71 protein-coding genes and 1 tRNA gene (1 of these 72 only partly in view) are annotated in these 87659 nt (G+C 54.3%); 42 read left to right on the plus strand and 30 right to left on the minus strand.

The window, feature by feature from the left end:
• The 3 genes from N1689_RS02440 to trxB all read right to left on the minus strand — a co-directional run.
• On the minus strand, positions 1 to 14 hold the beginning of the coding sequence (locus N1689_RS02440; RefSeq protein WP_260057763.1) for a heme ABC transporter ATP-binding protein/permease CydC. Its footprint begins 1717 nt before the window's first position; 14 of the gene's 1731 nt are visible here — the first part of the coding sequence; its start codon is at positions 12 to 14; its stop codon lies beyond the left edge, outside the window.
• Positions 14 to 1783, minus strand: coding sequence for a heme ABC transporter permease/ATP-binding protein CydD (locus tag N1689_RS02445; protein ID WP_222924272.1), 1770 nt, complete (start codon positions 1781 to 1783; stop codon positions 14 to 16). The genes N1689_RS02440 and N1689_RS02445 overlap by 1 nt, the downstream gene beginning before the upstream one ends.
• Positions 1784 to 1926: 143 nt before the next feature.
• Complete coding sequence (trxB, locus tag N1689_RS02450; RefSeq protein ID WP_013357303.1) at positions 1927 to 2895, minus strand: thioredoxin-disulfide reductase; 969 nt, start codon at positions 2893 to 2895, stop codon at positions 1927 to 1929.
• A gap of 520 nt (positions 2896 to 3415) precedes the next feature.
• Between trxB and lrp the strand changes: the two genes are divergently transcribed.
• The 6 genes from lrp (at position 3416) to N1689_RS02480 (ending at position 12694) form a co-directional block, all read left to right on the plus strand.
• Positions 3416 to 3910 carry a leucine-responsive transcriptional regulator Lrp gene (gene lrp / locus N1689_RS02455; protein WP_006118610.1) on the plus strand — a complete coding sequence of 165 codons (495 nt, stop codon included), beginning with the start codon at positions 3416 to 3418 and terminating at the stop codon, positions 3908 to 3910.
• Positions 3911 to 4028: 118 nt separating this feature from the next.
• Positions 4029 to 7697, plus strand: coding sequence for a DNA translocase FtsK 4TM domain-containing protein (locus tag N1689_RS02460; protein WP_260057767.1), 3669 nt, complete (start codon positions 4029 to 4031; stop codon positions 7695 to 7697).
• Positions 7698 to 7874: 177 nt separating this feature from the next.
• The gene (gene lolA / locus N1689_RS02465; protein ID WP_003849334.1) at positions 7875 to 8486 is read left to right on the plus strand and encodes an outer membrane lipoprotein chaperone LolA; all 612 of its coding nucleotides are present in this window, start codon (positions 7875 to 7877) and stop codon (positions 8484 to 8486) included.
• Positions 8487 to 8493: 7 nt separating this feature from the next.
• On the plus strand, positions 8494 to 9837 hold the full coding sequence (locus N1689_RS02470) for a replication-associated recombination protein A (RefSeq protein WP_161734230.1): 1344 nt from the start codon (positions 8494 to 8496) through the stop codon (positions 9835 to 9837).
• 92 nt (positions 9838 to 9929) lie between these two features.
• A complete protein-coding gene (serS, locus tag N1689_RS02475; protein ID WP_033732108.1) occupies positions 9930 to 11222 on the plus strand; it encodes a serine--tRNA ligase in 1293 nt (430 codons plus the stop codon).
• Positions 11223 to 11542: 320 nt separating this feature from the next.
• Entirely contained in the window at positions 11543 to 12694 is a 1152-nt protein-coding gene (locus N1689_RS02480; protein ID WP_260057770.1) for an MFS transporter, read from the plus strand.
• Between the two features lie 52 nt (positions 12695 to 12746).
• Here the strand turns inward: N1689_RS02480 and pflA are convergent, their stop codons facing one another.
• The 4 genes from pflA to ycaO form a co-directional block, all read right to left on the minus strand.
• A complete protein-coding gene (pflA, locus tag N1689_RS02485; protein WP_161734226.1) occupies positions 12747 to 13487 on the minus strand; it encodes a pyruvate formate lyase 1-activating protein in 741 nt (246 codons plus the stop codon).
• Positions 13488 to 13649: 162 nt separating this feature from the next.
• Complete coding sequence (pflB, locus tag N1689_RS02490; protein WP_260057772.1) at positions 13650 to 15932, minus strand: formate C-acetyltransferase; 2283 nt, start codon at positions 15930 to 15932, stop codon at positions 13650 to 13652.
• Between the two features lie 71 nt (positions 15933 to 16003).
• A complete protein-coding gene (gene focA, locus N1689_RS02495; protein WP_161734222.1) occupies positions 16004 to 16864 on the minus strand; it encodes a formate transporter FocA in 861 nt (286 codons plus the stop codon).
• A gap of 373 nt (positions 16865 to 17237) precedes the next feature.
• Complete coding sequence (ycaO, locus tag N1689_RS02500; protein ID WP_260057773.1) at positions 17238 to 19001, minus strand: 30S ribosomal protein S12 methylthiotransferase accessory factor YcaO; 1764 nt, start codon at positions 18999 to 19001, stop codon at positions 17238 to 17240.
• 326 nt (positions 19002 to 19327) lie between these two features.
• Between ycaO and serC the strand changes: the two genes are divergently transcribed.
• The 12 genes from serC (at position 19328) to N1689_RS02560 (ending at position 33336) form a co-directional block, all read left to right on the plus strand.
• Positions 19328 to 20413, plus strand: coding sequence for a 3-phosphoserine/phosphohydroxythreonine transaminase (gene serC / locus N1689_RS02505; RefSeq protein WP_161736096.1), 1086 nt, complete (start codon positions 19328 to 19330; stop codon positions 20411 to 20413).
• A gap of 82 nt (positions 20414 to 20495) precedes the next feature.
• Positions 20496 to 21782: a 3-phosphoshikimate 1-carboxyvinyltransferase gene (gene aroA / locus N1689_RS02510; RefSeq protein ID WP_260057774.1), complete on the plus strand. Its 1287-nt coding sequence runs from the start codon at positions 20496 to 20498 to the stop codon at positions 21780 to 21782.
• A 199-nt stretch (positions 21783 to 21981) separates the two neighbouring features.
• The gene (cmk, locus tag N1689_RS02515) at positions 21982 to 22668 is read left to right on the plus strand and encodes a (d)CMP kinase (RefSeq protein WP_013357315.1); all 687 of its coding nucleotides are present in this window, start codon (positions 21982 to 21984) and stop codon (positions 22666 to 22668) included.
• A 108-nt stretch (positions 22669 to 22776) separates the two neighbouring features.
• Entirely contained in the window at positions 22777 to 24450 is a 1674-nt protein-coding gene (gene rpsA / locus N1689_RS02520; protein ID WP_003849352.1) for a 30S ribosomal protein S1, read from the plus strand.
• 82 nt (positions 24451 to 24532) lie between these two features.
• On the plus strand, positions 24533 to 24817 hold the full coding sequence (ihfB, locus tag N1689_RS02525) for an integration host factor subunit beta (RefSeq protein ID WP_003849360.1): 285 nt from the start codon (positions 24533 to 24535) through the stop codon (positions 24815 to 24817).
• A 204-nt stretch (positions 24818 to 25021) separates the two neighbouring features.
• A complete protein-coding gene (locus tag N1689_RS02530) occupies positions 25022 to 27277 on the plus strand; it encodes a DNA internalization-related competence protein ComEC/Rec2 (protein ID WP_260057775.1) in 2256 nt (751 codons plus the stop codon).
• Between the two features lie 34 nt (positions 27278 to 27311).
• On the plus strand, positions 27312 to 29060 hold the full coding sequence (msbA, locus tag N1689_RS02535) for a lipid A ABC transporter ATP-binding protein/permease MsbA (protein WP_010669759.1): 1749 nt from the start codon (positions 27312 to 27314) through the stop codon (positions 29058 to 29060).
• The gene (lpxK, locus tag N1689_RS02540; RefSeq protein WP_161736093.1) at positions 29057 to 30043 is read left to right on the plus strand and encodes a tetraacyldisaccharide 4'-kinase; all 987 of its coding nucleotides are present in this window, start codon (positions 29057 to 29059) and stop codon (positions 30041 to 30043) included. Before msbA ends, lpxK begins: the two co-directional genes overlap by 4 nt.
• Before the next feature lie 39 nt (positions 30044 to 30082).
• Positions 30083 to 31297, plus strand: coding sequence for a winged helix-turn-helix domain-containing protein (locus tag N1689_RS02545; RefSeq protein WP_260057779.1), 1215 nt, complete (start codon positions 30083 to 30085; stop codon positions 31295 to 31297).
• A 105-nt stretch (positions 31298 to 31402) separates the two neighbouring features.
• Positions 31403 to 31585, plus strand: a complete 183-nt coding sequence (locus tag N1689_RS02550) for a Trm112 family protein (RefSeq protein ID WP_003849374.1) — start codon at positions 31403 to 31405, stop codon at positions 31583 to 31585.
• Positions 31582 to 32331 (plus strand): 3-deoxy-manno-octulosonate cytidylyltransferase, encoded by a 750-nt coding sequence (gene kdsB / locus N1689_RS02555; RefSeq protein WP_161736091.1) that lies wholly within the window; start codon positions 31582 to 31584, stop codon positions 32329 to 32331. Before N1689_RS02550 ends, kdsB begins: the two co-directional genes overlap by 4 nt.
• Positions 32332 to 32442: 111 nt before the next feature.
• Positions 32443 to 33336, plus strand: a complete 894-nt coding sequence (locus N1689_RS02560) for a phosphotransferase (protein WP_260057783.1) — start codon at positions 32443 to 32445, stop codon at positions 33334 to 33336.
• Here N1689_RS02560 and elyC read toward each other — a convergent pair.
• Positions 33316 to 34101, minus strand: coding sequence for an envelope biogenesis factor ElyC (gene elyC / locus N1689_RS02565; protein ID WP_161736089.1), 786 nt, complete (start codon positions 34099 to 34101; stop codon positions 33316 to 33318). The two genes, N1689_RS02560 and elyC, sit on opposite strands and share 21 nt — an antisense overlap.
• Before the next feature lie 125 nt (positions 34102 to 34226).
• Here elyC and cmoM point away from each other — a divergent pair, with 125 nt between their 5' ends.
• The 7 genes from cmoM to N1689_RS02600 all read left to right on the plus strand — a co-directional run bounded on the left by cmoM (position 34227) and on the right by N1689_RS02600 (position 44880).
• Positions 34227 to 35012: a tRNA uridine 5-oxyacetic acid(34) methyltransferase CmoM gene (gene cmoM, locus N1689_RS02570; protein WP_013357324.1), complete on the plus strand. Its 786-nt coding sequence runs from the start codon at positions 34227 to 34229 to the stop codon at positions 35010 to 35012.
• Complete coding sequence (mukF, locus tag N1689_RS02575) at positions 35009 to 36331, plus strand: chromosome partition protein MukF (protein WP_013357325.1); 1323 nt, start codon at positions 35009 to 35011, stop codon at positions 36329 to 36331. Before cmoM ends, mukF begins: the two co-directional genes overlap by 4 nt.
• Positions 36312 to 37034 (plus strand): chromosome partition protein MukE, encoded by a 723-nt coding sequence (gene mukE / locus N1689_RS02580; RefSeq protein ID WP_147788446.1) that lies wholly within the window; start codon positions 36312 to 36314, stop codon positions 37032 to 37034. The genes mukF and mukE overlap by 20 nt, the downstream gene beginning before the upstream one ends.
• Entirely contained in the window at positions 37031 to 41518 is a 4488-nt protein-coding gene (mukB, locus tag N1689_RS02585) for a chromosome partition protein MukB (protein WP_253421479.1), read from the plus strand. Before mukE ends, mukB begins: the two co-directional genes overlap by 4 nt.
• A 147-nt stretch (positions 41519 to 41665) precedes the next feature.
• Entirely contained in the window at positions 41666 to 43477 is a 1812-nt protein-coding gene (ldtD, locus tag N1689_RS02590) for a L,D-transpeptidase (RefSeq protein ID WP_260057790.1), read from the plus strand.
• Positions 43478 to 43662: 185 nt separating this feature from the next.
• Positions 43663 to 44211 carry a YcbK family protein gene (locus N1689_RS02595; protein ID WP_010254972.1) on the plus strand — a complete coding sequence of 183 codons (549 nt, stop codon included), beginning with the start codon at positions 43663 to 43665 and terminating at the stop codon, positions 44209 to 44211.
• Between the two features lie 39 nt (positions 44212 to 44250).
• Positions 44251 to 44880, plus strand: coding sequence for an MBL fold metallo-hydrolase (locus tag N1689_RS02600; protein ID WP_161736085.1), 630 nt, complete (start codon positions 44251 to 44253; stop codon positions 44878 to 44880).
• A 40-nt stretch (positions 44881 to 44920) separates the two neighbouring features.
• Here the strand turns inward: N1689_RS02600 and N1689_RS02605 are convergent, their stop codons facing one another.
• The 4 genes from N1689_RS02605 to pncB all read right to left on the minus strand — a co-directional run bounded on the left by N1689_RS02605 (position 44921) and on the right by pncB (position 50576).
• Entirely contained in the window at positions 44921 to 46111 is a 1191-nt protein-coding gene (locus N1689_RS02605) for an amino acid aminotransferase (protein ID WP_161736084.1), read from the minus strand.
• A 232-nt stretch (positions 46112 to 46343) separates the two neighbouring features.
• The gene (gene ompF / locus N1689_RS02610) at positions 46344 to 47513 is read right to left on the minus strand and encodes a porin OmpF (RefSeq protein WP_272926965.1); all 1170 of its coding nucleotides are present in this window, start codon (positions 47511 to 47513) and stop codon (positions 46344 to 46346) included.
• 300 nt (positions 47514 to 47813) lie between these two features.
• Positions 47814 to 49214 carry an asparagine--tRNA ligase gene (asnS, locus tag N1689_RS02615; RefSeq protein WP_222924261.1) on the minus strand — a complete coding sequence of 467 codons (1401 nt, stop codon included), beginning with the start codon at positions 49212 to 49214 and terminating at the stop codon, positions 47814 to 47816.
• 156 nt (positions 49215 to 49370) lie between these two features.
• Complete coding sequence (gene pncB / locus N1689_RS02620; RefSeq protein WP_222924260.1) at positions 49371 to 50576, minus strand: nicotinate phosphoribosyltransferase; 1206 nt, start codon at positions 50574 to 50576, stop codon at positions 49371 to 49373.
• Positions 50577 to 50819: 243 nt separating this feature from the next.
• Here pncB and pepN point away from each other — a divergent pair, with 243 nt between their 5' ends.
• Complete coding sequence (gene pepN, locus N1689_RS02625) at positions 50820 to 53435, plus strand: aminopeptidase N (protein ID WP_161735683.1); 2616 nt, start codon at positions 50820 to 50822, stop codon at positions 53433 to 53435.
• 35 nt (positions 53436 to 53470) lie between these two features.
• On the opposite strand, the gene ssuB is transcribed toward pepN, so the two are convergent.
• Genes ssuB through ssuE form a run of 5 tightly spaced genes read right to left on the minus strand, consistent with a single transcriptional unit; the run spans position 53471 to position 57732 of the window.
• The gene (gene ssuB, locus N1689_RS02630) at positions 53471 to 54259 is read right to left on the minus strand and encodes an aliphatic sulfonates ABC transporter ATP-binding protein (RefSeq protein WP_260057796.1); all 789 of its coding nucleotides are present in this window, start codon (positions 54257 to 54259) and stop codon (positions 53471 to 53473) included.
• Positions 54256 to 55047 carry an aliphatic sulfonate ABC transporter permease SsuC gene (gene ssuC, locus N1689_RS02635; RefSeq protein WP_161735691.1) on the minus strand — a complete coding sequence of 264 codons (792 nt, stop codon included), beginning with the start codon at positions 55045 to 55047 and terminating at the stop codon, positions 54256 to 54258. The genes ssuB and ssuC overlap by 4 nt, the downstream gene beginning before the upstream one ends.
• Positions 55048 to 55057: 10 nt before the next feature.
• Entirely contained in the window at positions 55058 to 56206 is a 1149-nt protein-coding gene (gene ssuD, locus N1689_RS02640) for an FMNH2-dependent alkanesulfonate monooxygenase (protein WP_260057797.1), read from the minus strand.
• 9 nt (positions 56207 to 56215) lie between these two features.
• Positions 56216 to 57169: a sulfonate ABC transporter substrate-binding protein gene (locus tag N1689_RS02645; protein ID WP_161735677.1), complete on the minus strand. Its 954-nt coding sequence runs from the start codon at positions 57167 to 57169 to the stop codon at positions 56216 to 56218.
• Positions 57170 to 57180: 11 nt separating this feature from the next.
• Positions 57181 to 57732 carry an NADPH-dependent FMN reductase gene (gene ssuE, locus N1689_RS02650; protein ID WP_013357340.1) on the minus strand — a complete coding sequence of 184 codons (552 nt, stop codon included), beginning with the start codon at positions 57730 to 57732 and terminating at the stop codon, positions 57181 to 57183.
• Positions 57733 to 58480: 748 nt separating this feature from the next.
• Here ssuE and N1689_RS02655 point away from each other — a divergent pair.
• From N1689_RS02655 to N1689_RS02670, 4 genes are all read left to right on the plus strand, one after another.
• Positions 58481 to 59461, plus strand: a complete 981-nt coding sequence (locus tag N1689_RS02655; RefSeq protein ID WP_161735675.1) for a glycosyltransferase family 2 protein — start codon at positions 58481 to 58483, stop codon at positions 59459 to 59461.
• 101 nt (positions 59462 to 59562) lie between these two features.
• Positions 59563 to 60864 (plus strand): flippase, encoded by a 1302-nt coding sequence (locus tag N1689_RS02660; protein ID WP_013357342.1) that lies wholly within the window; start codon positions 59563 to 59565, stop codon positions 60862 to 60864.
• A 134-nt stretch (positions 60865 to 60998) separates the two neighbouring features.
• The gene (pyrD, locus tag N1689_RS02665; protein ID WP_161735674.1) at positions 60999 to 62009 is read left to right on the plus strand and encodes a quinone-dependent dihydroorotate dehydrogenase; all 1011 of its coding nucleotides are present in this window, start codon (positions 60999 to 61001) and stop codon (positions 62007 to 62009) included.
• 153 nt (positions 62010 to 62162) lie between these two features.
• Positions 62163 to 62702 carry a cell division protein ZapC gene (locus tag N1689_RS02670; protein ID WP_260057799.1) on the plus strand — a complete coding sequence of 180 codons (540 nt, stop codon included), beginning with the start codon at positions 62163 to 62165 and terminating at the stop codon, positions 62700 to 62702.
• Here the strand turns inward: N1689_RS02670 and N1689_RS02675 are convergent, their stop codons facing one another.
• A complete protein-coding gene (locus N1689_RS02675) occupies positions 62703 to 63812 on the minus strand; it encodes a YcbX family protein (RefSeq protein WP_260057801.1) in 1110 nt (369 codons plus the stop codon).
• 110 nt (positions 63813 to 63922) lie between these two features.
• Here N1689_RS02675 and rlmKL point away from each other — a divergent pair, with 110 nt between their 5' ends.
• The 6 genes from rlmKL to rmf all read left to right on the plus strand — a co-directional run bounded on the left by rlmKL (position 63923) and on the right by rmf (position 71887).
• Positions 63923 to 66037 carry a bifunctional 23S rRNA (guanine(2069)-N(7))-methyltransferase RlmK/23S rRNA (guanine(2445)-N(2))-methyltransferase RlmL gene (gene rlmKL, locus N1689_RS02680; RefSeq protein ID WP_161735670.1) on the plus strand — a complete coding sequence of 705 codons (2115 nt, stop codon included), beginning with the start codon at positions 63923 to 63925 and terminating at the stop codon, positions 66035 to 66037.
• Positions 66038 to 66043: 6 nt separating this feature from the next.
• The gene (locus N1689_RS02685; RefSeq protein WP_260057804.1) at positions 66044 to 67960 is read left to right on the plus strand and encodes an ABC transporter ATP-binding protein; all 1917 of its coding nucleotides are present in this window, start codon (positions 66044 to 66046) and stop codon (positions 67958 to 67960) included.
• Positions 67961 to 67974: 14 nt separating this feature from the next.
• Entirely contained in the window at positions 67975 to 69243 is a 1269-nt protein-coding gene (pqiA, locus tag N1689_RS02690; RefSeq protein ID WP_161735666.1) for a membrane integrity-associated transporter subunit PqiA, read from the plus strand.
• The gene (gene pqiB, locus N1689_RS02695) at positions 69230 to 70873 is read left to right on the plus strand and encodes an intermembrane transport protein PqiB (protein ID WP_161735664.1); all 1644 of its coding nucleotides are present in this window, start codon (positions 69230 to 69232) and stop codon (positions 70871 to 70873) included. The genes pqiA and pqiB overlap by 14 nt, the downstream gene beginning before the upstream one ends.
• Entirely contained in the window at positions 70870 to 71439 is a 570-nt protein-coding gene (gene pqiC, locus N1689_RS02700) for a membrane integrity-associated transporter subunit PqiC (protein ID WP_222924253.1), read from the plus strand. The genes pqiB and pqiC overlap by 4 nt, the downstream gene beginning before the upstream one ends.
• 280 nt (positions 71440 to 71719) lie before the next feature.
• Positions 71720 to 71887: a ribosome modulation factor gene (gene rmf, locus N1689_RS02705; protein ID WP_008925875.1), complete on the plus strand. Its 168-nt coding sequence runs from the start codon at positions 71720 to 71722 to the stop codon at positions 71885 to 71887.
• A gap of 68 nt (positions 71888 to 71955) precedes the next feature.
• Here the strand turns inward: rmf and fabA are convergent, their stop codons facing one another.
• Together fabA and N1689_RS02715 are read right to left on the minus strand one after the other, a co-directional pair.
• Entirely contained in the window at positions 71956 to 72474 is a 519-nt protein-coding gene (gene fabA, locus N1689_RS02710; protein ID WP_008925876.1) for a bifunctional 3-hydroxydecanoyl-ACP dehydratase/trans-2-decenoyl-ACP isomerase, read from the minus strand.
• A gap of 68 nt (positions 72475 to 72542) precedes the next feature.
• Positions 72543 to 74411: a Lon protease family protein gene (locus tag N1689_RS02715; protein WP_161735660.1), complete on the minus strand. Its 1869-nt coding sequence runs from the start codon at positions 74409 to 74411 to the stop codon at positions 72543 to 72545.
• A gap of 53 nt (positions 74412 to 74464) precedes the next feature.
• Here N1689_RS02715 and matP point away from each other — a divergent pair, with 53 nt between their 5' ends.
• Positions 74465 to 74932, plus strand: a complete 468-nt coding sequence (matP, locus tag N1689_RS02720) for a macrodomain Ter protein MatP (protein ID WP_143813132.1) — start codon at positions 74465 to 74467, stop codon at positions 74930 to 74932.
• A 94-nt stretch (positions 74933 to 75026) separates the two neighbouring features.
• Here matP and ompA read toward each other — a convergent pair whose 3' ends face one another.
• Positions 75027 to 76097 (minus strand): porin OmpA, encoded by a 1071-nt coding sequence (ompA, locus tag N1689_RS02725; protein ID WP_010255028.1) that lies wholly within the window; start codon positions 76095 to 76097, stop codon positions 75027 to 75029.
• A gap of 350 nt (positions 76098 to 76447) precedes the next feature.
• A complete protein-coding gene (sulA, locus tag N1689_RS02730; RefSeq protein WP_161735658.1) occupies positions 76448 to 76939 on the minus strand; it encodes an SOS-induced cell division inhibitor SulA in 492 nt (163 codons plus the stop codon).
• Between the two features lie 210 nt (positions 76940 to 77149).
• On the opposite strand from sulA, the gene N1689_RS02735 reads away from it, so the two are divergent.
• Positions 77150 to 77779, plus strand: a complete 630-nt coding sequence (locus N1689_RS02735) for a TfoX/Sxy family DNA transformation protein (RefSeq protein ID WP_161735656.1) — start codon at positions 77150 to 77152, stop codon at positions 77777 to 77779.
• Here N1689_RS02735 and yccS read toward each other — a convergent pair.
• Together yccS and N1689_RS02745 are read right to left on the minus strand one after the other, a co-directional pair.
• The gene (gene yccS / locus N1689_RS02740; protein ID WP_253422138.1) at positions 77776 to 79935 is read right to left on the minus strand and encodes a YccS family putative transporter; all 2160 of its coding nucleotides are present in this window, start codon (positions 79933 to 79935) and stop codon (positions 77776 to 77778) included. The genes N1689_RS02735 and yccS overlap by 4 nt on opposite strands.
• Positions 79919 to 80359, minus strand: a complete 441-nt coding sequence (locus N1689_RS02745) for a YccF domain-containing protein (RefSeq protein WP_161735652.1) — start codon at positions 80357 to 80359, stop codon at positions 79919 to 79921. Before N1689_RS02745 ends, yccS begins: the two co-directional genes overlap by 17 nt.
• Positions 80360 to 80482: 123 nt before the next feature.
• Here N1689_RS02745 and helD point away from each other — a divergent pair, with 123 nt between their 5' ends.
• Positions 80483 to 82537: a DNA helicase IV gene (gene helD / locus N1689_RS02750; protein ID WP_260057811.1), complete on the plus strand. Its 2055-nt coding sequence runs from the start codon at positions 80483 to 80485 to the stop codon at positions 82535 to 82537.
• 1 nt (position 82538) lies between these two features.
• On the opposite strand, the gene mgsA is transcribed toward helD, so the two are convergent.
• Both mgsA and N1689_RS02760 read right to left on the minus strand, forming a co-directional pair.
• Positions 82539 to 82997, minus strand: a complete 459-nt coding sequence (mgsA, locus tag N1689_RS02755) for a methylglyoxal synthase (RefSeq protein WP_161736446.1) — start codon at positions 82995 to 82997, stop codon at positions 82539 to 82541.
• 69 nt (positions 82998 to 83066) lie between these two features.
• Positions 83067 to 83708, minus strand: a complete 642-nt coding sequence (locus tag N1689_RS02760) for a DUF2057 family protein (protein WP_161736445.1) — start codon at positions 83706 to 83708, stop codon at positions 83067 to 83069.
• A 176-nt stretch (positions 83709 to 83884) separates the two neighbouring features.
• Between N1689_RS02760 and N1689_RS02765 the strand changes: the two genes are divergently transcribed.
• On the plus strand, positions 83885 to 84298 hold the full coding sequence (locus N1689_RS02765; protein WP_150009839.1) for a CoA-binding protein: 414 nt from the start codon (positions 83885 to 83887) through the stop codon (positions 84296 to 84298).
• Between the two features lie 35 nt (positions 84299 to 84333).
• On the opposite strand, the gene hspQ is transcribed toward N1689_RS02765, so the two are convergent.
• Entirely contained in the window at positions 84334 to 84651 is a 318-nt protein-coding gene (gene hspQ, locus N1689_RS02770) for a heat shock protein HspQ (protein ID WP_161736444.1), read from the minus strand.
• A gap of 58 nt (positions 84652 to 84709) precedes the next feature.
• On the minus strand, positions 84710 to 85900 hold the full coding sequence (rlmI, locus tag N1689_RS02775) for a 23S rRNA (cytosine(1962)-C(5))-methyltransferase RlmI (RefSeq protein ID WP_260057816.1): 1191 nt from the start codon (positions 85898 to 85900) through the stop codon (positions 84710 to 84712).
• Positions 85901 to 85985: 85 nt separating this feature from the next.
• On the opposite strand from rlmI, the gene yccX reads away from it, so the two are divergent.
• Positions 85986 to 86264, plus strand: coding sequence for an acylphosphatase (gene yccX, locus N1689_RS02780; RefSeq protein ID WP_260057817.1), 279 nt, complete (start codon positions 85986 to 85988; stop codon positions 86262 to 86264).
• Here yccX and tusE read toward each other — a convergent pair whose 3' ends face one another.
• Both tusE and yccA read right to left on the minus strand, forming a co-directional pair.
• Positions 86265 to 86591: a sulfurtransferase TusE gene (gene tusE, locus N1689_RS02785; RefSeq protein ID WP_161736441.1), complete on the minus strand. Its 327-nt coding sequence runs from the start codon at positions 86589 to 86591 to the stop codon at positions 86265 to 86267.
• Positions 86592 to 86696: 105 nt separating this feature from the next.
• A complete protein-coding gene (yccA, locus tag N1689_RS02790; RefSeq protein WP_090962424.1) occupies positions 86697 to 87350 on the minus strand; it encodes an FtsH protease modulator YccA in 654 nt (217 codons plus the stop codon).
• Positions 87351 to 87570: 220 nt separating this feature from the next.
• Here yccA and N1689_RS02795 point away from each other — a divergent pair.
• Positions 87571 to 87658, plus strand: a tRNA-Ser gene (locus tag N1689_RS02795).
• The last annotated feature ends 1 nt before the right edge of the window (position 87659 follow it).

The raw sequence follows: 87659 nt of genomic DNA on the forward strand, positions 1-87659 counted from the left end.
CGCAAGGCTGACATCAGCGAATCTCCTGTTGACGATGCTTCAGCATCTCACTGAAGGGACCAGGCTGTTGCGACAGCTGCTGCCAGTTACCCTGTTGCACCAGCTTACCCGCCTCCATCACCCAGAGGGTCTGCCAGCGACTCAGCGTATCAATCTGATGAGTAATCATCAGCGTGGTCTGGCGGGCAGCCGCCTGGTTCAGGGCCACCATGACATGACGTTCGCTGAGTGCATCCAGGCTGGCTGCCGGTTCATCAAGCAGCAATAAATGTGAGGATTTATAGAGCGCGCGTGCGACCGCCACTCGCTGTGCCTGACCCACCGACAGCTGATGACCACCATCGCCGGGCTGGGTTTCAATGCCCCTGGGCAGACGAGGCAGAAACTCATTAATGCCGCACGATTCCAGCAGCGTTGCAAAGCGCTCGCCGTCCCAGGCAGCATTCATTACGATATTGTCGCGCAAGGTGCTTGCCGGTAACTGCGGGTTCTGTCCTACCCAGCTAAGCTGCTGATGCCAGTCACTCCGTCGTATATCACGCAGTTCAACGCCATTCGCCTTCAGCGAGCCCTGATAAGGCAGGAAACCGAGCAGGGCGTTCATCAGGGCCGTTTTACCGGCCCCGCTTTGACCGACCAGCGCAATCTGCTCACCCGCAGCGATGGTAAAGGTGAGCGGGCCGCACAGCACCTGGCCATCGGGCGCGCAGACTCGCAGATCATCGGCGACAAGTGAGATTGCGCGCTCGGCAGTGAAAGGCTGCGGGCCATCCTGCCGGATAACGTCGGGCGTCGCCTGCATAAAGGCTTCAAGTGCATCGGCACCGCCGACCGCCTGGGCTTTGGCATGATAGAACGCGCCGAGATCGCGCAGTGGCTGGAAAAATTCCGGGGCGAGGATCAAAACCAGGAACCCGGCAAACAGCGTCACGCCGTGGCCATAATCACCGAAATGCAATTCGCCCAGATAGGAGAAGCCAAAATAGACGGCTACCACAGCAATGGCTAACGAGGCAAAAAACTCCAGCACGGCGGAGGAGAGAAACGCTAAACGCAGCACGTCCATGGTGCGCTGGCGAAAATCGGTGGTGGCGTCGGCAACCGCCTGCTGCTCTGCTTCACCACGATGAAACAGCCGCAGCGTTTCTCTGCCGCGCAGACGGTCGAGAAAGTTACCGCTCAGGCGGGCCAGCACCAGGAAGTTGCGGCGATTGGCCTCGGCCGCACCCATGCCGACCAGCGCCATAAACAGCGGAATCAACGGCGCAGTGGCAAACAGGATTAGACCCGCGGTCCAGTTCAGCGGAAAAACAGTCAGCAGAATGCAGCAGGGGATGAGCACCGCCAGCGTCATCTGCGGCAGATAGCGGGCGTAATACTCCTGCATCTCTTCGATCTGCTCTAGCAGAAGAGTCGCCCAGCTCCCGGCTGGTTTCCCCTGTATCCACGCCGGGCCCAGCGCAGACAACCGGTCTAAGACCTGCTGACGTAACGCCTGACGGATAGCCTGCCCGGCACGATAGCCGGTCAGTTCACGGGCATAGTTAATCAGGGCGCGCAGTACGAAGCAAAGCAGTAACAGCAGGATACTGACCGTCAGTGCTTCACGCGGTTGCTGGTCAACGATCAGCGCCTGCAGCAGCGAGGCCAGTAAACCAGACTGGGCAATGATCAGCAGGGCACTTACCATGCCCAGCAGCGTGTTGAGCCGCAACCAGCGACCGGCGAAACGACGTTGCTGACGAAGCCAGCGGGTAAGATGCTGCTGCCGCGATTTGTCCATGCGAGACCATACTAAATGTCGGTGACAGGGGAAAATGGAAAGACATTTCCATCTCTTCAGGCGCCAGAATCTAGCATGAGAGCTATAAAAAAGGCGACGGAAAAACCGTCGCCTGGAATATTTGAGATCAGAGGGTTAACAACTTACCGATCGTTTTTAACCAGCCCGTCAAGAAAACGCTCAGCATCTAACGCGGCCATGCAGCCGGTGCCCGCAGAGGTAATCGCCTGACGATAGATATGGTCCATCACATCCCCTGCCGCAAAGACGCCAGGAATGCTGGTCTGAGTGGCGTTACCGTGCAGACCCGACTGAACTTTGATGTAACCGTTCTCCAGCGCCAGCTGACCTTCGAAGATAGCCGTATTCGGACTGTGTCCGATAGCAACAAACAGACCCGCGACTTCCAGCGCTTCTGTTTCATCACTGTTCTGGGTAGAACGCAGTGTCAGACCGGTCACACCCATCTGATCGCCTGTGACTTCTTCCAGCGTACGATGGGTGTGCAGCACGATATTGCCATTGCGCACTTTTTCCATTAGCCGGTCGATCAGGATCTTCTCTGCGCGGAAGCTGTCACGACGGTGAATCAGATGCACTTCAGCCGCGATGTTCGCCAGATAGAGCGCCTCTTCAACGGCCGTGTTACCCCCGCCAATCACTGCGACTTTCTGGTTGCGATAGAAGAAACCGTCACAGGTTGCGCAGGCGGAAACGCCTTTGCCTTTGAACGCCTCTTCAGAGGGCAGACCCAGGTAGCGCGCTGACGCACCGGTGGCGATGATCAGCGCATCTGCCGTATATACGCCGCTATCGCCAGTGAGGGTGAACGGACGGTTCTGCAGATCAACGGTGTGGATGTGATCGAAAATGATCTCAGTATTAAATTTTTCAGCATGCTCGTGCATGCGCTCCATCAGCGATGGACCTGTCAGATCGTGCGGGTCGCCCGGCCAGTTCTCCACTTCAGTGGTGGTGGTCAGCTGTCCGCCCTTTTCCAGACCGGTGATCAGCACCGGATTCAGGTTGGCGCGTGCAGCATAAACGGCTGCGGTATAACCCGCTGGGCCGGAGCCCAGAATGAGTAACTTACTGTGTTTGGCCGTACTCATGCGTTCCTCAGTTTCATTCGGCTGACATAGCCTGCGATTGTAGGGAATATCCGGCGACAATAACAAGACTTAGCCAATTTTGTTAACGATAGCTGCAAGTGGCGTAGACGATGAGCGGCGGTTTTGCCTGGTCAATGCGCCAGAATGGGGCAAAAATCGGCTTTGAGAGGTGCAAAAGTGGAAAAATACTCATTTAAAAACAGATACCCAGCGGTCTGTCTGGCATCTTGTCCTGAATTTGGTGATTTTACTTTGACAATCGCCTGCGCTTTTGCGAAAACATTATCAGAAGCGAATAACATTTATCGGAACAAAACAGGTTTTCGTCGCCTGTTTTGCGTGTAACGCCGAATAAAAGCAGCCTGATATGGATAATGACGCATGATGTGGACAGACAACATGCGTCATATCGATAGGTGTCAGATCACAGGCTCTGTTAGCTCACTTCAGAAATGCCCCGAACATTGAGCGTTTTCAGGGCGTGGCAGGTAAAGGGAAGGAATTAAGAGAGACAATAATAATGGTAGACAATAAGAAACGCCCCGGGAAAGACCTCGACAGAATTGACAGGAACATTCTGAATGAACTTCAGAAAGATGGTCGCATTTCAAACGTAGAGCTTTCCAAACGTGTAGGCTTATCGCCTACGCCATGTCTTGAGCGTGTACGCCGTCTCGAACGCCAGGGATTTATTCTTGGTTACACCGCGCAGTTAAACCCGCACTATCTGGATGCCTCTCTGCTGGTATTCGTTGAGATTACTCTGAATCGTGGTGCGCCGGATGTGTTTGAGCAATTTAACGCCGCTGTGCAAAAACTTGAGGAAACTCAAGAGTGTCACCTCGTTTCTGGCGATTTCGACTACCTGCTGAAAACGCGCGTACCTGATATGTCTGCCTATCGTAAGCTGCTGGGTGAAACCCTGTTGCGCCTGCCGGGCGTAAACGACACGCGAACTTATGTGGTGATGGAAGAGGTCAAACAGAGCAATCGACTGGTGATCAAAACTCGCTGATGCGGGGCAGGTGCAAAACCTGTGAGATTTCGGTACACTCCTGTGCATTCATACAGGATCAGCGTCGGGCTTGCCCGACGCTGTTGCTTCTTACTTTACAGGCACCTGGAGAGTCCTCTTGAGCCAGGAATATACAGAAGATAAAGACGTTTCGTTACAATCGCTGAGCAGTGGACGTCGTCTGCTGGAAGCGTTGCTGATTCTGGTGGCGCTGTTTGCTATCTACCTGATGGTTTCACTGGTCAGTTTTAACCCTTCCGATCCGAGCTGGTCGCAAACGGCCTGGCATGAACCTATCCATAATATCGGCGGCAGCGTCGGTGCCTGGCTGGCTGACACTTTACTCTTCATCTTTGGTGTGATGGCGTACGCCATTCCGCCCGTCATCCTGGGTCTGTGCTGGATTGCTTTCCGTCAGCGCGACAGCCAGGACTACTTTGACTACTTTGCCGTCGGGTTACGCTTAATTGGCGTCCTCGCGCTGGTGGTGACGACCTGTGGTATGGCGGCGCTGAACGCCGATGATATCTGGTACTTTGCCTCGGGCGGCGTGATTGGCAGCCTGGTCAGTAATGCTATTGCCCCCTGGTTCAGTCCGGCTGGCGGCACGCTGATGCTGCTCTGCGTCTGGGCAGCGGGGATAACCCTGTATACCGGCTGGTCATGGCTCACCATTGCAGAAAGAATTGGCGGCGTCGTCATGGGCGTGCTGACGTTTGCCAGCAACCGCTCACGTCACGATGAGCCCTGGCAGGATGACGAGCGGGACGCGCAAGATTATGCGGATGTCCCTGCATTGCATGTCGCCGACCAGGATGATGACGTGCTGCTGTCTGCGCCGCGTGCTGCCGATCAGAAAGATGATGTGCTGCTTTCCGCGCCACGCGCTGCCCCTCAGCCTGTGCCGACACAGCCGGATCCGCTACTGGCGAAAGCGGCAGCCGCAACCAGTGCGGCAGTAGCCGCCACTGCGGAAGCTGCAGAAGTGACCATCGCTCCCGCAGCGCCGGTTAACGCGGCACCTGCTGCAGCGGCCTTTACTGCATCGGTGCCTGCCGCATCAGCAGCAATGCCCGCATCGCCAACGGCACAACCTGCTCCAGCATCTGCACAGAGCACCCCTGCATCCTATGGTACAACGATGGCCCCGTCTCCGGCGCAGAATGCTCCTGCACCCGCGGCCTCACCACCGCTTTACCACTTTGAAATGCCAGACGAAGCCCCGGCTGCGCCGTCGTTCAATGCTTACGACGATGACGAACCTAAAATGGGTAACTGGCGTGACACATCAGCGATCCCTGCGGCCGCTACAGCCGCCACTGCCACTGCCACTGCCACTGCCACTGCCGCTGCCGCAACGGCGGCCACACGTACTGCACCTGTTTTTGACCTGGCACCTGAAACCAATCTGAATCCGCAGGTTAAGCAGGGTATCGGACCGGCGCTGCCGCGTCCTAATCCGGTAAAACTGCCTACACGTCGTGAACTGGCCTCTTATGGCATTAAGTTACCTTCTCAGCGCATGGCTGAAGAGAAAGCCAAAGCGGAAGAGAGCGAAACGGCCCCGGTTACGTCGGTTTCCACTGCATCTGATGCAGAAGAGGCACTGCAGCAGGCTGAACTGCGTCAGGCCTTCCAGTCTGAGCAGCAGCAACGTTACGGCACCAGCTGGCAGCAGGACGAACAAGATGAGCAGGATGCGCAGCAGCAGGATGCACTGGCACGTCAGTTCGCCGAGCAGCAACAGCAGCGCTATGAACCTGAAGTGAGAAAAGAGCCGGTATTAAATATTGATACTGCCTCAGCGTTCGATTTTTCACCGATGAAAGATCTGGTGGATGACGGCCCGTCTGAACCGCTGTTTACGATTGCCGCGACGCCGGAGCCGGAAGCACCTGCGGCTTCACACGAACCGTGGCAGCAGGTGAGTGAGGTCTCAAGCCCTCAGGCACCGGCTCAGGTGCCTGCACCTGCCCGTTTTGCACCGGCAGAACCTGCCTATAGTGCGCCAGCGACGCCTGTGGTACCCGCAGAGCCTGTTTATCATGCACCAGAGGCAGCTCAGGTCCCGGCTTATTCTGCACCTGCTTATGGTACGCCAGCAGAGCCTGAAGCGGATTATGCCGCTCCGTCTGCGCCTGTGTATGCTGCACCAACTGCGCCTCAGGCCCCGGCTTATGGCGCGCCGTCTTATAGCGCGCCAGCCGCTGAGCCGGTTCAGCCAGTTGAAGAAGCGAGACCTTCACTGCATGACAGCCTGATCCATCCGTTCCTGATGCGCCATGAGCAGCCGCTGGAGAAACCGTCCACGCCACTACCTTCGCTGGATCTCCTGACGGCGCCACCTGAAGAGGAAGAGCCGGTTGATATGTTCTCGCTGGAGCAGACTGCCCGTCTGGTGGAGTCACGCTTAGGCGATTACCGCGTCAAAGCCGAAGTAGTTGGCATCTCGCCTGGCCCGGTTATCACCCGTTTCGAGCTTGACCTGGCACCGGGTGTGAAGGCCGCACGTATTTCTAACCTGTCGCGCGACCTGGCACGATCACTCTCGACTGTCGCAGTTCGCGTGGTGGAAGTGATCCCTGGCAAACCTTATGTGGGCCTGGAACTGCCAAACAAACATCGTCAGACCGTCTATCTGCGTGAAGTACTGGATTGCCCTAAATTCCGCGACAATCCGTCGCCACTGGCCGTCGTGTTGGGTAAGGACATTGCCGGTCAGCCGGTCGTGGCTGACCTGGCGAAAATGCCACACTTGCTGGTTGCCGGTACTACCGGTTCCGGTAAGTCTGTGGGCGTGAACGCCATGATCATCAGCATGCTCTACAAGGCGACACCGGAAGAAGTTCGCTTCATTATGATCGACCCGAAAATGCTGGAGTTGTCGGTCTACGAAGGCATTCCGCATCTGCTGACCGAAGTTGTCACCGACATGAAGGATGCCGCGAATGCGCTGCGCTGGAGCGTCGGTGAAATGGAGCGACGTTACAAGCTGATGTCGGCGCTGGGCGTTCGTAACCTGGCGGGTTACAACGAAAAAGTGGAGCAAGCCGAAGCGATGGGCCGTCCGATTCCTGATCCGTTCTGGAAACCGGGCGACAGCATGGATATGACCCCGCCGGTTCTGGAGAAACTGCCTTATATCGTAGTGATGGTCGATGAGTTTGCTGACCTGATCATGGCGGTGGGGAAAAAGGTTGAAGAGCTGATTGCGCGCCTGGCACAAAAAGCCCGTGCTGCGGGTATCCATCTGGTGCTGGCAACACAGCGTCCATCCGTAGATGTCATTACTGGCCTGATCAAAGCGAATATCCCGACACGTATCGCCTTTACCGTTTCAAGCAAGATAGACTCACGTACCATTCTCGATCAGGGCGGCGCGGAGTCACTGCTGGGTATGGGTGACATGCTTTACATGCCGCCAAACTCCTCACTGCCAGTTCGTGTTCACGGTGCCTTTGTGCGTGATCAGGAAGTGCATGCGGTGGTTCAGGACTGGAAAGCACGTGGTCGTCCGCAATATATCGACAGTATTACGGCAGGCGAAGAGAGCGAAAGTGCTGGTGGCATCGATAGCGATGAAGAACTCGATCCACTCTTCGATCAGGCTGTCGGCTTTGTGGTCGATAAGCGCCGAGCCTCGATTTCAGGCGTTCAGCGTCAGTTCCGCATCGGCTATAACCGTGCTGCACGTATTATTGAGCAGATGGAAGCGCAGGGTATCGTCTCTGCACCAGGCCACAATGGTAACCGTGAAGTGCTGTCGCCACCGCCTCACGATATGTAGCGGTTAAATGTTTTGAAACACTACTTAATGAGCCAGTTTCGACTGGCTCATTGTTTTTATACGGTTAACCCCCATATCTGGATCAGCTTTCGGCTTTTTCCTCTGTTCTGATGGCGGAACGGCGACCAGGCTTAATGCAGTTATCGATGGGAACGTTTAAATAAGGAATCGAAGCAGATGAAATTACGCGTAATCGCTCTTGGCCTGTTGGCCACTTTTTCTTCAGCCAGCGTTCTGGCTGATGCTTCCAGTGATCTGCAACAGCGCCTGAACAAGGTCAGCAGCTTCCACGCCAGCTTCACGCAAAAAGTGACCGACAGCAGCGGTGCCAATGTGCAGGATGGCGAAGGCGAATTGTGGGTTAAACGTCCCAGCCTGTTTAACTGGCACATGACCGCGCCGGACGAAAGCATCATTATCTCTGACGGTAAATCGCTGTGGTTCTACAATCCATTTGTTGAGCAGGCGACTGTAAGTCTGCTGCAGAATGCGACCAGCAATACGCCGTTTATGCTGATTGCCCGCAACCAGTCGAACGACTGGAAGCAGTACAACATCAAACAGCAGGGTGACAATTTCGAGCTGACACCGAAAAACAGTGATGGCAACCTGAAACAGTTCACCATTCAGGTGACCTCCAGCGGCACCATTAACCGCTTCAGCGCTATCGAACAGGATGGCCAGCGCAGTGATTACCAGCTGAAAAGCCAGCAGAATGGCGCTATCAGCCCGGATAAATTCACGTTCACACCGCCTAAAGGCGTGACGGTGGACGACCAACGTCAGTGAGGTCACGGTGAGTAACCTGTCTCTGGATTTTTCCACCGAAAATTTCAAACCTCTGGCCGCGCGTATGCGGCCAGAAACATTGAAACAGTACATTGGTCAGCAACATCTGCTGGGTGCGGGCAAACCACTGCCGCGCGCGATTGAAGCAGGGCACCTGCACTCGATGATCCTGTGGGGACCACCCGGGACCGGCAAGACGACACTCGCTGAAATCATTGCGCATTATGGTAACGCCGATGTGGAGCGTATCTCAGCTGTCACTTCGGGTGTGAAAGAGATTCGTGAGGCAATTGAGCGTGCCCGCCAGAATAAACATGCCGGGCGGCGCACCATCCTGTTTGTGGATGAGGTCCATCGGTTTAACAAGAGCCAGCAGGATGCTTTTCTGCCGCATATCGAAGATGGCACGATTACCTTTATTGGCGCGACCACCGAAAACCCCTCTTTTGAACTTAACTCCGCGTTGCTCTCCCGCGCCCGCGTCTATCTGCTGAAATCGCTGACTCTGAAAGATATTGAGCAGGTGCTGGATCAGGCGATGCAGGACAAAACACGCGGGTATGGCGACAGTGATATTGTGCTGCCGGACAACACGCGCAGGATGATTGCTGAGCTGGTTAATGGCGATGCACGCCGGGCGCTGAACACGCTGGAGATGATGGCGGATATGGCCGAAATCACCGCCTCGGGTCAGCGTGAACTGACGCCGCAGTTGCTCAACGAAGTCTCGGGTGAGCGATCCGCGCGTTTTGATAACAAAGGCGACCGCTTTTACGATCTGATTTCGGCTCTGCACAAATCTGTGCGCGGTTCGGCACCCGATGCGGCGCTTTACTGGTATGCACGCATTATTACCGCAGGTGGCGATCCGCTCTATGTGGCACGCCGGTTGCTGGCTATCGCCTCAGAAGATGTCGGCAATGCCGACCCACGCGGTATGCAGGTGGCAATTGCGGCCTGGGATTGCTTTACGCGTGTCGGGCCGGCAGAAGGGGAGCGTGCTATTGCGCAGGCGATTGTCTATCTGGCCTGCGCGCCTAAAAGTAATGCGGTCTATAACGCGTTTAAAGCTGCAATGCGCGATGCGCGCGACCATCCCGATTACGATGTACCTGAGCATCTGCGCAATGCGCCGACTAAGCTGATGAAAGAGATGGGCCTGGGCAAAGAGTATCGTTATGCCCATGACGAAACCAACGCTTATGCCGCCGGTGAAGTCTATTTTCCGCAGGAACTGGCCAGCGCACGCTATTACACTCCAACCCAGCGCGGGCTTGAGGGTAAGATTGGTGAAAAGCTAAGCTGGCTCGCTGAGCAGGATCAAAATAGCCCGACAAAACGCTACCGCTGAAACAGACGTTACGGTAATGTGGGCAATGTTTTCAACGCATTCCGCAGGAATGCGTCCCTTCTTTCAACCAACTTTTTATACACAGGATAAGCATGCTCGATCCCAATCTGCTGCGTAACGAGCCAGACGCAGTCGCAGAAAAACTGGCACGCCGGGGATACAAACTGGATGTGGAAACGCTGCGTTCGCTTGAAGAGCGTCGCAAAGTACTGCAGGTGGAAACTGAAAATCTGCAGGCAGAGCGTAATTCCCGATCCAAATCCATCGGTCAGGCCAAAGCACGTGGGGAAGACATCGAGCCGCTGCGTCAGGAAGTGAACGCGCTGGGCGAACGCCTGGATGCCGCAAAAGCAGAACTGGATGAACTGCAGAATCAAATCCGTGACTTTGCGCTGGCGCTGCCGAACATTCCGGCAGATGAAGTGCCGCTGGGCAAAGATGACAGCGAAAACCAGGAAGTGAGCCGATGGGGTACACCGCGCGAATTCAGCTTCCAGGTTAAAGATCACGTTGAGCTGGGTGAAGCGGCGAAAGGTCTGGATTTTGCGGCTGCCGTTAAACTGACCGGTTCGCGCTTTGTGGTCATGCAGGGGCAGATTGCCCGCCTGCACCGTGCACTGAGTCAGTTTATGATTGACCTGCACACTGAGCAGCATGGCTACCTTGAAACCTACGTGCCTTACCTCGTTAACCACGAAACGCTTTATGGTACCGGACAGCTGCCTAAGTTTGGCGAAGACCTGTTCCATACCCGTCCGCTGGAAGAGCAGTCAGACAGCAGCAACTATGCGTTGATTCCTACCGCGGAAGTGCCGCTGACCAACCTGATGCGCGACGAGATCGTGGAAGAGGATAGCCTGCCGGTTAAACTGACCGCGCATACGCCATGCTTCCGTTCTGAAGCGGGTTCTTACGGTCGTGACACGCGCGGCCTGATCCGTATGCACCAGTTCGACAAAGTTGAAATGGTGCAGATTGTCACTCCGGAACAGTCAATGGATGCGCTGGAAGAGCTGACTGGTCATGCAGAGAAAGTGCTGCAGCTGCTGAATCTGCCGTATCGTAAGGTTTTACTCTGTACTGGCGATATGGGCTTTGGATCGACCAAAACCTACGATCTGGAAGTCTGGCTGCCAGCGCAGAATACCTATCGTGAGATTTCATCCTGTTCCAACATGGGTGATTTCCAGGCGCGTCGTATGCAGGCCCGTTACCGCAACAAACAGGAAAAGAAACCGCGTCTGGTTCATACCCTGAATGGCTCAGGTCTGGCCGTAGGTCGTACTTTGGTCGCGGTGCTGGAAAACTATCAGCAGGAAGATGGCCGCATCACCGTACCTGAAGTTTTACGCCCCTACATGAATGGCGTTGATATCATCGGCTAAGCGATTCACAATCTCTTAAACCCGGCTATAGCCGGGTTTTTTTATGCCTGATTTTTGAAAAAAAGGATTTATTGAGACGGAATTTATTCACAAATAAACGTTATCGATACCAGGTGCGCCGGAACGCTTAAAAAGCTAATTTTTCATAGAGATAGCGTTCAGCAGCGTGCCGCATAATACAATTGTAACCCACTGAAGATTAGTAAATTAAATTGTCCCGCAGCAAAATGTGCTGCTGTCAAATTCGGCCCATTGACTTTAAAAAAGCCAGTGGCAAACTGCGCGCAATTTCCTTCATTTTGCTCTGGTTTTTATCCCCTATGTCAACCTGGTCACGCCCCGTGATATTGCTGCTTTGCGGCCTGATGTTAATGACTGTCGCCATTGCCGTGCTGAATACGCTTGTTCCGCTGTGGCTGACGCATGACTTACTGACAACCTGGCAGGTGGGTATCGTAAGTTCCTCTTATTACACCGGCAATCTGGCAGGTACATTGCTGGCAGGCTGGTTAATCAGGCATTACGGGTTTAATCGCAGTTATTATCTGGCAACAGGACTCTTTGCCGTGGCAACGATTTGCCTGGTAACGATGGAAGGTTTCTGGGCATGGAGTTCGCTTCGTTTTGTCGCGGGCGTAGGCTGTGCACTGATGTGGGTCGTGGTTGAAAGCGCACTTCTCTGTAGCGGAACCGTCCGCAATCGTGGACAGCTACTGGCTGCCTATATGATCGTTTATTATCTCGGCACTGTAACCGGTCAGTTACTGGTCAGCACACTCTCAACAGAATTACTGAGCGTAGTACCCTGGGTCACTTCGCTGGTGTTCTGCGCGGTACTGCCGCTGGTCTTCACACGGGTATCAGCCACCGGTGAAGCGGCTGAAGCGGCACCGGCTCGCATCTGGCCGATGCTTCGTCGCCGCAGTTCACGTCTCGGCATCAATGGGTGCATTATCTCCGGTATCGTTTTAGGCTCGCTTTATGGCCTGATGCCGCTTTACCTGTCGCATCAGGGAATGAGTGATGCCAATGTCGGCTACTGGATGGCGTTACTGGTTAGCGCAGGGATTGTCGGGCAGTGGCCAGTTGGTCGTCTTGCCGATCGTTTCGGCCGCTTGCTGGTGCTGCGGGTGCAGGTCTTTGTCGTTATCCTGGGGGCGATGGCCATGTTAACCAATGCCGCAATGGCGCCAGCGCTGTTTGTTCTGGGACTGGCAGGCTTCACACTCTATCCGGTGGCGATGTCCTGGGCTTGCGAGACAGTCGCACATCATGAACTGGTTGCGATGAATCAGGCGCTGCTGATGAGTTATACCGTTGGCAGTCTGGCTGGACCCGCAATGACCTCTGTTCTGATGCAGAATTATTCTGACCGGCTGCTGTTTGTGATGATCGCCGCAGTGGCGCTGATCTATCTGCTGATGCTGCTGCGTAAAGTGGATCAGCAGGCGACGCCAGTGGCACATGCCTGATCGCTGAACAGTAAAAAGGGAGCGTTAAGCTCCCTTTTTTATGACCGATTATTCAGTACATCACTTCGTGACCGTAGCTGGCGAGAATGTTTTTAACGCGTTCCATCGTCTCTTTCCCCGGTGGTTTCACCCCATCCAGCTTGTACTCTTCACCCATCGCAATCCATTTATGCTTACCCAGCTCGTGATAGGGCAGTAATTCAATCTTCTCGACGTTCTTCATGTCACGTGTGAATTCACCCAGCCGATGCGCGGTGTCATCATCGTCAGAATAGCCAGGTACCACGACAAATCGGATCCAGGTCCGCTTGCCTTTTTTCTGCAGATAGCGGGCAAAATCCAGCGTACGATGATTGGATACACCCACCAGAATCTGATGCACGTCATCATTCATCTGTTTGAGATCGAGCATCACTAAGTCAGTCACGTCGAGCAGTTCGTCGATCACTGGATCGTAGCGGCGTACGAAACCGTTGGTGTCGAGACAGGTATGGATGCCTTCGGCCTTGCAGGCGCGGAACCAGTCACGCACAAATTCAGCCTGAAGAATCGCTTCACCCCCTGACGCAGTAACACCGCCACCAGACGCATTCATAAAGTGGCGATAGGAGAGCACATCCGCCATCAGCGCCTCGACGCTGATCTCTTTTCCGCCGTGAGTATCCCAGGTGTCACGGTTGTGACAGTAGAGACAGCGCATCAGGCAGCCCTGGAAGAAGGTGATGAAACGGATGCCGGGACCGTCGACGGTCCCGCAGGATTCAAATGAGTGGATACGACCGTTAACTGACATTGCGATGTTTCTCCAGTGAGTCTGCCGGGACAGACGGCGCAATCTCTGTTGCGCTCAGGGCAGGAAATCGATTCTGAGAGGAACCTTGATGAAGATGACCATCAGAACAGACTTTTAAGGAAAAGGCTCCGCGAGGAGCCTTTTTATCGGGTTTAGCCGTGATTACAGTGACTGTGTGAAGGTACGGGTAATCACATCCTGCTGCTGCTCTTTAGTCAATGAGTTAAAGCGTACAGCGTAACCAGAAACGCGAATTGTCAGCTGCGGATACTTCTCCGGATGCTCCATCGCGTCCAGCAGCATTTCACGGTTCATGACGTTGACGTTAAGGTGCTGGCCGCCTTCGATGCTGGCTTCGTGATGGAAGTAACCATCCATCAGACCGGCAAGGTTGGTTTTGCGCACATTATCATCTTTACCCAACGCGTTTGGCACGATTGAGAAGGTATAGGAGATACCATCTTTCGCATAGGCAAACGGCAGTTTAGCGACAGAAGTCAGTGAAGCCACAGCACCTTTCTGGTCACGACCATGCATCGGGTTAGCACCGGGTCCAAACGGTGCGCCAGCGCGACGTCCATCCGGCGTGTTACCGGTTTTCTTACCATACACCACGTTCGAAGTGATAGTCAGGACAGACTGCGTCGGCACGGCATTACGATAGGTAGTCAGCTGTTGAATTTTCTTCATGAAGCGTTCAACCAGATCGCAGGCCAGGTCATCAACGCGGGCATCGTTGTTACCGAACTGTGGATATTCACCTTCGATATCGAAGTCGATCGCCAGACCATCTTCGTCACGAATTGGTTTCACTTTGGCGTATTTAATTGCTGAAAGTGAATCCGCAGCAACAGAAAGACCGGCGATACCACAGGCCATGGTGCGATAGACATCCCGGTCATGCAGGGCCATCAGTGCCGCTTCATAGCTGTACTTATCATGCATGTAATGGATGATGTTCAGCGAAGTCACATACTGCTTCGCCAGCCAGTCCATGAAGTGATCCATACGCTCCATGACGGTGTCGAAATCCAGCACGTCGTCGCTGATTTTGTCGCCTTTCGGTCCAACCTGCATTTTCAGTTTTTCATCCACGCCGCCGTTGATTGCGTAAAGCAGCGTTTTCGCCAGGTTGGCACGTGCGCCAAAGAACTGCATTTGTTTGCCGACAATCATCGGGCTCACGCAGCAGGCGATGGCGTAGTCGTCATTGTTGAAATCAGGACGCATGAGGTCATCATTCTCATACTGCAAAGATGAGGTATCGATAGAGACTTTAGCGGCGTATTTCTTGAAATTAATGGGCAGTTTTTCTGACCACAGAATGGTCATGTTTGGCTCAGGTGAAGGACCCATGGTGTAAAGGGTATTCAGGAAGCGGAAAGTGCTTTTGGATACCAGTGTACGACCATCAACGCCCATACCTGCCAGTGATTCGGTTGCCCAGATTGGGTCACCAGAGAACAGCTCATCATATTCTGGGGTACGCAGGAAGCGAACCATGCGCAGTTTCATGACCAGATGGTCAATCAGTTCCTGAGCCTGTTCTTCCGTCAGCTTACCGGCTTTAAGATCACGCTCAATGTAAATATCCAGGAAGGTTGAGACGCGGCCAAAGGACATGGCAGCACCGTTTTGTGATTTAACGGCAGCCAGGTAACCATAGTAAGTCCACTGCACAGCTTCCATCGCGTTGGTGGCCGGACCGGAAATGTCATGACCATATTTTGCGGCCATCTCTTTGATCTGGGCCAGCGCATGATGCTGATCGGAGATCTCTTCACGCAGACGAATGGTCGCCTCGAGATTCACACCGTTCTCTAAATCTTCCTGCAGTGATGCGAACTGAGAGAATTTATCCGCCATCAGGAAATCGATGCCGTACAACGCCACACGACGATAGTCACCGATAATACGACCACGACCATAAGCATCAGGAAGACCGGTCAGAATACCTGATTTGCGGCAGCGCAGAATGTCCGGGGTATAAACATCGAAGACACCCTGGTTGTGTGTTTTGCGGTATTCGGTGAAGATTTTTTTCAGAGAAGGGTCGAGTTCACGGCCATACACTTTGCATGAACCTTCGACCATTTTGATGCCGCCATAAGGAATGATGGCGCGTTTTAATGGTGCTTCAGTCTGCAGACCAACAATTTTTTCCAGAGACTTATTAATGTAGCCCGCGTCGTGCGAGGTAATTGTGGAGGCGAGATCGGTGTCGAAGTCGACTGGCGCGTGGGTGCGGTTCTCAATTTTGATGCCTTCCAGCACGCTTTCCCACAGCCTGGTGGTTGCTTCAGTGGCGCCCGCCAGGAATGACTCATCACCTTCATAGGGGGTGTAGTTTTTCTGAATGAAGTCGCGCACATTGACGCTGTTCTGCCATTCGCCTTCAGCAAATCCTTCCCATGCTGAAGCCAGTTTTGCATTAAGTTCGGTCATAATATACCTGCCTTATATGAAGAGACTTTACGGTCGGGCACAGTCAACGTCCTGTGCCGTCAAAAATGCGTTTAATGTACCTGGTCACCTTTGCGGAGATAGATAACCCAGTAAGTCAGCCCAACCAGAACGCCACCGCCGATGATGTTACCGATCGTTACGGGAATCAGATTATGGAGAATAAAGTTACTGACGGTCAGCGAATGAAACTGTGCAGCCGTGGTGCCAGCAGCCTGCCAGAACTCAGGTGTTGCGAAGTCGCGGATAGTAATGGCATAGGGAATGAGAAACATGTTAGCGATGCTGTGTTCGAAACCGCTGGCGACAAACATCCCAACAGGCAGAATCATCACGACCAGCTTATCGGTCAGGCTGCGACCGGAATAGCTCATCCAGACGGCGAGGCAGACCAGCAGATTAGCTAATGTACCCAGACAGACTGCTTCTATAAAGGTGTGATGCATCTTGTGATCGGCGGTTTCCAGGACATTCAACCCCCATGCACCATTCGCAACCATATGCTGTCCGGCAAACCACATCAGGGCGACAAAGAAGAGTGCACCGGCCAGGTTACCGGCGTAGACGTTAATCCAGTTGCGGGCCAGCTGACCCCAGCTGATGCGACCACTGGCTTTAGCCACGACGATTAGTACCGTCGAGGTAAAAAGGTCGGCACCACACACCACGACCAGCATCAAACCGAGAGAGAAGCAGATACCGCCAATCAGTTTGGCTATACCATAAGGCATCGCGCCACTGCCGGTAGTCGCTGTAATATAAAAAACGAATGCGATTGAGATGAATACGCCAGCGTTTATGGCCAGAAAGAAGGTAGTAAAGGGATGTTTGGTTGCTTTATAGATACCGGCGTCTTCGGCCACTTTCGCCATTGCGGCGGGTAATAAAAGATTAAAAGGGTTGTCAGTTTTCACACTAACTTACTCCTGAAGTTGTCTGAAAAAATACTAACAAAGGAGTATAGGTCAGTAATTGATGTGGATCATGTTTGACGAAATGGTAGCCAGGCTATCGTGTTTAAATGGAAAAATAATTGCGTAACTTACTGAAAATAAAGTATTAAATAAATTTTAAAAATACAAATATATTTTAATGACAGGCGATTGCGCGCGTTTTTAATTCAAGCGGTGTTATAAATTAATATCTTATATGTTAAGTAAAATAATGGAATGTGGCGGAAGGTATTTTTATTACAGCTAATGTTTCATTGAGATAGAGGAAAATTATGGCACCAGATAAATCCAGTGCCATGTTGAGCTATCTGTTTCCAGCGTCAGGCGTTATGCCTTACGCTTTTTTCCAGTAATGACGTTTGGCAGCTTGCAGTTTTTCGTATGCAGCAAGCAGGGATTGATGAGCCGGAAATGCCTGCAACTCTTCATCCACAGCCTGAAGCCCATTAAACGGATTCTCACCACTGATAGCGGCGGAAGCCGCTTCCATTGCGTTCTCACCATACATACGCAGGAAGGCGTGATGATATTGCAGCGGATCGCGCTCATCTTCCATTGCCAGTAACAGCAGGGTCTGCAGGCAACGATAGTAATTAGCCCGCTCTGGCGTAAAGATTGAGCTGTTAAACTCCATTGTCCATTCTGTCCAGATCAATGCCTGATCCAGATCGCCGCCCGCCAGCGCCAGCATCGCTTTTAGTTCGCCAATACGCAGCGTGTACCAGCCGTTGTCTTTACCGGTTGCCAGACCCAGCAGCTCGCGAACACGGGTGAAGTCGTCAAAACCTTCATCATCCAGCTGTCCAATCAGATCCAGATACTCTTCCGGATTCCAGTTGCTGTCAGGCAGGGCAAGCAGGGTTGCACGGATGCCAGCACCCATGCTGTTATTCGCCAGGAACAAATCTTCCGCCGGGTAGATATCAGACATGCCAGGTACGATAATGCGGCAGGCATAAACACCCAGGTGCTCGTAGTCAGCGATATAGACTTCCTGATTTTCTGAAGCGAAGATCGCCATCAGCGTAGCAAATTCCTGCTCGGTGCTGCCTGCGAAAGACCAGTCGACAAAGGGATAATCCGCCGTCTCTTTAAACAGATCCCAGGAGATAAGACCGCTTGAATCGATGAAGTGTGTTTCGAGGTTGGCATGTTCAGCCACTTCTTCGTCATCAAAGGTCGGTGGTGTAAACACATCCAGATCTTTGAGGCTGCGACCCTGCAGCAACTCGGTGACGGTACGCTCCAGCGCCACACCGAAATCAGGATGCGCACCAAATGAGGCAAAGCAGGTGCCGTTGGTCGGGTTAAACAGTACCACACAAATAACCGGATATTTGCCACCCAGCGAGGCGTCATAAGCGAAAATCGGGAAGCCTTCTGCTTCAAGGCGCGCAATCGCTTCAATGACGTCAGGATAGCGCTGCATCACCTCATCAGGAATCGCTGGCAGGCTGATTGCTTCCGCAATAATGCGGTTTTTAATGTAGCGCTCAAACACTTCTGAAAGCCCCTGAACACGGGCTTCATTTGCGGTGTTACCTGCAGACATGCCATTTGAAACATAGAGGTTGCCGATAATGTTCATCGGAATATAGACAGTGTGCTGATCGGACTGGCGGGTAAAGGGCAGAGCGCATATACCACGCTCAGCATTGCCGGATTGCAAATCAATGAGGCCGGAAGCCGTCAGAGCATTGTCGGCATCGTAAAACGCGTGCAGGCGCGCATCCAGAATGCCTTCAGGTAAAGAATCATCCTCTGGTAACGCAAACCATTTTTCATTGGGATAGTGAACAAAATCACCGTCAGCGATCTTTTTCCCCAGCCAGAAGTCAGCAAAAAAATAGTTAGTAGAGAGACGCTCGAAATACTCACCCAGTGCAGAGGCCAGTGCCGCTTTTTTACTGGCGCCTTTACCATTGGTAAAACAGAGCGGGCAATCGCGGTCGCGGATATGCACTGACCAGACATGGGGGACAGGATTCAGCCAGGAGGCTTCTTCAATGTTAAAGCCAAGATCCTGCAGCTTGTTCTGGAAACGCGCGATGGAGTCTTCCAGTGCGGCATCTTTGCCCGGGATAAATGTTTGCGTCATAGTGCCGCTCTCTCTGTTGTCATAGGGTGCGTAAAGCGCGCCATGATACGGATTTTGCTAACTGACCGCTATCAGGGCGGGACATTTTTACCGGCTTAGTTTACCGACGTAGTTTTCATCACAGCGGCACTCTGGCCAAACGCAGATTGATGGCGCTAGATAAAGCCTCACAAAATTCCGTTGAGATTTACATTGGTAACATAACCTCCGGCGAGCCGGATTCAGAAAATGTGACCGCACCCTGATTTATGATTGCAGCTATCAGAATGCAGTGATAAAACCGGATGGTTATTCATAACCGTTCGATATGACAGTGGTGAGGGGAAATGACGCAAGTTTATAATTTTAGCTCTGGCCCGGCGATGCTACCGGTTGAAGTCCTTCGTCGTGCAGAACAGGAGCTGACGAACTGGCGCGGTCTGGGTACCTCTGTAATGGAGATCAGTCACCGCAGTAAAGAGTTTATTCAGGTGGCTGAGGAAGCGGAGCAGGACTTCCGTGATCTGCTAAAAATACCGGCTAATTACAAAGTTTTATTCTGTCATGGCGGCGCGCGTGCGCAGTTCGCTGCAGTACCGGGTAATCTGCTCGGGCAAGCGACCAGCGCCGACTATGTCGATGGCGGCTACTGGGCACACAGTGCAATTAAAGAAGCGGAAAAGTATTGTTCTCCGCGTACGCTGGATGTGAAAACCACTCGCGATGGTAAACGTGCCATTCTGCCGATGAGCGAATGGCAGGTGAGTGAATCGTCTGCTTATCTGCATTTCTGCCCGAATGAAACTATCGATGGCATCGCCATTGATGAACAGCCCGATTTCGGCAATAAAACTGTTGTCGCTGACTTCTCATCTACCATTTTGTCACGTCCGATCGATGTGAGCCGCTATGGCGTGATTTATGCGGGTGCGCAAAAAAATGTCGGTCCGGCCGGGTTAACGCTGGTTATCGTTCGCGACGATCTGCTGGGTCAGGCGCACGCCTCTGTACCTTCAATTCTTGATTACAAAGTGCTGGCCGATAATGATTCGATGTTTAATACCCCGCCAACATTTGCATGGTATCTCTCAGGCCTGGTGTTTAAATGGCTGAAAGAGAAGGGCGGTGTGGCCGAAATTGATCGTATCAATCAGGCAAAATCTGACCTGCTTTATGGCGTTATCGATCACAGTGGCTTCTACCGTAACGATGTGGCTAAAGAAAATCGCTCGCGCATGAATATTCCTTTCCAGCTGGCTGATGCGTCGCTCGATGCACTGTTCCTGGAAGAGTCATTTAAGGCAGGATTGCATGCGCTTAAAGGCCATCGTGTAGTAGGCGGTATGCGCGCCTCTATTTATAATGCGATGCCGCTGGAAGGTGTGAAGGCGCTGACCGATTTCATGGTCGACTTTGAACGCCGTCACGGCTGATTATTAAGATATCAGCGTTGATGCTGATGCCAGACCTCGTCATAGGGCGAGGTCTCTGTATTTTTTGAGGATTTCGTTTCACATGCAGGACTCCCTGACTCTCCAACCGATCGCGCGCGTCGATGGCACCGTAAATCTGCCCGGCTCAAAAAGCGTTTCCAATCGCGCATTGCTGCTGGCTGCGCTGGCTGAAGGTACCACCCGTCTCACCAACCTGCTCGACAGCGATGATGTTAAGCATATGCTGAATGCGCTGACCGCGCTGGGCGTAAGCTATACGCTCTCCAGCGATCGCACCGTGTGTGAAGTGACGGGAAATGCCGGGCCACTGCACTCCTCTCAACCGTTGTCGCTGTTTCTGGGCAATGCCGGAACCGCAATGCGTCCTCTGGCCGCTGCACTCTGTTTGGGCGAGCACGATATCGAGCTGACCGGCGAACCCCGCATGAAAGAGCGTCCAATCGGGCATCTGGTTGATGCACTTCGTCAGGGGGGAGCAAGTATTGAGTACCTGGAAAACGAAAGTTATCCGCCGCTGCGTTTACGCGGTGGTTTCACCGGGGGGGAAGTCAGTGTAGATGGCAGCGTCTCCAGTCAGTTCCTGACAGCACTGCTGATGACCGCGCCGCTGGCACAGCAGGATACCTGCATCACTATCAAAGGCGATTTGGTTTCCAAACCTTATATTGATATCACACTCAATCTGATGCAGTGCTTTGGCGTCGGGGTTGAGAATCAGAACTATCAACGCTTCCTGATTAAGGGACAGCAACAGTATCAGTCACCGGGCGATTACCTGGTTGAAGGCGATGCCTCTTCCGCCTCCTATTTCCTGGCTGCCGGCGCAATAAAAGGTGGCACGGTTCGCGTCACCGGTATCGGACGCCAGAGTGTGCAGGGCGATATCCGTTTCGCTGATGTGCTGGAAAGGATGGGTGCGGTAATTGAGTGGGGCGATGATTTCATTGCCTGCACGGCCGGAAAACTGCAGGCCATTGATATGGACATGAACCATATCCCGGATGCTGCCATGACCATCGCGACCACCGCGCTGTTTGCCGACGGCACGACCCAGTTACGTAATATTTATAACTGGCGAGTAAAAGAGACTGATCGACTGAGCGCAATGGCTACAGAGCTGCGTAAAGTGGGGGCGGAAGTTGAAGAGGGCCATGACTATATCCGTATTACACCGCCAGCATCGCTGATTCATGCTGATATTGGTACCTACAACGATCACCGCATGGCAATGTGTTTTTCGCTGGTTGCCCTTTCCGATACACCAGTAACTATTCTCGATCCTGGCTGTACAGCGAAAACCTTCCCGGACTATTTTGTTCAGCTGGCTAAAATCAGCCAGCACGCCTGATATCGCCTTTCCGGTGCGGTTCCGCACCGGGTCTCCCCCTGATTCAATCTGGCTGTAACCTGACCGATATCCTCTGAATTGACTAACATTTCGAACCCGGTCAGTGCGAAAGGGTAACCAAGCCTTGCTATGCAGCGTATAATGCTAAGCATTAAGGGTGACCTGAAGGTCATAATGCACGCAGCAACAGGAGGGAATAATGACAGTAACTGCCCCGGTCATAACTATTGATGGGCCAAGTGGAGCGGGAAAGGGAACCCTGTGCAAAGCGATGGCAGAATCGCTGCAGTGGCATCTGCTGGACTCTGGTGCTATTTATCGCGTGCTGGCGTTAGCGGCATTGCATCATCAAGTGGACATTGAATCTGAAGAAGCGCTGGTGCCGATTGCTGCACATCTTGATGTGCGCTTTTTGTCACAAAATGGTGAAATGCAGGTCATACTTGAAGGTGAAGATGTTACCGGTGAAATCCGCACTCAGGAGGTCAGCAACACCGCCTCACGTGTCGCTGCCTTTCCGCGGGTGCGCGAAGCGTTATTGCGCCGTCAGCGCGGTTTCCGTGAGATGCCGGGCCTGATCGCTGATGGCCGCGATATGGGCACCGTGGTTTTCCCGGATGCGCCAGTAAAGATTTTCCTTGATGCCAGCCCGGAAGAGCGTGCTCAGCGACGTATGCTACAGTTGCAGGGAAATGGCTTTAATGTTAACTTTGACCGCCTTTTAGCCGAGATAAAAGAACGCGACGACCGCGATCGTAACCGCGCAATTGCGCCTTTAGTCGCTGCTGCCGATGCACTGGTTCTGGACTCTACAGAGATGTCTATCGACCAGGTCATTGAAAAAGCGCTACACTATGCCCGCGAGAAGCTGGGCATTCCGGCTTAACTGAATTTATCACCCTGTACCACGGATCCGGTGCCGGGCATGTGAAACAACCCCATCCGACATGAAGTCAGATGGACGTTAAATTGAAGAATCCTGAAGATTATCAATATGACTGAATCTTTTGCTCAACTATTTGAAGAATCCTTAAAAACAATCGAAACCCGCCCGGGTTCTATCGTTCGTGGCATCGTCGTTTCTATCGACAAAGATGTCGTTCTGGTTGATGCGGGTCTGAAATCTGAATCTGCAATTCCTGCAGAGCAGTTCAAGAACGCAGCCGGCGAACTGGAAATCCAGGTAGGCGACGAAGTTGATGTTGCTCTGGATGCAGTGGAAGACGGCTTCGGTGAAACCCTGCTGTCCCGTGAGAAAGCTAAGCGCCATGAAGCATGGATCACGCTGGAAAAAGCTTACGAAGACGCTGAAACTGTTACCGGTGTTATCAACGGCAAAGTTAAAGGCGGCTTCACAGTTGAGCTCAACGGTATCCGTGCGTTCCTGCCAGGTTCACTGGTAGATGTGCGTCCGGTGCGCGATACGCTGCACCTGGAAGGCAAAGAGCTTGAGTTCAAAGTCATCAAGCTGGATCAGAAACGCAATAACGTCGTGGTTTCACGTCGTGCGGTTATCGAATCCGAAAACAGCGCAGAGCGCGATCAGCTGCTGGAAAACCTGCAGGAAGGCATGGAAGTTAAAGGTATCGTTAAGAACCTCACTGACTACGGTGCATTCGTTGATCTGGGCGGCGTTGATGGCCTGCTGCACATCACTGATATGGCATGGAAACGCGTTAAGCATCCAAGCGAAATCGTTAACGTTGGCGACGAAATCACCGTTAAGGTGCTGAAGTTCGACCGCGAGCGTACCCGTGTTTCTCTGGGTCTGAAGCAGCTGGGCGAAGATCCATGGGTTGCTATCGCTAAACGCTATCCGGAAGGCACTCGCCTGACCGGTCGTGTTACCAACCTGACTGATTATGGCTGCTTCGTGGAAATCGAAGAAGGCGTTGAAGGTCTGGTACACGTGTCTGAAATGGACTGGACCAACAAAAACATCCATCCGTCTAAAGTTGTTAACGTAGGCGATGTTGTTGAAGTTATGGTTCTGGACATTGACGAAGAGCGTCGTCGTATCTCCCTGGGTCTGAAACAGTGTAAATCTAACCCATGGCAGCTGTTCGCTGAGACGCACAACAAAGGCGATCGTGTTGAAGGTAAAATCAAGTCAATCACTGACTTCGGTATCTTCATCGGCCTGGACGGCGGCATCGACGGTCTGGTTCACCTGTCTGACATCTCCTGGAACGCGACCGGCGAAGAAGCCGTTCGTGAGTACAAAAAAGGCGATGAAATCGCTGCCGTTGTACTGCAGGTTGATGCAGAGCGCGAGCGTATCTCTCTGGGCGTTAAACAGCTGGCAGAAGATCCGTTCAACAACTACATCACTCTGAACAAGAAAGGTGCCATCGTCACCGGTAAAGTGACTGCAGTTGATGCTAAAGGTGCTACAGTTGAATTAGCAGACGGCGTTGAGGGTTACCTGCGCGCTTCTGAAGCTTCACTGGACCGCATTGAAGATGCAACTCTGGTTCTGAACGTTGGCGACGACGTTGAAGCTAAGTTCACCGGCGTTGATCGTAAAAACCGTGTCGTAAGCCTGTCTGTCCGTGCGAAAGACCAGGCTGATGAGAAAGAAGCTATCAATACTGTTAACACCAAACAGGAAGAAGGCAATTTCTCTAGCGCTATGGCTGAAGCGTTCAAAGCGGCTAAAGGCGAGTAATCGACCTGAAGCACCGGGTGGGCAACCACCCGGTTTCGGTAAAAGCTGTCATACATTCCTACAGGGATAAACCGGAGGTTACATGACCAAGTCAGAACTGATCGAAAGACTGGCGGGACAGCATACTCATATACCGGCGAAAGTCGTTGAGGATGCAGTAAAAGAGATGCTTGAGCATATGGCCACTACGCTGGCACAAGGCGAACGCATCGAAATCCGGGGATTCGGCAGCTTTTCTTTGCACTATCGCGCTCCGCGTACTGGACGTAACCCGAAAACGGGTGACAAAGTGGATCTGGAAGGTAAATACGTTCCCCACTTTAAGCCAGGCAAAGAACTGCGCGATCGCGCAAATATCTACGGCTAAGCCGATACCGAACCAGATAAACGACATCTCCGGATGTCGTTTTTTTTTGCCTGCTATCCAGGTTGAGACCTGACATCCAGATTACGGTCATCCACACTGCAATGCCGCGCTCTCCTTGCGAAACGGCTCCAGCCTCACTCATTGTCCACTGTTAATTTCTCCCCAATTGCCCAGAATAATCGAACTGAATCAATGGATATGATTATGCTGACATGGACCATTCTGGCGCGACTGGCGATCGTTGCAACGTTACCGCTACTGCTGATGGCGCGGCTGCCTTCCGGTGAGACGATTCTGCTGCTTGTCCTCGTGGGTCTGGCTCTGCTGCATTGCGCTTACCCGCCGCTTCGTCTGACCGGTATCACTCTGCTGTTTCTGGCATGGGCCTGTAACGACGCCCGTCTGATGGTGCGGGATATCGAAAAGTTCTCGGCGCGTCCTGCCACCTACACCCTTCAGATCAGTGAACTGCGAAAAGAGCGGAAGCAAATCCGGGTTCGTCTGCTTGAAGAACAGGGCAGGATGATATTCCCGCCTCGCTTTGCCTGGCTCTTTTTCGATACTGATCCAGAGATTTACTGTCCGGGCCAGCGCTGGACCATGCACCTCCGTCTGCGACCGGTCCATGCCCGCCTTAATGAAGGCGACTTTGATGCACAGCGTTTTGCACTCGCGAATAATACGCCGCTTCAGGGGCGGATCCTTAAACAGGATGCTATCAGCGATCGCTGTGATGGCCGCTGGCGATTTATTGTAGGGCACCGTGACAGGACCCGTGAAATGCCTTCGCGTGGCACGCTGGAGGCGCTGGCATTTGGTATCCGGGAGGAAATGAGCCCACAGACGCGCCAGCTACTGCGTGATACCGGCACGGCGCACCTGATGGCGATATCGGGCATGCATATTGCCCTGGCAGCCAGCACTGGCTGGGTGCTTGCGCGAGGCGTGCAGTTTATATTGCCAGCCCGCTTTATCGGCTATCTTTTTCCCCTCATCGTGAGCTGGCTGTTTGCAGCAATCTATACCTGGCTTTCAGGGGCGCAGCCTCCTGCAGCCCGTTCTCTGCTCGCCCTGACGCTATGGACGATAACACGGCTTGCGGGTGTTCAGCTGAACAGCTGGCAGATCTGGACGTTCTGTATTGCGTTGCTGCTGGTGATGGATCCACTGACCGTGCTGTCTGACAGCTTCTGGCTTTCGGTACTGGCTGTCGGCATGTTGCTGGTCTGGTATCACTGGTTCCCGCTGCCTGCACAGTTCCGCCATCAATGGCGCTGGATTCCGGTACAGCTACTGCATTTGCAGGCGGGCATGATGATTTTAATGGTGCCGTTGCAGGTGGCGATTTTCAACGGCATCAGCCTGACTGCGCTGGTGGCGAATGTTGTCGCGATTCCGGTCGTCTCGTTTATTACCATGCCTCTGGTGACGCTCGCCCTGCTGCTACCGGTGGCGCATTTATCTGGCTTCTTCTGGGGAGCGGCCGATCTCTCTTTACGCGCACTGTTTCATTGCCTGACGTTGCTGCCACCAGGCTGGTGGCCGCTGAGTGGCACAACCTGGTTTACGGTCATGGTATGGGGTGGCCTGATTCTCTGGCGTGCGCAGCTCTTCTTCTCTCTGCCACTAAGCAGCTGCGCGTTAGCGCTGGCGATGATACTGAGTCGCCAGCCAAATCAGGAGCAGGGCTGGCGCATCGATATGCTGGATATCGGGCACGGTCTGAGTCTGGTGATCAGCCAGGGCGACGAGGCCGTAATGTATGACACCGGCCCGCGCTGGCAGAACGATAATGCGGGGAGTCGGGTGATCATTCCGTGGCTGGAGCGCAGGCAGTTACGGTTAAAACAGGTCATCCTGAGTCATAAGCATCTGGATCATACTGGCGGGCTGGAGGCGATTACGCAACGCTGGCCAGCGGTTGACGTCAGAAGTGCGCTGGCTGATGAGGCACACTTACCCTGCGTACGGGGCACGCAGTGGCGCTGGCGGCAGCTCCACTTTCGGGTGGTCTGGCCGCTGACGGCCCCCCTGCCGGGCGGAAATAATGACTCCTGTGTGGTGATCGTCGATGATGGTCAGGTTCGTCTGATGTTAACCGGTGACATTGAAGCGAAAGCGGAACGCCAACTGGTGGCGCTGGAGAAGCAGGGGCTGAAGGTCGATATTCTGCAGGTCCCGCACCACGGCAGCCGTACTTCGTCGACCTCATTGCTGCTGCGTAAAGCCGCAGGCCACACCGCTATCGCCTCGCTGGCACGCTACAATGCATGGCGTATGCCCGCGAAAAATGTGCTGGAAAACTATCGAACGGCCGGTTTTCAGTGGCTGGATACGGGCCAGTCAGGACAAATCAGTATCAGGATAGCGCAGGGCAGAGCGCAGGTTTCGACCTTGCGGGATCAATTAATGCCCCGTTGGTATCATCAGTGGTTTGGCGTCAAACGCGAATCCAGGTAGAATGGCCGGCTATTTCCAACAGCGTGAATAAATAATGCATCAAGATAAAGATCTCTCTACGTGGCAGACGTTTCGCCGACTCTGGCCGATGATCGCGCCTAATAAAGCGGGATTAATTGCGGCCTCAGTCGCCCTGATTATTAATGCTGCGGGCGACGCCTTAATGCTCTCACTGTTGAAACCGTTACTGGATGATGGTTTTGGTAAAGCTGACAGATCGGTGATGCTGTGGCTGCCGTTAGTGGTTATTGGCCTGATGCTGGTACGCGGAGTCACCAGTTATATCTCCAGCTACTGCATCTCCTGGGTCTCTGGCAACGTCGTGATGAACATCCGCCGTCGTCTGTTCAGCCATATGATGGGCATGCCGGTTTCGTTTTTCGACCAGCAGTCAACCGGCACCCTGTTGTCACGCATTACTTACGATTCTGAGCAGGTCGCCTCCTCTTCTTCGGGCGCGCTGGTCACCGTAGTGCGTGAAGGGGCTTCCATTATTGGCCTGTTTATCATGATGTTCTACTACAGCTGGCAACTGTCGCTGATCCTGATTGTACTGGCACCTATCGTCTCCTTTGCTATCCGCACCGTCTCTAAGCGCTTCCGCACCATCAGCAAAAGTATGCAGAACACTATGGGGCAGGTGACAACCAGCGCCGAGCAGATGCTGAAAGGGCACAAAGAAGTGCTGATTTTTGGCGGACAGGACATTGAATCGGAGCGCTTTTCCCGCGTCAGTAACCGGATGCGTCAGCAGGGAATGAAACTCGTTTCAGCCTCCTCCATTTCCGATCCGATTATTCAGCTGATCGCGTCGCTGGCACTGGCTTTTGTGCTCTATGCTGCCAGCTTCCCCAGCGTCATGGATACCCTGACAGCCGGTACCATCACCGTGGTTTTCTCCTCGATGATTGCCCTGATGCGCCCGCTTAAGTCTCTGACCAACGTCAACGCCCAGTTCCAGCGTGGGATGGCGGCCTGTCAGACACTGTTCTCTATTCTGGATAGTGAGCAGGAAGTGGATAACGGTACGCGCGAAATCACCCGTGCTAAAGGGGATATTGAATTCCGTGATGTGACCTTTACCTACCCTGGTCGTGAAATTCCGGCCCTGCGCAATATCAATCTGTCGCTGCCGGCAGGAAAAACGGTGGCGCTGGTGGGCCGTTCCGGTTCCGGTAAGTCTACGATGGCGAGTCTGCTGACCCGCTTTTATGACATCCAGCAGGGCGAAATCCTGCTGGACGGTCATGATCTGCGTGAGTACAGCCTGCGCTCATTGCGTAATCAGGTGGCGCTGGTGTCACAGAATGTGCACCTCTTCAACGACACGATTGCCAATAACATCGCGTATGCCCGCAGTGAGCAATACAGTCGTGAAGAGATCGAGCAGGCGGCCACCATGGCGCATGCCATGGACTTTATCAATAAAATGGATAAGGGTCTGGATACGATGATTGGCGAGAATGGCGTGCTGTTATCTGGCGGTCAGCGTCAGCGTATCGCCATTGCCCGTGCGTTGCTGCGTGATTGTCCGATTCTGATCCTGGATGAAGCGACCTCGGCGCTGGATACCGAGTCAGAACGCGCGATTCAGTCTGCACTGGATGAGTTGCAGAAGAACCGTACCTCGCTGGTAATTGCGCACCGCCTTTCTACCATTGAGAAAGCGGATGAAATCGTGGTAATTGAAGATGGCCAGATTGTTGAACGCGGAACGCATCAGGTGCTGTTAGCAGAACGCGGCGCCTATGCACAGCTGCATAAAATGCAGTTCGGCCAATGATTGAACGTATCTGGAGTGGTCGTTCACCGCTATGGCTACTGCTATGGCCATTCAGCCTGCTGTATGGCGCGATCACGGCCCTGATACGCTTCAGTTACAGGCGCGGCTGGCGTAAAAGCTGGCGTGCGCCTCTGCCGGTCGTGGTGGTGGGTAACCTGACTGCCGGCGGAAATGGTAAGACACCAGTCGTGATCTGGCTGGTTGAGGCGTTGCAGCAACGTGGCCTGCGCGCTGGCGTCGTCTCCAGAGGGTATGGCGGCAAGGCGGACCACTATCCTTTGCTGGTCACGGCGCAGACCCCCACGCAACAGGCCGGTGATGAACCGGTACTGATCGCCCAGCGCACCGGAGCGCCGGTTGCGGTTGCTCCCAAAAGGCGACAGGCGATTGAAGCGTTACTGAAGCAGGGGCCGCTGGATGTGATCATCACGGATGATGGCCTGCAACATTACGCCCTGCAGCGCGATCGCGAAATCGTGGTGGTTGATGGGGTCCGTCGCTTTGGTAATGGCTGGTGGTTGCCTGCCGGTCCGATGCGTGAACGTGCCGATCGTCTGCGGCAGGTGGATGCCGTCATCATTAATGGCGGTAAGGCCCTGGGTGACGAGATTGCGATGCAACTTCAGCCCGGACTCGCCACCAATCTGCTGACCGGGGAAACCCGCGCACCTGAGCAACTGGGCGCAGTGGTTGCCATGGCCGGTATTGGTCATCCTCCGCGCTTTTTCACCACGCTGAAACAGCAGGGTATTACGCCGGTTGCAGAGATCGCCTTTGCCGATCATCACGCCTACAGTGAAGATGAGCTGACACGATTATTACAGCCGGGTCAGCAGCTATTAATGACTGAAAAGGACGCAGTGAAATGCCGTCACTTTGCGCAGCCTGACTGGTGGTATCTGCCGGTGGACGCCCATTTAACCGGTAAAGCCGTAACGCCGTTACTGGACGATATTGAACAACGCTGCCGTCGCCGGCTCTGATAGCCGCACCCATTCAGGTGAAGCCTGATAAGGAAGAGGATGAACACCCCGCATTCACTTTCGTTACAGCAAGCACGTCATCTTCATCTCGCCGCGCAGGGCCTGCTGCGCCCTCCGGCAAAACGCGCGGTTTATCAGGATCTGATTAGCTGCATCTCCCGCATGTCACTGCTGCAAATTGATACCATTCATGTGGTGGCACGCAGTCCTTATCTGGTGCTGTTCAGTCGCCTGGGGAACTATCCTCAGGCATGGCTGGAACAGGCGCTGGCCCAGGGCGAACTCTTCGAGTACTGGGCGCACGAAGCCTGCTTTATTCCCCGCGCCGATTACAGACTGCTTCGTCATCGCATGCTCTCTCCTGAACGTCTGGGCTGGAAATACAATGCGCAATGGGTTGCTGACCACCAGCAGGCGATTACCGAATTACTGCAGCTGATTCAGCAAAACGGCCCGGTGCGCGCCGCCGATTTCACCCATGCCGATAACCCGAAGTCGGGCTGGTGGGCATGGAAACCACACAAACGCCATCTGGAAAATCTGTTTAGCGCCGGTGAGCTGATGGTCGCGGAACGCCGTAACTTTCAGCGTGTCTATGATCTGCGCAGCCGCATCATGCCCGACTGGCAGGATGCGGTGCATGGCATCAGCGAAGCCGAGGCCACCCGACAGATGCTGATGAACAGCGCCCGTAGCTTAGGGATTTTCCGCGCGGCCTGGCTGCCGGACTACTATCGCCTTAAACGAGCACCCCTGAACGACTTTATCGCTGATGCCCAGGCCGCGGGCGATCTGGTCGCCGTCGATACAGAGGGGCTGGGTGAGATGTGGCTGCATCGTGACTACCTGCCATTACTGGAGACACCGCTGCAGGCGACGCACAGCGCGCTGCTGTCCCCGTTTGATCCGGTAGTCTGGGATCGCAAGCGTGCGCGGGAGCTGTTCAGTTTTGACTATCGTATCGAGTGTTACACCCCCGAGGAGAAGCGTAAATTTGGCTATTTCGTTTTGCCCATCCTTCATCGTGGTCAGATAAAAGGACGGCTCGATGCCCGTATGCTGCGTCAGGCAAAACAGCTGGAGATTAAAAAACTCTGGCTGGAAGAGACGACCCGCATCACGGCGCGCTTTGTGGTGGATATCCGGCGTGCAATTGAGCGCTTCGCGGTCTGGCAGGGAGCAGAAAGCGTCGCTATTCTGCAGGCACCCGATGCACTCAACGATCACTGGCCAGCCCAGTGGCGGCTGGATTAATCAATTTTGCGGCAGCCGCTGCGGGAAGGCGTTTTACCCCATCCCGCCTGCGCTGCGCTATGGTATGCTTGATGCCTTAAGCATTCGGTTCCTGATGGAGGACATATGGATCATCGTTTACTCGAAATCGTTGCCTGCCCGGTGTGCAATGGCAAACTTTACTTCAACAATGCTCAGCAGGAGCTGATCTGCAAGCCTGATGGCCTGGCCTTCCCGGTTCGGGATGGTATTCCGGTGCTGCTGGAAACCGAAGCCCGTACTCTGTCAGTTGAAGAGATTCATCCATGAGTTTCACTGCCATCATTCCTGCGCGCTATGCGTCAACCCGGTTACCCGGCAAGCCGCTGCTCGATATTCACGGTAAACCGATGGTGGTGCATGTGATGGAGCGCGCCCGTGAATCGGGTGCCAGTCGGGTCATTGTTGCTACCGATCATCCTGACGTCGCCAGAGCAGTGGAGGCGGCAGGCGGTGAAGTCTGCATGACCCGCGTCGATCACCAGTCCGGCACGGAGCGGCTGGCGGAAGTGATCGAAAAATATCAGTTTGCAGATGACGAAATCATCGTCAATGTGCAGGGTGATGAGCCGATGATCCCGGCAGAGATTGTGCGCCAGGTGGCGACCAATCTGGCGGGCTCAGCGGCCGGGATGGCAACGCTGGCGGTGCCAATAACCGATGTGGAAGAAGCCTTTAATCCGAACGCGGTGAAGGTGGTCATGGATGCGAATGGCTATGCGCTCTATTTCTCACGGGCCACCATTCCCTGGGATCGGGAACGCTATGCTGCCTCACGCGAGCAGATTGGCGATACGCTACTTCGTCACATTGGTATCTATGCCTACCGTGCCGGTTTTATTCGCCGCTATGTTGCCTGGGCACCTTGTCCTCTTGAACAGATTGAGCTGCTCGAGCAACTGCGTGTTTTATGGTACGGCGAAAAAATTCATGTCGCCGTAGCAAAAACCATTCCCAGCGTGGGTGTGGATACGCCAGACGATTTGCAACGCGTCCGCAATGCCATGCAGGCCTGATATACGGGGAGTCAGTCTCCCCGTTTCAGCGCAACGTTATTGATCCGCCGCTAAACTTATCGCCAGTACTTCCTTCAGGATATTATGATATTCATCTGAGGAGGATGCCGCATGGAACAGCTTAAATCAGAACTCACGCTGGCGCTGGGTGAAAGCATCAGCCGCCTCGAATTAATCAGTGAACATCCGCCCACCCGACTCTATGCCCTGTACGATAGGCAGGGGCACCCCATGCCGATGGTGGCAAAATATTTTCTTCATCAGGGGCGGGCAGCGCTAGAAGCCAGAAAGCTGGCATTACTGGGGCAGGCCGGATTGATCCCTGTGCCAGCGGTCTATGGTCTGGTGCTGAGCCAGCAGCCGCCGGTGCATGAAACGCTTCTGATGACGAGACTGAATGGCGTGACGGCGGAGGCGCCTGCGCGGGATGCTCAGCGATGGCAACAGTTTTGCGAGCAGGCAGTCGAGGGTCTGCTGGCCTGGCACCGGCTCGACAGCCACGGTCTGGTCGGAACGGTAGACAGCACGCAGCAGAATTGCTGGCCGGCCTGGTATGCACAACGGGTTGAGGTATTGTGGTCGACACTCAGCTATCTGCGCCCACCCGGCTTCACGCTGGAAGATCGCCAGATTCTGTTCCGCTGCCGGTCACGTCTGGCGCATCTTTTCCACGACTTTGATGATCCCTGCGTGATGGTTCACGGCAACGTGCGGCTGCAGAGCATGCTGAAAAACAGCCGCAGTGACCAGTTAGTCGCGATGACACAGCCGGGCACGATTCTCTGGGCGCCCCGTGAATATGACCTGATCCATCTGGATACCTCACCTGCTGAGACAGCGCTGCTGCACGACTACCTGCAACGGGCACCCGTCTCTGAAGGCTTTGTCTGGCGCCGGTGGGTTTATCAGCTGTGGGACTGCATCGAACATCTCGTGCAGACCGGCACGTTCAACCGCCCGCGTTTTGACCATGCCCGTGCGCAACTACTTCCCTGGCTCGGCTGAGTCGGGTTTCTCACCTTTAAGCCGCTGCAGTAACGTGCCCAGCGTTTCATACACTGCCCGTTCGCTGTGGCTCAGCCAGATCGATGAAGGTATCGCGCGTTCCCAGCCATTCAGCGGCGAGGTAATCGCCAGCTGATTGGCAGGGGCAGCAATCGGCTTCAGACCGACCGCGTGGAAAAAGCGTATCGCCCGCGGCATATGATTCGCTGAGGTGACCAGCAGCAACGTGCGATCGCCTACTACCGTTTTGACCGCCTGCGCTTCATCCGCGGTATCACGAGGCTGGTCAAGAATCTGAATGTGTTCGCGCGGTACGCCCAGACTTTCTGCCACCTGAGCGGCTACCCAGGCGCTGCTCTTCGGATTGGTGCCACCGGCAGCGCCGGTAAAAATCAGGGTCGACTGTGGATTGCGTTGCCATTGACGAATACCTTCCGCCACGCGTGGCAGACTGTTATTCAGCAGGTTTGAGCTGGGTGCCCATGCCGGGTTGAAGGTATAGCCTCCGCCCAGCACCACAATGTAGTCCACCTTCTCTGCACCGTTCCAGGTCGGATAGCGGTTATCCAGCGGCAAAAGCAGCCGATCGGCCAGCGGTTGCAGGCTCAGCAGCAGCAATAACAGCCAGCTGACAGAGATCACGGTTTTGCCGCTTTTTTGCCAGTCAGTAAACCAAAGCAGTAAAATGCCCAGCGCCATCAGCAAAAGCAGAAACGGCAAGGGTAAAAGCAGCCCGCCAATCACTTTTTTCAGGGTAAATAACATCGAAAACGCGTCCTGTTGTCCGAAAATAGAGCACCCGGAAGGGAAGATGGGGATGAAAGGTTCATTCTTCTGATGCCTGTGACAAAATAGCACAAGTCTCACCGCAGCATACCGGAGCGCATGCCATGCAGGATCGTAACTTTGACGATCTCGCGGATAAATTTTCGCAAAATATTTACGGCACCACCAAAGGGAAGATACGCCAGGCCATCCTCCGGGATGAGCTGGAGAAGATAGTGCCCGGCCTGTCACCGCACCCGCTATCGGTGCTGGATGCTGGCGGCGGTGTCGGCCAGGTCTCCAGCGGGCTGGCTGCACAGGGCCATCAGGTTCTGCTGTGCGACCTCTCTGCTGAGATGCTGCGCCGGGCCGCCGAAAATGCGGCGGCACAGGGTGTGAGCCACAACATGCAATTCAGACAAATTAGCGCGCAGCAGGTGGGCGAACATTTGGATAAGCCGGTGGATCTGGTATTGTTCCACGCTGTGCTTGAGTGGGTCGCTGAACCGGAGAAGGTGCTCAAAGCGCTGTTCGATCTGCTGCGTCCGGGGGGCGTCATGTCGCTGATGTTTTACAATCTGCACGGCCTGACATTGCGCACCTTAACGCTGGGTAACTTCGGCTATCTGCGCACCAACCTGACTAAACGCAAAAAGCGAACCCTGTCGCCTGACTATCCGCGCGACCCAGAGCAGGTCTATCGCTGGCTGGAGGCGTGTGGCTTTGTGATTGAGCAGCGTGCCGGGATCCGGGTATTCAGTGACTACATGAAACCGCCGAAAGGCGAGCCAAAAAGCGACGACGAAATTATTGAGATGGAGCGGCGTTACTGCCGTCAGGAACCCTTTTTAAGCTTAGGGCGCTACATCCATGTGACCGCGCGTAAACCGGGGCAGAAGGACGAATTATGAGTGAATTTTCCCAGACGGTACCTGAACTGGTCTCCTGGGCGCGCAAAAATGACTTTTCCCTTGCGCTGCCAGTGGAACGTCTGGCCTTTTTGCTGGCTATCGCCACCCTCAACGGTGAGCGGATGGATGGCGAAATGAGCGAAGGCGATCTGATTGACGCTTTCCGTCATGTCAGTAAAGCTTTTGAACAAACCCATGAAACCGTGTTGGTTCGTGCCAACAACGCCATCAACGACATGGTGCGTCAGCGTCTGCTCAACCGCTTTACCAGTGAACTCACCGAAGGCAACGCTATCTATCGCCTGACGCCGCTGGCGATCGGCATCACCGACTACTACATCCGTCAGCGTGAGTTTTCAACGCTGCGCCTGTCGATGCAGCTGTCAATTGTGGCCAGCGAGCTCAAGCGGGCAGCCGATGCCGCGCAGGAAAACGGTGATGAGTTTCACTGGCATCGCAATGTTTTCGCGCCGCTGAAATATTCGGTGGCGGAGATCTTCGACAGCATCGATATGACCCAGCGTCTGATGGATGAACAGCAGCAGGCGGTGAAAAACGATATCGCTGAACTGCTGAATAAAGACTGGCGCGCGGCGATCTCCAGCTGTGAAATGCTGCTCTCTGAAACCTCCGGGACACTGCGTGAACTGCAGGATACGCTGGAAGCGGCGGGCGACAAACTTCAGGAAAACCTGCTGCGTATTCAGGATGCCACGCTGGACAGCCCAGACCTGGGCTTCGTCGATAAACTGGTGTTTGACCTGCAAAGCAAGCTCGACCGTATTACCAGCTGGGGTCAGCAGGCGATTGACCTGTGGATCGGCTATGACCGGCACGTTCATAAATTTATTCGTACCGCCATCGACATGGATAAAAATCGCGTCTTTGCCCAGCGCCTGCGGGTATCGGTACAGAACTACTTCGACGCGCCCTGGGCGCTGACCTACGCCAATGCCGACCGCCTGTATGACATGCGCGATGAGGCGCTGACGCTGCGGAATGACGAAGTGATGGGCGAACTGCCGCCAGAGATGGAATACGAAGAGATTAATGAAATTCGCGAACAGCTGGCAGCGATGATTGAAGAAGCGCTGCAGGTCTACAAATCGCAACAAAAACCGCTCAACCTCGCGTCAGTGATGCGTGACTACCTGGCCCAGTATCCACGTGCCCGCCATTTCGACCTGGCGCGCATTGTGGTGGACCAGGCGGTACGCCTTGGCGTAGCGGAAGCTGATTTAGCCGGTTTGCCTGTGGAATGGCAAGCCATCAATGATTACGGAGCCAAGGTGCAGGCACATGTCATCGACAAATATTGAACAAGTGATGCCGGTTAAGCTGGCACAGGCACTGGCCAACCCGATTTTTCCCGCGCTGGACAGCCAGTTACGCGCCGGACGCCATATCGGAATTGAAGAGCTGGATAACCACGCTTTTCTGATGGACTACCAGTCATTTCTCGAAGAGTTTTACACCCGCTATAACGTTGAGTTAATTCGTGCGCCGGAAGGCTTTTTCTATCTGCGTCCGCGTTCAACCACGCTGATTCCGCGTTCTGTGCTCTCTGAGCTGGACATGATGGTTGGGAAAATTCTCTGCTACCTCTATCTCAGCCCGGAACGCCTGGCTAATGAGGGAATCTTCACCCAGCAGGAGCTGTATGACGAACTGCTCTCGCTGGCCGACGAGAACCGTCTGCTGAAGCTGGTTAATCAGCGTTCAACCGGTTCGGATCTGGATCGCACCAAGCTGCAGGAGAAAGTGCGCGCCTCTCTGAGCCGCCTGCGCCGTCTTGGGATGGTGTGGTTCTTCGGCAATGACAGCAGCAAATTCCGTATTACGGAATCGGTGTTCCGCTTTGGTGCCGACGTGCGTGGCGGTGATGATGCCCGTGAAGCGCAGCTTCGCCTGATTCGTGATGGCGAAGCCATGCTACTGGAAAATGCGACTGCACCGATCGACACAGATGAAAGTGAAGGGCAGGAAGGCGACAGTGAGAACGCAGAGGAAGAACAGGCATGATTGAGCGCGGAAAGTTTCGTTCGCTTACGCTGATCAACTGGAACGGTTTTTTTGCCCGTACCTTTGATCTTGATGAACTAGTGACCACACTGTCAGGCGGTAACGGTGCGGGTAAGTCCACCACCATGGCGGCATTTGTCACCGCACTGATCCCCGATTTAACACTGCTGCACTTCCGTAACACCACAGAAGCGGGCGCGACGTCGGGATCCCGTGATAAGGGTCTGCACGGTAAATTGCGGGCCGGCGTCTGCTACTCAATGCTGGACGTAGTGAACTCACGCCATCAGCGTGTGGTGGTCGGTGTCCGTCTGCAACAGGTGGCCGGACGCGACAAAAAAGTCGATATCAAGCCGTTCAGTATCCACGGTCTGCCAACCGACACAAATCCGACCGATATGCTGACGGAAGTGCTTAACAGCCGTCAGGCACGCGTCTTACCGCTGAATGAGGTAAAAGAACGGGTTGAGGCACAGGAAGGCGTGCAGTTCCGCGCTTATAACTCGGTGACGGATTATCACGCTATGCTGTTTGATCTGGGCGTGGTGCCGCGTCGTCTGCGCTCTGCCAGCGATCGCAGCAAGTTCTATCGCCTGATTGAAGCCTCGCTCTATGGCGGTATCTCCAGCGCCATCACCCGATCGCTGCGTGATTACCTGCTGCCTGAAAACAGCGGCGTGCGTAAAGCGTTCCAGGATATGGAAGCTGCGCTGCGCGAGAACCGCATGACGCTGGAGGCAATCCGCGTTACCCAGTCCGACCGCGACCTCTTTAAGCATCTCATCTCCGAGGCGACCAGCTACGTGTCGGCTGACTATATGCGTCACGCCAACGAGCGCCGTGGACATCTCGACAGCGCATTACAGCTGCGCAATGAGCTGTTCAGCAGTCGTAAGCAACTCGCCACCGAGCAGTATCGTCACGTGGAGATGGCGCGCGAGCTGTCAGAGCACAGTGGTGCAGAAAACGATCTTGAAGTCGATTATCAGGCCGCCAGCGATCACCTGAACCTGGTGCAGACGGCGATGCGGCAGCAGGAGAAGATTGAGCGCTACGATGCGGATATCGAAGATCTGACGCTGCGGCTGGAAGAGCAGACCGAAGTGGTTGCCGAAGCGCGCGAAATTCAGGAAGAGAATGAAGCGCGTGCTGAAGCGGCTGAGCTGGAAGTGGATGAACTGAAAAGTCAGCTGGCCGATTTCCAGCAGGCACTCGACGTTCAGCAAACGCGCGCCATCCAGTATCAGCAGGCCTTGCAGGCGCTGGAACGCGCCCGCACGCTGTGCCAGCTGCCCGATCTGACTATCGATAACGCGGCAGAATGGCAGGAGAGCTTCCAGGCTAAAGAGGAAGAAGCGACAGAACGCCTGCTGCGCCTGGAGCAGAAGCTGAGCGTGGCCGAAGCCGCGCACAGCCAGTTTGAACAGGCGCTGGCGCTGGTGACCAGCATTGCCGGTGATGTGACCCGTCAGGATGCCTGGCAGACCGGCCGCGAACTGTTGCGTGATGCCAGCAATCAGCGTCATCACGCCGAACAGCTCTCGTCGCTGCGTCTGCGGCTCAATGAGCTGGAACAGCGTCTGCGTGAGCAGCATGAGGCGGAGCGACTGCTGGCCGAATTCTGCAAGCGTCAGGGACAGCATTACGAAGCCGATGCGCTGGCTGGCCTGCAGCAGGAGCTTGAAGCGCAGATCGAACAGCTGAACAGCAGCGTCTCGGACGCCGGTGAGCAGCGCATGATGATGCGTCAGGAGCTGGAACAGCTGCGCGAACGCATCACCAGCCTGACAGCCCGTGCGCCACACTGGCTGGCGGCACAGGAGATCCTGACGCAGCTCAGTGAACAGACCGGTCAGGCGCTGAACAGCAGCCAGGACGTTACCGAATTTATGCAGCAACTGCTGGAGCGCGAGCGTGAAACCACCGTCGAGCGCGACGAAGTGGCGGCACGCAAACGTGATATCGAGCAGCAGATTGAGCGGCTCAGTCAGCCGGGCGGGGCGGAAGATGCGCGCCTGACCCAGCTGGCGGAACGCTTTGGCGGCGTATTACTCTCTGAGATTTATGATGATGTGACCCTGGATGATGCGCCGTACTTCTCGGCGCTCTATGGTCCGTCACGTCATGCAATCGTGGTGCCGGATCTCTCCCGCGTGCGTGAGATGCTGGATGGTCTGGAGGAGTGCCCGGAAGATCTCTACCTGATCGAGGGTGACCCGCAGTCATTCGATGACAGTGTCTTCAGCGTTGATGAGCTGCAGAATGCCGTTGTGGTGAAAGTGGCAGAGCGTCAGTGGCGCTACTCCCGCTTCCCGAAAATCCCGCTGTTTGGCCGCGCAGCGCGCGAAAATCAGCTGGAGCTGCTGCACCTTGAGCGCGACAAACTGGCTGAGCGTTACGCCACGTTGTCGTTCGATGTGCAGAAAACGCAGCGTCTGCATCAGTCATTCAGCCGCTTTATCGGCACGCATCTGGCCGTTGCCTTTGACGCCGACCCGGAAGCGCAGATCCGTCAGCTGGGCGCGCGTCGGGGTGAACTGGAGCGGGCGCTGAATCAGCATGAGAGCAATAATCAGCAGCAGCGTCAGCAGTATGAGCTGGCGAAAGAGGGCGTATCGCAGTTAAACCGACTGCTGCCACGCGTCAACCTGCTGCTGGATGACACGCTGGGCGATCGCTGCGAAGAGATCCGTGAGCAGGTCGATGCGGCTCAGGACGCGGCGCGCTTCCTGCATCAGCATGGCGCGAAGCTGGCGAAACTGGAACCGATCCTCGCCGTATTGCAGAGCGATCCGGAACAGCACGAGCAGTTACAGGCAGATTATCAGCAGGCGCAGCAGCAGCAGCGCAACGCGCGTCAGCAGGCCTTTGCGCTGACAGAGGTGGTGCAGCGTCGCGCCCACTTCAGTTATGACGACTCCGCCAGCATGCTCAACGGCAACAATGACCTTAGCGATAAGCTGCGTCAGCGTCTTGAGCAGGCTGAGGGTGAACGCAGCCGCAGCCGCGATCGCCTGCGTGAACATCAGGCGCAACTGACGCAATATGCGCAGGTGCTGGCTTCGCTGAAAAGCGCTTATGACGCCAAGCGCGACATGCTGAAAGAGTTGCAGCAGGAGATGCAGGACATTGGCGTCCAGGCTGACAGCAGCGCAGAAGAACGCGCGCGCGTTCGCCGCGATGAGCTCTACACGGCACTGAGCCACAATCGCGCCCGCCGCAATCAGCTGGAGAAACAGCTTACCTTCTGTGAAGCGGAGATGGATAATCTGCAGAAGCGCCTGCGTCAGCTGGAGCGTCAGTATCATCAGGTGCGTGAGCAGGTGGTCAGTGCAAAAGCGGGCTGGTGTACCGTCCTGCGTCTGGTGAAAGAGAATGGCGTTGAGCGTCGCCTGCATCGTCGTGAACTGGCTTACCTGAGCGGCGATGAGCTGCGCTCGATGTCGGATAAAGCGCTGGGTGCATTGCGTCTGGCGGTGTCGGACAACGAACATCTGCGCGACGTACTGCGGCTGTCGGAAGATCCAAAACGTCCTGAGCGTAAGATTCAGTTCTTTATTGCGGTCTATCAACATCTGCGCGAGCGTATCCGTCAGGATATTATTCGTACCGACGATCCGGTCGAAGCGATTGAGCAGATGGAAATCGAACTGAACCGTCTGACCGAAGAGCTGACCGCGCGTGAGCAGATGCTGGCGATCAGTTCACGCAGTGCGGCGAACATCATCCGCAAGACGATCCAGCGTGAACAGAACCGCATCCGCCAGCTCAACCAGGGTTTGCAGACTGTCAGCTTTGGTCAGGTCCGCAGCGTGCGGCTTAACGTGAACGTCCGTGAAACCCACGCAATGCTGCTGGATACGCTGTCAGAAGAGCATGAGCAGCATCAGGATCTGTTCAACAGCAACCGCCTGACCTTCTCTGAGGCACTGGCGAAGCTCTATCAGCGACTTAACCCGCATATCGACATGGGTCAGCGGACGCCGCAGACCATCGGTGAGGAGCTGCTCGACTACCGCAACTATCTGGAGATGGAAGTGGAAGTGAACCGGGGTTCCGATGGCTGGCTGCGTGCAGAAAGCGGTGCGCTCTCAACGGGTGAGGCGATCGGTACCGGTATGTCCATTCTGGTGATGGTGGTGCAGAGCTGGGAAGAGGAGTCCCGTCGTCTGCGCGGCAAAGATATTTCGCCATGCCGACTGCTGTTCCTTGATGAAGCAGCCCGTCTGGATGCCCGCTCCATCGCCACACTGTTTGAACTCTGTGAGCGACTGGAGATGCAGTTAGTGATTGCCGCGCCGGAGAATATCAGCCCGGAGAAAGGCACGACCTACAAACTGGTACGTAAGGTGTTTAATAACACCGAGCATGTGCATGTGGTCGGTCTGCGGGGTTTTGCTGCCGATCCTTCGCCGGTGCGTGCGGGAAGTGACGCAGATGCGCTGCCCGATTTAACCGCTGAAAATTCGCAGGCGGAAACGTAGTCAAAAACTGAACCATTCGTTAATCTGGTTACGGCATTTGTCGCATGAGGCAAATGCCGTTTTTGTTTGTATACTCACATGATGAGTCACGGCGCGGTCGCAGTGGATACAGGGAACACTGCGAAGTTGAAAAACAAGGGGGCAGGGATGTTGCTGGTAAAAAAATTAAATCATCATCGCGTTCTATCATTGTTAGCGCTGGCGCTAACCGTTGTTCCATTTACGCTACCGCAGGCCGCTGTCATCGCCGCTTTGCCCGGGACAACGCAGGCGGCTATCTCCGTTTCCGAAAGTCAGCAACGCATCCGGCAGGCGTTTTCCAGCGCCGATCAGCCGTTTTATCTTGCACCGCTGGCGACGCTCTATGCATCCCGCCATATGCAGCCGCTCTGGCAGGATGCTCAGGCGGTGCAAAAATTTCAGCAGCAGCTGGCTGAGGTGGCGCTTTCAGGTGTTCAGCCACAGTTCACGCGCTGGATTGAGCGTCTGACGAATCCGGCTATTACCGGCTTTGCCCGCGATGTCGCGCTCTCCGATGCAATGCTGGGTTATCTGCAGTTTGTTTCAAATGTGCCGACACAGGGTGAAACGTGGCTCTACAGCAACGTTCCTTACAGGCTGACACAGCCGTCGATCGCGGTCGTGAATCAGTGGCAGAACGCGGTCAATGCGGGTTCTGATAACACGTTTATTGCCTCATTACAGCCGCAGCACCCACAGTATCAGCCTATGCACGCCGCGCTGAAAACGTTGCTCAGCGATAAGCAGCCCTGGCCACAACTGAAAAGCAGTGAAACCCTGCGTCCCGGCCAGGTCAGTGATGACGTTCCAGCCCTGCGTGAAATTTTGCAGCGCAGCGGCATGTTAACGGCACAGGTTAACGCGCCCGCACCGGATGACGATGCGGTGCCTGTCGCGCCGTCGCCGGTGACGCACAGCGACCAGCCTGTCGCGGTGAGTCCTTCCGCTACGCCAGTCACTAATCTGCTTACGCCATCACCGCAGTCACCGGGTAATGTCCAGGGTCAGACGCTGGACGGGAATACCGCCAATGTCTATGACGAGACGCTGGTGGCCGGTGTGAAGCGTTTCCAGCATTGGCAGGGACTGGATGGCGATGGCGCTATCGGTGCCAGAACACGGCAGTGGCTTAACGTCTCTCCGCAGATGCGTGCTTCTCTGCTGGCGCTGAATATTCAGCGCCTGCGTCTGCTGCCGGACGATATGCACAACGGCATCATGGTGAACATCGCCAACTATTCGCTGATCTATTACAACAACGGCAACAAAATTCTTTCATCGCGCGTTATCGTCGGTCGTCCCGATCGTAAAACGCCACTTATGCGCAGTGCGCTGAATAATGTCGTGCTTAACCCGCCGTGGAATGTGCCGACAACCCTGGTGCGTAAAGACATCATTCCAAAAGTGAAGCAGGATCCAACCTATCTTTATAAGCATGGGTATACCCTGCTGTCAGGCTGGAGCGCAGACGCTGAAGTAATTGATCCCAGCATGATCGACTGGCGCATGGTCACCGCCTCATCGTTCCCTTACCGATTGATTCAGGCTCCGGGCGTGGCGAATGCGCTGGGACGGTATAAATTTAATATGCCGAGTTCAGATGCGATCTACCTGCATGACACGCCAAACCATAACCTGTTCCAGCGTGATATCCGTGCGCTCAGTTCAGGTTGTGTGCGGGTGAACAAAGCGTCTGAGCTGGCAGGCTTATTGCTGCAGGATGCGGGCTGGAACGACTCCCGAATTTCCAGTACGTTGAAAGAGGGTGACACCCGCTATGTGCCGATTCGCCACCGCATTCCGGTCAATCTCTATTATCTGACGGCGTGGGTCGCTGATGATGGCAAACCGCAGTTCCGCACAGATATTTACAATTATGATGACACCGCCCGTTCGGGCAGTCAGGCTCTGAGTCGGGCCGAGCAATTACTGCTCTAGTAATTGATTTTAAATCGTTCCCCGCAAATCCTTATTAAAGAAAAATCTTATCAAATGGCGATCCCTCAGGGGATCGCCTCGCAAACTCATGGCAGATGGGTTGACGCTTCTCTGAGAGAAAGTTATGGTTCGGCCTGTGCGCTTTTTGCACATTTCTATGGCTCCACTCTCAGGTAAACCGTTACATGTCTACTATTGATTCTTTTCGTCGCAAACTACTGCTGTGCGGTAGTGCCGCCGCCGGACTGGCATTATTGCCAGCTTCTGCAAGGGCCTCGCTTTCAACGTCTCGCCCGCGTGTATTGATGCTTAATAATCTTCACACCGGTGAAACCCTCAAAACTGAGTTTTTTAATGGTAAGAGTTACGACAAGGATGAGCTGTCACGATTAAATCATTTTTTCCGTGACTATCGCGCCAACAAAGTGAAAAGCATCGATCCACATCTGTTTGACCAGATTTTTCGCCTGCAGGCGCTGCTGGGTATGCGTAAACCGATACAGCTGGTTTCTGGCTATCGTTCACTGGCAACCAACAACATGTTACGTGAGAGCGGTCCGGGAGTCGCGAAACACAGCTATCACACCAAAGGCCAGGCGATGGATTTTCATATTGAAGGCGTTTCGCTGGCGAATGTACGCAAAGCGGCGTTATCTCTGCGTGCGGGTGGTGTAGGATATTATCCCCGCAGTAACTTTGTACATATTGATACCGGTCCGATCAGGCACTGGTAGTGACACCGGCAACGCTGCGTGAGCCGGTCATGGAGCGTTATGAATTACCACATTATTCCTGTTACCGCTTTTGCCCAGAACTGCTCAGTTATCTGGTGCGACACGACTCGCGAAGCCGCACTGGTCGACCCAGGCGGCGATGCCGGACTGATCAAACAAACGCTGGAACAGCTTAAACTTAAACCCGCTCAGATTCTGCTGACACATGGACACCTTGATCATGTCGGGGCCGCTGTTGAACTGGCAGCATTTTATCAGATTCCGATTGTTGGACCGCAAAAGCGCGATGCCTTCTGGCTTGAAGCGCTGCCAACTCAGAGCCGGATGTTCGGACTTGACGAGTGCGCGCCGTTTACCCCCGATCGCTGGCTGGAAGAGGGAGAGAGCGTGCAGGTCGGGCTGATCACGCTGGACGTTCTGCACTGCCCGGGACATTCACCTGGCCATGTCGTGTTCTTTGACCGGCCAGGACAATTACTGATTTCAGGCGACGTGATTTTTAATGGTGGTGTTGGGCGTACTGACTTCCCACAGGGCGATCATCAGCAGCTCATCGAGGCTATCCGCACAAAATTACTGCCGCTGGGCGATGATGTGACTTTTCTTCCCGGTCACGGCCCGATTTCTACGCTGGGGCATGAACGCATCAGCAATCCTTTCCTGCAATAAAAAATGGGCCAGCAGGCCCATTTTTGTTTCGTCGACAGCGTTACAGCACCGCGACAATCGCTTCGCACAGCGCCGACATATTGTCTGGCGTCATGCCCGCCACATTCACCCGCCCTGAGTTCACCGCGTAGACGCCAAACTCTTCACGCAGGCGAATCACCTGGTCTTTGGTCAGGCCACTGAAGGAGAACATACCGTTCTGCTTAATAATAAAGCTGAAGTCGCGCTGTGCGCCTTTTTCCGCCAGAGTATTTACGAAGAGCTGACGCATGCGCTGAATGCGCTGACGCATGTCCGACAGCTCCTGCTCCCAGATGGTACGCAGGGTATCATTGCCCAGAATGGTGGCGACGATGGCGGCACCATGTGCAGGCGGATTGGAGTAGTTCGCGCGAATGGTGTACTTCACCTGACTGAACGCGGTATCTGCCACGCTCGCATCGGCGGCAACCAGCGTGATGGCACCAACACGTTCGTTATACAGACCGAAGTTCTTGGAGTAAGAGCTGGCGACGATCAGTTCCTGATGCGAGGCGGCAAATATGCGCAGGCCTTCTGCATCTTCATCCAGACCACGGGCAAAGCCCTGGTAAGCGAAGTCGAACAACGGCAGCCAGCCATTGGCCTGTGACAGCTGCGCCAGCTGTTGCCACTGCCCGGCGGTCGGGTCGATACCGGTCGGGTTATGGCAGCAGCCGTGGAACAGCACCACGTCGCCTGGCTGAACCTGTTTCAGTGACGCCAGCATGCCATCGAAATCCAGCGTATGGTTTGCCGGGTCGTAATAGTGGTATTCACAGACCTCAAGACCGGCAGCCTTAAACACGTTGTTGTGATTTGGCCAGCTTGGATTGCTTATCCAGACCCGCTTCACCGATGTTTGCGTGGCGAGGAAATCGGCTGCAACGCGTAGCGCACCTGTACCACCCGGTGTCTGAGCCGTGCGGGCGCGGCCAGCGGTGATTAGCGGACTCTGGTTGCCGAACAGCAGGGCCTGCGTGCAGCGGGCAAAATCCGCCAGCCCATCAATGCTGAGATAGTTTTTGGTGGTTTCATTTTCCAGCAGGTATTGCTCAGCTTTTTTAACACTGGTCAGTACCGGGGTCTTGCCGGTTTCGTCTTTATAAACGCCGATACCCAGATTGATTTTTTCAGGGCGGTCATCAGCACGAAACAGATCGGCCAGTCCAAGAATAGGATCGGCGGGTGCAGCAGAGATCGATTCAAACATGTGTCAGGTCCATTAGCGTGAACTTTAGCAAGAGGGCTCTCAGGTTAGCGTCCGGCCAGGCAAATGCCAACCGTTTGCGAGACAAATTCATACATTTTGCAGTGTGGATTGCGCGACGGAGAAAGGTAGTGATTAAAGCGGGGTAACGGCTCGGGGCAAAACGCACCTGTTGGGAATAGCAGCCATAAAAAACGGGGCCGTAGCCCCGTTTTTCAACATGTTTAAAGCGGAATTAGAACTGGTAAACCAGGCCAACACCAACCACGTCGTCTGTGTTCAGACCCAGACGGTTGTTGTCATCCAGCTGGTTGATCTGATAGTCCACATAGGTAGACATGTTTTTGTTGAAGTAGTAAGTCGCGCCAACGTCGATGTATTTAACCAGGTCAGCATCGCCCACGCCTTCAATGTCTTTGCCTTTAGACTGTACATAGGCAATGGATGGACGCAGACCGAAGTCGAACTGATACTGTGCAACCAATTCAATGTTCTGTGCTTTGTTTGCAAAGCCAGTGGTAGAGAACGCGTTGCCGTTAGCCAGAGTACCGGTAGCAGTAACTGGTGTTGAATTGCGTGTCTCGCCATACATTGCAGCCAGGTAAACATTGTTTGCATCGTACTTGATTGCCGTTGCCCAGTTTTCAGCACGTTTACCAGCACCCTGGCCGGTGACAGTGGTAGTTGCATCACCGCCGCCATTAGCCGCGCTAGGTGTAACAGTTGTCTGTGCGCCTGCTGCCTGAGCATTAGTACGGTCGCTGCTGCTATAAGCACCTACGATACCCAGACCGATTGGTGAGGTATAAGAGGTTGACACACCGTAGCCGTCGCCGTTGGAGCGACGCAGGCCGTCGGTACCGGTGCGCTCGTTTTTACCCTGATACTGAACTGCGAAGTCCCAGCCATCAACCAGGCCGAAGAAGTTGGTGTTGCGGTAGGTCAGCAGGCCGGTGCTACGGCCGTTCATGAAGTTATCGGAATATCCTGAATCACCACCGAACTCTGGCAGCATATCGGTCCAGCCGATAGCATCATAAACCACACCGTAGTTACGGCCGTAGTCGATTGAGCCAGCGTCACCGAATTTCAGACCGGCAAAGCCCAGACGGGTTTTGTTGCCATTCTGTGCATCAGAACCTTCAGAGTTGTTCGCCTGAATGTTGTATTCCCACTGGCCGTAACCGGTCAGCTGGTCATTAATCTGGGTTTCGCCTTTAAAGCCGAAACGAACATAAGATTTGTCACCGTCGTTGTCTGAGGCATCAGAGAAGTAGTGCAGGCCGACTGCTTTACCGTACAGGTCCAGTTTGTTGCCGTCTTTGTTATAGATTTCTGCAGCGTTTGCTGCGCCGGCGGCTAACAGAGCAGGGATAACCACTGCAAGAATATTGCGCTTCATCATTATTCATTACCCTCATTGGAGTTATTTGTACACCTGCCACTGCCGTCAGGAAATCTTTACAGAACCCTGAGCGAAGTTTGGTGTCTTCCTGTGTCTGCACGCATCTTTCCATCCCACCCGCCGTAATTCTAGCGCTTAAATGCTACTAAACTCGTAATCTTGTTTCAGTAAGAAAATATGTATTACAAAATGTAAAAAATACGGAACTTTGTGAGAGAACTCAAAATTTACAAAAATAAAAAAAGGCCGGCAGTGCCGACCTCTTTATATATATGAATTTCTTATATTTAATGCTGAATTTTAGAAACTTGCATTGCGTGGCGTGCGCGGGAAGGGGATAACGTCCCTGACATTTTGCACGCCAGTCACATAGGCGATTAAACGTTCAAAGCCCAGTCCGAAACCTGAATGTGGCACAGTACCGTAGCGACGCAGGTCACGATACCACCAGTAATCTTCTTTATTCAGACCCATCTCTTCCAGACGCGCATCCAGGACATCCAGACGCTCTTCACGCTGTGAACCGCCGATGATCTCACCAATGCCTGGCGCCAGAACATCCATCGCCGCCACGGTTTTGCCATCCTCGTTCAGGCGCATATAGAACGCTTTAATGTCTTTCGGATAGTTTTTCACCACCACCGGCGCTTTAAAGTGTTTCTCGGCCAGGTAACGCTCATGCTCTGAGGAGAGATCGATACCCCAGGAAACCGGGTTTTCGAAGGTCTGACCGCAGTTCATCAGGATCTCAACCGCGTCGGTGTAGTCGACCTGGGCAAAATCGGTGGTAATGAAACGCTGAAGACGCTCAACGGCATCTTTATCCACGCGCTCAGCGAAGAACGCCATGTCATCGGCACGCTCTTCCAGCACCGCGTTGAAGACATACTTCAGCATTGCTTCGGCCAGTGCAGCCGCATCATCCAGTGAGGCAAAGGCGATTTCCGGCTCCAGCATCCAGAATTCCGCCAGATGGCGGCTGGTGTTGGAATTCTCTGCGCGGAACGTCGGGCCGAAGGTGTAGATCTTCGACAGGGCGCTGGCATAGGTTTCGCCGTTCAGCTGACCGGAAACAGTCAGGAAGGCTTCTTTGCCAAAGAAATCTTCGCTGAAGTCGACTTTGCCCTGATCATTACGCGGCAGGTTTTCCATATCCAGCGTCGAGACACGGAACATTTCGCCAGCACCTTCGGTATCGGATGCAGTGATCAGCGGAGTGGAAACCCAGAAATAGCCATTTTCATGGAAGAAGCGATGCAGCGCCTGCGCCAGAGTATGGCGAACGCGGGCGACCGCGCCAATCAGGTTAGTGCGTGGACGCAGGTGTGCCACTTCGCGCAGATACTCGATGCTGTGACGCTTCGCCGCCATCGGGTAGCTGTCCGGATCTTCTACCCAGCCGACGACTTCCAGGCTGGTCGCCTGAATTTCAAACGCCTGGCCCTGACCCGGCGACGCCACCACTTTACCGGTCACGATGACGGAACAGCCCGTGGTCAGACGCAGCACTTCATCCTGATAATTATTCAGAGAATTATTGACGACAGCCTGAACGGGATTAAAGCAGGAGCCGTCATAGACAGCGATGAAGGAAAGACCGGCTTTGGAATCTCTTCGGGTACGCACCCAACCACGTACGGTGACTTCACTGTCAACCGCGACGCGACCGTGCAGTACGTCCGCTACAGGCACTACGCTCATAAATATCTCTCTATATAGAAGAAGTGAGTTAAAAGTTGCCCCATCCGGGGTTTTGCTATGTTACTTGTGAGTCTTCAGGAAACAAGCAAAATTCAGGGGGAAAGCGGATTTATTACAGCAGAGGCGGGGCGCATCAACGCCCCGATAAGAAGAGGTTTAACTCGCTTTTTTCACCAGCGGCAGATCAAAGGCTTTTCGCAGCGCTTTGACAAAAGCCTTATCCTGGCAGATGGTTTTGCCCGGGCTGTCTGAAAGTTTCGCTACTGGCTTGCCGTTGCACTGCACCAGCTTGATAACGATGTTCAGTGGCGTTACGCCCGGAATATCGCAGGTCAGGCGGGTACCGATGCCGAACACGACATTCGTCCGCTGACCAAAGTGGCGATAAAGCGCCAGCGCTTTGTCGAGATTTAAGTTGTCAGAAAAGACCAGATGTTTACTTTGCGGATCGATACCCAGCTTCTGATAATGAGCCAGTGCTTTCTCGCCCCATTCAACCGGATCGCCGGAGTCGTGACGCAGCCCCTGGTAGCGGCGGGCAAACATCGGACCGAAATCGCGCAGGAACGCATCCATCGCGATGCAATCGGTCAGCGCGATACCCAGCTGATCGTCATACTCGTCCAGCCAGGCCTGCAGCGCAGCACGCTGACTGTTGGCGAGAACCGGGCTGATTTGCTGGAAGGCCTGGAACCACTCATGCGCCTGAGTACCGACCGGCGTCAGAGACAGACGGCGCGCCAGATCATAATTACTGGTGCCAATCAGCCACGGAAAATCCTGTTTCAGTGTGGAGACAATCGCCTGCTGCACATCCTGCGAATAGCGGCGACGGGTGCCGAAATCCATCAGGCGGAAGCGCGACATATCCAGATCCGCTACCTGCGTCTTAAAGTCGCCGAGTTTCTGATGCAAATGGTCGATCGCCTGCTGAGTGGTGACCTGCGGCGTGCGATGACGATGCACAATCTCACTGATCAGCGCCAGTAGCGGCACCTCCCACATGATCACCTCCCGCCACGGCCCCTGGATACGAAGTTCCAGTTTGCCATGGTGATTGCGCACCTCAACCTGCTCCGGGTTATAGCGGAACTGGCGCAACCAGCTGAGGTAATCCTGCCGGAAGAAGGGAAGGCGGGATAACCAGGTCGCTTCATCATCAGTCAGCGCCAGGTGTTGCATGGCAGTAATCGCGTCACGAATTTCGTCAGCGTAGAGACCCAGTAGTTCGTCGCCGCGGCAGCGAAACTCCGCCGCCACCGTTACGTCATGATAGCGGTGGAAAACGGCCTGCTGCATATGGAGTTTATAGGCGTCCGTATCCAGCAGGGAGGTCAGTATCGGGGAAGCATGTCCTGTCATGGCGCGTTTCAGCATCCTGTTCGGTGGCGCAGTGCCCGGTGTTGTACACAGTCATAAAGACGCAAAAGTATAATTCACTATCTGAAGCCGATCACAGCATATTTCAGTCGGGCGGGTCGAGGCCAATCTGTGCCTTTGTTAACAAAGTGTAGCCATTTCACCCTTTAGGTGCATTGTGCGTGGCAAGCTTGTAGTAACAAGCTTAGACTTTGCCGGTAAACTTATAACAACGCGAGACGCAATATGACGCAACAGCCCCAAATCAAGTATCGCCACGACTACCGTGCACCCGATTACACCATCACCGATATCGATTTAACTTTTGAACTGGATGCGTCGACGACCCGTGTAACGGCCATCAGCCAGGTTAAACGCGTGGGCGACAGCCAGGCTGAGCTGCGACTGGACGGCGAAGCGTTAACGCTGATTGCGCTGGAGGTCGACGGGCAAGCCTGGACGGCCTTCCGTGAAGAAGAGGGCGCACTGGTCATCAGCCAGCTGCCGGACAGCTTCACCCTGAAAATCATCAATGATATTCATCCGGATCAGAACACCGCGCTGGAAGGGCTGTACAAATCGGGCGAGGCGCTCTGCACCCAATGTGAGGCTGAAGGCTTCCGTCATATTACCTGGTATCTCGATCGCCCTGATGTGCTGGCACGTTTTACCACCACCATTTATGCCAATGGTGAGCGTTATCCATTCCTGCTCTCCAACGGTAACCGGATTGACAGCGGCCGGGATGAGCAGGGTCGCAGCTGGGTGAAGTGGCAGGATCCGTTCCCGAAACCGTGCTACCTGTTTGCGCTGGTGGCGGGCGATTTCGACGTGCTGCGCGACAGCTTCACCACCCGTTCAGGCCGTGATGTGGCGCTGGAGATCTTCGTCGATCGCGGTAACCTCGATCGTGCCGACTGGGCGATGACCTCGCTGAAAAATAGTATGAAGTGGGATGAAGAGCGTTTCGGCCTGGAGTATGACCTCGACATCTTTATGATCGTCGCAGTGGACTTCTTCAACATGGGCGCCATGGAGAACAAAGGCCTTAACGTCTTCAACGCCAAATATGTGCTGGCGAAAGCGGAAACGGCGACGGACAAAGATTACCTCGGCATTGAGGCGGTTATCGGTCACGAATATTTCCACAACTGGACCGGTAACCGCGTGACCTGCCGCGACTGGTTCCAGCTCAGCCTGAAAGAGGGGCTGACCGTGTTCCGCGATCAGGAGTTCAGCTCCGATCTGGGTTCACGCGCGGTGAACCGCATTGATAACGTGCGTATCGTACGCGGCGCGCAGTTCGCCGAAGATGCCAGCCCGATGGCACACCCGATCCGTCCGGATCAGGTCATTGAGATGAACAACTTCTATACCCTGACGGTGTATGAAAAAGGGTCAGAGGTCATCCGTATGATGCACACCCTGCTGGGTGAAGAGAATTTCCAGAAGGGCATGAAGCTCTATTTTGATCGCCATGACGGCAGCGCCGCCACCTGTGATGACTTTGTTCAGGCGATGGAAGATGCCTCAAATATCGATCTGTCGCAGTTCCGCCGCTGGTACAGCCAGTCCGGTACGCCGGTACTGACGGTGCGCGATGATTACAACCCGGAGCTGGAGCAGTATACGCTGCACGTCACGCAGCACACCCCTGCAACTGCCGATCAGAAAGAGAAGCTGCCGCTGCATATCCCGCTGGATATCGAGCTATATGACGGTGAAGGCAAGGTGATCCCGCTGCAGAATAACGGCCATCCGGTGCATCATGTGCTGAATGTCACCGAAGAGTTCCAGACCTTTATTTTCGATAATGTCTACTTCCAGCCTGTGCCGTCGCTACTGCGTGAATTCTCCGCCCCGGTGAAGCTCGATTACAAATGGAGTGATGCTCAGCTCACCTTCCTGATGCGTCATGCACGCAATGACTTCTCCCGCTGGGATGCGGCTCAGAGCCTGCTGGCGACCTATATCCGTCTGAATGTCGCCCGCTATCAGCAGGGCCAGCATCTGTCGCTGCCGCTGCATGTTGCCGATGCTTTCCGCGCGGTGCTGCTCGATACCGACTGTGACCCGGCCCTGACCGCGCTGATCCTGACGCTGCCGTCAGAAAATGAGATTGCCGAGCTGTTTGACACTATCGATCCGCAGGCGATTGCGCTGGTGCGTGATGCCCTGCAACGCACACTGGCACGCGAACTGGCCGATGAGTTCTTTGCGATCTACAACGCCAATCAGCAGCCTGAATATCGCGTGGAGCATGACGCGATTGGTCAGCGCAGCCTGAAAAATATCTGCCTGACCTATCTTGCCTTCAGCGATGCGCAGCTGGCGGATAAACTGGTGCAGACGCAGTATCACCAGGCGACCAACATGACCGATGCGCTGGCGGCGCTTTCCGCTGCTGTTGCGGCACAGTTACCGTGCCGTGATGCGCTGCTGGCAGCTTACGATGAGCGCTGGCATCAGGACGGTCTGGTGATGGATAAATGGTTTGTGCTGCAGGCGACCAGCCCGGCTGCCAACGTGATGCGCAACGTGCGTCAGCTGCTGAATCATCGCTCCTTCACCATGAGTAATCCAAACCGCGTTCGCTCGCTGGTGGGGGCTTTTGCCTCGGCTAACCCGGCCGCATTCCATGCTAAAGATGGCAGCGGTTATAAGTTCCTGGTGGAGATGCTCACCGATCTGAACACCCGCAATCCGCAGGTTGCGGCACGAATGGTGGAGCCGCTGATTCGTCTGAAACGTTATGACGAAGGCCGTCAGGCGATGATGCGTCAGGCGCTGGAGCAACTGCTGGAACTGGATAAACTCTCTGGCGATCTCTACGAAAAAATTACCCGGGCACTGAACGCCTGATAATAAAAAAGGGAGCGTCTGAGACGCTCCCTTTTTCAGCGCTGCTGCGCGTAACGTACCGGCTGCGGTCGTTCCGTACGCTGCATCACCCGATCCAGTACCTCTGCTTCCAGCTCGGCCAGCCGCGCAGACCCACGACGCCGTGGTCGCGGCAAATCTACCAGCAGATCCAGACCGATTTCGCCCTCTTCGATCAACAACACACGATCCGCCATCGCGACCGCTTCACTGACATCATGCGTGACCAGCAGCACGGTAAAATGATGTTGCTGCCACAGTGACTCAATCAATCCCTGCATTTCAATGCGTGTCAGGGCATCCAGCGCCCCCAGTGGTTCATCCAGCAGCAGTAAGCCGGGCCGATGAATCAGCGCTCGGGCCAGCGCCACGCGTTGTTTCTGTCCACCAGAGAGTGCAGCCGGCCACTCATTGGCGCGATCGGCCAGTCCCACCGCCGTCAGGGCATCCATCGCTGCGCTGCGCCATTCGCGGCCGCGCAGGCCCAGCCCGACGTTATCAATGACTTTTTTCCACGGCAGCAGTCGCGCATCCTGAAACATCAGGCGGGTATCGTCGCGTGCTGACTGCAGCGGCGTATTCCCTGCCAGCAATTCACCGCTGGAGCTGTGTTCAAGTCCGGCCAGCAGGCGCAACAGGGTGCTTTTGCCGCAGCCGCTGCGACCCACTACCGCCACAAACTGACCCGAAGGAATATGCAGGTCGATCTTATTGAGAATGGTACGACTGCCATACTGTTTGCTGACGCCGTTAACGCCAACCGGCGTGCCAGTGTTAAGGCGGGCTGGTGAGAGAGTCTGGCTCATGCGTTCTCCTCCTTTAGTTGGTAAGCGGGGTGCCAGCGCAGCCAGACGCGTTCCAGTAACAACGCGGCGACATCCGCCAGTTTGCCGAGCAGGGCATAGAGAATGATGGCGACCACCACCACATCGGTCTGCAGGAATTCACGTGCGTTCATTGCCAGATAGCCGATGCCCGCGTTGGCGGAGATGGTTTCAGCGACAATCAGCGTCAGCCACATCAGACCCAGCGCAAAACGCACGCCGACCATAATATTTGGCAGTGCGCCGGGCAGGATCACCTGGATAAACAGGCTCCAGCCGGAGAGGCCATAGCTGCGTGCCATCTCAACCAGTCCGCGATCGATATTGCGGATGCCGTGATAGGTATTCAGGTAGATCGGGAACAGCGTGCCCAGCGCCACCAGAAAGATTTTGGCGGACTCGTCGATACCGAACCAGAGGATCACCAACGGGATCAGCGCCAGATGTGGCACATTGCGCAGCATCTGCACCGACGTATCCAGCAGCCGTTCACCGGTTTTTGAGGTGCCGGTGATCAGCCCAAGTATCAGGCCGATCGAACCGCCAATGCTGAAACCGATCAGTGCCCGCCAGCTGCTTATTGCCAGATGCTGCCAGAGTTCACCGCTGACAGTCAGCTGCCAGAAGGTGGTCACAATTTTCTCCGGCGCGGGCAGAATACGGTTCGATAACCAGCCGGTTTGCGAAGCAATCTGCCACACCACGACAAGCAGTGTCGGCAATAGCCACGGCACCAGCGTATCAGCAAGGCGTTTTCGGGTTCTGGCCATCATGCTCTCCTCAGCCCCGGGCGGCTTTTTTCTCAGGGGTAAAATCGTTGGTTACCGCTTCACCGTGCGCCTGAACGACGCGCGGCTGAGGCACGAGTGGAACCTGCAGATCAAGATGCGGGAACAGCAGTTCGCCGACGCGATAAGCCTCTTCCAGATGCGGATAACCTGACAGGATAAAGGTCTCAATGCCCAGTGCTTCATACTCTTTGATGCGTGCGGCAACGGTTGGGCCATCACCGACCAGCGCTGTACCGGCTCCACTGCGTACCAGACCCACACCTGCCCACAGATTCGGGCTGATTTCGAGTTTGTCGCGGCGACCACCGTGCAGCGCGGCCATCCGGCGCTGCCCTACAGAATCGGCCCGCTGGAACGCTGCCTGTGCCTTCGCAATAGTGGCGTCATCGACATTGGCAATCAGCCGGTCGGCGGCCTGCCAGGCCTCTTCGTTGGTTTCGCGCACAATCACATGCAAACGGATACCAAACCGCACCGTACGTCCCTGCGCGGCCGCTTTCGCGCGCACCTGATCAATCTTCTCTTTAACCTGAGCAGGCGGTTCGCCCCAGGTAAGGTAAACATCGACCTGTTCGGCCGCCAGTTCCTGAGCCGGTTCAGAAGAGCCGCCAAACCACAGCGGTGGGCGAGGCTGCTGCACCGGTTTAAACATCAGACGCGCGCCGCGAACCTTCACGTGCTTGCCTTCGTAATCAACCGTTTCGCCTTCCAGCACCCGGCGCCAGACGCGGGTGAACTCGGCAGATTCTGCGTAACGCTCACGGTGATCCAGGAACACGCCGTCGCCCGCCAGTTCTTCCGGATCGCCGCCGGTCACCAGATTGAACAGCGCACGGCCGTTGGAGAGACGATCCAGCGTGGCAGCCTGACGCGCCGCCTGAGTCGGTGAAATGACGCCGGGTCGTAGCGCGACCAGGAAACGCAGGCGCTGCGTCACCGGGATCAGCGAGGCGGCAACCAGCCAGGCATCTTCGCAGGAGCGGCCGGTCGGGATTAATACACCACCAAAGCCGAGACGGTCAGCGGCCTGCGCCACCTGCTGTAAATAGGCGTGATCAACCGGTCGCGCGCCTTCGGCGGTACCAAGGTAGTGGCCGTCGCCATGCGTCGGCAGGAACCAGAATATGGATACGCTCATTATTGCTCCTTACTGCGTTACGGTATGCGGTTGCCAGATGCGATCCTGAATCGTCACTTTGACTGGCAACAGATGATTGGCATAAAACAGATCAGCGGTACGCTGCTGTGCGGCTGCGGTTTCAGCACTGACCGGCGAAATCCGGGTGGGTGGACGATGGCTGAGATAGCTGGCAATAACGGGTTCAGACAGGCCCATCGCCTGGGCAAGAAGCGTGGTGCTCTGCTTAGGCTGGCTGATCGTCAGCGCGTCGGCACTGCTGAAGGTGTCCAGCACCTGCTGGATAAACGCGCCGTGGGCTTCGGCATAGCTGCGCGTCGCCAGATAGAAGGACCCGGTCAGATTCAGTGAGCTGCCATCAATCAGCAGGCGCGAATTACCCTGCAACAGTACTGAAGAGTAGTAGGGATCCCAGATTGCCCAGGCATCCACATCACCCTGCTGGAAGGCAGCGCGCGCATCGGCTGGTGTCAGATAAACCGGCGTGATGTCTTTAAACGTGAGGCCCGCCTGCTGTAATGCGCGCAGCAGTAAATTGTGTGAACTGGAGCCTTTCTGGAAAGCGACTTTTTTGCCTTTCAGATCGGAGACCTGTTTCAGAGCGCTGTTTTTCGGCACCAGAATCACTTCTGATTTCGGTTTTGGCGGCTCCGAGCCGACATAGAGCAGATCTGCGCCTGCGGCCTGGGCAAACAGTGGCGGAAGGTCACCGGTACTGCCGAGATCGATACTGTTAATGTTCAGCGCTTCCAGCATTTGCGGGCCAGCCGGGAACTCGATCCACTTAATCTGAGTATGGGGGAACCGTTTCTCCAGCAACTGATGTGACTTCGCCAGTACCATGCTGACCGAACCTTTCTGATAGCCGATGCGAATCTCAGCCGGATCCGATTCTGCGGCCTGTACCTGAAGGCCAGCCAGTAAGAGTCCCGCCACCAGCCACTTTCCTAATCTCTGCTTCATTGATCGCTTCCTTATACTGCCTGCGCAACGGGATGGTGATGACGGGTCAGCGCCAGCCAGAACGCGGAGACGGCTTCGTCAAGACGCTCTGCCAGTGAATCTTCCAGTACAGGCTGACGATCGTAATGCGTAACCTGGCTGTCTTCGGCGTAGACCCCATGCAGAATTTCCTGTGCTTTCAGCGCGTTGAGAACCGGCTTCAGCGCGTAGTCCAGCGCCAGCATATGGCCGACACTGCCGCCGCTGGCGAGTGGCAACACAACTTTATGCTCCAGTGCGCGCTCAGGCAGCAGGTCGAGCAGGGTCTTCAGCGCGCCCGAAAACGACGCTTTATAGATAGGTGTTGCCACAATCAGCCCATCAGCCGAGGCCAGATCGTCACGCAGGGCCAGCAGCGCGGGTGCATCAAAGCGCGCATTAATCAGATCGTCAGGCTGAAAGTTGTGAATATTCCAGGGAATGACTTCAATGCCACGAGCTTCCAGTTTGTGCTGACACAACGTCAGTAATGAAGTTGAGCGGGAGGGAAATCGTGGGCTGCCTGCCAGCGTAATAACTCGCATTATCACTCCTTATAACTAAAAGTTATTGATTATTTAATGTTGAGAACTTATGCCTTCATACTGTCAGAGCAGGGGAGTGGGCTTAAATGATTTATCCGGCAAAGCAAGGGTAAAAACTGCAAATAGACGTGCCTGTAGCAGCGAATAAAACTACCGCTTCCGATAATTCTTAAATTAGGCGCTGGCAGCTGAGCAATTCATTAATGGGTATGATATGAGATTGCTATAATGGGGTGATTGATCAGAAAAATTCTCTTTCGTCTGATTGCTTAATCAATCTTCCTGAGAATGACGCGGTGTTAAAGCGAAACGGTTGAAAAAATAGCCTCTGAAGCGGCACGGAATCAGCGTAACTGCGGCCGCATCCGCCAAAGATTAAGATTAATTGCAGAAAGTAAACTGTAATAAAAATGAAGGAATAGTGAAGATATTCATCTTTTCAGATGTTCGCTTACAGATTTCTGAATCTGGTTACGCCTGCTTTGTGGGGGGATTTTAAATCATTCCTCAACGGTTTTAACATTACAGCGGGCTATAGATGCACTTTTTTTAACAGTGAAAATCAGGTGAAACGTTTAGATAATTTTTACAAGTGGTCTTTTTTCGCATAACCGGTTTAAGATAATCAGGCTCAATCAAAGCCATCATAATAGTAGCGTATTACTCTTTTCGACGTTTCGCCTCTGGTCAGGCCCTGCATCTGGCAGGTGACTCGTATTGTCTTTTTTCTAACAGCAGAGAATTGCCTATGTCTGACACTTTATTATCAGTGATTATTCCAACCTACAATGTTGAAAAATATATTGTGGAGTGCGTCGATTCATTATTACGTCAGGTTAAAGCACCCAATGAAATAATCATTGTGAATGATGGCTCCACCGATGGAACATTAGCCTTACTTGAACAGAATTATGCACACCTTGCTCAGGTGAAAATAATGACGACTGAGAATGGTGGTGCCGGTCATGCACGTGATGTGGGTATTGAGCAGGCTAAGGGTCAGTTTCTCTTTTTCTGCGATCCAGACGACGTCGTGGCGGATGGGTTGGTCGCTGAACTGAGCATGGTGGCGGAAAAGCATCCTGAAACGGATCTGTTCTGTTTTAAATCGTGCGTCTATCGCGACGGCCATATTGATATCACCTCGCCAAAAGTCAGACACGAACACTTTGGGCAGCAAAAACCGCAGGACGTCTTATTGGGCCTGCTGCGTAACGGCAGCTATACGTCAGCGGCGTGGAGCTATGTCATCAGCAAACGTGTTATTGAACAGCATAAATTACGCTTTGTTAAACGCGTTCATGAAGACCACAATTTTACGCTCTCCTGCTTTATGAAAAGTCAGCAGGCCTGGGTGAGCCATCAGGTTTATTATAAACAGCGTATTCGTAACGGCTCACTGACGAACAGTACCAAAAGTAATGAGTTTTTCTATCAGCGTTATGATGCCTTTATGCACGCCTACAATACGTTAACCGGCTCTCTGGTTAAATCAGCGTGGCGCGATACGCTTGAAAAAGCCTATTTAATTCACTCGTTTCGTCTGATGATCTACTTATCACTTTATAATCGTACGCCTGTGCCGGAATATGTGCTTAACGCAATTCGCTTTATGGGTCGCAATGTGAAAACAGAAAACGTTAAAGAGTGGCTATTGTTCAATCGGCCTGAACTGTTTATTGCACTTCAGCATTACAAGGTCAAAAAAGAGCTGAAAAACGCCGCCTGATTCTGAAAAGCAGCCTGATTCTGAAAAATGTGAAGCGATATTGTTTATGCCTTTGCGAAATGAGAAGGTGAGACATGCAATGTGTATAAGGTTGTTGCGTCATGGCAAAAGTACTCGATAAAAGTCTGGTTATTAATATTTTCTCGCTGCTGGCCTACCGCGGCGCATCATTTTTGTTTCCGCTGGCCACGCTGCCCTATCTTGCCCGCGTTCTGGGTGTAGAGCAGATGGGGACGCTGGCGCTGGCCATCGCCTGCGTGCTCTATTGCAGTACCATCTCTGACTGGGGATTCAACGTCTTTACTACTAAAGACATTGCTCATCATCGTGATGATAAGGAACGCGTCAGTCAGCTTTTCTGGTCAACGTTTAACGCCAAGCTGATGCTGCTGGTGGTGACCAGTGGCACGTTACTGACGGCGACCTGGTTTAATCCCGCCTGGCATCCGCTGTTTTTTATCATTCTGGCGAACTGCACCACGCTGATAGGCTCGCTGTTTTCATTCGGCTGGCTGATGCAGGGGTTTGAGAAACTGGGTAAAACGGCGATGATCGCCACCTTCGGTAACTTCTGTGCCATTCCACTGACCTTTTTGCTGGTGAAATCCCCGCAGGATACCTGGCTGGCGGCGCTGATCCCTGGCACTGTCTCCATCATCAGTGCAGCGATTACGCTGAAGTTTGTGCTGGAGATGAAGGTCATTGGCCGTTACCGCTTTGAGCCGCGCGAAATCAAACAGCGCATCACCGACAGCATGGATGTGTTTATTGCTATCGCGGGTGCCAATCTGTTTAACAGCGTCAACGTGGTGATCCTGGCCTCCTTTACCTCTACTTATATGGTCGGGATCTACAACGGTGCGGATCGTCTGCGTAAAGCGGCTAACTCCGTACCCGAGCAGATCGGCAGTGCTTTCTTCCCGCGTGTCAGCCATCTGTTTGGTCGGGATAAACGTGCCGCCATTGCGGCAACGCGCAAAAGCCTGCTGCTGTCATTCTCACTGAGTCTGTCGATTGTGATCTTTACCTGGTTCTTTGCTGACCTGGTGGTCTCTATTTTACTGGGTAAAGACTTTATTCCGTCGGCGGATGTGCTGCGCGTCTTCGTGCTCTGCTTCCTGTTCGGCAACATTGCCTATCCGGCTGGATTACAGATTCTCATCCCGCACGGTCTGGCGCGTCAGCGTATGTGGGTCATGATGGCCGCTGGCGTGATAAACGTGCCGCTATGCTGTTTCCTGGCGTGGAAATTTGGTGCTATCGGTGCTGCGTGGTCGATGGTAGGGGCTGAAGCGTTTGTCTGTCTCGGTATCTTTGGCATCATGCAGCGTCACGGCATCCTACGGGAGTATCTGTTTCCTTCCGAAGTGAAAAACCAGCCCGTAAACGATTCCGCCGTTTAAGATCAAAGCATTTTCATATAGTTTTCTGCATCCCCGCCCTTCGATTTACTTTTGCGCCAGAGCACTTTACCATTCTGGCGCACATTTTCCCGTGCACCGACTTTCACGATTGCTTCCGTCCTTCAGGAGAGTGCATGTTTTATCCTATCGTCCGACCGGCGCTGTTTAAACTCGACCCCGAACGCGCGCACGAACTCACCTTTAAGCAACTGCGTTTTATGAACGGCACGCCGCTGGAGCTGTTTTATCGCCAGAATCTGCCGTCGCGTCCGGTCACCTGCATGGGACTGACCTTTAAGAATGCCCTGGGCCTGGCTGCGGGTCTGGATAAGAACGCCGAGTGCATTGATGCGTTTGCGGCGATGGGCTTTGGTTTTGTTGAAGTCGGCACCGTCACGCCGCGCGCCCAGGCAGGTAATGATAAGCCGCGGATGTTTCGTCTGGTGGAAGCGGGCGGCATTATCAACCGGATGGGATTTAATAATCTGGGCGTTGACCACCTGGTTGAGAATGTGAAAAAAGCGCGTTTTAACGGCGTGCTTGGGATCAATATCGGTAAAAATAAAGATACGCCGGTTGAGCAGGGCAAAGAGGATTATCTGATCTGCATGGAAAAGGTCTATGCCCATGCCGGTTATATTGCCATCAATATTTCCTCGCCTAACACGCCAGGTTTGCGTTCACTGCAATATGGTGAGGCGCTGGATGATTTGCTCTCTTCCATTAAACAGAAACAAAAAGAGCTTGAAAAGCGCCATCTGAAATATGTTCCGCTGGCCGTAAAAATTGCGCCTGATCTCTCTGAAGAGGAGTTAATTCAGGTCGCGGACAGTTTGATTCGTCATCAGATTGATGGCGTCATTGCCAGCAATACCACGCTCGATCGTTCGCTGGTAAGCGGTCTTAAGCATGCTGAAGAAGCGGGTGGATTAAGTGGACGGCCAGTGCAGTCGCGCAGTACGGCAGTGATCCAGCGCCTCTCTCAGGAGCTACAGGGGCGTCTTCCCATTATCGGCGTTGGCGGCATTGATTCTCTGACCGCTGCGCGTGAAAAAATCGCCGCTGGCGCAACGCTGGTTCAGATTTATTCAGGCTTTATTTATCAGGGGCCAGGATTAATTAAAGATATCGTTACGCATCTCTAAGACAATTCTCACAATGATTGGCCGGGGGGTTTATTTATCCCCTCGGCTCGTTTATATTTTGTCCTGTTGCACGCTTTTTCAGCTTTTCCTTATGTTTCTTTTTTCGCTGAATTCTGCGCGATTTTTGGCGCAGCGGTAAATACAGGGCACACGATGAAAATTAAACCCGATGATAACTGGCGCTGGTATTTTGATAGCAGCCACGACCGAATGATGCTCGACCTGGCTGACGGGATGCTTTTTCGTTCCCGCTTTTCCCGCAAAATGCTCACGCCGGATGCGTTCTCTGAGTCGGGTTTCTGTGTCGATGACGCCGCTCTGTATTACACCTTTGAAGAGACCTGTCGTCAGTGCAAACTCAGTGGCAGCCATTGCGCTGAACTGGTGCTGAATGCGCTGGTCGCCGCGCGTTTCCTCAAACCACTGATGCCAAAAAGCTGGCATTTCGCCGCTTATGCCCCTGCAATGCAGCCCCGTCCCGGTGAAATGGTGCAGGTTACGCTGGCAGAAGAGGGCACACAGGCACGTCTGCTGGTGGTTGAGAGTGGTGATAATGCGGCGCTCTGCCTGCTGGCGCAGCCTGGATTAACCCTGGCCGGTAAAAATATGGTGCTCGGCGATGCCATCAAGGTCATGAACGACCGGCTGCAACCCTGGTACCAGGAGGTCGCGCACTACGCCCGCGCTGTCTGATTACTTCACTTCTATATCACCTACCGGAATACAGCTGCAGCTTAAGAGGGTGCCGTCCTGACGCAGGGCACTCTGTTTAAGCGCTTTTACTTCACCGGCTACCAGACTCAGCTTGCAGCTACCACACAGACCTGCCCGACAGGAGTAAGGGATGCGAAAGCCCTGCATCTCCAGCTGATCCAGTAATACCTGCTGATTATCCCCGGTGAAGGTCTGACCCTGAAACGTGATGGTCACGGCATCCGGCGTCTGCTGCTGTGGTTTCAGCGTTTCGACCACTTCGCCGGCACCATAGATGCGGGGCGCATGACGTTTCAGGACGATCATTTCATCACCCGTACGCACCACACCACTGTTCCGCGCCACTAAGTTCAGACCGAAATCGATGTCGCCACTGCCATCCTGAGCGGTGCGGAAAGTCTGCAGTGTCGCCAGCGGATGACCGGTGGGATGCTTAAGTCCGGTCTCGGTGCTGACCGTAGTAAGTACACAGCGACTGCAGGGCTTGGGAGCCTCAAAGATGACGTCGCCAATCTGAATCTCTGCCCAGCTATCCTCATCCCAGGCGGCCGCACCGCTGACGATCAGATTCGGGCGAAACTGTTCGGCACGCACGCTGGCCGGGCAGCGCTGTTGCAGATCGTGCAGCGAAGCATTGTTGATCAGCAAAAACGGAAAGCCATCGGCAAAGCTCAGCGGAATATGATCAAACTTTTTGACCCGGCGAGTCGGTTGCGGCCCGACCCAGCGCAGTTGAACGTCACGCGGGAAGAACTGGCTCAGCCACTGATTAACTGCTTCGGGCGCAATGCGCGCAGTGAAGTGGTTGCCCCAGACTTCGGTGGGATGACCCTGCTCACTAAAATCGCTGAAGCGGATCAGGGTCTGGCTGCCATCCGGCGCAGCCAGCAGCAGGCCATCCGGCAGGAGCGCCGGTGTAAAGCGCACCATCTCCGGGTGCTGGCGTGCAGTAATAAAGGTGCCATCAGGTTCGGTCACCATAAACAGACGATCAAACGCCAGCCCGCTGTCAGTGACCAGCGCATGTGACAACGCTAATCCCCGCATTGACTTCACAGGATGAATAAATAAGCGGGAAAGCGTGATCATGGTGTTCTCCTTGAACCCGACGCGCGACACAAAAGAAGCTAACTTTATGACATAGGTCTCCGATTCGCTATAATGCGCGACAATTTTCTCAAGAGTTAAAAAGTGACGATATGAATTCTCTGTTTGCCAGCACGGCGCGTGGGCTCGAAGAGCTGTTAAAAAGTGAGCTGGACGCGCTGGGTGCGCAGGATTTGCAAGTGGTGCAGGGAGGCGTTCACTACGAAGCCGACGATCGCGCCATGTACCAAAGCCTGATGTGGAGTCGTTTAGCATCACGCATCCTGTTGCCGCTGGGAGAGTTCGGCGTCTACAGCGATCTCGATCTCTATCTGGGTGTACAGAGCGTGGACTGGCCGTCGATGTTCGGCAGCGACAAAACCTTTGTTGTGCATTTCAGCGGCACCAACGACGCGATTCGTAACAGCCAGTTCGGTGCGCTAAAAGTTAAAGATGCCATCGTAGACAGCTTTACCCGTCAGAATCTCGAGCGGCCTGATGTCGATCGTGAGCAGGCGGATATTCGTGTCAACGTCTGGCTGAATGACGACCGCGCCAGCATTGCGCTGGATCTCAGCGGCACCTCGCTGCATCAGCGCGGTTATCGCCAGCAGACCGGTCAGGCACCGTTAAAAGAGACGCTGGCGGCGGCTATCGTGCTGCGTTCAGGCTGGGAGCCGACCACGCCGCTGATCGACCCGATGTGCGGTTCGGGTACGCTGCTGATTGAAGCGGCGCTGATCGCCAGCGATCGGGCTCCGGGCCTGTTACGTAAGCACTGGGGCTTCACTGCCTGGAACAAGTTTGATGCTGCGCTGTGGCAGGACGTGAAAACCGAGGCGCAGAACCGTGCCCGCGCGGGCACAGCCGCGACTCAGGCGCGCTTCTTTGGCTACGATAACAATGGCCGGGTGCTGGAGTGGGCGCAGGCGAATGCCCGTCGTGCTGGCGTCTTTGAACTCTTTACATTTGCGCAGCAGGACCTGCTGCAACTGACCAATCCGCTCGAACCGGCGGTTCACGGTACGGTGCTGAGTAACCCGCCGTACGGTGAACGTCTGGAGAGCGAACCGGCGCTGATTGCGCTGCACAGCCAGCTCGGACGTCTGATGAAGCAGCATTTTGGCGGCTGGAACCTGTCGCTGTTCAGCGCCTCGCCTGAACTGCTGAGCTGCCTGCAACTGCGAGCCGATCGCCAGTTCAAAGCGAAGAACGGTCCGCTGGATTGCGTGCAGAAAAACTATCAGCTGGCGGTTAACAGCCATGAAAGCGCCGGGCAGATTGCGGAAGATTACGCAAACCGTCTGCGTAAAAATGTGAAGAAGCTGGAGAAGTGGGCGCGTCAGGAAGGCATTGAATGCTACCGCATTTATGACGCCGATCTGCCAGACTACAACGTTGCTGTCGATCGCTATGGCGACTGGGTCATTATTCAGGAATACGCGCCACCGAAAACCATCGATCCGAATAAAGCGCGTCAGCGCCTGTTCGATGTCATCAGCGCGACACTGAGCGTACTGCAGCTGCCTGCTGACCGTCTGATTATGAAAACGCGTGAGCGCCAGAAAGGTAAAGCGCAGTATCAGAAGCTCAGCGAGAAAGGCGACTATTTCGACGTTAAAGAGTTTAATGCGCGTTTCTGGGTGAACCTGACCGACTATCTCGATACCGGCCTGTTCCTCGATCACCGCATTGCCCGTAAAATGCTCGGCCAGATGAGTCAGGGTAAAGATTTCCTGAACCTGTTTGCCTACACCGGCACCGCCAGTGTGCATGCCGGCCTGGGTGGGGCGCGTTCAACTACCACGGTAGATATGTCGCGTACCTATCTGGAGTGGGCGGAGCGCAACCTGCGTCTTAACGGACTAACCGGACGTCAGCACCGCCTGATGCAGGCGGATTGCCTGAGCTGGCTGAATGAGAGTGACGAGAATTTTGACCTGATCTTTATCGATCCGCCAACCTTCTCTAACTCAAAACGTATGGAAGAGAGCTTCGACGTTCAGCGCGATCATATGATGCTGATGCGTAACCTGAAACGCCTGCTGCGTCGCGGTGGCACCATCATGTTCTCCAATAACAAACGTGGTTTCAAAATGGACATGGATGGTCTGAAAGCACTGGGCCTGCAGGCGCAGGATATTACCCAGAAAACGCAGTCGCAGGACTTCGCGCGTAACCGTCAGATTCACAACTGCTGGCTGATCACTCATGCCGGTAAGGAATAAGATTACATGTCATTAATCAGTATCCACGGCGCTTATCTCTCCTTCAGCGATGCGCCGCTGTTAGACAATACCGAGCTGCACATCGAAGAGAACGAACGCGTCTGTCTGGTGGGCCGTAACGGTGCGGGTAAATCCACGCTGATGAAAATCATCAATGGCGAACAGCCACTGGATGATGGCCGCATTATTTATGAAACCGATCTGGTGGTGGCGCGTCTGCAACAGGATCCGCCGCGCAATATTACCGGTTCGGTCTACGACTTCGTAGCTGAGGGCGTTGAAGAGCAGGCTGAGCATCTCAAAGCCTATCACGCCATTTCCCATGTGGTGATGGACGATCCCAGCGATAAAAACCTCAACGAGATGGCACGACTGCAGAGCATTCTCGACCATCAGAATTTGTGGCAGCTGGAGAGCCGCATCCATGACGTGCTGGAACAGATTGGTCTGCAGCCCGATACCGAGTTGTCGTCGCTCTCTGGCGGCTGGCTGCGTAAAGCCGCGCTGGGTCGTGCGCTGGTGAGTAACCCGCGCGTCCTGATGCTGGATGAGCCAACCAACCACCTTGATATTGAAACCATCGACTGGCTGGAAACCTTCCTGAAGAACTTCAGCGGCAGCATCGTCTTTATCTCGCATGACCGTTCGTTTATCCGCAATATGGCGACGCGCATTGTCGATCTTGACCGTGGCAAGCTGGTCTCCTGGCCGGGCAACTACGATCTCTATCTGGAAGGCAAAGAGGAGGCGCTGCGCGTTGAAGAGATGCAGAACGCGGAATTTGACCGCAAGCTGGCGCAGGAAGAGGTGTGGATCCGTCAGGGCATCAAAGCCCGTCGTACACGTAACGAAGGCCGTGTACGTGCGCTGAAAGCGCTGCGTCGCGAACATTCAGAACGTCGCGAAGTGATGGGCAAAGCCAACATGCAGGTCGGTGAAGCCTCCCGTTCCGGCAAGATTGTATTTGAGCTGGAAAATGTCGACTACGCAGTGGGCGGCAAAACGCTGGTGAAGGATTTCTCTACCCAGGTTCAGCGTGGCGATAAAATTGCGCTGATCGGGCCGAACGGCTGCGGTAAAACGACCTTACTGCGTCTGATGCTGCAGCAGCTGAAAGCCGATCATGGCCGCGTCCATTCCGGCACCAAGCTGGAAGTGGCCTACTTCGACCAGCATCGCGCTGAACTGGATCCGGATCGCACCGTGATGGACAACCTGGCCGAAGGCAAGCAGGAAGTGCTGGTTAACGGCAAACCGCGCCACGTGCTGGGCTATCTGCAGGACTTCCTGTTCCATCCAAAACGTGCCATGACGCCGGTGCGTGCACTCTCAGGGGGTGAACGTAACCGTCTGCTGCTGGCGCGCCTGTTCCTGCGTCCCAGCAACCTGATGATTCTGGATGAACCGACCAACGACCTCGACGTCGAAACGCTGGAGCTGCTGGAAGAGCTGATTGATGGTTATCAGGGCACCGTCTTACTGGTGAGTCACGATCGTCAGTTCGTCGACAATACGGTCACCGAGTGCTGGATTTTTGAAGGCAACGGCGAAATCGGTACCTTTGTGGGCGGTTATCACGATGCACAGCAGCAGCGTGCCGCTTACCGGCAGCACAGGTCTGCTTCACCGGCAAAAGCGACAGCGAATACCGCTAAGCCAGCCGCCGAAAAGAGTGAAGCGAAGCGTAGCGTGAATAAGCTCAGCTACAATCTGGCGCGTGAGCTGGAACAGCTGCCGCAAAAACTGGAGCAGCTGGAAGCGCGCATCGGTGAACTGCAGGCGAAGATGAGTCACCCGGACTTCTTCAGTCAGGCACACGATCAGACGCAACCGGTGCTGGATAATCTCGCTCAGGCTGAGCAGGAGCTGGAAACCGCTTTTGCGCGCTGGGAAGAGCTAGAGTCACTGAAAAACGGCGCGTAGGGCAGGGCTAACGGATGTGTTTAGCAGTGAAAAGTAACGCGTGGATGCTCTGTCCACAATGCGATTTAATGATTAAGCTGCCGGACATTCCCGTTGGCAGCCGTGCGTCATGCCCGCGCTGCGATACCTCTCTGACGGCCAACTGGCACGAACCCCGTAAACGGCCAACGGGCTATGCGCTGGCGGCACTCTTTATGCTGCTGCTGGCGAATCTGTTTCCTTTTGTCTCCATGAAAGTGGCGGGGCTGACCAGCCAGATTACGCTGTCGCAGATCCCACAAGTGATGGTGACGGAAGATTACAGCAGCCTGGCGACACTGTTTCTGCTGTTTGTGCAGGCGGTTCCGGCCTTTTGCATGATCACCATTATTCTGCTGGTCAATCCGGTCCCTCTGCCCGTCCGTCTCAAAACTGGTCTGGCGCGTATTCTGTTTCAGCTGCGTAACTGGGGCATGGCCGAAATCTTTATGGCGGGTGTACTGGTCAGCTTTGTCAAACTGATGGCCTATGGGGATATCGGACTGGAAACCAGCTTCTGGCCGTGGGTGATGTTCTGCCTGTTACAGTTGCGGGCCTTTCAGTGCGTTGACCGGCGGGGCTTGTGGGACAGTCTTTCCCCGCGACCTGCGATCCCTCATTCACCCGAAGTGGGCATCAGTGGTTTAGAGCAGGGCCTGCGCTCCTGTCCCTGCTGTACCGCCATTCTGCCGGAAGCTGAGCACACCTGTCCACGCTGTGGCGTTACCGCACAGGCGCGGCGTAAGCACAGCCTGCAATGGACGCTGGCGCTACTGTTCACCTCAATACTGATTTACATCCCGGCCAATCTGTTGCCGATCATGGTGACGGAAACCCTCGGTACGGCTTATCCCTCCAATATCATGGCAGGGGTCATTGTGCTGTGGGGCGATGGTTCCTATCCGGTGGCGCTGGTAATCTTTATCGCCAGTATCATGGTGCCGACGCTGAAGATGCTGGCCATCGGCTGGCTCTGCTGGGATGCCAGCGGACGCGGGCGGCGTGACAGTCATAAGATGCATAAAATTTATGAAGTGGTCGAGTTTGTTGGCCGCTGGTCAATGATCGACGTGTTTGTGATTGCCGTGCTCTCTGCGCTGGTGCGTATGGGGCAATTAATGAATGTTTATCCCGCGTGGGGGGCAGTATTGTTTGCGATGGTGGTGATTATTACCATGATCGCTGCCATGACCTTTGACCCGCGATTAACCTGGGATCGTGTACGCGAAAACAATATGAAGGAGTCGCGCCTTGACGGAAACTAACCACGGCCATGCAAAGGTGGAACAGATTAAGCGCTGGTCGCCGGTCTGGATTGTCCCCATCGTTACGCTGTTAATCGGTGGCTGGATCCTCTTTTATCACTTCAGCCATCAGGGGCCGGAAGTCACCTTAATCACCGAAAATGCCGAAGGCATTGTTGCCGGTAAAACCACGATTAAAAGTCGCAGCGTCGATGTCGGCGTGGTGGAGAGCGCGGTATTAAGCGACGATCTTCACCATGTGGAAATCAAAGCGCGTCTGAATGCGGGCATGGAAAAGCTGCTCCACAGCGACAGTGTTTTCTGGGTAGTGAAACCACAGGTGGGGCGTGAAGGGATCAGCGGGCTTGGCACGCTGCTGTCAGGTGCTTATATCGAACTGCAGCCCGGCACCAAAAAACAGCCACCCGAGCAATTTAAGCTGCTGGATGCGCCGCCGTTAGCGCCACCGGATGCCAAAGGTATTCGTATCGTGCTGGACAGCAAAAAGGCAGGCCAGCTTAATCCGGGTGATCCGGTGCTGTTCCGTGGCTACCGTGTCGGTACGGTTGAGACCAGCGTTTTTGATACTGACAAACGTATGATGACCTATCAGCTGTTTGTCGCTGCACCCTACGATCGCCTGATTACCACCAATGTCCGCTTCTGGAAGGACAGCGGCATTGCCGTGGATATGTCCGCCTCAGGAATGCGGGTGGAAATGGGATCGCTCACCACGCTCTTCAGCGGCGGTGTCAGTTTTGACGTGCCGGATGGCTGGGCGCTGGGCGAGCCCGCGCAGAACAAGTCTGACTACCATCTGTTTGACGATCAGCGCAGTATTCAGGACTCGCTCTACACCAATCATATCGACTACGTGATGTTCTTCTCTGACTCGATTCGTGGGCTGCAGGCGGGCGCGCCGGTTGAGTTCCGTGGCATTCGTCTGGGTACTGTCTCCGAAGCGCCACTGATGAAAGCGGGCCTGGTCCAGGCACTGAATAACGATTACCGGGTGCCGGTGCTGATCCGCATTGAGCCGGATCGTTTTGTCAGCCGATTGGGTGAGAACTTCGATCTGGAGCAGCATCTGCAGGATGGTAAAAAACGTGGCCTGCGTGCGACGCTGAAAACCGGTAGCCTGCTGTCGGGTGCGCTCTATGTCGATCTCGACTTCTATGACAATGCACCGCCTTATAAAGGCCCGCAGAAAGTTTCTGGTTATGAAGTCATCCCAACGGTCAGCGGCGGCCTGAGCCAGATTCAGCAGAAGCTGATGGCGGCGCTGGATAAGATCAATAGTCTGCCACTGAACGGTATGGTCAATGAAGCGACAGGTACGCTCAAAGAGAGCCAGAAAACGATGCGTGATCTGCAGCGCACCATCGACAACATCAATAAAGTCACCGGCAGTCCGGCCATGAAAACGCTGCCAGAAGATTTGCAGCAGACGTTACGCGAGCTTAACCGCAGCATGAAAGGCCTGCAGCCAGGTTCGCCTGCCTACAGCAAGCTGGTCGGCGATATGCAGCGGCTGGATCAGGTTCTGCGTGAACTCCAGCCGGTGTTAAGAACGCTTAACACCAAGAGCAATGCGCTGGTATTTGAGGCGAAACCGGGACAGGATCCCCAGCCGAAGAGGGCGAAACAGTGAAAAAAGGATTGATACTTTGTGCCGCGCTGGTGTTGAGTGCGTGCAGCAGCAGCGTTGACAATACCTGGTATCAGCTGCCATCCGGGGCGGCTTCCATGAAGGTCAGCAGCAGCCAGCTGAATGAAGCGCAACCGATGTTATGGGTGCAGCAGGTGACGGTGCCGGATTATCTGGCAGGCAACGGACTGGTTTATCAGACCAGCGATGTCAAATATGTTATCGCCGCGAATAATCTCTGGGCCAGCCCGCTTGATCAGCAGTTGCAGCAGACATTGATCACTAACCTGAGCAAGGCGCTGCCAGGCCGGCTGGTAGCCGGGTCACCGTTAGGCGCCCAGCACGACACGCTGAATGTAACCATTACAGGCTTCCAGGGACGCTACGATGGCAAAGCGATTGTCAGTGGCGAATGGACGCTGGAACATCAGGGCCGTGTGACCAAACAGGCATTTAACCTCGTGCTGCCGCAGACTGAAGATGGCTACGATGCGATGGTCAGAACGCTGGCGGCGGGTTGGCAGCAGACCGCACAGACGATTGCTAATAATGTGGTTGCGTTAAATTAAGATTAATGTGAATAAATAAGCTAAGCCCCTGAACGATTGTCGTGTTTTATCGGCGTCATTCAGGGGCTTTTTTATTAGCTTATTCAGAAAGATAGTGTTGGCGTATGCATCACAAAACGTCCTTAATTTTACCGATTAAGGTCACATTTATGACACTGGCATGAAGATTGGGCATTGATCTTTGGGTGCGCAGGAGGTAGAACATTAGGGTGGTTGAACATTAATTCACCACTTTTTCTTTCCACCAGATTCCACAGACCTTACATGAGGGACACGGAGTATGAAGAGACAGAAACGAGACCGCCTCGAACGCGCCCATTCACGTGGTTATCAGGCAGGCATTACTGGACGCTCAAAAGAGATGTGTCCGTATCAGTTGATTGACGCTAAGTCTCACTGGTTGGGAGGTTGGCGACAAGCCATGGAGGACAGGTCGGTAGCTGCATAACCGGATGTCACTGAAAAGGGAATATAACCTCCGCCATGCGCGGAGGTTTTTGTTTCCAGGGGAAACGCTTAAAAAGCGGCAGTATCTTTAAACAGGCCGACTTTCAGATCGCTGGCGGTATAAATAAGGTTGCCGTCAACCAGCACTTCACCATCTGCTACGCCCATCACCAGTTTACGGTTAATCACACGTTTGAAGTGAATGCGGTAGGTGACTTTCTTCGCTTCAGGCAGGACCTGTCCGGTGAATTTCACTTCACCCACGCCCAGCGCACGACCTTTACCTTCGCCGCCCAGCCAGCCCAGATAGAAACCGACCAGCTGCCACATGGCATCCAGGCCCAGACAGCCCGGCATCACCGGATCGCCAATAAAGTGACAGCCGAAGAACCAGAGATCAGGATTGATATCCAGCTCCGCTTCAACAAAGCCTTTGTCATATTTGCCGCCGTCTTCGGTCATTTTGACCACGCGGTCCATCATCAGCATGTTGCCAGATGGAAGCGGCGGACCATTTTCGCCAAACAGTTCACCACGACCTGACAGAATCAGATCTTCTTTGGTATAGGATTCGCGTTTATCTACCATGTTTTCAATAAGCCTTGTTTTAGTGAATCACGAATATTAGCGAACAGTTGTACGCTGAGCAAATCGGATTAACGGTGGTTGAACCAGTTAAGCCAGCGGAGCGCCCAGGGACGTTGCGGCACGTCCGGCTGGTTAAACAGGCTAATGCGTTCCTGGATGGTGTTCAGCAGGCAGTCACCCTGACCATCTTCAGTACTCCAGATTTTACCGGTCAGGAGCGGCAGCGCTTCATCAGCACGGTCGATCGCCCAGATGTGGAAGCGACCCTGTTCAACCGCTGTCACAACGGCCTGGTTAAGACTGAGATGACGAACGTTGCAGGCAGGAATAATCACACCCTGCTGACCCGTTAGTTCACGCTGATGACAGATATCAAAGAAGCCTTCGATCTTCTCATTCAGTCCGCCTACCGGTTGTACGTTGCCAAACTGATCGACTGAACCAGTCACGGCGATTTGCTGATTGATCGGCTGATTCGCCAATGCGCTGATTAAGGCACAGAGTTCAGCCAGCGAAGCGCTGTCACCGTCCACCTCGGAATAGGATTGCTCAAAGACCATTGAGGCTGAGAAGGGCAGTTGCTGATCGAGCTCCAGCTCGGCAATCAAAAATGCCTGCATGATCATCATGCCTTTAGCATGAATGTTACCGCCCAGCTCCGCCTTACGCTCAATATCCATGAACTCGCCATCGCCGGGATGAACCACGCAGGTAATACGAGAGGGGTCGCCCCAGGCACGGGGATGACCAGGATATTCCACCACCGACAGGCCGTTAATCTGACCGACTACTTCACCTTCGGTTTCAATCAGAATCTGTCGCAGCAGGATCTCATCACGCATCCGTTCATTGAGATAATTCTCGCGCCACAAGCGCGCTTCAAGCGCATCACGCAATGCTTCGGCATTGAGTACGTCGCCCATCAGAGCCGACTCGCGCATCTGACGCTGCAGCCAGCGCGGGCAGAGGGGTAGCGTATCCTGATCGCCGCTGTAACGGACACCTTCTTTGATCAGCTCTGGCCAGAAGTCCGCTTCCGGCACGGGCAGGCCCGCCTGTTGCGCCAGTTCAGTACTCCAGCGACACCAGGCCAGCATGTCATCTTCATCAAGAACCTGAATGTTCTCTTCAAATTCAGTATAGATGGCCATTTCATGCGCTTCAGGGTCGAGCTCCTGAAAATCCGCAAGCGCTTCGCGGTCGCCGCACAGGACCAGGTTAAGACTGAGCGGTAATGAAGGAATCGAGACAGGTAGCGGGCGGCGTTCATCCTGAGAGGTCCACTCAACATAGCCTTGCTCAATACACTTTTTCAGGCGCAGCCATAGAATTGGCTGCGTCAGCAGGCTACGCAGTGACAGTACCAGCGTGCCGCCATTGGCGCGATGGATCAGCCCTGGCTCAAGCTGGATGCGATCTTTATACTGCCGCACGCAGCCAAACAACTGCTCCATCTCAATCCACTCAGCAAAGTGAATACCACCCTGACTGGTGAATGGGCGTTGCGGATCGGATGGGGGCTGAAGCGTGACGTTGTCAGCCATGATATGGTAATCACCGCCGGACAGAGTGGTACTGTCAGCCATGACCCGCTGCGCGGCCTGAACGATGAATGTCAGATAATCGCGATTCTCCTGGCTTCTAACCAGCAGTAACGGGAATCCCTGCGACTGGTGATGTAAATGCGCCAGCGCATTCAGCAACCGGGGCTGTACCGTTGCCAGAGCATCAGTTTCTTCATCAGCAATTCGGGAGAAAACGGATTGGTATTGCGCGCTATCCGGCTGTAAGGTCTGCCACGTAAGTTGAGTGCTGGTCAAAATAATCGCATTTATCTGTTTTAAGAAAAGCGAGATTATACAGGATTCACCCTTGTTAAGCACTGCAGACTTCCTGTTGAAGATGTGATGATGGCAGCATGTTTTTCGTTGCTGCATCCGGGAAAAAAGCTGTTATTCTTAGCCCGTTACGTGATCACGATGAGATTCCGATGAAATACCAGCAACTCGAAAATCTTGAATGTGGATGGAAGTGGAAATACCTGGTGAAAAAACATCGGGAAGGTGAACTGATCACGCGTCACCTTGAGTTAAGCGCGGCACAGGCGGCAGTGGATAAACTGCTGGCGATGGAAAATAATCCGGTGACGGTGAACGAGTGGATTGCAGAACATATTCATTCTGATCTTGATAACCGGCTGAAGCAGACCATCCGTGCCAGGCGCAAACGCCATTTCAACGCTGAACATCAGCATACCCGAAAAAAATCGATAGACCTGGAGTATCTGGTCTGGCAGCGGCTGGCAGGCCTCGCTCAGCGGCGTGGCTGCACGCTTTCTGAAACGATTGTTCAGCTGATAGAAGATGCGGAACGCAAAGAGAAATATGCCACTCAGATGTCGAGTCTGAAGCAGGATTTGCAGGCGATTCTGGGTAAATCGGGTTCAGAGAGCGAGTAAGCGGGCAGGGAATTCAGAGTATAGGCGCTAAAGACCGATTGATTACCGGCACAAAAAAACCCCGCTAAGGCGGGGTTTTTTATGACGTGTAAACTTAAGCCTGTGGCTGAGTTACAACGTCTTTGATACCTTTAACGTCGATTTCTACACGACGGTCCGGCGCCAGGCAGTCGATCAGGGCATTACGGCCTTTCACGCTGTCACAGGTGTTGCCGGTAACTGGGTTAGATTCACCCATGCCACGTGCAGAGATCTTGTTAGAAGGAATACCTTTAGATACCAGGTAATCTACGACTGACTGAGCACGTTTCTCAGACAGTTTCTGGTTGTACTGCTCTGAACCGATGCGATCGGTGAAGCCCAGTACGACAACGGAACCATCTTTAGGATCCATTGAGCTCAGCTGGCTGTACAGCTGATCCAGAGCCTGCTGGCCTTCTGGCTTCAGGGTAGATTTGTTGAAGGTGAACAGAACGTCAGACTTCAGAGTGAAACGCTTGGTTTCAACAACTGGAGCTGGTGCTGGAGCCGGAGCTGGCGCCGGAGCAGCGACGTCATCCTGACCGAAGCGGTATGAAACGCCTACGCTCAGCATGCCGTTGTCTGGACGCGTACCAACGGTCTGTGCATCACCGATGTTGTTAACCCACTGGTAGTCCAGACGGGTAGCCCAGTTTTTGGTCAGCGCATATTCAACACCAACAGCAGCCAGCGGAGATACGCCGGTGTCGTGGTCGCTGATGCGGCCAGTAGTTGGGTTAGTCTGCGTTGAATCTGCACGCCATACCATGCCGCCCAGACGAGTATACACGTCCAGATCGTCATAGATTGGGTAGCTCAGTTTAGCAGCCAGCTGAACGCCCTGTGCTTTGAATGCGCCGTTAGTCACGTTGCCTTTGTTAGGCATGCGACCCAGCCAGTCATAGCCCAGCTCGAAGCCCAGGTATGGATTTGCCTGGTAACCAACGAATGCACCTGCACCCAGCTGGCTTTCATGAGTTGGACCGTCATTGTTTTCGTAACCGTTACCGTAGTAACCAGTGTCGTGATACTGAGACCAGCCCAGTTTAGCACCGGTGTACCAGGTGTCATCTTTCGGAGCGGCCTGCGCTACGGTAGCGAAGCCAGCCAGTGCCACTGCAATTGCGATAGCTGTCTTTTTCATTTTGCGCCTCGTTATCATCCAAATAGGCAATGAGCAAAAAGGTTGCTCTTGGTTTAAATCCTTCGCCGGGTCAAAACGCTCGCTTATGACTCTACCGCAAAAAACGGAGGTTATTGAGCACCCTGGCGAGATAAAGTCTACAACGAGATTGGAAACTTACAAGTATGATGTGAGGCGCTTCTGTAAAAAAACAGCGATTTATACACAATTTCTAACAATTAGCCTGGTAGTATTGTCGCGGCAAAAAGCCTTAAAAACCTGCTAAACCATTGTCACAGCTCGAACTAACAGAATCAGTGGTTTAGCGACGACAGATAAGAAAAATAGCTTGGGAAACTTCTGATTTTTACTTAATGAAACAAATCCGACTGAATTTTTATCGCACTTTGCGGTCTGAGAGGCGCTTCCGATGTCCCGCTTGCCCGCAAAATCAAACCCAGCGCGTCACCCTCTGCCGCCGCATTTTCAAGTTGACGGCGCTCATCTTCGCCAAGGTCATAAGGAATCCATGCCAGAACGACACTGTAATTTCCTGTACGTAATGCCTTGACCATCGCTTCCACCGCATTCAGACGTTCAGAATCGGCGATATGCATACTTTTATCCAGCGGTAATCCCGACTCCTGCATCCAGGTGCGATTCAGTTTATGTGCCGGTGTTAACCACAACTGCCAGCGTGATTGCTGACTCAGCTGCTGTAATAATGGCAACAGCAGCATCTGCATCATACCGGGCTGCTCGCTGCAGCGTAACTCAGTAATTCCACCGCCCTGAGAGGCCGGAACGGAAGAGGACGCGTAATGATGAGCATAGCGTGCATTATCAGGATGTTGTGTTCGCATAAGTTAATCACCAGCAGTTGACTGTATGAATATACAGTACTGTTATCCTGGATAAAGATCAACCCAAATTTCTGAAAACGCCTCGCAAAAACGCGACAAGATTAGTTGAAGCGTTATTTATTCATTGAACCGGCTGACACTTTTTTCTATCTTCTAATTGCCTGATACCCAAGGCAATTTAAGAAGTATTTCTGACATGGAGGTGGTGCAATGAAAAAGGTGAATCCGGTCGTAGAGCGCTCCAGAGCGCGCCTGGCCCCATTGGGACCAATAGAGTCCCGCACCCAGTTTGGGGGGTATGCTCTGGCTGTCGAAAGTGTGGTTTTTGCCTTAATTAATCAAGACGAACTCTATCTGCGGGCCAGTGAACCGCTGCGCGAATACATTACCGATCGCCCGCTGCAACCGTTGATTTTTCGCAAGCGGGGAAAACTGGTCAGCCTCAATTACTTTCGGGTTGATGAGGCCTTATGGCGCGATTCTGACCATCTGCTGGCGCTCTCTGCTGCCTCATTAGAGACGGCGCAGCTGGAGTTGCAGGACAGGCAAGCGTCTCCGCGGCTGAAAGATTTGCCTAATCTCAGTGTACGCATGGAGATGATGCTCTTTGAGGCGGGCGTAATGAGCGTCAATCATCTCTACCAGATAGGGGCCAAGCAGTGCTGGCTGAAGCTGAAAGCGATCAACCAGCACGTGGGATTTCAGACATTACTGGCGCTGCAAGGGGCTATTACGGGCCGCCATGCGGCTGCGCTGCCGCAGGCAACCCGGGCGGAGTTGAATGCATGGTTCCAGCGCACGCTTTTATCACACCCGGACTTCAGAAGTAGTGAAAGCTAGTCAGTAATGAGCGTGCGGCGCAGGCGAGCCACATCCGGCATTAATGCCACCAACAGACCGAGTTGCTGGAGCACCAGCGGCGCACGCGTATCTGCATCTGCAGCCAGCTGGCTGATTCGCTGAGCCAGTTGCTGGCGCATCAGTTCAACATGTTTATCGCTGACCACGTCCGTCTGAAGCACATCCTCGACATAGCAAACCGTATCATCCAGTAAGGCGAGCAGGTCCGGCGCTGTAATTTTATCGCGGTGAGCGCCCAGCGCGGAAATGTAGCTCAGAAATGAGTGATTGGAGCAGAGCAATTGAAAAGCTGAATCACGCAGTTTCTGGCTGGTACGACTTTCACTGCTCATGTTTGAGACGACAGACGCCAGTTCAGCATCCGCATTATGTGCATCACGGCGGGCAATACGATAGGCAAGCCGGTTATCTTTACCCTGGTGATATTGCTCCATGATGGCATCCAGATAACGACAGTTCGCTTTCAGCGTTCGCTCTGCCACAGCTGGCAGCTGACGAAAGCGCCAGTCAGGCCAGATAAAGGCGACAGCCAGCCAGGCCAGACCACAACCGAGTAAGGTATCCACGACACGGGGCAGCGCGACTTCAAACCCTTCACCTAACAGGTTAAAGCAAAGCAGCACCAGCAGAGTGATAAACAGCGTAGCCTGCGCATACTGCACCTGCCTGAAAGCGAAGAACAGCACGCCGGTAATCACTATCAGGATTAACTGCCCTTCAATGGAGGGTACCAGCCATAAAACGGGTAAACCGATCGCAATCCCCGCCAGCGTTCCGCCGATGCGCAAGGCAAGGCGTCGCTGCGTGGCGTTATAGTTGGGCTGGCACACAAACAGGCTGGTCAGCAAAATCCAGTATCCCCGCTCCAGTCCGGTTATCTGAATGAAGCCGTATCCAATACAGAGCACCACTGACATGCGAACCGCATGCCTGAACAGTGCCGACGCGGGAGAGAGATGGCGGCTGAAGCGCAGCCGGATATCACTCCAGCCACTCAACCCTTCACGTGACAGCAGATTGTCACTGTGCTGCGGATCTTCACCGGCCAGCGTCTGCTCTGACTCAATGGATGCGAGCTGTGCGTCAATGGCACGCAGGTTACGTAGCAGCCAGAATAGCGCGCGGGTATGTGGCGCCTCAGGCTCATGTTGCTCAAGTCGTTCAATCGCTTTCTGCAATCGTTCAAACGCACGTTCAAAGCGGCTGTCATGCACCCATCTTTCACGCATCAGGATGCAGTGTGCCAGCTGGCGACAGGCTTGCGCCTGCATATTCAGCAGACGCTGAAAGCGAAACAGAATTTCGTTATAGCGCCAGTCGCCGCGCAGCAGGTGATATTGCAGATGAGAGGAGCTGGCGCGTTCATGAATATCCTGCGCCACAAAGTAGTAGTGCAGACTGCGACGGGTGCCGCGCGATCCGCGATCGCCGCGCAGACGGCTCTGCAGCGTGGTTTTGGTCAGATTGAGCTGCGCCACTAACTGGCTGTTGACCATTGCCGCATCAATAAACGCAGCATCATCCTGCTCGCCCGCATCAGGATCGAACAGATTCGCCTTTGCATCAAGGTAGCGGGCCAGTTGTGAAAAGCTTCCCGCCAGCTGTTCCTGTACCGGTCGGACCGGGAACATCAGATGACCCAGCAGGGTCAGAAGGTTATACCAGAGAGCGCCGACCAGCAGCAGCATTGGCTGCATGTACCACTGGCTGAACAGCCCGATGCCGAGCATGGTATAGACCGCAATCAGCAGCGCACCAAAAGCGATAGTGGCGTAGCGCTGCCCCAGAGCACCCAGCAGAATAAAGCCCCAGGTCGAAATCGCCAGCCCGACCATAAAGGCGAACGGCCAGGGAAACAGCAGCTCTACGGAAACCGAGGCGATGCAGAAGCAGAGCAGGGTAATCAGCAGATTCTTCAGACGTCCGGCCAGACGATCATCAAGATCGGCCAGCGCAGCCGCGACCACCCCCAGCGTCAGAGGAATCGTCCACTCAATCTGATGCAGCCACCAGGGGATGGCAGCGCAGCCACTCAGGGCAAACAGGATCCGCAGCAGATAGCGCCACGTACTGTTAAACAGATATTTTCGCCAGCCAGGCACTGCATCAGACATCATATTAATAGCGGCGGGCATTGGCGTCGCGCGCAGCACGCGCCTCTTCTACTGACACCACCCGGCGTCCAACCGGCCAGAGCGCAATAGCGGCGATCTTAAAGTTTGCAATCCCTGTCGGAATACCGATGATGCTGATGCACTGCACAATGCCCACGGAAATATGCGAAAGGCAGAGCCACCAGCCGAAGAAAATCAGCCAGAAGATGTTCAGAAAGGTGCCGCCGGTATTCAGAATATGACTCTTACTTTCAGGACGCAGCACATCGACATGCACCGCCTCGTTGCCAAACGGCAGCAGCGAGAGTTTAGTGATTTCCCAGCAGGAGCGGGTCAGCGGCAGGGTAAAAACCAGCACGACGCTGATCAATGTGGCAAACAGCCAGCTCAGGGTGGTGAAAAAGCCGCCCAGAACAAAATTCAGAATATTTAAAACGGTGCGCATGATCTTCTTTTCCTTTTGCATTCCGCAAGATGTGACGCCAAGTTTAGCCTGTTTTAAGGCTGGAGCGCCAAGGGTCTGACAGGTAAACTCCCCCTAATCCTCTTATCTGACGTTGGTGTCGGCGTGGAACTGAAAGCAACTTCAATGGGCAAACGGCTTGCTCAGCATCCTTATAACCGTGTTCGTCTGCTGGCAGCGGGTGTCGAAGTCAGTGGCGATAAGCATGAGTATCTGATCCCCTTTAACCAGTTACTTAATATCGCCTGCAAGCGTGGGCTGGTATGGGGCGAGCTGGAATTTTTGCTGGACGATGAAAAAGTGGTCCGGCTGCACGGAACGGAATGGCAGGAGACGCAGCGCTTTCACCACTATCTGATGCAGGCCTGGCAGAACTGGAGTCTGGAGATGAGCACGGTGTGCCGCGAGGTACTCCAGTCACTGCGCGACGAAATCGGGACGTTTGGCGCGCAGGATCGCTGGCTGAATCGCCACGAGCTGCAGGCGCTGAAGATAAAAATTCTCAAACAGTTCGACGCGTTACCGATGCCGCTCACCCGCTTAAACGATTTTCCTGACTGCCGTGATAGCCTGGCATTTTGCCAGCACTGGCTGGATCAGGGTGAGTTGGCTCTGCGGCAGCGAAACCGTGACTGGACTAACGCTATGCTGACCCGCTATCAGTCGTTCTTTGCCAGCGTCGAGAGCACGCCACTCAATCAATCGCAGTGTGAGGCGGTGGTTAATGGCGAGGATTCTCTGCTGGTACTGGCTGGTGCGGGCAGCGGTAAAACCTCGGTGCTGGTGGCCCGTGCAGGCTGGTTAATGGAGCGCAGACTGGCCAGCGCCGATCAAATTCTGTTGCTGGCATTTGGCCGCCAGGCTGCTGAAGAGATGAACGCACGTATTCAGTCCCGGCTCTCTGCGGGTGACATCCAGGCAAAGACTTTCCATTCTCTGGCTCTGCATATTATTCGTGAAGGGAGCAATAAGCAGCCGGTTATCAGCAAGCTGGAGAGCGATGCGGATGCACGTCGCACGCTGCTACTCAGGGAGTGGCGGCAGCAGTGCCACGAGAAAAAGGCGATGGCAAACGGCTGGCGTCAGTGGCTCTGTGACGAACTGGCGTGGGAGTTACCGGAAGGGCCATTCTGGGAGGACGAGAGGCTGGCAAACCGGCTGGCGTCACGTCTGGAGCGCTGGCTCGGTCTGATGCGCATGCATGGCGGTGCGCAGGCAGCGATGATCGCCGACGTGCCGGAAGAGATTCGGGATCGCTTCAGTAAACGCATCAAACTGATGGCACCCCTGCTGAAAGCGTGGAAAAGCGCGCTGAAAGAAGAGGGCGCGGTCGATTTCTCGGGACTCATTCACCAGGCGATTGCCATTCTGGAAAAAGGACGCTTTATCAGTCCGTGGAAACACATTCTGGTGGATGAATTCCAGGATATCTCGCCTCAGCGTGCCGCATTGCTCAGCGCACTACGCCAGCAGAATAAGCGCACCGCGCTGTTTGCTGTCGGCGATGACTGGCAGGCTATCTACCGCTTCAGCGGCGCAGAGATGACGCTGACCACCGCATTTCATCACTACTTCGGTGAGGGCGATCGGTGCGTGCTGGACACCACCTACCGCTTTAATGATCGCATCGGTGACATTGCGAACCGGTTTATCCAGCAGAATCCGCAGCAGCTGGCAAAACCGCTGAACAGCGTCACCAAAGGCAATAAAAAGTCGATTTCGCTGCTGGCGGAGGATCAGCTGGAAGCCCTGCTGAACAAACTCAGCGGTTATGCGAAGCCTGAAGAGCGGATTCTGCTACTGGCGCGCTATCACTATCTGCGACCGGAACTGCTCGATAAAGCCAGAACCCGCTGGCCGAAACTTAATCTGGAATTTATGACAATCCATGCCAGCAAAGGTCAGCAGGCGGATTACGTTATTTTGCTGGGATTGCAGCAGGGCAAAGAGGGTTTCCCGGCGGAAGTACGTGAGTCGATTATCGAACAGGGCCTGTTACCGCAGCCCGAAGCGTTTCCGGATGCCGAAGAGCGCCGTCTGGCCTATGTGGCGCTGACGCGAGCGCGCCAGCAGGTTTTTCTGATGTTTGATAAGGCCGCGCCGTCACCGTTTGTTGATCACTTCCGCGAACTGGGCGTTCCTGTGCTGCGTAAAGCCTGAGTTATTTCAGACGATCGGCCAGATAGCGCTGATAGTCAGGAATCATAATCTCAACGTTTTGGGCAAACAGTGGCGACTGAATAATAAAATCCGCTGTGGAGCGGTTCGTGGCGACCGGGATATTCCAGACGGTCGCCAGACGCAGCAGGGCTTTTACATCCGGATCGTGCGGCACGGCGTTGAGTGGATCCCAGAAAAAAATCAGCGCATCAATTTTACCTTCCGAGATCAGCGCACCTACCTGCTGATCGCCGCCCATGGGGCCGCTCAGCATAGCTGTCACATTCAGACCGGTATTACGATTGATCAGGTTTCCGGTGGTGCCGGTCGCATAGAGGATGTGTGGTTCAAGTGCGGGCTGGTTTTGTTTAATCCATTCAAGCAGAGCGGCTTTACAGTGGTCATGGGCGACCAGCGCGATATGTTTTGTGGTGCCAAGGGTACGAAAAGTCTGTTCCATAAAGGCGTCCTGATAAGGCTCATGCGCAAGAAGAGAGAGCACGAGTGTACCTCTGGCCCTTCAACGCTATCAACTCGTACGTAACATTTTGACCAGGGTCAGTAATTGCTGACGCGTGGCTTCGTCGAAGCGGTGAAACCAGCGATGCAGCGAGGGCAGTTCGGCCTGCGTTGTCCAGTCCAGATCGGCGGTGAGGCGGGAAGAAGAGGGCGTAGCAGAAGCGGAATTTGCAAACCGGGGTACAGAGGCAATCTGATGGGTGCGATTGTAATTCAGCATCGCTTTTTCCATATCAGCTGTCGCGGTTGCTGGCAAGTGGTCACGCACGCTGGTTATCTCATTGCCTTTCTCATCCACCAACTGAAAATTCAGACTGCGGTCAAAATGATAACGCTCACGTTTTGTCTCCAGCGCCGGCAACCGGATAGTGATGGTTTTGGCCACGGCAGTAAAGGTAACGATCATCGGTGCAGACTGATAAGCGATCACACTCTCTTTCTGCCCTTCACGCTGCTGCTCTACCCGAAACAGAAACTGATGCTGACCGCTATCCAGCTCTAAGCTGTCTGCTCCTTTGAGGAACGAGCCTGAAATTTTTCGGCCATCCAGCACCAGCATATCGATTTGGGGATCGAGCTTTAGTGTGATGGCAGAACAGGACGCCGAAACAAGGAGTGTAAGTAACCCCGTTAAGGCCAGCGACAGCTTCATTTCAACTCCGGTAAGTGGTGACGCAAAGGATGGCGTGTAGCAAATTCTTACATTATGGCAGCTAATTTACATTTAAACATATTTATTCGTGCGCGGGTTCAATTAATTTCGTCAGGGACTTAACTGTTAAAGCATGCGTCAAACTACACTCAACACTGACCTGAAAGGAGATAAAGATGAACGACCAGACAATTCGCGATGTGCTGACGCGTACCCAACGTATCGCCTTAGTAGGGGCAAGCGATCGTCCCGACCGTCCCAGTTATGGTGTGATGAAATATCTGCTCGATCAGGGCTATGACGTGATCCCGGTCAGCCCGAAACTGGCCGGTAAAACCCTGCTGGGGCAGCAGGCTTATGGCAGCCTGGCGGATGTACCGGGCGAGATTGATATGGTAGATGTCTTCCGCAATTCAGAAGCCGCATGGGGCGTAGCGCAGGAAGCCATTGCTGCAGGTGCAAAAACATTATGGCTGCAGCTGGGTGTGATTAATGAGCAGGCGGCGGTACTGGCACAGGATGCGGGTATGACGGTGATTATGGATCGCTGCCCGAAGATTGAAATTCCGCGTCTGGGGATAACGCGTTAAAAAATTAGCGTGGCGGCAGAGCGTGCCGCCACAGATTAATGCCGCAGATGCGGTGCCTGTAATTGCTGACGTACTGACGCCGCCAGCTCATCCATTGATGGCTGCTCAGGATGCTCAATGCTGGTTTCACCGGACAGCTGAATTTCGGCAACATAGGTATGAACCTGATCGCCTTCCTCATCTTCCATCACCACATGATACCAGGGTGCGGTGCGCATTTTCTCTTCCGCGCCAACATCTTCAATTTTAGGTGCATCTAACGAGTATTCAGGATCGACATCGACGATAACGCCCAGTACGCCGGACAGACGATGACGAACCTGCTGACCAATACCAAATTTACTGGCAATCATAGTGACCTCCGAAAAAAAGCTCTCTTTCCAATATGGGGGCAGGAGCTGATTTTTCAAGTCACATCACGCGGCAGGCGAAACCTTTCAGATAGAGACCTTCCGGATAGCTGGCGATGACCGGATGATCCGCTGCCTGCCGGAACTGCTCAATAAACTGCACTTCGCGACCAGCATCCAGTGCGGCATCGGCAATGATCTTCTGGAACAGATCGGTGGCCATCAGACCGGAACAGGAGAACGTCAGCAGCACGCCGCCCGGGTTAAGTAGCTGAATGGCGAGCATATTAATATCTTTATAGCCGCGGCAGGCACCCATTAACTGGCTTTTGTTTTCGACAAACTTTGGCGGATCCATGATGATCAGATCAAATTTTTCCCCGTTGTCACGATAACGGCGCAGCAATTTGAATACATCATCACGTTCAAAGTGCGCGCGGGAAAGATCCAGCTCATTCAGTTCAACGTTCTGACGGGCAACGTCCAGCGCTTCCTGTGAGGTATCCACGCTGATCACTTCTTTACAGCCGCCCATCAATGCAGAAACCGCGAAGCCGCCAGTATAAGAGAAGCAGTTAAGCACGCGGGCATCCTGCGCGTAACGACGCGTGGCAAGACGGCTGTCACGCTGATCAAGGTAATAGCCGGTTTTATGACCGCCCTGAATATCAACCAGCAGCTTCATGCCATGCTCGGTAATCGGCAGCAGAGGCGGGGGAAGTTCACCGGTGACGGTGCCCTGCGTCAGTTCCAGGCCCTCTTTCTTACGAACAGCGACGTCAGAGCGGTCATAGATGGCACAGCCAGGGAAGCACTGTTGCAGGGCAGTGATGATCGCCGCGCGCTGATATTCCGCACCTGCTGAAAGCAGCTGAAGTACTAAAAAGTTGCCAAAGCGATCAATGGTAACGCCCGGTAAACCATCTGATTCACCGGCGATCAGGCGATAGCTATCCAGACCATCGCGGGCCGCCAGCCATTTGCGCCACTGCTGCGCCTGTTCAAAACGGCGGACAAAGAAGGCGATATCGATGGATTCATCGGCCTGCCAGCTCCAGACGCGGGCGCGGATCTGCGACTCGGGTGAATAAGCGGCACGCGCCAGCCATTTACCGTTGCTGTCACACACGTCAATGGTTTCACCCAGTTGCGCTTTACCTTCCAGACGTGCAACGGCTCCTGAAAAGACCCATGGATGGCGACGGAGCAGGGACTTTTCACGTCCCTTTGCGAGAATCAATCTGACTGTCATAGTTTGCTATGCTTACCTGAAAAAATGAGGCGCCATTGTCCGGTGGATAACGGGAAATTGCAACGAACAGCAGCAGGAGAGAATCATGTCAGCAGCCTGTTTTAAAGCATGGGTTCATGGCCGCGTCCAGGGCGTTGGGTTTCGCTACAGTACGCAGGCTGAAGCCAGAACCCTGGGCGTACTGGGGTACGCGCGAAATCTGGATGACGGCAGCGTCGAGGTGCTGGCCTGGGGCGAGGCGGATCAGGTTGAAGCGCTGATTGCCTGGATTAAAGCGGGCGGACCTCGCAGTGCGCGCGTGGATAAGGTGCTGGTGGAGCCACATCGGCCCGCAGAACCGCCCCGCGATTTCAAAACCGGTTAATTACAGACATTTCGCCGGTTTAGGCAGACCGGCGATTTTCGTCGCCTGTTTAGCGGGTCCTTCCGGGAAGAGGCGAAACAGGTAGCGGCTGTTGCCTTTCTCTTCCCCATACTTCTGCGCCATTGCCTTTACCAGCATTCGCACGGCGGGTGAGGTGTTAAATTCCAGATAAAACGCGCGCACAAAATGGACCACCTCCCAGTGCGCTTCAGTCATAGTAAGCCCTTCCTGTTCCGCGATGTGCGCCGCCAGCGCCTCACTCCAGTCGGCAGTATGCTTCAGATAGCCTTCGGCATCGACGGCGATTTCGTTACCGTTAAAATTCACGTGATGTCCTCTCTGTAAATGACGGCGCAGTTTAGCAAACCTGGCGGGCAGTAAAAGCAAAAACCCCGCCGAAGCGGGGTTTCAAAGGGTGACTGTCACTGCCGGTTAGTTGCTGCGGGCAAAACCCAGCAGGCTCAGCAGACTGACGAAGATGTTATAGAGCGAAACATAGAGGCTGACCGTCGCCCGGATGTAGTTGGTTTCGCCACCCTGGATGATGTTGCTGGTCTCCCACAAAATGGCACCAGCGGAGAACAGGATGAACAGGGCGCTGATAGCCAGATGCAACGCAGGCAGCTGCAGGAAGATATTCGCGACCACCGCCACCAGCAGCACCACAAAACCAGCCATCATCATGCCGCCCAGGAAAGACATATCACGACGGGTAGTCAGCACGTAGGCAGAACAGCAGAAGAACACCAGCGCCGTACCACCCAGTGCCAGCGCGATCACGTCGCCCATGCCTGCGGTCAGGAACGAACTCAGGATAGGACCCAGGCAATATCCCAGGAAGCCGGTGAAAGCAAACGCGGCCAGAATCCCCATCGGGCTGTTTGCCAGACGGTAGGTTAAAAACATCAGGCCATAGAAGCCGACCAGCATCAGGATCAGACCAGGCGCAGGCAGGGCCAGCAGGGTGCTGGCTGTCGCCGTCACCGCGGAAAAGGCCAGGGTCAGCCCCAGCAGAAAATAGGTATTGCGCAGAACTCTGTGCGTTGACAGCAGTGAAGACTGCGATGAGGTGACAATTCTTTCCATGTTGCGCTCCTTTAAGCAGAACACTAAATATGTGCCGAGAATACGCAGGCCATTAAAGAGGGAAAAGGCGTTTTACCCTTCTTTACGCGCTATTCTGCTAATTGTTTGAGCAGAGTGGCGGTTTTCACAGCGAAAAATCACAATCTGGCTGTTTTTCAGGCGAATAGACAGATAGACGCTTTACATCGCTAAACGGGATGTTTATAGTGCGCGTCATTGCGGAGGGGTGGCCGAGCGGCTTAAGGCAGCGGTCTTGAAAACCGCCGATGGGAAACCATCCGAGAGTTCGAATCTCTCCTCCTCCGCCAC

This window comes from Pantoea sp. XY16, assembly GCF_025153065.1.
GTDB classification, from domain to species: Bacteria; Pseudomonadota; Gammaproteobacteria; order Enterobacterales; family Enterobacteriaceae; genus Pantoea; species Pantoea alfalfae.

Bases quoted from the DNA above. Each gene is read 5' to 3' on its own strand.
- N1689_RS02445 (WP_222924272.1), bottom strand. From the start codon at position 1,783: ATGGACAAATCGCGGCAGCAGCATCTTACCCGCTGGCTTCGTCAGCAA.
- trxB (WP_013357303.1), bottom strand. From the start codon at position 2,895: ATGAGTACGGCCAAACACAGTAAGTTACTCATTCTGGGCTCCGGCCCA.
- lrp (WP_006118610.1), top strand. From the start codon at position 3,416: ATGGTAGACAATAAGAAACGCCCCGGGAAAGACCTCGACAGAATTGAC.
- lolA (WP_003849334.1), top strand. From the start codon at position 7,875: ATGAAATTACGCGTAATCGCTCTTGGCCTGTTGGCCACTTTTTCTTCA.
- serS (WP_033732108.1), top strand. From the start codon at position 9,930: ATGCTCGATCCCAATCTGCTGCGTAACGAGCCAGACGCAGTCGCAGAA.
- N1689_RS02480 (WP_260057770.1), top strand. From the start codon at position 11,543: ATGTCAACCTGGTCACGCCCCGTGATATTGCTGCTTTGCGGCCTGATG.
- pflA (WP_161734226.1), bottom strand. From the start codon at position 13,487: ATGTCAGTTAACGGTCGTATCCACTCATTTGAATCCTGCGGGACCGTC.
- pflB (WP_260057772.1), bottom strand. From the start codon at position 15,932: ATGACCGAACTTAATGCAAAACTGGCTTCAGCATGGGAAGGATTTGCT.
- ycaO (WP_260057773.1), bottom strand. From the start codon at position 19,001: ATGACGCAAACATTTATCCCGGGCAAAGATGCCGCACTGGAAGACTCC.
- serC (WP_161736096.1), top strand. From the start codon at position 19,328: ATGACGCAAGTTTATAATTTTAGCTCTGGCCCGGCGATGCTACCGGTT.
- aroA (WP_260057774.1), top strand. From the start codon at position 20,496: ATGCAGGACTCCCTGACTCTCCAACCGATCGCGCGCGTCGATGGCACC.
- cmk (WP_013357315.1), top strand. From the start codon at position 21,982: ATGACAGTAACTGCCCCGGTCATAACTATTGATGGGCCAAGTGGAGCG.
- rpsA (WP_003849352.1), top strand. From the start codon at position 22,777: ATGACTGAATCTTTTGCTCAACTATTTGAAGAATCCTTAAAAACAATC.
- ihfB (WP_003849360.1), top strand. From the start codon at position 24,533: ATGACCAAGTCAGAACTGATCGAAAGACTGGCGGGACAGCATACTCAT.
- N1689_RS02530 (WP_260057775.1), top strand. From the start codon at position 25,022: ATGCTGACATGGACCATTCTGGCGCGACTGGCGATCGTTGCAACGTTA.
- msbA (WP_010669759.1), top strand. From the start codon at position 27,312: ATGCATCAAGATAAAGATCTCTCTACGTGGCAGACGTTTCGCCGACTC.
- lpxK (WP_161736093.1), top strand. From the start codon at position 29,057: ATGATTGAACGTATCTGGAGTGGTCGTTCACCGCTATGGCTACTGCTA.
- N1689_RS02545 (WP_260057779.1), top strand. From the start codon at position 30,083: ATGAACACCCCGCATTCACTTTCGTTACAGCAAGCACGTCATCTTCAT.
- N1689_RS02550 (WP_003849374.1), top strand. From the start codon at position 31,403: ATGGATCATCGTTTACTCGAAATCGTTGCCTGCCCGGTGTGCAATGGC.
- kdsB (WP_161736091.1), top strand. From the start codon at position 31,582: ATGAGTTTCACTGCCATCATTCCTGCGCGCTATGCGTCAACCCGGTTA.
- N1689_RS02560 (WP_260057783.1), top strand. From the start codon at position 32,443: ATGGAACAGCTTAAATCAGAACTCACGCTGGCGCTGGGTGAAAGCATC.
- elyC (WP_161736089.1), bottom strand. From the start codon at position 34,101: ATGTTATTTACCCTGAAAAAAGTGATTGGCGGGCTGCTTTTACCCTTG.
- cmoM (WP_013357324.1), top strand. From the start codon at position 34,227: ATGCAGGATCGTAACTTTGACGATCTCGCGGATAAATTTTCGCAAAAT.
- mukF (WP_013357325.1), top strand. From the start codon at position 35,009: ATGAGTGAATTTTCCCAGACGGTACCTGAACTGGTCTCCTGGGCGCGC.
- mukE (WP_147788446.1), top strand. From the start codon at position 36,312: ATGTCATCGACAAATATTGAACAAGTGATGCCGGTTAAGCTGGCACAG.
- mukB (WP_253421479.1), top strand. From the start codon at position 37,031: ATGATTGAGCGCGGAAAGTTTCGTTCGCTTACGCTGATCAACTGGAAC.
- ldtD (WP_260057790.1), top strand. From the start codon at position 41,666: ATGTTGCTGGTAAAAAAATTAAATCATCATCGCGTTCTATCATTGTTA.
- N1689_RS02595 (WP_010254972.1), top strand. From the start codon at position 43,663: ATGTCTACTATTGATTCTTTTCGTCGCAAACTACTGCTGTGCGGTAGT.
- N1689_RS02600 (WP_161736085.1), top strand. From the start codon at position 44,251: ATGAATTACCACATTATTCCTGTTACCGCTTTTGCCCAGAACTGCTCA.
- N1689_RS02605 (WP_161736084.1), bottom strand. From the start codon at position 46,111: ATGTTTGAATCGATCTCTGCTGCACCCGCCGATCCTATTCTTGGACTG.
- ompF (WP_272926965.1), bottom strand. From the start codon at position 47,513: ATGATGAAGCGCAATATTCTTGCAGTGGTTATCCCTGCTCTGTTAGCC.
- asnS (WP_222924261.1), bottom strand. From the start codon at position 49,214: ATGAGCGTAGTGCCTGTAGCGGACGTACTGCACGGTCGCGTCGCGGTT.
- pncB (WP_222924260.1), bottom strand. From the start codon at position 50,576: ATGACAGGACATGCTTCCCCGATACTGACCTCCCTGCTGGATACGGAC.
- pepN (WP_161735683.1), top strand. From the start codon at position 50,820: ATGACGCAACAGCCCCAAATCAAGTATCGCCACGACTACCGTGCACCC.
- ssuB (WP_260057796.1), bottom strand. From the start codon at position 54,259: ATGAGCCAGACTCTCTCACCAGCCCGCCTTAACACTGGCACGCCGGTT.
- ssuC (WP_161735691.1), bottom strand. From the start codon at position 55,047: ATGGCCAGAACCCGAAAACGCCTTGCTGATACGCTGGTGCCGTGGCTA.
- ssuD (WP_260057797.1), bottom strand. From the start codon at position 56,206: ATGAGCGTATCCATATTCTGGTTCCTGCCGACGCATGGCGACGGCCAC.
- N1689_RS02645 (WP_161735677.1), bottom strand. From the start codon at position 57,169: ATGAAGCAGAGATTAGGAAAGTGGCTGGTGGCGGGACTCTTACTGGCT.
- ssuE (WP_013357340.1), bottom strand. From the start codon at position 57,732: ATGCGAGTTATTACGCTGGCAGGCAGCCCACGATTTCCCTCCCGCTCA.
- N1689_RS02655 (WP_161735675.1), top strand. From the start codon at position 58,481: ATGTCTGACACTTTATTATCAGTGATTATTCCAACCTACAATGTTGAA.
- N1689_RS02660 (WP_013357342.1), top strand. From the start codon at position 59,563: ATGGCAAAAGTACTCGATAAAAGTCTGGTTATTAATATTTTCTCGCTG.
- pyrD (WP_161735674.1), top strand. From the start codon at position 60,999: ATGTTTTATCCTATCGTCCGACCGGCGCTGTTTAAACTCGACCCCGAA.
- N1689_RS02670 (WP_260057799.1), top strand. From the start codon at position 62,163: ATGAAAATTAAACCCGATGATAACTGGCGCTGGTATTTTGATAGCAGC.
- N1689_RS02675 (WP_260057801.1), bottom strand. From the start codon at position 63,812: ATGATCACGCTTTCCCGCTTATTTATTCATCCTGTGAAGTCAATGCGG.
- rlmKL (WP_161735670.1), top strand. From the start codon at position 63,923: ATGAATTCTCTGTTTGCCAGCACGGCGCGTGGGCTCGAAGAGCTGTTA.
- N1689_RS02685 (WP_260057804.1), top strand. From the start codon at position 66,044: ATGTCATTAATCAGTATCCACGGCGCTTATCTCTCCTTCAGCGATGCG.
- pqiA (WP_161735666.1), top strand. From the start codon at position 67,975: ATGTGTTTAGCAGTGAAAAGTAACGCGTGGATGCTCTGTCCACAATGC.
- rmf (WP_008925875.1), top strand. From the start codon at position 71,720: ATGAAGAGACAGAAACGAGACCGCCTCGAACGCGCCCATTCACGTGGT.
- fabA (WP_008925876.1), bottom strand. From the start codon at position 72,474: ATGGTAGATAAACGCGAATCCTATACCAAAGAAGATCTGATTCTGTCA.
- N1689_RS02715 (WP_161735660.1), bottom strand. From the start codon at position 74,411: ATGCAGCAACGAAAAACATGCTGCCATCATCACATCTTCAACAGGAAG.
- matP (WP_143813132.1), top strand. From the start codon at position 74,465: ATGAAATACCAGCAACTCGAAAATCTTGAATGTGGATGGAAGTGGAAA.
- ompA (WP_010255028.1), bottom strand. From the start codon at position 76,097: ATGAAAAAGACAGCTATCGCAATTGCAGTGGCACTGGCTGGCTTCGCT.
- sulA (WP_161735658.1), bottom strand. From the start codon at position 76,939: ATGCGAACACAACATCCTGATAATGCACGCTATGCTCATCATTACGCG.
- N1689_RS02735 (WP_161735656.1), top strand. From the start codon at position 77,150: ATGAAAAAGGTGAATCCGGTCGTAGAGCGCTCCAGAGCGCGCCTGGCC.
- yccS (WP_253422138.1), bottom strand. From the start codon at position 79,935: ATGCCCGCCGCTATTAATATGATGTCTGATGCAGTGCCTGGCTGGCGA.
- N1689_RS02745 (WP_161735652.1), bottom strand. From the start codon at position 80,359: ATGCGCACCGTTTTAAATATTCTGAATTTTGTTCTGGGCGGCTTTTTC.
- mgsA (WP_161736446.1), bottom strand. From the start codon at position 82,997: ATGGAACAGACTTTTCGTACCCTTGGCACCACAAAACATATCGCGCTG.
- N1689_RS02760 (WP_161736445.1), bottom strand. From the start codon at position 83,708: ATGAAGCTGTCGCTGGCCTTAACGGGGTTACTTACACTCCTTGTTTCG.
- N1689_RS02765 (WP_150009839.1), top strand. From the start codon at position 83,885: ATGAACGACCAGACAATTCGCGATGTGCTGACGCGTACCCAACGTATC.
- hspQ (WP_161736444.1), bottom strand. From the start codon at position 84,651: ATGATTGCCAGTAAATTTGGTATTGGTCAGCAGGTTCGTCATCGTCTG.
- rlmI (WP_260057816.1), bottom strand. From the start codon at position 85,900: ATGACAGTCAGATTGATTCTCGCAAAGGGACGTGAAAAGTCCCTGCTC.
- yccX (WP_260057817.1), top strand. From the start codon at position 85,986: ATGTCAGCAGCCTGTTTTAAAGCATGGGTTCATGGCCGCGTCCAGGGC.
- yccA (WP_090962424.1), bottom strand. From the start codon at position 87,350: ATGGAAAGAATTGTCACCTCATCGCAGTCTTCACTGCTGTCAACGCAC.